At 68.5% G+C, this 105,008-nt stretch carries 123 protein-coding genes, 3 tRNA genes and 1 pseudogene (2 of these 127 running past the window's edge); 70 read left to right on the top strand and 57 right to left on the bottom strand.

Features of this window, described 5'->3' with window-relative positions:
* From AVZ66_RS15710 to AVZ66_RS16290, 7 genes and pseudogenes are all read left to right on the top strand, one after another.
* A protein-coding gene (locus tag AVZ66_RS15710) for a plasmid partition protein ParG (protein ID WP_082678834.1) crosses the window boundary here: on the top strand, positions 1–85 show its 3' portion. It extends 53 nt beyond the left edge of the window; only the last 85 of its 138 coding nucleotides appear in the window; its start codon lies off the left edge, out of view; its stop codon occupies positions 83–85.
* A complete protein-coding gene (locus AVZ66_RS11180) occupies positions 82–1,359 on the top strand; it encodes an RNA-guided endonuclease TnpB family protein (RefSeq protein WP_058984155.1) in 1,278 nt (425 codons plus the stop codon). Before AVZ66_RS15710 ends, AVZ66_RS11180 begins: the two co-directional genes overlap by 4 nt.
* Before the next feature lie 46 nt (positions 1,360–1,405).
* A pseudogene (locus AVZ66_RS11175) lies at positions 1,406–1,642 on the top strand (M3 family metallopeptidase); the annotation flags it as partial.
* A gap of 110 nt (positions 1,643–1,752) precedes the next feature.
* Positions 1,753–2,985, top strand: coding sequence for a proteasome-activating nucleotidase (locus tag AVZ66_RS11170; protein WP_058984153.1), 1,233 nt, complete (start codon positions 1,753–1,755; stop codon positions 2,983–2,985).
* 45 nt (positions 2,986–3,030) lie between these two features.
* The gene (locus AVZ66_RS11165; RefSeq protein WP_058984152.1) at positions 3,031–3,504 is read left to right on the top strand and encodes a pyruvoyl-dependent arginine decarboxylase; all 474 of its coding nucleotides are present in this window, start codon (positions 3,031–3,033) and stop codon (positions 3,502–3,504) included.
* 68 nt (positions 3,505–3,572) lie between these two features.
* Positions 3,573–3,944, top strand: a complete 372-nt coding sequence (locus tag AVZ66_RS11160) for a DUF5811 family protein (protein WP_058984151.1) — start codon at positions 3,573–3,575, stop codon at positions 3,942–3,944.
* Between the two features lie 239 nt (positions 3,945–4,183).
* Entirely contained in the window at positions 4,184–4,495 is a 312-nt protein-coding gene (locus tag AVZ66_RS16290; RefSeq protein ID WP_157575653.1) for a hypothetical protein, read from the top strand.
* Here the strand turns inward: AVZ66_RS16290 and AVZ66_RS11155 are convergent, their stop codons facing one another.
* Together AVZ66_RS11155 and infB are read right to left on the bottom strand one after the other, a co-directional pair.
* The gene (locus AVZ66_RS11155; protein WP_058984150.1) at positions 4,496–4,675 is read right to left on the bottom strand and encodes a hypothetical protein; all 180 of its coding nucleotides are present in this window, start codon (positions 4,673–4,675) and stop codon (positions 4,496–4,498) included.
* A gap of 239 nt (positions 4,676–4,914) precedes the next feature.
* Entirely contained in the window at positions 4,915–6,717 is a 1,803-nt protein-coding gene (infB, locus tag AVZ66_RS11150) for a translation initiation factor IF-2 (protein WP_058984149.1), read from the bottom strand.
* Between the two features lie 138 nt (positions 6,718–6,855).
* Between infB and AVZ66_RS11145 the strand changes: the two genes are divergently transcribed.
* On the top strand, positions 6,856–7,098 hold the full coding sequence (locus tag AVZ66_RS11145; RefSeq protein ID WP_058984148.1) for a PRC-barrel domain-containing protein: 243 nt from the start codon (positions 6,856–6,858) through the stop codon (positions 7,096–7,098).
* The gene (locus AVZ66_RS11140) at positions 7,098–7,556 is read left to right on the top strand and encodes an NOB1 family endonuclease (protein WP_058984147.1); all 459 of its coding nucleotides are present in this window, start codon (positions 7,098–7,100) and stop codon (positions 7,554–7,556) included. The genes AVZ66_RS11145 and AVZ66_RS11140 overlap by 1 nt, the downstream gene beginning before the upstream one ends.
* Here AVZ66_RS11140 and AVZ66_RS11135 read toward each other — a convergent pair.
* From AVZ66_RS11135 to AVZ66_RS11125, 3 genes are all read right to left on the bottom strand, one after another.
* A complete protein-coding gene (locus AVZ66_RS11135) occupies positions 7,553–7,714 on the bottom strand; it encodes a CopG family transcriptional regulator (RefSeq protein WP_058984146.1) in 162 nt (53 codons plus the stop codon). The genes AVZ66_RS11140 and AVZ66_RS11135 overlap by 4 nt on opposite strands.
* Positions 7,715–7,775: 61 nt before the next feature.
* On the bottom strand, positions 7,776–8,798 hold the full coding sequence (locus tag AVZ66_RS11130) for a CPBP family intramembrane glutamic endopeptidase (protein WP_058984709.1): 1,023 nt from the start codon (positions 8,796–8,798) through the stop codon (positions 7,776–7,778).
* Positions 8,799–8,843: 45 nt separating this feature from the next.
* Positions 8,844–10,121, bottom strand: a complete 1,278-nt coding sequence (locus AVZ66_RS11125; protein WP_058984145.1) for a glucose-6-phosphate isomerase — start codon at positions 10,119–10,121, stop codon at positions 8,844–8,846.
* Between the two features lie 245 nt (positions 10,122–10,366).
* Here AVZ66_RS11125 and AVZ66_RS11120 point away from each other — a divergent pair, with 245 nt between their 5' ends.
* Positions 10,367–10,933: a hypothetical protein gene (locus AVZ66_RS11120; protein WP_058984144.1), complete on the top strand. Its 567-nt coding sequence runs from the start codon at positions 10,367–10,369 to the stop codon at positions 10,931–10,933.
* A gap of 8 nt (positions 10,934–10,941) precedes the next feature.
* Positions 10,942–11,409 (top strand): DUF5812 family protein, encoded by a 468-nt coding sequence (locus AVZ66_RS11115; RefSeq protein ID WP_058984143.1) that lies wholly within the window; start codon positions 10,942–10,944, stop codon positions 11,407–11,409.
* Here AVZ66_RS11115 and AVZ66_RS11110 read toward each other — a convergent pair.
* On the bottom strand, positions 11,406–11,690 hold the full coding sequence (locus AVZ66_RS11110; RefSeq protein WP_058984142.1) for a hypothetical protein: 285 nt from the start codon (positions 11,688–11,690) through the stop codon (positions 11,406–11,408). The two genes, AVZ66_RS11115 and AVZ66_RS11110, sit on opposite strands and share 4 nt — an antisense overlap.
* 99 nt (positions 11,691–11,789) lie before the next feature.
* Between AVZ66_RS11110 and AVZ66_RS11105 the strand changes: the two genes are divergently transcribed.
* From AVZ66_RS11105 to AVZ66_RS11090, 4 genes are all read left to right on the top strand, one after another.
* Positions 11,790–12,392: a metal-dependent hydrolase gene (locus AVZ66_RS11105; RefSeq protein WP_197407762.1), complete on the top strand. Its 603-nt coding sequence runs from the start codon at positions 11,790–11,792 to the stop codon at positions 12,390–12,392.
* Between the two features lie 54 nt (positions 12,393–12,446).
* The gene (gene secF, locus AVZ66_RS11100; RefSeq protein WP_058984141.1) at positions 12,447–13,307 is read left to right on the top strand and encodes a protein translocase subunit SecF; all 861 of its coding nucleotides are present in this window, start codon (positions 12,447–12,449) and stop codon (positions 13,305–13,307) included.
* Positions 13,304–14,842: a preprotein translocase subunit SecD gene (locus tag AVZ66_RS11095; protein WP_058984140.1), complete on the top strand. Its 1,539-nt coding sequence runs from the start codon at positions 13,304–13,306 to the stop codon at positions 14,840–14,842. The genes secF and AVZ66_RS11095 overlap by 4 nt, the downstream gene beginning before the upstream one ends.
* 71 nt (positions 14,843–14,913) lie before the next feature.
* Entirely contained in the window at positions 14,914–15,969 is a 1,056-nt protein-coding gene (locus AVZ66_RS11090) for a sensor histidine kinase KdpD (protein WP_058984139.1), read from the top strand.
* On the opposite strand, the gene nucS is transcribed toward AVZ66_RS11090, so the two are convergent.
* Positions 15,966–16,778, bottom strand: coding sequence for an endonuclease NucS (gene nucS / locus AVZ66_RS11085; protein WP_058984138.1), 813 nt, complete (start codon positions 16,776–16,778; stop codon positions 15,966–15,968). The two genes, AVZ66_RS11090 and nucS, sit on opposite strands and share 4 nt — an antisense overlap.
* Before the next feature lie 113 nt (positions 16,779–16,891).
* Between nucS and AVZ66_RS11080 the strand changes: the two genes are divergently transcribed.
* Positions 16,892–18,487, top strand: a complete 1,596-nt coding sequence (locus AVZ66_RS11080) for a Na+/H+ antiporter NhaC family protein (RefSeq protein ID WP_058984137.1) — start codon at positions 16,892–16,894, stop codon at positions 18,485–18,487.
* Here the strand turns inward: AVZ66_RS11080 and rnhB are convergent.
* Positions 18,484–19,119, bottom strand: coding sequence for a ribonuclease HII (gene rnhB / locus AVZ66_RS11075; protein WP_058984136.1), 636 nt, complete (start codon positions 19,117–19,119; stop codon positions 18,484–18,486). The two genes, AVZ66_RS11080 and rnhB, sit on opposite strands and share 4 nt — an antisense overlap.
* Positions 19,116–20,399, bottom strand: coding sequence for a tRNA pseudouridine(54/55) synthase Pus10 (locus AVZ66_RS11070; protein ID WP_058984135.1), 1,284 nt, complete (start codon positions 20,397–20,399; stop codon positions 19,116–19,118). The genes rnhB and AVZ66_RS11070 overlap by 4 nt, the downstream gene beginning before the upstream one ends.
* Before the next feature lie 157 nt (positions 20,400–20,556).
* On the opposite strand from AVZ66_RS11070, the gene trmY reads away from it, so the two are divergent.
* Positions 20,557–21,147 (top strand): tRNA (pseudouridine(54)-N(1))-methyltransferase TrmY, encoded by a 591-nt coding sequence (gene trmY, locus AVZ66_RS11065; protein ID WP_058984134.1) that lies wholly within the window; start codon positions 20,557–20,559, stop codon positions 21,145–21,147.
* Complete coding sequence (locus tag AVZ66_RS11060) at positions 21,147–21,590, top strand: TIGR00725 family protein (RefSeq protein ID WP_058984133.1); 444 nt, start codon at positions 21,147–21,149, stop codon at positions 21,588–21,590. Before trmY ends, AVZ66_RS11060 begins: the two co-directional genes overlap by 1 nt.
* A 58-nt stretch (positions 21,591–21,648) precedes the next feature.
* On the opposite strand, the gene katG is transcribed toward AVZ66_RS11060, so the two are convergent.
* Positions 21,649–23,865, bottom strand: a complete 2,217-nt coding sequence (katG, locus tag AVZ66_RS11055; protein ID WP_082678832.1) for a catalase/peroxidase HPI — start codon at positions 23,863–23,865, stop codon at positions 21,649–21,651.
* A 164-nt stretch (positions 23,866–24,029) separates the two neighbouring features.
* On the opposite strand from katG, the gene AVZ66_RS11050 reads away from it, so the two are divergent.
* Positions 24,030–24,102 (top strand) — tRNA-Pro (locus AVZ66_RS11050).
* A gap of 433 nt (positions 24,103–24,535) precedes the next feature.
* On the opposite strand, the gene AVZ66_RS11045 is transcribed toward AVZ66_RS11050, so the two are convergent.
* On the bottom strand, positions 24,536–24,991 hold the full coding sequence (locus tag AVZ66_RS11045; protein WP_058984132.1) for a type IV pilin: 456 nt from the start codon (positions 24,989–24,991) through the stop codon (positions 24,536–24,538).
* 304 nt (positions 24,992–25,295) lie between these two features.
* Between AVZ66_RS11045 and AVZ66_RS16285 the strand changes: the two genes are divergently transcribed.
* The 7 genes from AVZ66_RS16285 to AVZ66_RS11020 all read left to right on the top strand — a co-directional run bounded on the left by AVZ66_RS16285 (position 25,296) and on the right by AVZ66_RS11020 (position 30,656).
* Positions 25,296–25,448 (top strand): hypothetical protein, encoded by a 153-nt coding sequence (locus tag AVZ66_RS16285; protein WP_157575652.1) that lies wholly within the window; start codon positions 25,296–25,298, stop codon positions 25,446–25,448.
* A 64-nt stretch (positions 25,449–25,512) separates the two neighbouring features.
* Complete coding sequence (locus AVZ66_RS11040; protein ID WP_058984131.1) at positions 25,513–26,049, top strand: AAA family ATPase; 537 nt, start codon at positions 25,513–25,515, stop codon at positions 26,047–26,049.
* Positions 26,050–26,107: 58 nt separating this feature from the next.
* On the top strand, positions 26,108–26,665 hold the full coding sequence (locus tag AVZ66_RS11035) for an NUDIX hydrolase (protein ID WP_058984130.1): 558 nt from the start codon (positions 26,108–26,110) through the stop codon (positions 26,663–26,665).
* A 30-nt stretch (positions 26,666–26,695) separates the two neighbouring features.
* The gene (locus AVZ66_RS16680) at positions 26,696–26,869 is read left to right on the top strand and encodes a hypothetical protein (protein WP_197407761.1); all 174 of its coding nucleotides are present in this window, start codon (positions 26,696–26,698) and stop codon (positions 26,867–26,869) included.
* 46 nt (positions 26,870–26,915) lie between these two features.
* Positions 26,916–28,388, top strand: a complete 1,473-nt coding sequence (gene tgtA / locus AVZ66_RS11030; protein WP_058984129.1) for a tRNA guanosine(15) transglycosylase TgtA — start codon at positions 26,916–26,918, stop codon at positions 28,386–28,388.
* Positions 28,389–28,432: 44 nt separating this feature from the next.
* On the top strand, positions 28,433–30,181 hold the full coding sequence (arcS, locus tag AVZ66_RS11025; protein ID WP_058984128.1) for an archaeosine synthase subunit alpha: 1,749 nt from the start codon (positions 28,433–28,435) through the stop codon (positions 30,179–30,181).
* A gap of 52 nt (positions 30,182–30,233) precedes the next feature.
* A complete protein-coding gene (locus tag AVZ66_RS11020) occupies positions 30,234–30,656 on the top strand; it encodes a CBS domain-containing protein (RefSeq protein ID WP_058984127.1) in 423 nt (140 codons plus the stop codon).
* On the opposite strand, the gene AVZ66_RS11015 is transcribed toward AVZ66_RS11020, so the two are convergent.
* Entirely contained in the window at positions 30,653–31,666 is a 1,014-nt protein-coding gene (locus AVZ66_RS11015) for a formyltransferase family protein (RefSeq protein ID WP_058984126.1), read from the bottom strand. The genes AVZ66_RS11020 and AVZ66_RS11015 overlap by 4 nt on opposite strands.
* A 134-nt stretch (positions 31,667–31,800) precedes the next feature.
* Between AVZ66_RS11015 and purS the strand changes: the two genes are divergently transcribed.
* From purS to AVZ66_RS11000, 3 genes are all read left to right on the top strand, one after another.
* The gene (gene purS, locus AVZ66_RS11010; protein WP_058984125.1) at positions 31,801–32,055 is read left to right on the top strand and encodes a phosphoribosylformylglycinamidine synthase subunit PurS; all 255 of its coding nucleotides are present in this window, start codon (positions 31,801–31,803) and stop codon (positions 32,053–32,055) included.
* Positions 32,052–32,726, top strand: a complete 675-nt coding sequence (purQ, locus tag AVZ66_RS11005; RefSeq protein ID WP_058984124.1) for a phosphoribosylformylglycinamidine synthase I — start codon at positions 32,052–32,054, stop codon at positions 32,724–32,726. Before purS ends, purQ begins: the two co-directional genes overlap by 4 nt.
* A 164-nt stretch (positions 32,727–32,890) precedes the next feature.
* Positions 32,891–33,445 (top strand): hypothetical protein, encoded by a 555-nt coding sequence (locus AVZ66_RS11000; protein WP_058984123.1) that lies wholly within the window; start codon positions 32,891–32,893, stop codon positions 33,443–33,445.
* A 492-nt stretch (positions 33,446–33,937) separates the two neighbouring features.
* Here the strand turns inward: AVZ66_RS11000 and AVZ66_RS10995 are convergent, their stop codons facing one another.
* From AVZ66_RS10995 to AVZ66_RS10980, 4 genes are all read right to left on the bottom strand, one after another.
* A complete protein-coding gene (locus AVZ66_RS10995; protein WP_058984122.1) occupies positions 33,938–35,017 on the bottom strand; it encodes an archaeosine biosynthesis radical SAM protein RaSEA in 1,080 nt (359 codons plus the stop codon).
* 79 nt (positions 35,018–35,096) lie between these two features.
* Entirely contained in the window at positions 35,097–35,243 is a 147-nt protein-coding gene (locus tag AVZ66_RS16675) for a hypothetical protein (RefSeq protein ID WP_197407760.1), read from the bottom strand.
* A 51-nt stretch (positions 35,244–35,294) separates the two neighbouring features.
* On the bottom strand, positions 35,295–35,636 hold the full coding sequence (locus tag AVZ66_RS10985; RefSeq protein ID WP_058984121.1) for a VanZ family protein: 342 nt from the start codon (positions 35,634–35,636) through the stop codon (positions 35,295–35,297).
* The gene (locus AVZ66_RS10980; protein ID WP_058984120.1) at positions 35,633–36,670 is read right to left on the bottom strand and encodes a phosphoribosylaminoimidazolesuccinocarboxamide synthase; all 1,038 of its coding nucleotides are present in this window, start codon (positions 36,668–36,670) and stop codon (positions 35,633–35,635) included. Before AVZ66_RS10980 ends, AVZ66_RS10985 begins: the two co-directional genes overlap by 4 nt.
* Before the next feature lie 150 nt (positions 36,671–36,820).
* Here AVZ66_RS10980 and cofH point away from each other — a divergent pair, with 150 nt between their 5' ends.
* Positions 36,821–38,194 (top strand): 7,8-didemethyl-8-hydroxy-5-deazariboflavin synthase subunit CofH, encoded by a 1,374-nt coding sequence (gene cofH / locus AVZ66_RS10975; protein WP_058984706.1) that lies wholly within the window; start codon positions 36,821–36,823, stop codon positions 38,192–38,194.
* A gap of 22 nt (positions 38,195–38,216) precedes the next feature.
* A complete protein-coding gene (locus AVZ66_RS10970) occupies positions 38,217–38,762 on the top strand; it encodes a metal-dependent hydrolase (RefSeq protein ID WP_231727106.1) in 546 nt (181 codons plus the stop codon).
* Here the strand turns inward: AVZ66_RS10970 and cofG are convergent, their stop codons facing one another.
* The 6 genes from cofG to AVZ66_RS10940 form a co-directional block, all read right to left on the bottom strand.
* On the bottom strand, positions 38,763–39,872 hold the full coding sequence (cofG, locus tag AVZ66_RS10965) for a 7,8-didemethyl-8-hydroxy-5-deazariboflavin synthase subunit CofG (protein ID WP_082678830.1): 1,110 nt from the start codon (positions 39,870–39,872) through the stop codon (positions 38,763–38,765).
* Positions 39,869–40,309 carry a hypothetical protein gene (locus tag AVZ66_RS10960; RefSeq protein ID WP_058984118.1) on the bottom strand — a complete coding sequence of 147 codons (441 nt, stop codon included), beginning with the start codon at positions 40,307–40,309 and terminating at the stop codon, positions 39,869–39,871. The genes cofG and AVZ66_RS10960 overlap by 4 nt, the downstream gene beginning before the upstream one ends.
* A 52-nt stretch (positions 40,310–40,361) precedes the next feature.
* Positions 40,362–40,979: a 2-phospho-L-lactate guanylyltransferase gene (cofC, locus tag AVZ66_RS10955; RefSeq protein WP_058984117.1), complete on the bottom strand. Its 618-nt coding sequence runs from the start codon at positions 40,977–40,979 to the stop codon at positions 40,362–40,364.
* Positions 40,980–40,982: 3 nt separating this feature from the next.
* Entirely contained in the window at positions 40,983–41,768 is a 786-nt protein-coding gene (locus tag AVZ66_RS10950) for a hypothetical protein (protein ID WP_058984116.1), read from the bottom strand.
* Positions 41,746–42,927 carry a tubulin/FtsZ family protein gene (locus AVZ66_RS10945; protein ID WP_058984115.1) on the bottom strand — a complete coding sequence of 394 codons (1,182 nt, stop codon included), beginning with the start codon at positions 42,925–42,927 and terminating at the stop codon, positions 41,746–41,748. Before AVZ66_RS10945 ends, AVZ66_RS10950 begins: the two co-directional genes overlap by 23 nt.
* Positions 42,928–43,100: 173 nt before the next feature.
* Positions 43,101–44,003, bottom strand: coding sequence for a complex I NDUFA9 subunit family protein (locus tag AVZ66_RS10940; protein ID WP_058984114.1), 903 nt, complete (start codon positions 44,001–44,003; stop codon positions 43,101–43,103).
* Positions 44,004–44,138: 135 nt separating this feature from the next.
* Between AVZ66_RS10940 and tmk the strand changes: the two genes are divergently transcribed.
* Positions 44,139–44,729 (top strand): dTMP kinase, encoded by a 591-nt coding sequence (tmk, locus tag AVZ66_RS10935; protein WP_058984113.1) that lies wholly within the window; start codon positions 44,139–44,141, stop codon positions 44,727–44,729.
* A 2-nt stretch (positions 44,730–44,731) separates the two neighbouring features.
* Positions 44,732–45,103, top strand: coding sequence for a hypothetical protein (locus AVZ66_RS10930; RefSeq protein ID WP_058984112.1), 372 nt, complete (start codon positions 44,732–44,734; stop codon positions 45,101–45,103).
* Here the strand turns inward: AVZ66_RS10930 and AVZ66_RS10925 are convergent.
* Complete coding sequence (locus AVZ66_RS10925; RefSeq protein ID WP_058984111.1) at positions 45,092–45,406, bottom strand: hypothetical protein; 315 nt, start codon at positions 45,404–45,406, stop codon at positions 45,092–45,094. The two genes, AVZ66_RS10930 and AVZ66_RS10925, sit on opposite strands and share 12 nt — an antisense overlap.
* Positions 45,407–45,470: 64 nt before the next feature.
* On the opposite strand from AVZ66_RS10925, the gene pdhA reads away from it, so the two are divergent.
* On the top strand, positions 45,471–46,517 hold the full coding sequence (gene pdhA / locus AVZ66_RS10920) for a pyruvate dehydrogenase (acetyl-transferring) E1 component subunit alpha (RefSeq protein WP_058984110.1): 1,047 nt from the start codon (positions 45,471–45,473) through the stop codon (positions 46,515–46,517).
* On the opposite strand, the gene AVZ66_RS10915 is transcribed toward pdhA, so the two are convergent.
* Positions 46,518–46,754 carry an Lrp/AsnC family transcriptional regulator gene (locus tag AVZ66_RS10915; protein WP_058984109.1) on the bottom strand — a complete coding sequence of 79 codons (237 nt, stop codon included), beginning with the start codon at positions 46,752–46,754 and terminating at the stop codon, positions 46,518–46,520.
* Between the two features lie 88 nt (positions 46,755–46,842).
* On the opposite strand from AVZ66_RS10915, the gene AVZ66_RS10910 reads away from it, so the two are divergent.
* Both AVZ66_RS10910 and AVZ66_RS10905 read left to right on the top strand, forming a co-directional pair.
* Entirely contained in the window at positions 46,843–47,523 is a 681-nt protein-coding gene (locus AVZ66_RS10910; protein WP_058984108.1) for a TrkA family potassium uptake protein, read from the top strand.
* Entirely contained in the window at positions 47,524–47,751 is a 228-nt protein-coding gene (locus AVZ66_RS10905) for an Lrp/AsnC family transcriptional regulator (protein WP_058984107.1), read from the top strand. It begins immediately after the preceding gene.
* A gap of 381 nt (positions 47,752–48,132) precedes the next feature.
* Here the strand turns inward: AVZ66_RS10905 and AVZ66_RS10900 are convergent, their stop codons facing one another.
* On the bottom strand, positions 48,133–48,606 hold the full coding sequence (locus tag AVZ66_RS10900; RefSeq protein ID WP_058984106.1) for a DUF5813 family protein: 474 nt from the start codon (positions 48,604–48,606) through the stop codon (positions 48,133–48,135).
* Positions 48,607–48,707: 101 nt separating this feature from the next.
* Here AVZ66_RS10900 and AVZ66_RS10895 point away from each other — a divergent pair, with 101 nt between their 5' ends.
* Together AVZ66_RS10895 and AVZ66_RS10890 are read left to right on the top strand one after the other, a co-directional pair.
* Positions 48,708–49,088: a CrcB family protein gene (locus AVZ66_RS10895; RefSeq protein WP_058984105.1), complete on the top strand. Its 381-nt coding sequence runs from the start codon at positions 48,708–48,710 to the stop codon at positions 49,086–49,088.
* Positions 49,085–49,444 (top strand): CrcB family protein, encoded by a 360-nt coding sequence (locus tag AVZ66_RS10890; protein WP_058984104.1) that lies wholly within the window; start codon positions 49,085–49,087, stop codon positions 49,442–49,444. The genes AVZ66_RS10895 and AVZ66_RS10890 overlap by 4 nt, the downstream gene beginning before the upstream one ends.
* A gap of 212 nt (positions 49,445–49,656) precedes the next feature.
* On the opposite strand, the gene AVZ66_RS10885 is transcribed toward AVZ66_RS10890, so the two are convergent.
* From AVZ66_RS10885 to AVZ66_RS10875, 3 genes are all read right to left on the bottom strand, one after another.
* Positions 49,657–49,739, bottom strand: a tRNA-Leu gene (locus AVZ66_RS10885).
* A 40-nt stretch (positions 49,740–49,779) separates the two neighbouring features.
* Positions 49,780–50,112: a hypothetical protein gene (locus tag AVZ66_RS10880; protein WP_058984103.1), complete on the bottom strand. Its 333-nt coding sequence runs from the start codon at positions 50,110–50,112 to the stop codon at positions 49,780–49,782.
* A 52-nt stretch (positions 50,113–50,164) separates the two neighbouring features.
* On the bottom strand, positions 50,165–51,205 hold the full coding sequence (locus tag AVZ66_RS10875; protein WP_197407759.1) for a HAMP domain-containing sensor histidine kinase: 1,041 nt from the start codon (positions 51,203–51,205) through the stop codon (positions 50,165–50,167).
* Positions 51,206–51,380: 175 nt separating this feature from the next.
* On the opposite strand from AVZ66_RS10875, the gene AVZ66_RS10870 reads away from it, so the two are divergent.
* Positions 51,381–52,994 (top strand): methyl-accepting chemotaxis protein, encoded by a 1,614-nt coding sequence (locus AVZ66_RS10870; protein WP_058984102.1) that lies wholly within the window; start codon positions 51,381–51,383, stop codon positions 52,992–52,994.
* A gap of 6 nt (positions 52,995–53,000) precedes the next feature.
* On the opposite strand, the gene AVZ66_RS10865 is transcribed toward AVZ66_RS10870, so the two are convergent.
* Entirely contained in the window at positions 53,001–53,543 is a 543-nt protein-coding gene (locus AVZ66_RS10865) for a peptidylprolyl isomerase (RefSeq protein WP_058984101.1), read from the bottom strand.
* Positions 53,544–53,591: 48 nt separating this feature from the next.
* Positions 53,592–54,650, bottom strand: coding sequence for an anthranilate phosphoribosyltransferase (locus AVZ66_RS10860; RefSeq protein WP_058984100.1), 1,059 nt, complete (start codon positions 54,648–54,650; stop codon positions 53,592–53,594).
* 108 nt (positions 54,651–54,758) lie between these two features.
* Between AVZ66_RS10860 and AVZ66_RS10855 the strand changes: the two genes are divergently transcribed.
* Positions 54,759–55,856, top strand: coding sequence for an Lrp/AsnC family transcriptional regulator (locus tag AVZ66_RS10855; RefSeq protein ID WP_058984099.1), 1,098 nt, complete (start codon positions 54,759–54,761; stop codon positions 55,854–55,856).
* Between the two features lie 76 nt (positions 55,857–55,932).
* Here AVZ66_RS10855 and AVZ66_RS10850 read toward each other — a convergent pair whose 3' ends face one another.
* From AVZ66_RS10850 to AVZ66_RS10830, 5 genes are all read right to left on the bottom strand, one after another.
* Positions 55,933–56,199 carry a hypothetical protein gene (locus AVZ66_RS10850; RefSeq protein ID WP_058984098.1) on the bottom strand — a complete coding sequence of 89 codons (267 nt, stop codon included), beginning with the start codon at positions 56,197–56,199 and terminating at the stop codon, positions 55,933–55,935.
* A 30-nt stretch (positions 56,200–56,229) separates the two neighbouring features.
* On the bottom strand, positions 56,230–56,436 hold the full coding sequence (locus AVZ66_RS10845) for a hypothetical protein (RefSeq protein WP_058984097.1): 207 nt from the start codon (positions 56,434–56,436) through the stop codon (positions 56,230–56,232).
* A gap of 316 nt (positions 56,437–56,752) precedes the next feature.
* Positions 56,753–57,055, bottom strand: coding sequence for a hypothetical protein (locus AVZ66_RS10840; RefSeq protein WP_058984096.1), 303 nt, complete (start codon positions 57,053–57,055; stop codon positions 56,753–56,755).
* A gap of 82 nt (positions 57,056–57,137) precedes the next feature.
* Positions 57,138–57,211, bottom strand: a tRNA-Ile gene (locus AVZ66_RS10835).
* Between the two features lie 66 nt (positions 57,212–57,277).
* A complete protein-coding gene (locus tag AVZ66_RS10830) occupies positions 57,278–57,880 on the bottom strand; it encodes an FxsA family protein (RefSeq protein WP_058984095.1) in 603 nt (200 codons plus the stop codon).
* A 99-nt stretch (positions 57,881–57,979) separates the two neighbouring features.
* Between AVZ66_RS10830 and AVZ66_RS10825 the strand changes: the two genes are divergently transcribed.
* The gene (locus AVZ66_RS10825) at positions 57,980–59,602 is read left to right on the top strand and encodes a DUF255 domain-containing protein (protein WP_058984094.1); all 1,623 of its coding nucleotides are present in this window, start codon (positions 57,980–57,982) and stop codon (positions 59,600–59,602) included.
* 245 nt (positions 59,603–59,847) lie between these two features.
* The gene (locus AVZ66_RS10820) at positions 59,848–60,648 is read left to right on the top strand and encodes a TrmB family transcriptional regulator (protein ID WP_058984093.1); all 801 of its coding nucleotides are present in this window, start codon (positions 59,848–59,850) and stop codon (positions 60,646–60,648) included.
* Positions 60,649–60,677: 29 nt separating this feature from the next.
* On the opposite strand, the gene mptA is transcribed toward AVZ66_RS10820, so the two are convergent.
* Together mptA and AVZ66_RS10810 are read right to left on the bottom strand one after the other, a co-directional pair.
* A complete protein-coding gene (gene mptA / locus AVZ66_RS10815; protein ID WP_058984092.1) occupies positions 60,678–61,604 on the bottom strand; it encodes a GTP cyclohydrolase MptA in 927 nt (308 codons plus the stop codon).
* A gap of 69 nt (positions 61,605–61,673) precedes the next feature.
* On the bottom strand, positions 61,674–62,501 hold the full coding sequence (locus tag AVZ66_RS10810; RefSeq protein WP_058984091.1) for an NAD(+)/NADH kinase: 828 nt from the start codon (positions 62,499–62,501) through the stop codon (positions 61,674–61,676).
* A 118-nt stretch (positions 62,502–62,619) separates the two neighbouring features.
* Between AVZ66_RS10810 and AVZ66_RS10805 the strand changes: the two genes are divergently transcribed.
* On the top strand, positions 62,620–63,891 hold the full coding sequence (locus tag AVZ66_RS10805) for a KaiC domain-containing protein (protein ID WP_058984704.1): 1,272 nt from the start codon (positions 62,620–62,622) through the stop codon (positions 63,889–63,891).
* Positions 63,892–64,384: 493 nt separating this feature from the next.
* Here AVZ66_RS10805 and AVZ66_RS10800 read toward each other — a convergent pair whose 3' ends face one another.
* Positions 64,385–64,810, bottom strand: a complete 426-nt coding sequence (locus tag AVZ66_RS10800; RefSeq protein ID WP_058984090.1) for a universal stress protein — start codon at positions 64,808–64,810, stop codon at positions 64,385–64,387.
* A 73-nt stretch (positions 64,811–64,883) separates the two neighbouring features.
* On the bottom strand, positions 64,884–66,722 hold the full coding sequence (locus AVZ66_RS10795; RefSeq protein WP_058984089.1) for an ATP-binding protein: 1,839 nt from the start codon (positions 66,720–66,722) through the stop codon (positions 64,884–64,886).
* Between the two features lie 82 nt (positions 66,723–66,804).
* Here AVZ66_RS10795 and AVZ66_RS10790 point away from each other — a divergent pair, with 82 nt between their 5' ends.
* Entirely contained in the window at positions 66,805–67,146 is a 342-nt protein-coding gene (locus AVZ66_RS10790; RefSeq protein WP_058984088.1) for a hypothetical protein, read from the top strand.
* Here the strand turns inward: AVZ66_RS10790 and AVZ66_RS10785 are convergent.
* From AVZ66_RS10785 to AVZ66_RS10775, 3 genes are read right to left on the bottom strand one after another with little or no spacing between them, the layout of a single operon-like run.
* A complete protein-coding gene (locus AVZ66_RS10785; protein WP_058984087.1) occupies positions 67,143–68,753 on the bottom strand; it encodes a hypothetical protein in 1,611 nt (536 codons plus the stop codon). The two genes, AVZ66_RS10790 and AVZ66_RS10785, sit on opposite strands and share 4 nt — an antisense overlap.
* A 1-nt stretch (position 68,754) precedes the next feature.
* Complete coding sequence (locus tag AVZ66_RS10780; protein WP_058984086.1) at positions 68,755–69,516, bottom strand: ABC transporter ATP-binding protein; 762 nt, start codon at positions 69,514–69,516, stop codon at positions 68,755–68,757.
* Between the two features lie 59 nt (positions 69,517–69,575).
* On the bottom strand, positions 69,576–70,868 hold the full coding sequence (locus AVZ66_RS10775) for a DNA double-strand break repair nuclease NurA (protein WP_058984085.1): 1,293 nt from the start codon (positions 70,866–70,868) through the stop codon (positions 69,576–69,578).
* Positions 70,869–71,028: 160 nt separating this feature from the next.
* Here AVZ66_RS10775 and AVZ66_RS10770 point away from each other — a divergent pair, with 160 nt between their 5' ends.
* Both AVZ66_RS10770 and gpmI read left to right on the top strand, forming a co-directional pair.
* On the top strand, positions 71,029–71,292 hold the full coding sequence (locus AVZ66_RS10770) for a hypothetical protein (protein ID WP_058984703.1): 264 nt from the start codon (positions 71,029–71,031) through the stop codon (positions 71,290–71,292).
* 49 nt (positions 71,293–71,341) lie between these two features.
* A complete protein-coding gene (gene gpmI / locus AVZ66_RS10765) occupies positions 71,342–72,871 on the top strand; it encodes a 2,3-bisphosphoglycerate-independent phosphoglycerate mutase (RefSeq protein WP_058984084.1) in 1,530 nt (509 codons plus the stop codon).
* Positions 72,872–72,875: 4 nt separating this feature from the next.
* On the opposite strand, the gene AVZ66_RS16670 is transcribed toward gpmI, so the two are convergent.
* Positions 72,876–73,037, bottom strand: coding sequence for a hypothetical protein (locus AVZ66_RS16670; RefSeq protein ID WP_197407757.1), 162 nt, complete (start codon positions 73,035–73,037; stop codon positions 72,876–72,878).
* 37 nt (positions 73,038–73,074) lie between these two features.
* Entirely contained in the window at positions 73,075–74,589 is a 1,515-nt protein-coding gene (locus tag AVZ66_RS10760) for an amidohydrolase (protein ID WP_058984083.1), read from the bottom strand.
* Between the two features lie 107 nt (positions 74,590–74,696).
* Here AVZ66_RS10760 and hmgA point away from each other — a divergent pair, with 107 nt between their 5' ends.
* The 3 genes from hmgA to AVZ66_RS17065 all read left to right on the top strand — a co-directional run bounded on the left by hmgA (position 74,697) and on the right by AVZ66_RS17065 (position 76,500).
* A complete protein-coding gene (hmgA, locus tag AVZ66_RS10755) occupies positions 74,697–75,911 on the top strand; it encodes a hydroxymethylglutaryl-CoA reductase (NADPH) (protein ID WP_058984082.1) in 1,215 nt (404 codons plus the stop codon).
* A 46-nt stretch (positions 75,912–75,957) separates the two neighbouring features.
* A complete protein-coding gene (locus tag AVZ66_RS10750; RefSeq protein WP_058984081.1) occupies positions 75,958–76,302 on the top strand; it encodes a hypothetical protein in 345 nt (114 codons plus the stop codon).
* Between the two features lie 63 nt (positions 76,303–76,365).
* Entirely contained in the window at positions 76,366–76,500 is a 135-nt protein-coding gene (locus AVZ66_RS17065) for a hypothetical protein (RefSeq protein WP_269073718.1), read from the top strand.
* Here the strand turns inward: AVZ66_RS17065 and AVZ66_RS10745 are convergent.
* Positions 76,497–76,838, bottom strand: a complete 342-nt coding sequence (locus AVZ66_RS10745; protein WP_058984080.1) for a hypothetical protein — start codon at positions 76,836–76,838, stop codon at positions 76,497–76,499. The two genes, AVZ66_RS17065 and AVZ66_RS10745, sit on opposite strands and share 4 nt — an antisense overlap.
* A 46-nt stretch (positions 76,839–76,884) precedes the next feature.
* Positions 76,885–77,409 carry a DUF5817 domain-containing protein gene (locus AVZ66_RS10740; RefSeq protein ID WP_058984079.1) on the bottom strand — a complete coding sequence of 175 codons (525 nt, stop codon included), beginning with the start codon at positions 77,407–77,409 and terminating at the stop codon, positions 76,885–76,887.
* On the opposite strand from AVZ66_RS10740, the gene AVZ66_RS10735 reads away from it, so the two are divergent.
* Positions 77,384–77,584 carry a hypothetical protein gene (locus AVZ66_RS10735; RefSeq protein WP_058984078.1) on the top strand — a complete coding sequence of 67 codons (201 nt, stop codon included), beginning with the start codon at positions 77,384–77,386 and terminating at the stop codon, positions 77,582–77,584. The two genes, AVZ66_RS10740 and AVZ66_RS10735, sit on opposite strands and share 26 nt — an antisense overlap.
* A gap of 50 nt (positions 77,585–77,634) precedes the next feature.
* Positions 77,635–77,973: a cupin domain-containing protein gene (locus AVZ66_RS10730; RefSeq protein WP_058984077.1), complete on the top strand. Its 339-nt coding sequence runs from the start codon at positions 77,635–77,637 to the stop codon at positions 77,971–77,973.
* 1 nt (position 77,974) lies between these two features.
* Here AVZ66_RS10730 and AVZ66_RS10725 read toward each other — a convergent pair whose 3' ends face one another.
* Positions 77,975–78,265, bottom strand: a complete 291-nt coding sequence (locus AVZ66_RS10725) for a translation initiation factor (RefSeq protein WP_082678874.1) — start codon at positions 78,263–78,265, stop codon at positions 77,975–77,977.
* Positions 78,266–78,423: 158 nt separating this feature from the next.
* Positions 78,424–79,683 (bottom strand): isocitrate dehydrogenase (NADP(+)), encoded by a 1,260-nt coding sequence (gene icd / locus AVZ66_RS10720; protein ID WP_058984075.1) that lies wholly within the window; start codon positions 79,681–79,683, stop codon positions 78,424–78,426.
* 142 nt (positions 79,684–79,825) lie between these two features.
* On the opposite strand from icd, the gene AVZ66_RS10715 reads away from it, so the two are divergent.
* Both AVZ66_RS10715 and map read left to right on the top strand, forming a co-directional pair.
* Entirely contained in the window at positions 79,826–80,704 is an 879-nt protein-coding gene (locus AVZ66_RS10715) for an isoaspartyl peptidase/L-asparaginase (RefSeq protein ID WP_058984074.1), read from the top strand.
* A gap of 160 nt (positions 80,705–80,864) precedes the next feature.
* Positions 80,865–81,755, top strand: a complete 891-nt coding sequence (map, locus tag AVZ66_RS10710) for a type II methionyl aminopeptidase (protein WP_058984073.1) — start codon at positions 80,865–80,867, stop codon at positions 81,753–81,755.
* Here map and AVZ66_RS10705 read toward each other — a convergent pair.
* Entirely contained in the window at positions 81,752–81,952 is a 201-nt protein-coding gene (locus tag AVZ66_RS10705; protein WP_058984072.1) for a hypothetical protein, read from the bottom strand. The two genes, map and AVZ66_RS10705, sit on opposite strands and share 4 nt — an antisense overlap.
* Positions 81,953–82,074: 122 nt before the next feature.
* On the opposite strand from AVZ66_RS10705, the gene AVZ66_RS10700 reads away from it, so the two are divergent.
* The 4 genes from AVZ66_RS10700 (at position 82,075) to AVZ66_RS10690 (ending at position 84,374) form a co-directional block, all read left to right on the top strand.
* Complete coding sequence (locus AVZ66_RS10700; RefSeq protein ID WP_058984071.1) at positions 82,075–82,617, top strand: HIT domain-containing protein; 543 nt, start codon at positions 82,075–82,077, stop codon at positions 82,615–82,617.
* Between the two features lie 40 nt (positions 82,618–82,657).
* Positions 82,658–83,551 (top strand): cation diffusion facilitator family transporter, encoded by an 894-nt coding sequence (locus tag AVZ66_RS10695; protein ID WP_058984070.1) that lies wholly within the window; start codon positions 82,658–82,660, stop codon positions 83,549–83,551.
* 85 nt (positions 83,552–83,636) lie between these two features.
* Positions 83,637–83,783, top strand: coding sequence for a hypothetical protein (locus AVZ66_RS16665; RefSeq protein WP_197407755.1), 147 nt, complete (start codon positions 83,637–83,639; stop codon positions 83,781–83,783).
* 63 nt (positions 83,784–83,846) lie between these two features.
* Positions 83,847–84,374, top strand: a complete 528-nt coding sequence (locus AVZ66_RS10690) for a hypothetical protein (RefSeq protein ID WP_058984069.1) — start codon at positions 83,847–83,849, stop codon at positions 84,372–84,374.
* Between the two features lie 3 nt (positions 84,375–84,377).
* Here the strand turns inward: AVZ66_RS10690 and AVZ66_RS10685 are convergent, their stop codons facing one another.
* Together AVZ66_RS10685 and deoC are read right to left on the bottom strand one after the other, a co-directional pair.
* Positions 84,378–85,679 carry a tRNA (N(6)-L-threonylcarbamoyladenosine(37)-C(2))-methylthiotransferase gene (locus AVZ66_RS10685; protein ID WP_058984068.1) on the bottom strand — a complete coding sequence of 434 codons (1,302 nt, stop codon included), beginning with the start codon at positions 85,677–85,679 and terminating at the stop codon, positions 84,378–84,380.
* Between the two features lie 73 nt (positions 85,680–85,752).
* Positions 85,753–86,391, bottom strand: a complete 639-nt coding sequence (gene deoC, locus AVZ66_RS10680; RefSeq protein ID WP_058984067.1) for a deoxyribose-phosphate aldolase — start codon at positions 86,389–86,391, stop codon at positions 85,753–85,755.
* Positions 86,392–86,512: 121 nt separating this feature from the next.
* Between deoC and AVZ66_RS10675 the strand changes: the two genes are divergently transcribed.
* The 6 genes from AVZ66_RS10675 to AVZ66_RS10650 are packed head-to-tail and all read left to right on the top strand — an operon-like array spanning position 86,513 to position 93,838.
* The gene (locus AVZ66_RS10675; RefSeq protein ID WP_058984066.1) at positions 86,513–87,745 is read left to right on the top strand and encodes an ABC transporter substrate-binding protein; all 1,233 of its coding nucleotides are present in this window, start codon (positions 86,513–86,515) and stop codon (positions 87,743–87,745) included.
* Positions 87,742–90,108: a methyl-accepting chemotaxis protein gene (locus tag AVZ66_RS10670; protein ID WP_082678829.1), complete on the top strand. Its 2,367-nt coding sequence runs from the start codon at positions 87,742–87,744 to the stop codon at positions 90,106–90,108. Before AVZ66_RS10675 ends, AVZ66_RS10670 begins: the two co-directional genes overlap by 4 nt.
* 45 nt (positions 90,109–90,153) lie before the next feature.
* Positions 90,154–91,098, top strand: a complete 945-nt coding sequence (locus AVZ66_RS10665; protein ID WP_058984065.1) for a ribose 1,5-bisphosphate isomerase — start codon at positions 90,154–90,156, stop codon at positions 91,096–91,098.
* Positions 91,099–91,132: 34 nt separating this feature from the next.
* Positions 91,133–91,951: a DUF63 family protein gene (locus tag AVZ66_RS10660; RefSeq protein WP_058984064.1), complete on the top strand. Its 819-nt coding sequence runs from the start codon at positions 91,133–91,135 to the stop codon at positions 91,949–91,951.
* 24 nt (positions 91,952–91,975) lie between these two features.
* Positions 91,976–92,866, top strand: coding sequence for a carbohydrate kinase family protein (locus AVZ66_RS10655; RefSeq protein ID WP_058984063.1), 891 nt, complete (start codon positions 91,976–91,978; stop codon positions 92,864–92,866).
* 36 nt (positions 92,867–92,902) lie between these two features.
* A complete protein-coding gene (locus AVZ66_RS10650) occupies positions 92,903–93,838 on the top strand; it encodes a hypothetical protein (RefSeq protein WP_058984062.1) in 936 nt (311 codons plus the stop codon).
* Between the two features lie 78 nt (positions 93,839–93,916).
* Here the strand turns inward: AVZ66_RS10650 and AVZ66_RS16280 are convergent, their stop codons facing one another.
* Positions 93,917–94,069: a hypothetical protein gene (locus AVZ66_RS16280; RefSeq protein WP_157575650.1), complete on the bottom strand. Its 153-nt coding sequence runs from the start codon at positions 94,067–94,069 to the stop codon at positions 93,917–93,919.
* Between the two features lie 8 nt (positions 94,070–94,077).
* Positions 94,078–94,584 carry a hypothetical protein gene (locus tag AVZ66_RS10645; protein ID WP_058984061.1) on the bottom strand — a complete coding sequence of 169 codons (507 nt, stop codon included), beginning with the start codon at positions 94,582–94,584 and terminating at the stop codon, positions 94,078–94,080.
* A gap of 111 nt (positions 94,585–94,695) precedes the next feature.
* On the opposite strand from AVZ66_RS10645, the gene AVZ66_RS10640 reads away from it, so the two are divergent.
* Together AVZ66_RS10640 and AVZ66_RS10635 are read left to right on the top strand one after the other, a co-directional pair.
* Positions 94,696–95,472, top strand: coding sequence for a nucleoside phosphorylase (locus AVZ66_RS10640; protein ID WP_058984060.1), 777 nt, complete (start codon positions 94,696–94,698; stop codon positions 95,470–95,472).
* A 49-nt stretch (positions 95,473–95,521) separates the two neighbouring features.
* Positions 95,522–96,964 carry an HPP family protein gene (locus AVZ66_RS10635; RefSeq protein WP_058984059.1) on the top strand — a complete coding sequence of 481 codons (1,443 nt, stop codon included), beginning with the start codon at positions 95,522–95,524 and terminating at the stop codon, positions 96,962–96,964.
* Here the strand turns inward: AVZ66_RS10635 and AVZ66_RS10630 are convergent, their stop codons facing one another.
* The gene (locus tag AVZ66_RS10630; RefSeq protein ID WP_058984058.1) at positions 96,965–98,128 is read right to left on the bottom strand and encodes an NAD-binding protein; all 1,164 of its coding nucleotides are present in this window, start codon (positions 98,126–98,128) and stop codon (positions 96,965–96,967) included.
* Positions 98,129–98,210: 82 nt separating this feature from the next.
* Between AVZ66_RS10630 and AVZ66_RS10625 the strand changes: the two genes are divergently transcribed.
* The 5 genes from AVZ66_RS10625 to AVZ66_RS10605 all read left to right on the top strand — a co-directional run bounded on the left by AVZ66_RS10625 (position 98,211) and on the right by AVZ66_RS10605 (position 102,056).
* A complete protein-coding gene (locus AVZ66_RS10625; RefSeq protein ID WP_058984057.1) occupies positions 98,211–99,431 on the top strand; it encodes a potassium channel family protein in 1,221 nt (406 codons plus the stop codon).
* On the top strand, positions 99,431–100,582 hold the full coding sequence (locus AVZ66_RS10620; protein ID WP_058984056.1) for a TrkA C-terminal domain-containing protein: 1,152 nt from the start codon (positions 99,431–99,433) through the stop codon (positions 100,580–100,582). The genes AVZ66_RS10625 and AVZ66_RS10620 overlap by 1 nt, the downstream gene beginning before the upstream one ends.
* A 60-nt stretch (positions 100,583–100,642) precedes the next feature.
* Positions 100,643–100,915, top strand: a complete 273-nt coding sequence (locus AVZ66_RS10615; RefSeq protein WP_058984055.1) for a ubiquitin-like small modifier protein 1 — start codon at positions 100,643–100,645, stop codon at positions 100,913–100,915.
* The gene (locus AVZ66_RS10610) at positions 100,915–101,670 is read left to right on the top strand and encodes a glycerophosphodiester phosphodiesterase (protein ID WP_058984054.1); all 756 of its coding nucleotides are present in this window, start codon (positions 100,915–100,917) and stop codon (positions 101,668–101,670) included. Before AVZ66_RS10615 ends, AVZ66_RS10610 begins: the two co-directional genes overlap by 1 nt.
* 86 nt (positions 101,671–101,756) lie before the next feature.
* Entirely contained in the window at positions 101,757–102,056 is a 300-nt protein-coding gene (locus tag AVZ66_RS10605; RefSeq protein WP_058984053.1) for a DUF4242 domain-containing protein, read from the top strand.
* Between the two features lie 42 nt (positions 102,057–102,098).
* Here AVZ66_RS10605 and AVZ66_RS10600 read toward each other — a convergent pair whose 3' ends face one another.
* The 3 genes in view from AVZ66_RS10600 to gatD are tightly spaced (at most 49 nt apart) and all read right to left on the bottom strand, a layout consistent with a single transcriptional unit that may run on beyond the window.
* Complete coding sequence (locus AVZ66_RS10600) at positions 102,099–103,742, bottom strand: TrkA family potassium uptake protein (RefSeq protein ID WP_058984052.1); 1,644 nt, start codon at positions 103,740–103,742, stop codon at positions 102,099–102,101.
* Positions 103,743–103,791: 49 nt separating this feature from the next.
* Positions 103,792–104,718 (bottom strand): GNAT family N-acetyltransferase, encoded by a 927-nt coding sequence (locus AVZ66_RS10595; RefSeq protein WP_058984051.1) that lies wholly within the window; start codon positions 104,716–104,718, stop codon positions 103,792–103,794.
* A protein-coding gene (gene gatD / locus AVZ66_RS10590; protein ID WP_058984050.1) for a Glu-tRNA(Gln) amidotransferase subunit GatD crosses the window boundary here: on the bottom strand, positions 104,715–105,008 show its end. Its footprint extends 978 nt past the window's final position; the window shows 294 of its 1,272 coding nt (coding positions 979–1,272); the start codon falls outside the window, past its right edge — the gene reads right to left on this strand; its stop codon occupies positions 104,715–104,717. The genes AVZ66_RS10595 and gatD overlap by 4 nt, the downstream gene beginning before the upstream one ends.

Raw genomic sequence — 105,008 nt, 5'->3', positions numbered from 1 at the left:
AAAGCAGTGCATCGACGCCGAGAAAACCAAGTCCGACGTAGTGCGCGGACTCGTCACCGATTGGCTGAACGAACCCGAAGAATGACCGACTCACAGGCCCTCGTTAAGACGCTGGACTTCCAACTCGATATCCAGAGTGACAACGAGAGCCTGCTCCGTGACGCCACGCTTGAAGCGCGCTCGGTGTACAACGAAACCATTCGCCTCGCCAAGCAAGGCGTGGACTGGGACACGATTTCCGACCGTGTGGCCGCTGACGCGAACCTCGTAAAGAACACGACACAACGCGTCGTTGCGAAAGCACTCGGGGCGATGGAGAAATACTACGAATACGACGACTTCGGCCAGCCGAGCCACACCAAGGACGGCGTGTACCCGCTTCGAGCCAACTACGAAGAAGGCTACAATCTATCCCTCACCGACGACGGTGACGTGGCGTTCCGCATCAGCGCGAAACCCTACAAACACGTTACGGGCGTTCTCAAAGGGAGTGACGCCCATATCGACATTCTCAAGACCGCCCTCGAAAGTGACGAGTGGACGATTGGGACGGCGGAAGCCTTGTTCCACGACAACACCGCCGAGTTGCACGTCAACGTCACCAACCCCGAGCAGATTGTTCGGAACAAGCAGGATTCACGAACGGTCGTTGGTGTGGACGTGAACGAGGACAACGTGGCTCTGACCGCACTCTCTGAGGATGGAGTTGAGGATACGTTGGTTATCGACTTCCCCGAAATCAAGTTCGAGCGCCACCGCTACTTCACGATGCGAAAGCGCGTGCAGAATGCGGAGAAGCCGAGTATGCACGATACGCTGGACGGGCGTGAACAACGGTTTGTCCGTGATAGACTCCACAAGGTGTCTCGACACATCGTGAAGTGGAGCCGTCAGTTCGAGAGGCCGTGTATCGTCTTTGAAGACCTCAAAGAGATGCGCGACAGTATCGACTACGGCACGCGGATGAACCGACGCTTGCACCACCTCCCGTTCCGCGCCCTCCAACACTACACGTCATACAAGGCGGCCTTCGAGGGGATTCCGACTGCGTGGATTAATCCCGAGTACACGAGCCAACGGTGCCCGATGTGCAGACATACGGAGCGTGCGAACCGCAACAAGAAGCGGTTCAAGTGCAAGGACTGTGGGCATCAAGACCACAGCGACCGTGGTGCAAGTATCAACATCGCCGTAAAAGGCATCGAGAAGCATCAGAACTGGAATGTGCCTGCTCTCAACAGCCTTCCCGTTGTGCGGAAGGTGCGACGGCAGGCATCGGGGGCCGTGGACGCCCCGACTGTGACCCGCGACACCGCTACAGGCCACCTTGCCGATGGTGTCGCGGGAGTGTCCGACTAACCACGGGAAGCCTCGGGACTTGACCTCCGAGGCGGTTCACTACAATTTTTACGTCTTCCAGTACTCGACGGGCATCTCGGCGGCCGTCGCGCTCGTCCAGGACATCCTCGAGGAGGGCCAGCCGGCCGCCGACCGCTACCTCGACTTCCTGCAGCGCGGCTCCAGCGAGTACCCCCTGGAGTTGCTGCGCGCCGCGGGCGTGGACATGTCCACGAGCGAGCCCATCGAGCGCGCGCTCGACGTCTACGACGAGCGACTCGAACAAGCCGAGGAACTCGTGTGAGAACGAAACGGACGTTCATTTCTCGCCGTTCACGTCAGACGCCCGAACGCCGGTAGGCGTTCCGCCTACCCAAAGGAACTTCTACGCGCGGCCCCTACAACCGACAACGAATGTCGCGTAGTCCCTCACTACCTGACCGGCCGACGCTCGACGTCGACCCCGAGTCGTCGCCGGACGAACACCTCGACGCGCTCCAAGACCACTACGGAGAGATTCTCGACGTCCACGAGCAGCTGCAGTCCCAACTGGACGACGTCGAGTCGCGTCGCGAAGAGCTCCGCGAGGAGGTCGACCGCCTCCAGCGGGAGAACGAGACGCTGAAGACCGCGTCGCTGTACCTCGCGACCGTCGAGGACCTGCCCGAGGACGGCAGCGCCGTCATCAAACAGCACGGCAACAACCAGGAGGTACTGACGGAGCTGTCCCCGCGGCTCGCGGACGAACTCGAAGTGGGGGACCGCGTCGCCATCAACGACTCGTTCAGCGTGCAGCGCGTCCTCGACGACGAGACGGACGCCCGCGCGCAGGCGATGGAGGTCGACGAGTCGCCGACCGTCGAGTACGACGACATCGGCGGCCTCGACGAGCAGCTCCGGGAGGTCCGGGAGGCCGTCGAGGACCCGCTCGTCAACCCCGAGAAGTTCGAGAAGGTGGGCGTCGAGCCGCCGAGCGGCGTGCTCCTGCACGGTCCGCCGGGCACCGGGAAGACGATGCTCGCGAAGGCCGTCGCGAACCAGACGGACGCGACGTTCATCAAGATGGCCGGCAGCGAACTCGTCCGGAAGTTCATCGGCGAGGGCTCGCGGCTGGTGCGGGACCTCTTCGAACTCGCCGACCAGAAGGAGCCCGCCATCATCTTCATCGACGAGATCGACGCCGTCGCCGCCGAGCGCACGGACTCGAAGACCAGCGGTGACGCCGAGGTCCAGCGGACGATGATGCAGCTCCTCAGCGAGATGGACGGCTTCGACGAGCGCGGCGACGTCCGCATCATCGCGGCGACGAACCGCTTCGACATGCTGGACTCCGCGATTCTGCGCCCCGGTCGCTTCGACCGCCTCATCGAGGTGCCGAACCCGACCGAGGAGGCCCGCGAGCGCATCCTCGAAATCCACGCGGGCGACATGAACGTCGCCGACGACGTGGCGTTCGAGGACCTCGCGCGGGAGACCGAGGGCTTCTCGGGCGCGCAGTTGGCGAGCCTCGCGACCGAGGCCGGGATGTTCGCGATTCGGGACGACCGCGACGTGGTCCGCCGCGAGGACTTCGACGCGGCCTACGAGAAGCTCGTCGCCGAGGGCGAGGACGACGCCGGGCCGAGCTACCCGAGCTACATCCGGTAGGCCGGCTTTCGCGGTTCTCTTGTATCGCGGACTCCCAGTTCGAGTATGACCATCAGAGTCGTCTGGGGCACGGGCACCGCGCCCACCGAGATGGCGGCCTACGACGCCGCGCTCGCGGACGCGGGCGTCCACAACTACAACCTCGTCACGGTGTCGTCGGTGATTCCCGCGGACGCCGACGTCGAAGCGGTGGGGACGGCGCCGGACCTCGGGCCCGCCGGGAACCGTTTGACCGTGGTGGAAGCGCACGCCAACGCCGCCGGCCCGCGCCACGTCAGCGCCGCGCTCGCGTGGGCGGAGAGCGACGCCGGTCCCGGGCTGTTCTACGAGGTCGCCGACACCACCGACGCGGCGGACGTTGAGGAGCGCGTGCGCGCCGGCATCGACGCGGGGATGGCGCTGCGCGACTGGTCGTTCGACGACGCGGCGGTGCGCGCGACCAGCACGGAAGCGGAGGCGGGCGAGTACGCGGCGGCGGTGGTGGTCGCGGCGTACGGCGACAGCGAGCCGATTCTCTGAGCGGCCGAATCGTGTGAATACCACCCAAACTAAAAGGCCTTTACGTGGGGGCGCCCTACTAACCGCGAATGCACGGGAACACGCCGTACAGTGGTGCCGAGCCGTCGGAGCCCGAACCCGACCTCACGGGAACCCAGCGGCGCGCGCTCCAAGACAGCATCTCCCAGATTACCGCCCGCACCCGGGACTTCCTGCCCGACGAGTACGTCGTCGGCTCCGAGATTAGCTCGGGCTCGAACGGCGTCCAGGTCACCGTCGCCGTCCGGCCGCCCGCCGGCAACCCCGTCAGCGCCGGGTTCACCCCGGAGTTCGACGGCGTCGCCGACGACGACCTGATTCCGGACGACGACCGCGAAGAGGTCGCTCGCGGCCTCGCCGCCAGCGCCGCCCTGCAAGTGAAGCACGCGCTCGGCGACGACGTCCCCCAGACTGGACGGTAACCGTTCGAATTCTTCCGTTCTCGCTCGAGAATAGCCACGAGGCCGCTACTTCCTCCAGAAGGGTGGCTTAGATTACGTATATTTTACTTGGGAAGGTGGTGGAATGTGGTGTATACACATTAGAAGTTAGAATTGATTATTCCGTCCCAAATGGACTATAACGCTCTTAGGAAGTAGTCCTCGAAGTCCAAGGGATACCTACAATCTCTATATATGTGGAGTGAGCAACAGGACAGCGTATGTCCGATACTGCACCGTGTACGAAATGTGGGACTGAGATTTCGACAGAGATAGAACGCTGTCCTGAGTGTGGATATGAGCCTTCAGCTTCGATATTAGGAACGCTATTCTTCTGGTTCTGCGCACTCCCGTTCTCAGTTATATTTGGGTTGTTTATCGTAGGTGGATTTATCGGCGTTATAATCGGCGGATTGACTGCTACAGAATTTGTTGGCGCTCTTTTCGGATTTGGTGTTCTGGGCGCAGTTCCGTTCTGGTACACTCGCCGTTATCTCCGCATTCGGAACCTCAAAGCGACCGAGGAGCTGTGACTACCACTCGATTTCCATCATTCCTCCTCTGACCTCGTCTTCTTCATCATCTGTGATTTTTCCCTTGGCAAAATTGTACGTGTCTCGGGCAACTTCTCGAATGATTTGGCGCAGGAAGACTGCGGATAGTACTGCGGTTAATCCAGCGATTCCGAGGACGATCTCTGGTAGTGAGATCATATGTGGAGGTTCTCTGGTTGAGTATTAATTCTGGCTCTGACCTCCGTTTTCCTTATAAAGAAGGTAAATTTACCTTATGAATGGGGTGTTAGCAAGCATCTCTTTAAGTCAAATACAAGAAACAGAGTAACCGAGGTTTACCGTATGATAGTGCTATATTGTCTATAAAGCCTGTATTCGAGACATAACCCAAGTTCTATGCTTTAGAGAGGGGTGTCGGGTAGGGATGTGAATTGTAGTCACTTCCCCCAAAACGGGTCGCGCTTGCGCTGGATTTCGAGGTACGCTTTCAGCGCTTCGCGCTCGTCGGCGGGAATCTCCTCGCTGAGTTCCTGTTCGAGCACTTTCGCGTGCTTCTCCGGGAGGTCCACCCAGAGTTCGTCGCCTTCGTGGATGTCGCGGCCGACGGTCGGGCCGTCGATGGAGACGCTGACGCGGTTGCCGGCGCGCGCCTCGTCGACGTCCTCGCCCTGCTCTTGGATGCCTTTCACGACGCCGACGCGCTCCAGTTCGTTGCCCTCGACGAGGCCGACCGGAGTGTTGCGCTTCAGCGTCCCCGAGACGACTTCGACGCCGACGACCGCGGGGTCGTTCTGCCGGAACACGTGGTCTTGGAGGATGCGGAAGCGCGCGGGCCGGACGATGTTGTCGAAGATGGCTTCCTGCTGGGCGCGCTCGCGCTCCTCGACGAACTCCTCGTAGTCCTCGACGAGCTGGTAGATGACGTCGCTGTCGAAGATGCGGACATCTTCCTCCTCGGCCTTCTGCTCGGCGTCGGCGAGCACCTCCACGTTGAACCCGAGGATAGTGCGGTGTTTGTCGTCGTCCGCGGTCGTCGCCATCGCCACGTCCCGGGGCGCGATGTCCCCGACTTCCGCGGACATCACGGGAATCTCGGCTTCCGCCATGGCGTTCGCGAGCGCTTCGAGGCTGCCGAGCGTGTCGGCTTTCACGACGACGCCCTCCTCGTCGGTCTCGACGGCGACCTCCGCGAGTTCCGCTTCGACTTCCTCGACGACGTCGTCGACATCGCGGTCGCCGACCACGCGGACCGGCGCGCCCGCCATCGCGTCGTCGAGGTCCGGAGCCGCGATCTTCAGGCCCGCGGCCGCCTGCATCGACTCGACGTCCTGGAAGCGCTTCTCCGTGCGAATCTCGGCGAGCTCTTGGGGCTTCAACAGCGCGCGCACCTCCGTGACGATGGTGTCGTTGGTGCCGCCGACGACGATTTTGTCGCCCTGCCGGACGGTGCCGTCGTACAAGATTACGTCCAGCGTCGTCCCGAACCCGCGCTCGTCTTTGACCTCGAGGACGGTCCCCGCGCCCGGACCGTCGATGTTCACCTCCATCTCGGCTTTCATGTACCGCTGGGCGAGCCCCATCAGCACGGTGAGGAGGTCCGGGACGCCCTCGCCCGTCTCGGCGGACACCGGGACGACGCCGATGTTCGACTGGAAGTTCTGGACGCGCCAGTAGAGGTCCGAGGAGAAGCCCGCGCCGGAGAGTTCGCCGATGAGCTCGTAGAGCGCTTCGTCGAGTTGGCTGCGAACGCGGTCGGACTGTTCGTCGTACGTCTGCTGGATGGGCGCGTCCTCGGTGGGGTTCCAACCCGGGATGGTGTCTATCTTGTTCGCGGCGACGACGAACGGCGTTCCGGTGTCTTTGAGGATGCGGATGGCTTCCTCGGTCTGGGGCTGGAAGCCGTCGTTGACGTCCACGACGAGGATGGCGATGTCCGCGAGCGCGCCGCCCCGCGAGCGCAGCGTCGAGAACGAGTGGTGGCCGGGCGTGTCGATGAACAGCAGGCCGGGGAGGTCGAACTCCGTGGGGTCGACGAGGCTCCCCGCGACCTCGCTGACGACGTCCAGCGGCACGGCGGTCGCGCCGATGTGCTGGGTGATGGCACCGGCCTCCCCCTCGATGACAGCGGAGCCGCGAATCTTGTCGAGCAAGCTGGTCTTCCCGTGGTCGACGTGGCCGAGGACCGCGACGATAGGCGTCCGCAGCTCCCCGGGGTCTTCGGTGGTGTCTGCGTCGGACATAGTAGAATCCTCCGAGAGAACGGTTGTTGGCCGAACAGAGCGGGCGGCGGCGTATAATTCCATCGTAACGGGCCGCCGGCTGCCGCGCGTCCGACGACCCCGCGGGCTTTATGTGAATCCCAGCCGAGATTCTCGGGTATGGCCGACATCCTCGCAGAGAACCTCTCCGGGAAAGCCGTGATGGGGTCGGACGGAACGGAACTGGGCATGCTGTACAACATCACGATGGACCTCAAGAGCGGGAAGCTCGAAGACCTGCTCGTGGAGCCGCTCGAAGACTCGAACGTCACCATCAACTTCCCGACCGACGGCGAGGGCCACTACCGGGTCCCCGTCGGGCGCGTGCAGGCGGTCAAAGACTACATCGTCGTCCAGCGATAGTGAAGGTCTTAGACGCCTCCGCGTTCATCCACGACTACGACCCCGACGGCGAGACGGCGTCGATTCCCGCCGTCCGGGAGGAGTTGGAGGACGCTGCGGCGTACCGCTACGACGCGATGGCGGGCGGCGGCATGCAGGTGCAGGTGCCGGGCGACGCCGCGCTCTCGGCGGCCCGCGAGGCGGCGCGCGCGACCGGCGACCTCGACGTGCTCTCCGAGACGGACCTCCGCCTGCTGGCGGCCGCCTACGAGCTAGACGGCACGGTCGTCACCGACGATTACGCGGTCCAGAACGCGGCCGACGAACTCGGCGTCGGCGTCGATGTCATCGAACAGGACGGCATCAGCGAGCGCCGGAACTGGAACTTCCAGTGTCAGGGCTGTGGTCGCGAGTTCGACGAGTCCCGCGAGCGGTGCCCAGTCTGTGGCAGCGACCTCTCGCGCAAGAACCCGCGCTAGTCTACCTGCTCCGGCGTCTCTCGTTCTTCGACAACTTCGAGTCCGTTCTCGATGAGTTGCCGCAGCACCTCCTGTTCGGAGAGCCCGTACTCCCGCGCCAACGCCTCGACGTCCGCAGCGAGACCGTCACCGCAGACGACGGAGTACTTCCGGGGCATACCGCTCGGTTTGGTAGCACGGACCGTAATACTTAGTCAGCCCTCCGTCAGACGACGCTTCTCAGGCGGTGAACGCGACGTACGCCATCGCGAACTGGACGGCGTCGTACGTGCCGTGGATGAAGACGGGCGCGAACAGGTCGTCGGTCCGCTCGTAGGCCACACCGAGCACCAGTGAGACGACGAACAGCCGACCGAGCGTCACGAGCACTGCGCCCGGGCCCGTGCCGGCGTACGCGAGGACGTGCGCGGCGGTGAACACGAGACAGCCGACGACGATTGCGCTGCGCCGGGAGAACGCGCCGTAGAGGTACTTCTGGACGCCGTTGCGCGCGAGCAGTTCCTCGCTGGGGCCGACCGCGAGATACGAGAGGACGACCAGCGGCGGCAGAATGCCGGGGTTCTCGCGCGCAGTCTCGACGAGCGTGTGGCTGGTCTGCGGGAGGTCGAAGAGGACGACGAGTCCGACCAGCGCGTAGTGGACCGCGAAGATGGCGGCGACGCCGACCCCCGCCACCGTCAGGTCGCGCCGCGACGGCCGGCTGACGTCGATGGCGCCGTCGTACCACGACACGAACGCGACGCCAGCCAGCCCGTAGCCGACGCTCGCGACGACGGTGTTGACGGACGTAGTGACCAGTGGGTCGTCGGGGACGGCTCCGATGGCGACGCTGGCGAGCAGCGACCCGAACACGAGCGCGGCCAGCGACACCACGGTGCCCGTGACGAGGCGGCGCTCGCGGGCGCGGACCGCGTCGGCGTCCAGTCCGGCGTGCGCCGCGACGGCGGCGCCGACCGTGCCCATTCCCGCGAGAAGCGCCAGCGCCGGCCCGCGGGGCAGCCCGGTGGACGCAGCGGCGACACCGAACGCCGCGGCGACCGCGAGTCCGCCGCCCGCGAGCGCGTCGAGTCTGGGCGCGTCGACGCCGTGGCGGCGCGCGGCGAACGCGATAGCAGCGAACACCGCGAACCCGGTGGCGGCCCGCATCGCGAGCGTGGCGTCGGCCGGCCAGTCGAGGAACGTCGCGGCGAGTCCGACGCCCGCGACGACGAAGCCGACGGTCTGTGCGTACCGGTCGTTCACGTCGCCGAGTCCGACCTGCTCGGACAAAGGCGTGCCGCTCCCGGCCTACTCGACGACCAGTTCGGACTTCCCGGGGAGGCCGCGCTCACCGCTCAAGAGGCCGCGCGCGGCTTCCTTCCCCCACTCGACGGCTGGCTGAGTGAACGTCTCGACACCGTACAGTTCGCCCGCGAGGATGCAGGCGGCCTCCATGTCGTACAGCAGGCGACCCAGCGCGCGCTCGTCGGTTCGGGGCACCTCGACGCGGACGTTCGGGACGCCGGACTCAGCGAGACTGGCTTCCGTGGCTTCGAACTCCGCGTCCAGCAGGTCGCCGAGGCTGGCGCCGGCGAGGTAGTCCAGTCCCTCCAGTTCGGTCTCCGGAATCCCGCGGTCGTCGCGCTCGCGCGCCCGAACGAGCGTCACGAGTTTGTCTCGGGGGCCGGCGCGATACAGTTGCAGTTGGCTGTGCTGGTCGGTCGCGCCGAGCGCTCGCGCGGGCGTCTGCCCGAGGCCGTCCTTCCCGAGACTCTCCGCCCACAGCTGCGCGAACCACTCCGCGAACGTCTCCAGGCTCTCGCCGTACGGCATCATCGCGTTGACGCCCGCGCCGCGAACGTCGAGCGCGTACGCCGTCGCGCCGTACGCGTACGCCGGACAGTCGAACAGCGACCCCGTGAGCGCGTCGCGGCCCTCGCGCGCGCCGGCGAGAATCGCCTCGATGTCGTGGCCGGCGAGCGCGGCGGCCGGCAGCCCGACCGTCGAGAGCGCGGAGAACCGTCCGGGCACGCCCTCGGGCGCGTCGAGCGCGGGCAGGTCGTGTTGGTCGGCGAGGTCGCGGAGGTTCCCCTCGGGGCCGGTCGTGACGAACGTGCGCTCGGTCCAGTCGACGCCCGCCGCGTCCATCGCGTCGCGCACGACGAGGAAGTTCGCGATCGTCTCCGCGGTCGTCCCCGACCGCGAGACGACGTGGACGGCCGTGCGGGAGAGGTCGATGTCGTCGAGCAGCGCGGTGACGTGCTCCGGGTCGACGTTGTCGAGGAAGGAGGCGTCGAGGTCGCCGTCGAGCGTGTCGACGAGCGTCGCCGCGCCGAGCGCGCTCCCGCCGATGCCGACGTTCAGGAGGACGTCGCTGTCCGCGAACGGCTCGACCGCTGCCTCGATGGCATCCGGGTCGACGGTTCGGGGAAGGTTCAGCGCCTCGTAGCCGAACTCCCGGTCGGTCATCCCGGCGACGATTCGTTCGTGCGCGTCTCTGACTCGGTCGTCCAGTCGCTGGAGTGCGTCCTCGGGGACGCCCGGCTGTGCGGTCCGGGCGAGCGCGTTCCCGATGTCTACTCGCATACCTACACCGCCGAGAGCCGGGTACTTCAGCGTAGCTACCGACGGTCAGTCCCGAATCCCACTGAGTAGGGAGTACACGACGCCGAACGCGACTGCGCCGGGAACACCCGCGAGCAGGGCACTCTCGACGGACTCGCCGCTCACGAACACGCCCAGCAACCCCCTGACGACTATCCACGTCGCCGCGGCTGTGAGTCCGCGCGGAGTCGCCGCGCTTTTGCTGTGGTAGCGCCGACTACCGAGTAATGGGACGGTTCGACAGTTACTCCGGGCTGCTGACGGCGTACCCGTACGCGTTCGGACAGTCGTCGTCGCTGCTGTTCCGGAGCTACGTGGTCGTCAGCGCCGTCGTCGCGGCGGCGGTGGTCGCGCTCGCGGTCGGCGGGTTGCTCGTGCTCATCTCGAACACGACGGGCGCCGGCGGCGGGTCGCTGACGCTCTCGCGGACGTTCTACGTCGTCGTCGGCCTGTTCGTGTTCGTACCTATCGTCGGTCCCGTGTTGTTCGTCGCGAACCGACACCGCCGCCAGCGACAGGTCGCGGACAGCTACGACGCCGCGCTCGGCGCCGCCGGCTACGGCTTCGTGCTCTCGGTGTACGTCGCGCTCGTGGCGTCGATGCCCCCCGAGTTCGGGTCGGGCGCGAACGTCGTCACGCGCCCGGAGCCATCGGGCGTGTTCGCGCCCGTCGTGGAACTGCTGTACGCGGTCCCGTCGGTGGCGTCGCCGCTGTTCGTGCTGGCGGGCGCGCTCGTCGTCTACGGCGTCCACCGGCACTTCGCGTCGAAACACGGAAACGGCGAGACAGCCTAGACCCGCCGATGACAGACGAGAAGACCGCGACGTTCCTCGTCACCAGCGCGGACGACGACTCCGCGGTGCTCTCCGACGTGACGGACGCGCAGGTCCACACGCTCTCCGAGAACCCGGGGCTGGCGGAAGGCGACGTGCTGGACGCGACGGTCGCGCCGGACCCACCGATGAACGTCACGTACAGCGTCGTCGACGTCGACGAGCGCAAGCAGATTCCCGTCGAAGCCAGCGACGAGACGCCGACGCCGCAGTCCAAGGAGATTGCCGAGGGGCTGGACGCGGGCACGCTCGAAACCACCGAGCGCGCGGGCATCGGCGAAGTTCACGTCCTCGGCGTCCCCGAGGACGGCATCGAGGAGACCGTCGAGGACGTGCTCGCCGACGAGCAGACTATCGCGCGCGCCGCGCGCATCGGCATCGAACGCGTCGAGGTCCGCTCCGGCGAGGACTTCGTGAGCGTCCGCTACCTCCCCTAGTTCTGCGTAGCCGCTTCGCGTTCGGCATCGATTTCTCGCTCGACGAACGCCAACTCGGTACTTTCTTCGAGCGCGTCGCTCCCGTCGACTGACTCGACGCGGAGCGGGATTTCCGGACTGGTGCCGCTGCAGCCGACGTTGACGGAAACTGGCCACGTGTCGCCCTCGCGGGCGTGGTCGTTCGACCGCTTGAGGTACGCCCGCACGTGGTCGGTCCGCAACTGGTCGCGCTCCCAGTCGCCGATGTCCGCCGGGTACGAGACGGTGACCCTACTCGTCATACCCTGACGTACGCGCACGACGGACTTACGCGCGTCGCCGAATTCTGTTCTTCGACAGGCGACACCTTAAAGCCACCCGATAGCGTAGTGTAGTCGTCTATGATGGCGACGACACACGCGCTGGTAGGGCTGGCAGTCGCTGCGCTCGCCTCACTCGTCGCGCCCGAATTCGGGGTTATGATAGCCGTCGCCGGGCTCGCCGGCGGCGTGTTTCCCGACCTCGACCTCTACGCCGGCCACCGCCGCACGCTCCACTTCCCGGTCTACTACAGCATCGCGGCGGCCGTCGCTGGTGCCGTCACGCTCACGTCACCGACGACGTGGACTGTCGCCGCGACCGTCTTCCTCGTCGCCGCCGCGCTCCACGCCGCCAGCGACGCGCTCGGCGGCGGCCTCGAACTCGAACCGTGGAAGGGCACGAGCGAGCGCGCCGTCTACAGCCACTTCCACGGCCGCTGGCTCCCGCCGCGGCGACTCGTCCGCTACGACGGCGCCCCCGAGGACCTCGCCGTCGCCGCCGTCTTCGGCGTCCCCGCGGCGCTGGCGTTCGGGCCCGACGTCCAGCAGGTCGTCGCCGCCGCGCTCGCGGTCTCCGCCGGCTACGTCGTCGTCCGCAAACGCCTCCCGACCGTCGCGACGTGGCTGTTTTCGCAGGTTCCCGACGGCGTCCGCCGGCACGTTCCCGAGCGGTTCGCGCCGTAGCCTCCCGACGGAGGTATAAGAAGCCTTAACCTCGCTCGCTCCCGACCGGCAGTCATGCCCAGTTTCGAGGTCCCCGAGGTCGACCTCAGCCAGTACTCCATGCGGCAGCTCGTCGCGCCGCCGCTCGCGGTACTGGTCGTCGCGCTGGCGGTCATCGGCGCGTGGTTCGTCCTCACGGGGTCACCGGTCACTCCCGGCATCGAGTTCACCGGCGGGACGGAGCTCGTCGTCGACGCCGACGTGCCCCAGTCCCAGGTTACGGCCGCGTTCGAACAACAACACGAGTCCATCCGGTCCATCGGGACCGACGGCTCTCGGTATCTCGTCACCTTCCAGTCCGAGAGCCAGCAGGCGCTCGTCCAGCAGGCCACCGACGCCGGCTTCGAAGTGGTGCAGTCCCAGAGCACGTCCGCGACGTTCGGGGGCTCCACCCAGCGGCTCGCGCTCCTCGGCGTCGGCATCGCCTTCGCCGGCATGAGCGTCGTCGTCTTCCTGCTGTTCCGAACGTTCGTCCCCTCCATCGCCGTTGTGCTGTCGGCGTTCAGCGACATCGTCGTCCCCATCGCGTTGATGAACGTCCTCGACATCAAGCTCTCGCTGGGGACTGTCGCCGCGCTGTTGATGCTCATCGGTTACAGCGTCGACTCCGACATCCTCCTGAACAACCACGTGCTGCGCCGCTCCGGGGACTTCTGGGAGAGCGTCCACCGCGCGATGCGCACCGGTGTCACGATGACCGTCACTTCCATCGCGACGATGATCGTGATGACCGTCGTCTCCTACATCTTCGGCATCCAGTTGCTCACCGCCATCGGGCTGGTGTTGGTGTTCGGCCTCACGACTGACCTCATGAACACGTACATGCTGAACGTCACACTGCTTCGCTGGTACAAGTTCGAGGGGGTGTCCCGATGAGCTGGCTCCGCGAGAACTGGCGGGTCACCTTCCTCGTCGTACTGCTGCTCGGGTCGTCGGTCGCGCTGTTCGCGCCGGGCATCGGCGCGTCCGCCAGCGACGACGAAGCCGCCGCGTCCCGACCGACGAACCTCCAGTACGGCCTCGAACTCTCCGGCGGCGTCCGACTGCGCGCGACCGCTGTCGGCGTCACCGCGAGCGGCGTCGACGTCCCGACCAACGAGACCACGCGGAACGCGCTTGAAGCCGACGTGGCGAGCGCGCTCTCCATCGAAGCCGGGAGCGTGACCGCCCGCGACCGCACCGCCACCGACAGCCCCGACGTCGTGGAGGTGTACTCGAACAACACGACCGCCGAGGTCCGCACCGCGCTCGACGACCTCGGGTACGCCTACGACTCGGTCAACCGCGGTCTCACGTCCGCGACGCGCACCGAAATCGTCGACACAATCTCCACGAAAATCGACGCCACCGGGTTCTCCGGCGCGTCGGTGTACACGACGGAGACCCAGTCCGGGGACCACTACGTCGTCGTCGAAGTGCCCGGGCAGAACGCCTCGGAAGTGCGGTCGCTGATTCAGGGCCGCGGTGAGGTCGAGATGTTGGCGTACTACCCGGAGAACGGCAACCAGACGAACGCGACGGTGCTCACGCACTCCCAGCTCCAGCGCAGCGACGTCAGCACCGCGCGCGTCATCGACGACCGGCCGTCGGTTCCGGTCTCGCTCACGCAGGACATCGCCGAGGAGTTCGCCGCTGACATGCGCCAGTACGGGTTCGCGGCGAACGCACCGAGTGCCGGCTGTCAGTTCCCCAACGGCGGCTACTGTCTGCTCACTGTCCTCGACGGCGAAGTCGTCTACGACGCCGGCGTCCGCGCGAACCTCGCGGAGAGCTTCCAGAACGGGGACTTCGTGCAGGACCCCCGGTTCGTCATCACCGCCAACTCCATGTCCGAAGCCCGAGAGCTCCGCGTGAACCTCCAAGCGGGCGCGCTCCCCACGGAACTGAAGTTCCAGGACTCCTACTACGTCGCCCCGAGCTTCGCCGAGCGGTACAAGCCGCTGTCGCTGGTGACCGGTCTCGCGGCCGCCATCGCGATGGCGCTGGTCGTGTTCGCGCGGTACGGCGACCCCCGGGTCGCGGTGCCGATGGTGTTCACGGCGCTGGCGGAAGTCGTCATCCTGCTCGGGTTCGCCGCCGTGAGCGGACTGGCGCTTGACCTCTCGCACATCGCCGGATTCATCGCCGTCATCGGGACCGGGGTCGACGACCTCGTCATCATCGCCGACGAGGTGATGACCGAGGAGGTCGGCTCCCAGCGCGTGTTCAAGAGTCGGTTCCGGAAGGCGCTGTGGGTCATCGGCGCCGCCGCGGTGACGACCATCATCGCGATGAGTCCGCTGGCGTTCCTCAGCCTCGGTGACCTCCGCGGGTTCGCCATCATCACCATCCTCGGTGTGCTCATCGGCGTGCTCGTCACGCGGCCGGCGTACGGCGACATCCTCCGTCGCCTCCTCACCGGCGACCACTGACTCCGGCTGCTTCTTCGCTCGCCGCCGCGTGCGAGCACCACGCTTAACCCGCCTACGGACCCATACAGAGTATGACCGTAGATACGCGGCGGGCAGCCGCCAGCGCCACCATCAGTCTCACCGGGCTCGTCGTCGTCGCCGTGATGGTGCGCCACGTGCTCACCTCGACGCCGCCGACCTCGGGCTGGCTGCTCGCGGGCTTCGGCGGCCTCGTCGGCGCCGCGCTCGTCGCCGCCGGCTTCCTCGTCTACCGCGCGGAGTTCACCGCCGGGCAGACGCTCCGCATCGCCGGCTGGAACGCGCTCGGCATCGTCGTCATCGGCGCCGCGCTCGGCCTGCTGTACGCCTACCAGTCCGCCGTCTCCGCGCTGCCCGCCGCACCCGTCTTCTCCGGCAGCGTCGTCGTCGCGGTCAGCGCCGTCGCCCACGTCCTCATCGGCGTCAACGACGCGCGCCGCATCCGCACCCGCGAACTCGCCCGGGAGCGCGAGAAACTCGACGTGCTCTCTCGGCTCGTCCGCCACAACCTCCGCACGGAAGCCCAACGCCTCTACAGCTACGCGACCCGCGTTCGAGTGGTCGACGACGAGGCGGACCGTGAGGAGGTCGGCGACGAGGTTCACGGCTCCGGCGAGCGGCTCGCGGAACTCCACGAGCACATCACGACCATCCGAAACCTCGTGGACTCTCCGCCGAAACCCCACCCGTACGACGTTAACGACGCCGTCGCGGACATCGCTGCGGACCTCCGCGCCGACTACCCTGACGCGACCATCGAAGTGACCGGGGGCGACGCGACGGCCGCCGCGGGCGACTACCTCGCGGACGCGATTCGGGAACTCGTCGAGAACGCCCTCCAGCACAACGACCGCGACGAGCCGTGGGTCGGCATCGAAGTCGTCCGAACCGACGGCCGCGTCGAAGTTATCGTGCGCGACGACGGCCCCGAGATTCCCGACGTCGAGCGCGAGACGGTGACGGGTAAGCGCGAACTGACCCAACTCAGCCACGGCAGCGGCGTCGGCCTTTGGTTGGTGCGCTGGATAGCCGACGCGTACGACGGCCGGTTGTTCTTCGGCGAGTACGACGACGGCAACGAGGTCGTCGTCTCTATTCCCGCCGCCTAGAAGTCGGTGAGCTTCGCCTCGGTGGCGCCCTTCGCCTCCAGCCCGAACTCCGACAGCTCCACGAACTCCATGTCGTTGTCGCGGAGCGCGCGCCGCACGCGCTCGGACGCCGACGGCGCGACGAGCATCCCGCGGACGTCGTTCGCGGCGTCGCCGCTCACAATCGAGGACCGCTCGTCTGACGACTCGCGCCCCTCGCCATCGTTCGATTCGGAGTACAGTTCGACGTAGCGCTTGAGTTGGTCGAAGTGGTTCAGCGTCGCCTGAATCCGCTTGACCTCGACGACGACGGGCGTGCCGTCCTCGTCGACGGCGTAGAAGTCCACGAACCCGTACTTCGTCTCGCGCTCGTGTTCGACGATGCGGACCCCGTCTTCGAGGCTCTCCGGGTTGTTCTGGATGTACTCGTGCATCTCCGCCTCCGTGCCGGACTCCTCGTAGGTGGCGCCGTCCTCCGCCTCGAAGCGCGTGAGGCCGTACGCCTCCGAGATGCGTGCTTCCACGCGCTCGCTGGGGTTGCTGCGGCGCGCGAGCAACACCGCGTCGCCGTCGCTCTCCCGCGCCTCGACGGTGCCGCCGCCCGGCATCCAGTTGACGGGCTTGTGGCCAGTCGGCTGGTGGACGAGGAAGGTTCCATCCGGCTTCGCGACGAGCAGTCTGTCACCCTCCCCGAGGTAGCCGCTGGTGCGGCCCTCGTACTCCACCTCGCAGTGGGCCTCTACGGTCAACACCGCGCCGTCCCGGAACGCCGCCTTCGCCGCGGCGACGAACGCCTCGGGGTCCGGCGCGTCCAATCGCTGTACGACCATCGTCTCCGGTCGGTCGCCGCGCCGACCGATAAATCTGTGGATTGCCCGCCCCAGCCCGGCGGTTTCAACCCGCCCAGAGTGGCATTTAAGCCAATCCAGCGAAAGGCCAAGATATGTCCGAGTTCGGTGTCCTCTCCCTCGTGCCCCCGTTGCTCGCCATCGCACTCGCCATTATCACCCGGAAGGCGGTGCTGTCGCTGTTCCTCGGGGTGTGGTCGGGTGCCGTCATCTTCACCGGCGGCGTCGGCCTCGAACAGACCTTCGACTGGATCGCGCGCTCAATCTCCCAAATCGACGGCGACGGCTCCATCTTCCACGCCCAAATCATCATCTTCACGCTGCTGTTGGGGTCGGCCGTCGCGATGATTTGGCGCCTCGGCGGCTCCCACGCCGTCCGCGACTGGGCCATCCAACGCATCCACAGCAAGCGCTCGGCCGGCGTCGTCGCGTGGCTGCTCGGCCTGCTGTTGTTCTTCGACGACTACGCGAACAGCGCCGTCGTCGGCTCCGCGATGAAAGACGTCTCCGACCACCTCGGCGTCTCCCGGGAGAAACTCTCCTACATCGTCGACTCGACGGCCGCGCCCGTCGCCACGCTCACCATCTCCTCGTGGGTGGCGTTCCAGTTGTCGATGATAGACGCCGGCTACGAAGAACTCTCGCTGGCCGAGCGCCCCGGCTCCTTCGAGATATTCCTGCGAGCCATCCCGTTCAACATGTACGCCATCCTCGCCGTCGCGATGGTCGCTATCGTCGTGCTCTCCCGCCGAGACTTCGGGGAGATGCTCGGCGCCGAACACCGCGCCTCCACCACGGGGAAAGTCACGCGAGACGACGCCCGCCCGATGCAGGACGTCGAAGCGACGCTCGGCGAACCCAGCGTCGAGAACCCGAAACTCCTCTCGTTTTTCGCCCCCATCGCCGTACTCATCGCCGTCACCGTCGGCTCCGCCCTCTACACGGGGTACGCGCCCGACGCGTCGCTGTACGACATGGTCGTCGACGCCGACTACGCGCTCGCGCTCGTCTTCGGGTCGTTCGCGATGGTCGCGTCCACGTACGTCCTCGGCCTCGCGTACGGCGTGCTCTCCCTGGGCGAGAGCGTCGACACCACCATCGACGGGTTCGGCATCATGCTGACCGCGGTGACGATTCTCGTGCTCGCGTGGTCCATCGGGAACGTCGTCGACGCGCTCGGCACCGCCGACTACGTCTCGAAGCTCGTCGAGGGCTTCCTCACGCCGGAACTGCTCCCCGTCGTCGTTCTGTTCACCGCCGCGTTCGTCGCGTTCTCCACGGGCAGCTCGTGGGGGACGATGAGCATCGTCACCCCGATTGCGGTGCCGGTCGCGTGGCAACTCGCCGGCAGCCACACGATGGTCGCCGCAGTCGTCGGCGCCGTCTTCTCCGGCGCCATCTTCGGCGACCACTCTTCGCCCATCTCGGACACCACGGTGCTGTCGGCGACGTTCACGGGCGCGGACCTCATCGACCACGTCCGCACGCAACTGTACTACGCCGTCACCGTGGTCGCCGTCGCCGCGCTCCTGCTGGTCGTCTGGGGGTACACGCGGGTCACGCCGTGGCTGTTGCTCCCGGTCGGCGTCGGCATGCTGGTCGCGCTCGTGTACGCGCTCTCGGAACTCGACGCGAACCGTCGCGGCATCGACCCCAAGCAGAGCGACGTTCCCACGCCCGAGAGTGACTAGAACTCCCCGAGCGCGGACTGCTCGGCGGCCGCGAGCGCGTCCCGGCTGGTCTGCCACGACTCCCGGGCACACCCCGGGAGCGCGTCGTGCTCGCGGACGTGCTCCCGCAGGAAGTCCCGGGTCGTCTGGTCGCTCGGGTAGCCCGAGCCCACGTCGCCGTACTCCGCAGCGATGGCTCCGACGTGGCTGTCGCGGGCGACCTTCGCGACGATGCTCGCCGCCGCCACGAGCGCGTACTCGTCGTCCGCGCCGTGCTCGGCGGTCACGGCCACGTCCGCTGTGACGCCGTCCGCGACCCGCCGGCCGAAGCGCGCTTCGTCGACATCACCGGCGTCCACGTAGCCAGCGAGACCATCGGTCGCAATCTCGCCGAGCGCGTTCGCCTGTGCTTCGACGGTGAGCGCGTTCATGTCCGTCTCGGGGTCGTCGATGCGCTCGACGGGAATCTCGGCGACGCTGACCTCGCAGACCTCGCGGATTCGCTCGTCGAGGGTCTCGCGACGCGCCGGCGAGAGCCGTTTCGAGTCCGCGACGCCATCCGGGAGGTCGTCGGGGGAGCCGACGACCGCCGCCGCGAACATCGACCCCAGCACGGGCCCCTTCCCGGCTTCGTCGACGCCGAACGCGCTCATTCCAGGAAGAACTCCTCGTCCTCGAACTCGTCGCGCTCGCCCTCCACGGTCACGACGTCCAGCGCCGTCACCACCGCGTCGACGCCGAGCACGCCCGCGAGACTCGGCTCCGTGCGGCCCTCGTCGCTGGAGACGAGTTCCTTGATGTAGAGGCCGCCCTCGCCCTCGACCTCGACGACGGCGTGCGTGTCGTCCGTGAGTTCGCCGTCGATGTCGTACACCTCGCGCTCGCGGACCTTCTCCGCGCGCCGGTGTTTCACGCGCTGGGGCGTCTCCTGCTGGATGGTCGCGCCGTCCAGCTCGAGGAGCGCGGCCTCGAACGCGTCTTCCGTGACCGGTTCACCGAACTCCACTTGCGCGCGGTAGCGCTTGCGCGCGTCCAGTTCCTTCACGCGCGCCACCATCTCGTAGGACGCCAGCCGCAGCCCCTCGACTTCGACCTTCTCGTCGGCGTACTCGTTGATGGCGTCCTCCAGCGCGTCGGCGTCCGGGTGGCGCTCCTGTGGCTCGTCGACCTCCACGACGAACGGCCGCCCGGTCCCGAGCATCAGCGCGTCGATGTCCTCGCGGCCCGCGCCGTGGAACGACGCGGACTCGCCGTCCATCGCCTCGATGACGGGCGGCGCGGTCAACTGCTCGACGCTCTCCGGGTAGAGGAAGCCCGTGCCGTCGCAGTGCGGGCACGGCGAATCCACGAGCGTTCCGGTGCCGTTGCAGTCGCTGCAGGGCCACTTCGTCTGCGGAATCCCGCGTTCGAGTTTCCGGTAGCGACCGTAGACGAACGCCGAGTTCACCGTCACGTCGACGGTCTCGTCCTCGACATCCAGCACCGCCAGCACGTCCGGGCGCTCGAAGTCCACGTCCGCGCCCGTCGCCTGCCCGACGCGCTTGCCGACCTCGCGGTTGCACTCGGACTTGAACAGTTCGCCGGCGTCCTCGTCGAGGTCCGCGATGTCCCGCAGCATCGTCTCGTTCTCCTCCACGAGCGGCGGCGCTCGCGTCCCCACCTGGTACGTGTCGAAGCGCTGCTCGGAGAGCGCCTCGACGACCAACTCCGCGAACTCGTCGAAGCGCCCCGACGCGCCCTCGCAGACCCAACACTCCGAGGGGTCGACGGCCTCGTACGGCTCGTCGTCCTCCAGCGCCGCAGTCGTCCGGAGCGCCCGCCCGCGCTCCGCGTTCGTCAACCCGAAACTCCGCTCCGCGAAACACCGACCCACGCACGCGTCGCAAATCGGGCCCTCCGCGAGCACCCGTCGCGCGTCCTCTAAGACTGTCATGGGCGTTCTGTCGCGGGCCGCTGGTACGTACTCTTCGGTCCCGACCGCGCAGCGTGCGACTTCGTCCCGGCCCACACTGGGGCCTCACCGAGCGCTGGTGCGCTTCCTGCCGATGGCCTCCGAACCACGTAAGCCCCGCCCGCTCGACACACCCGCTATGAGACAGTTCGTCGTTCTCGGCCACCACGCGCCGACCGACCCCGACTTCTCGTTGGACGACCTCGCGGGCGGCGCGGGGCGGCTGGACGTGCTCTGCCGCTGCGTCAACGCCGCGCTGTTCCTCTCGCACGACCTCCGGCGGGACGTTCAGGTCCACCTCGTGCTCGCTGACGAGGTGACCGTCCGCATCGACGGCAGCGACCTGCGGTACATGAACCCCGACGAGCGAAACATCGCCGGCCTGCTCAAGCAAGCGCTGGAGGCGAAAGACCGCGCCATCGGCCACCGCGAGGCCGAGTCGACGCCCGGCATCCACGTCTCCAAGCGCGGGTTCCGGACTGTGCTGGACGACCTCGACGGCACCGTCGTCGAACTCCACGAGGACGGCGACGCGCTCGCGGCCGTCGAACCCCCCGAGGACCCGATTTTCGTGCTCTCCGACCACGAGGACTTCACCGACGAGGAGGCCGTGTTCCTCGCGGACCGCAGCGACCAGCGCGTGCGCGTCGGCCCCGAAGTCCTGCACGCCGACCACACGATTACGGTCGCGCACAACTACCTCGACACCGACGGCTTCACCCACTACTGATGCGCGTCAGTGTGATTGGCGCGAGCGCGCCACCGGACGAAGCCGTCGAGAACGCCCGCGAGGTCGGTCGGCTGCTCGCCGAGCGCGGGCACACCGTCGTCTGCGGCGGACTCGGTGGCGTGATGCGCGCGGCCTGCCGCGGCGCCAGCGACGCCGGCGGTCACACCATCGGCATCCTTCCGGGCGAGGACCGCAGCGCGGCCAACGAGTACGTCGACACTACTATCGCGACGGGACTCGGGCACGCGCGGAACGCGCTCGTCGTGATGAACGGGGACGCGGTCGTCGCCCTCGGCGGCGCGGGCGGGACGCTCTCGGAGGTCGGCTTCAGTTCCGTGTACGACCGGCCGATTGCCGGCCTCGGCGCGCCCGACGCGCCGCACGTCGAAGCCGTCGACGCGGCGGCGGAGGCACTCGACTACGTGGAAGCGCGCGTCGACTGACGGCCGCGAGGCTGGTCGGTGCGAGCGCGAAAGAAAAACTGCAGCAGCGAACGCGGGTCTATTCGAGGTCGAAGCGGTCGAGCGTCATGACCTTGTGCCACGCGGCCACGAAGTCCTCGACGAACTTCTCTTCGGCGTCGTCGGCGCCGTAGACGTCGGCGATGGCGCGCAGTCGCGCGTTCGACCCGAAGATGAGGTCGAAGCGAGTGGCCTCCCACTCGACGTCGCCGCTCTCGCGGTCGCGCACCTCGAAGACTTCCTCGTCGTCGTCGACGGCCTCCCACTCGTAGTCCATGTCGAGGAGGTTCACGAAGAAGTCGTTCGTGAGCGCGCCCGGGTCGTCCGTGAAGACGCCGCGGTCGTCGTCACCGTAGGTCGCGCCCAGCGCGCGCATCCCGCCGACCAGCACGGTCAGCTCTGACGCCGACAGGTTCAGCAGTTCCGCCTTGTCGACCATGCGGTCCTCGGGCCGGTCGTCGTAGCCGCCGCCGAGGTAGTTCCGGAAGGCGTCGGCCTGCGGCTCCAGCACTTCGAAGGACTCCTCGTCGGTCTGCTCGGCGGCGGCGTCGGTGCGCCCCGGTTCGAACGGCACTTCGACGTCGTAGCCGGCGTCGGCGGCGGCCGCTTCGACCGCCGCGTTCCCGCCGAGCACGATGAGGTCGGCCAGCGAGACCTGCACGTCGTCGCTGCGGGAGTCGTTGAACGCCGCCTGAATCTCCTCGAGCGTCTCCAGAATATCGGTGAGTTCGTCGGGCTCGTTGGCTTCCCAGCTACGCTGCGGTTCCAGACGGATGCGGGCGCCGTTGGCGCCGCCGCGCTTGTCGCTGTCGCGGTACGTCACCGCGGACGCCCACGCGGTCTTCGCGAGCTGCTGGCGCGAGAGCTCCGAACCAAGCAGTTCGGACTTCAGTTCGGCGGCTTCCTCGTCGCCGATAATGTCGTAGTCCGCGTCCGGAATCGGGTCCTGCCAGACGAACGTCTCCTCGGGGACTTCCGGCCCGGCGAGGCGCTCGGGCGGGCCCATGTCGCGGTGGATGAGCTTGTACCACGCTCGCGCGAACGCTTCCTGGAACTCGTCGGGGTTCTCCTGGAAGCGCTCCAGAATCTCCCGGTAGTCGTCGTCGTGCTTGAGGGCGACGTCCGTCGTCAGCATCATCGGCTCCTCAGTGTCGTCGTCGTGGGGGGCCGGCGCGTCCTCGATGTCGCTGCCGACCGGGCGCCACTGCCACGCACCGCCGGGACCCTTGACCGAGGTCCAGTCGTGGTTCAGGAGGTTGTCGATGTAGCCCATGTCCCACTGAGTCGGCGTGGAGTTCCACGGCCCCTCGATGCCGCTGGTAATCGCGTCCGGCCCCTTCCCGTCGCCGAAGTCGTTGTCCCAGCCGAGGCCCTGCAGGTCGATGGGCGCGTCCTCGGGTTCGACGTCGACGTGTTCGTCGGGGTCGGACGCACCGTGGACCTTCCCGAACGTGTGCCCGCCCGCGATGAGCGCCACCGTCTCCTCGTCGTCCATCGCCATGCGGTCGAACTCCTCGCGGATGTTCGCGGCGGAGCCTTCGACGTCCGGCTCGCCGTACGGCCCCTCGGGGTTCACGTAGATGAGCCCCATCACGGTGTTCGCGAGCGGGTCCTTGAGGTTCCCCACCTCGCCGTCCTCGAAGCGCTCCGGGGACGTGGTCTCCCACTCGGTCTCGGGACCCCAGTCGACTGCGTGGTTGGATTTGAACTCGTCGTCGCGGCCGCCCGCGAATCCGAACGTCTCGAAGCCCATCGTCTCCATCGCGACGTTCCCCGCGAGCACGATGAGGTCGCCCCACGAGAGTGCTCGACCGTGCTTCTGCTTGACCGGTTGGAGCAGGCGACGGGCCTTGTCGAGGTTCACGTTGTCCGGGAAGCTACTCTCCGGCGGCAGCCGCTGGAGGCCGCCGGCGGCCCCCGCGCGCCCGTCCGCGGTCCGGTACGTCCCGGCGCTGTGCCACGCCATCCGGATGAACAGCGGCCCGTACGTGCCGTAGTCGGCGGGCCACCACTCCTGGGAGTCCATCATGACCTTCCGGATGTCGTTTTTCACTTCCTCGAAGTCCAGCGACTCGAAGGCCTCCGCGTAGTCGAAGTCGTCGTCGAGCGGCCCGACGTTCCCGACGTTGTCGTCGAGTACGTCGACGTCTAGCAGGTTCGGCCACCAGTCGCTGACGCCCTTCGGGTCCCAGTGTTCCCCGCTTCCCCCGTCGGGTCGCAGGTCCTCGCTGTCGTGTTCGGGTGTGTCGTCACTCATCGAAGTTCTACCTACACGTGACCAGTCGTGCGTCCCAGTTAACGGTACCGTTGGCATCTGCCAACTCTCGCGGCGCGCTCACGAGGCCGCCGTCACGTGTTCTCACCACACGCGGTTTGGCGTTTCGGAAGCGTTAAACCCACCACGAACCAATTTGGGATTGCGGGCCGGTGGGGTAGCTTGGTATCCTTCGGCCTTCGGGTGGCCGTAACCACGATTCAAATTCGTGCCGGCCCATTTCTACTCCATTCCGACGCGACGAACGACCAGCGTGTCGTTCGTCCGTCGACGGCGGTGTGTGCGGCCGCGCGAATTTGAATGAGGCGAGGCGCGCGCAGCGAAGCGAGCACGTCTCGACGTAATTCAATATTCGTGCCGGCCCACTTCTCCTGCGTTTTCGAGTGAAGAGCGCGTGATATCATAGTAGCACGTCCCTATAGTGAGAACAACCCCAGCGCGAGCGGGACGCTTCAAAGCGGTTACTGCTGTTTTGAGTATGCACCTACGTAACTCCGTCCTTTGGGCTACGAGAACAGCGACAACAACATGAACTAACCATCTGCTGAGTATCGCGGTATCTGCGATTAATGAGGTACTACGTTCAGCAGCTGCTTTTCTGGACGCTCAATAAAATGAACCCGAGAGCGGAGGTCGGGGTGTAGTTAGTCCGTTATGGGGACTGATCTTCAAGTTCGACTTCTTCTTGGGTGACTACCGTCTTCGAACCACCGCTGCCAATCGCAGTTACCGTCACCTGAACTGTACTTGAACTGTTCACGGTAATCGTTCCTGACGCTGCTCCGGCAGTGGCAGCAGAATCATATTCGATTGTTGCAGATTCACCCACATCCTCGAGCACCACTGGCCCAACTCCGTCCGCTGTGACGTTCAGTTCGACTGCATTTCCTTCGCTAATCCAAGTCACAGAAGCTGTACCGTCATCCTTCTCGCTAATGTCTGCCCCTGCCTGTACGTTCTCGCTGACTGAGTCGCCGAAGCCGAGCACGAAGCTGGCGATGACGGCGGCGAGGATGACTGTAATCGCGACCATCAGGATGACGCCGATGACCGGGGACACGCCTCGGTCGTCGTCGTCCGGCATCTCGAACATGGTGATCTTCTTCATGGTGTTTGCTGCACGCGACCGGAACGGCTGCGACGACGAGTCGTCGCGCGTGGAGCTACCCTCTCCGTTGCCGAATCCGTGCTTACTGCTTCAAACGGCTCTGTGTACTTAACTTCCCTCTTCAAATGATATACAGATTACCAGTGTTAATGCCACGTTAACCGCTCTCAATCTCGGTGATGCGGTCGTCGGCCGCACCGGAGCGGTGTACGTACCAGGTCTGGCGACACTCCGGCCGTCCACGTAAAGTGGCATTATCGATAATGCGTGAACGGTTCGCGGATTGACGTAGTAGGGCGACCAGATGGCGTGCACGAACTGCGGCAACGGGGGAGACGTCGACGGGTACACGGTCCGGTTCACGCAGGGGGCCGCCGAGCCGACGGAGATGGATCTCGCGCTCTGTCCGGCGTGCGCCGAGGAGTTCAGCGCGGAGCCCGGCATCGAAGTCCAGTAGCCGCAGCCGCGACGGGGATTCCACAGGTTCATATTCCGGGCGCGCCGTTTCCAATTCGATTACTGTGAGCGGGGAGCGCGCCACAGCGAACGCATCGGAGACCGAACAGCAGCCGCGCGTCGTGGTGGTCTGCGGGCTGCCGGGCGCGGGGAAGACGACCGTCGCCGAGCACGCCGCCGACCTGCTCGACGCGGAGCTGTTGCGCACGGACGTCGTCCGGACGGAGTTGTTCCCGGAGCCCGAGTACACGGACGCGGAGATGCGCGCGGTCTACGACGAACTGTTCGAGCGCGCCGCCGCCGTCGTCCGCGGTGGGCGCAGCGTCGTGCTCGACGGGACGTTCCAGCACCGCGAGCACCGCGACACCGCCCAGCGCACCGCCGCCGACCTCGGGGTGGCGGCGACGCTCGTGAAAGTCGAGTGCGAGGAGGCAGTCGTCGAAGAGCGCATCCGCCAGCGCTCGGAGGACGCCAGCGACGCGGACTTCGCCATCCACCAGCAGTACCGCGAGAGCTTCGACAGCATCGAGCGCGAGCACGCCGTCGTGGACAACTCCGAGGGGCTGGCGTCGACGCGCGAGCAAGTTGAGGCGCTGTTCTGAACGCGCTGGAGCGAACGGTCGCGGCAGCCTTTTTTCCGCGTAGCGCGAACCCGCGTTCGTGACCGAGGAGGACTCGACTGACGATTCGCTGGCGTGGGAGACGCTGGACCGCCGCGTGGCCTACGAGTGCCCCGGCTTCGAAATCGCCCACGAGGACGTCCGCTTGCCGGACGGCACGGAGACGGACTTCGACTACCTCGTCGACGACCCCGCGGTCGTCCTGCTGGCGTTCACGCCCGACGGCGATGTCGTCCTCATCGAGGAGTGGCGGCAGGCGGTCGGGCGCGTGAACCGCGGACTACCGGCGGGCGGCGTCGAGAGCGAGGACGCCGACCTCGCGGCGGCCGCGCACCGCGAACTCACCGAAGAGACCGGCTACGAGGCCGAGTCCGTCGAGAAGTTCGGGGAGTTCGAGCCGACGAACGGCGTCGCGGACGCCGTCCACCACTACTTCGTCGCGGAGGGCTGCCGGCCGACCGGCAAGCAGGACCTCGACTTCAACGAGTCCATCCGCGTGCGGACGACCGGCTACGACGACCTGCTGGACGACGTGCGGAACGGCGAGGTTCGGGACGCCCGCACCGCGCTCGGCGTGCTGAACTACGAACTCGGGTAGGTTTATCGTAGCCGACCGCGACCGTCCGGTATGGGCGCAATCGTCTACGAGGACCCCGAGGGCGGAGTCACGAACTGGCAGACCAGCGACGACAACCTCGCGTTCGACGGCGACACCGGCCACTGGCTGGTGACCAGCGACGACGGCAGCACGGTCCGACGGATTCCCCGCGAGCGAGTGTTCTACGTCGAGACCGCCGAGTGAGGCGGGAAAGAAACCCTTACGCGCGGTCGCTGGCTACGATGGCGTAATGAGAGAGGTCTTCGAGGTGACCGCGCAGGACGGCGCGGCCCGCATCGGCGAACTCGAAATCCCGCGAGCGGGCGTGACCGTGGAGACGCCGACGCTGATGCCGGTCGTCAACCCGAACCTGATTACCGTGGAGCCGTCGCGGTTCCCGGAGTTCGGCGCGGAGATGCTCATCACGAACTCCTACATCATCAACAACGACCCGGACCTCCACGAGCGCGCGAGAGAGGAGGGGCTCCACGAGATGCTGGGCTTCGACGGCGCCATCATGACGGACTCGGGGAGCTTCCAGCTCGCGGAGTACGGGGAAATCGACACGACGACCGAGGAGATTCTCCAGTTCCAGTACGACGTCGGCAGCGACGTCGGGACGCCCGTGGACATTCCGACGCCGCCGGACGCCAGCCGCGAGCAGGCCGAGGAGGAACTGGCGACCACGCAGGAGCGCCTCGAACTCGCGGAGACCGTCGACGTCGGCGACATGCTCGTGAACGCGCCCGTGCAGGGCGCGACGTACACCGACCTCCGCGAGGAGGCCGCGCGGCACGCCTACGGCACGGACCTCGACTTGTTCCCGGTGGGTGCGGTCGTGCCGATGATGAACCAGTATCGCTACGACGACGTCGCGGAGACCGTTCTGGCGGCGAAGCGAGGGCTCGGCCGGGACGCGCCCGTCCACCTCTTCGGCGCGGGCCACCCGATGATGTTCGCGCTCGCGGCGGCGCTGGGCTGTGACCTGCTGGACTCGGCGGCGTACGCCATCTACGCCCGCGACGGCCGCTACCTCACGGTCCACGGGACCGAACACCTCGACAGCCTCCACTACTTCCCGTGCGAGTGCCCGGTCTGCAGCGAGCACACTCCGAACGAGGTCGAGCGCATGGGCGACGCCGCCCGCGAGGAACTGCTCGCCGAACACAACCTCCACGTCTCCTTCGGCGAACTCCGGCGCGTGAAGCAGGCCATCAAGTCCGGGAACCTCATGGAACTCGTGGAGGCCCGGGCACACGCCCACCCCCGGACGCTGGACGGCTTCCGCGCGCTCCTCGACCACACCGAGCAACTCGAAACGACGGACCCCGCGAGCAAGGACGCGTTCTTCTACACGTCCGCCGACAGCGCGCGCCGCCCCGAAGTCGTGCGCCACCACCGCCGCCTCGAACGCCTCTCCCCGGAGGGCGACGTGCTCCTCACGGAGGGCTCGGGGAACGACCGCTTCGACGAGTGGTGGAACGTCCTCCCGCCGTTCGGCCCGTTCCCGCGCGCGCTGTCGACGACGTATCCGCTCACGGCGGAGACGCCCGACCGGATGGACCGCGCGGGCTACGGGGCCGCCGCCGACGGTGTCGCCGCGCTCGCGGACGCCAACCCCGAGACGGAGTTCACGCTCGCGCACCGCGGCTGGCCGGACTCCGCGCTCGACCGCGTGCCCGGCGACGTGGAGACTGTGGACATCGCCGCGGACGACGCGTAGGCCGAAAGGCAAGGCAATTGGGCGCGCGGCCCCGAACTGCGTGTATGACCGAGTACTTCGAAGTGCACGCGCGCGACGCCGCGGCGCGCGTGGGCGAGCTCCGGCTCGCCGAGTCGGTGACGACGCCGACGCTCGCGGACGACGTAATCGAGGACGCGGGCAGCGAGTGGGTGCGCCGACAGGACCCGCCCGAGGGCGACGAGTCCGTTCTGACCGTGCTGCCGTACCGCGGCTTCCCGTCCGGCACGGCCGAGGAAGTCCAGGAGTCGTTCGCGCCGGACTACCCGGACGTCGACTTCCCGAGTGCGGCGGTCGTCTCCCCGCAGACCGCCGACGACTACGGCGCGGACGCCTACGTGCTGTCGGGCGCGCCCGGTATCGTCGGGCACGGCGCGGCGTTCCGGGACGCGGTCGTCGACACGCGCGAGGCGATTCCGGACGACACCGCGCTCTACCTCTCCGGGGTGGCGACGCCGCGCAACGTCGCCGTGCTCGTATACGCGGGCGTCGACCTCGTGGACGCCGACCGCGCCGTCGTGCGCGGGACGCAGGGCCGCTACCTCACCACAGAGGGCGCCTACGACCTCGCCGACCTCGACGAACTGCCGTGCTCGTGTCCGGCGTGCCAGCAGCCCGTCTCCGAGTTCGACCGCGAGGACTGCGTCGACCACAACGTCAACGCCCTCAAGGCGGAGTTGGGGCGCGTCCGCCGCCGGATTCGGGACGGCCGCCTGCGCGACTACGTCGAGGGGCAGTCCCGCCACGAGGCGTGGGTGACCGCGGCGTTCCGCGAGTTCGACCAGCAGTACGGCTACCTCGAAGAGCGCACGCCCGTGATGCGGGACTCGCTGCTGCTGTCGGCGACCGAGGACGCGCTCCGGCGCGTGGAGATTCAGCGCTTCGCCGAGCGCGTCACCACGCGCTACCAGAAGCGCCTCGACGGCCACCCGCTGCTGTTGGTACCGTGTTCGGCGAAGAAGCCGTACAGCGAGAGTCAGAGCCACCGGCAGTTTCAGGACGCCGCCAGCTACCGCGCGCACGTCGTCTCGATGACGTCACCCATCGGCGTCGTCCCGCAGGAACTCGAACTCACGTACCCCGCCCAGCACTACGACAGCGTGGTGACGGGGCGGTGGAGCGAGGAGGAGAAGGACTTCGTCGCGCGCGTGCTGAAGCGGTACATCGACCGCACGGACTACCCGCGCGTCATCGCGCACGTCCCCGAGGAGGGCTACCGCGACATCTGCGAGCGCGTCGCCGGGCAGGTCGACGTGCCCTTCGAGTTCACGGTCGAGGACCACCCGACGACCGACGAGAGCCTCGGCGAACTGAACGCGGCGCTCGCCGGCGAGGACAAAATCTGGGTGGAGGAGCGCGAGAAGGCGACCCTGCGCTCTGTCGCGGACTACGTTATCGGCGACGGCGCGGGCGACGAACTGTTCGACGACCTCACGGTGCAGGGCCGCTACCCGAAACTGCAGGCGCTGGACGGCGACGGCGAGCAGTTGGCGGCGCTGGTCCCCCAGTACGGGACGCTGTCGCTGACGCTCGCCGGCGCTCGAAAGTGGGTGGCCAGCGACGCGCCGACCAAGCGCGTGGAAATCGACGCGTTCGTGCCCGAGGGGAGCGTGCTCGCGCCGGGCGTCGTCGACGCGGACGCCGACATCCGGGTCGGCGACGAGGTCGTCGTCGAGGGGCCGGAGGCGTTCGCCGTCGGGCGCGCGTCGATGCCCGGGCCGGCGATGGCCGACGCGACGCGCGGGATGGCCGTCGACGTCCGCCACACCGAGTAGCGGCGAGCGGTCGGGCGTAAGAGCTACGCCCGTGGTGTGTGAACACACTTCTATGCGGGTCCGCGACGTGATGAGCACGGACGTTCTCTCTGTCGACGCCGAGGCGAGCGTCCGCGACGCCGTCGGCCTGATGCTCGACGAGGGAACCGGCAGCGTCGTCGTCGAGAAGGGCGGCAACCCCGCGGGCATCCTCACCAAAGTCGACGTCCTCGAAGCGGGCCACGAACACGACCGCCCGCTCAGCGAGATTCCCGTCTACGCCGCCGCGAGCCGGCCACTGATTACTGTCTCGCCGTCGGCGACGGTGCGGGCGGCGTCCGCGCGAATGTTCGACTACGGCATCCACCACCTCCCGGTCGCGGACGGCCTCGACCTCGTCGGCGTCGTCACTGCGACGGACCTCTTGGAAGCGCAGGACGACTTACTCGTGGAAGCCCGGGACGCCGACGAGCGCCGCGCGGAGTGGGAGGACTAGTCGTCGGCGGGCGGCGCGTCCACCGGTGCGTCGGGGTTGGCGGCGCTCGCTTCGTCGGGCATTCCGAACTGGTGGTCGCCGGTGACTTCGACGCTGCCGCGGCGGACCGTCGCGTCGCCCGCGAGGTGGACGCGGACGGCTTCGACGAGCGCGTCAGCTTCGAGGGGCTGCCCGCGGTCTTTCACGTCCTGGACGGTGGCGGTCGGCGGTACGTCGAACGCGCGCTGGGTGAGAATCGGGCCTTGGTCGAGGTCAGTGGTGACGTAGTGGGCGGTGACGCCGGCGACACGTACCCCTTCCTCGACGGCCTGCCGGTACGCTTGCGCGCCGGGGAACGCGGGCAGCAGGCTCGGGTGGATGTTGATGATGCGGCCGGCGTACCGGAAGACGACGTCGGGACTGAGAATGCGCATGTACCGCGCGAGCACCACGAGGTCGACGTCGTACTCGTCGAGCAGGTCGAGCAGGCGCTCCTCGTCGGGCGTTCCGGAGTCGTCGCCGATGTCGTAGAACGGCACGTCGTGTTCGCGCGCGACGGATTCGAGGTCGGGGTGGTTCCCGACGACGACGCGGATTTCGGCGTCGAACTCCGCGTCGAGGAGCGCGCGCAGGCAGTGGTCTTCCTTGGTGACGAGGACGGCGACGCCCTCGTCGCGCTCGTCGGGGAAGCGCACGCGGACATCGACGCCGAGTTCCTCACCGATGTCGGCGAGGCGCTCGCGGAACGCCGCGCGCGTCGTCGCGTCGCCGGCGAGGTCGGCGGGTTCGGCTTCGCCCTCGGCCTCCCAGCGGTCGTCGGCGTCGTCGACGGGGCTGGTGTCGGCCAGCAGCGTCATGCGGAAGACGCCGTCGCGGACGGTCTGCTCGATGTCCTCGATGTTGACTCCGTGTTCGAACAGCAGTCCAGTGACTTCGGCGACGATTCCCGTGCGGTCGGCTCCGACGACCGTGATTTCGGTCAGGTCGTTCGTCGTCGCTGCCGTCTCTGGACTGCCGTTCGGCTTCGGCATACACGCCCCAACGGCGTCGGCGGACATAAGCGGCGTCCTTCGCGCAGGATTCGGTCAGGACGACAATAGACACGTTCGTGTATCTTCACACGCTTCCAAAAGAGTCTTTGACCACGAACGCACACATCAGCGCGATGACCGCCTACACCGCGACGGTGACGGTCCGACTCAAGCACGGGGTCCTCGACCCGGAGGCCGAGACCACCCAGAAAGCCCTCGAACGCCTCGGCTTCGAGCTCGGGGACCTGCGGTCGGCGGACCGCTTCGAAATCGACCTCGACGCCGCCGACAGCGACGAGGCGGCCGAGCGCGCGGGCGAGATGGCCGACCGCCTGCTCGCGAACCCGACCATCCACGACTACGACGTGACCGTCACGGAGCGCGAATGACGGTTTCTGTCATCCGCTTCGGCGGGTCGAACTGCGACCGCGACGCCGTGCGCGCGCTCTCGCACCTCGGCGTCGACGCCGAAATCGTCTGGCACGAAGACGACCTCCCCGCGGACACGTCCGGGGTCGTCCTCCCCGGCGGCTTCTCGTACGGCGACTACCTCCGCGCCGGCGCGATGGCCGCCCAGTCACCCATCATGGACAGCGTGCGTGACCTTGCCGACGACGGCGTGCCCGTCCTCGGTGTCTGCAACGGCGCGCAAATCGGCTGCGAGTCGAAACTCACGCCCGGTGCGTTCACGACGAACGCCAGCGCGCGCTTCCAGTGCGAGCACGTCCACGTCCGCGTAGAGAACGCCGACACGCCGTTCACCGCCGCCTACGACGAGGGCGACGTGCTCACGCTCCCCATCGCACACGGCGAGGGGCGCTTCGAAATCGACGACGAGCGCTACGACGACCTCGTCGACGAGAATCGCGTGTTGTTCCGCTACTGCGACGAAGACGGCGACGTCACCGACGCCGCGAACCCGAATGGCTCCACGGGCGCGGTCGCGGGCGTCCTCGGCGAGCGTGAATCCGTCGCGGTGTTGATGCCCCATCCCGAGCGCGCGACGCTCCCCGAACTCGGCCTGACGGACGGGCAGGGCGTCCTCGACGCGTTCGCGTAATCTCTCGTGTGCGGTCTCCTTAACCGTGAAATACCGGATCTACAGGCCAGTGAACACTGTGTTCTGGGCCCTGATCTTTTGTCCCGGTTGCTTCTCAGCCGAATGTAGGAGATATATCTCCTCTATACGGAACATATATCTTCCTGGTGTTGTTAATGTCGTGTATGGACGACGACCCCAGAGAATCATCGGCGTCCTCGACGGAACCGGGTGGTGCACGAGACCACTGGACGGAAGATCGAACGACGTTCCAGCGAGTCTACGACGTCATGACTGGTGTCACAGAATACGCTACAGCAAGCACTGTTGCTGATCGTGCAGCCTGCTCGACGGACGGCGCCCGAGATGCGCTGGCTCAGTTGGTTGAGATGGGAATCGTCGAACAACAGAATGGCCGTCCTGTTGAATATCGACGAAATAACTCGTATTTCCGCTGGAAGCGCATCGACGAACTTGCGACAGAACACTCGGCGACCTCGCTTCGGTCGCAACTTGAGGATCTCCTTGCCGAAGACGAAGCATTCCAAGAGCAATTCGACGCACCGAACCCAGACTCGATATCGCCGACGGAGTTCGAGACCACCGACCACGACCAGATTCACGACCGCTTGGACGCGGTGCGTCACTGGCGGAGTACCCGAAACGATATCGAAGTACTCCAACAGGCCATCCACCGGGCAGAACAGCAACACACCGCCGACGATACGGCATCCCCCTAGCCAGCCCGAGGGATGTCTGAGCCACCGAACAACGAGGATGCGGTCCCGCAAGGTCGGCTCGACCAAACGACGCTCCAAACAATGGGGCGCCGTGCCGGGACGCACCCACTCGTCGAATCCTGGCAGTTCCAACCGAACAGCATCTCCCCCAGAAAGCTCGAGGTCCAACTAGACCGTAGTACGTACCCGGATGCTGTTGCTAGCGCCAGACTAGATATCCACTGGTTCACGACTGACGACTACTACCTCCACTACATCGAAACCCGAGAAAGCGCCAACTACCAGTGTCGCTGGGACCGCCACCCGAAAACGGACGCCCCCAGAAGCCACTTCCACCCACCACCAGATGCCGGAATTGCTGAAGATTCCTCGCTTAGCCCCCATCACCTTGGGGTGCTCTTCTCTGTCCTAGATTGGATTTCTGACCGAGTACAACGCCTCCACGAGTGAGTTAACTCGACTTCACATTTCCACTCCGAACGGCCGGAGCTGTCACTCCGCGAGCGGGAGGTTGTAGCTCGTCTCGCGCTCGACGACCGCGTCCCACGTCGCCTCGCACTCGCAGGACACCTCCGAGAAGACGGAGGGGTCCTGCCGGAGGTCGAAGTCCTTGATTGCTTCCTGCACGAGGTCGTCGCACTCCCCGCAGTTGTGCGGGCCGCGGTCGCTGCCGTGGCCGACGGGGTCGGAGACGACGATGGCGTCCGCGTCCGCCGTGGATTCCAGCACCTCGGCGACCGACCAGAGCCACGGCGGCCGGTAGCCGCCGCGGAAGTGCAGTTGGTCGACCATCGTGTACCGCTGGACGTTCGTCGGGTTCATCGAGACCGTGTGGCAGCCCTCCACTTCGGCGCACTCGCGCACGGACTTCTTCATGTCCTCGACGGCCTCGGATTCGGAGAGGAACGGCGGCTTCATCAGCAGGTACGCCTTCACGCCGGCGTCCGCTTTTCGGGCCTCCGCGCACGCGGCCTCGAAGTCACTGAAGTCGAAGTACTTGTTCACGCAGTCGTGGCGCACGCGGTCCGTCGCGGTTTCGAGGCCGATTGCGACATCCGTCTGTAGTCCGACCTCGGTGAAGTCCTCGATTTTCGATTGGTCGACGAAGTCCGGCAGGCTCTCCACGACGATGCGCTCGCGGTCCGCGAACGTCTCGGCGATGGCCTGTCGCGTCTCGGCGGGCACCTCGCGCTCGTCGAGGAACGACCCGCTCGTGTAGATTTTTATCAGGCCGCTCTCCTCGTCGGCTTCCTCCTGTTCGTGTTCGAGGCAGGCGTCGACCTGCGCCATCAGGTCCTCGTGGGCGACCGTCCCGCCCTCCACGGACTCGGCGACGTACCCGCACATCGTGCAGCCACCGGCGCGCGCCCACCGGCACCCGCCCGTGTTGAGGATAATGGTGAGGCTCTGGTAGACGCCGTCGGGCGTGTTGTCCTCGTCCAGCCAGACCCGCGTGGGTTCGTCGGGCGCGTAGTCTTTCGCGCCCTTCTCGTCGCGCAGCTCCCGCATCACCTGATTGTGGGCGTCCATCCCACGCCCCTGCTCGTAGACCTCCGCGCTCGGCTCGCTCATTGGCTAGTGGGAGTCGACGCGGGCGTAAAGCGGCTTCGTCTACGCCGCTGAACCCAGAACAGTCGCAAAGACCGGCGCGTTAGAATCCGAGTGGCCGCAGGGCCGACAGCAGTCGACCGACGCCGCGCGCTCGCTGCTCCTCGTCTTCGTCGTCGTCGGGAGTCTCGGCACCGATTAGTGAACTCTGCCCGACTGTCGCGCCGATGACGCTCGTGTGCTGCAACATTCTTGTTCTCGCCTCGTGCCTCCGCGTTGATGTACTTCGTGGCTCCGGCGACTACTCGACGGTCGCGAGCCGCCAGCCGACTGCGCCCGCGGTCGCGCCGAGGAGGTTCGCGAGCGCGTCGAGAACGCTGGCAGTGCGTCCGACGGTCGGCTGAACGACTTCCACGCCGACTCCCAGTAGCGTCGCAGCGAGCACGACAGCGATGAGCGCACGGGTAGTCTCCGCTCGCTGCGAGCCCGTGACGGAGAGCGCGATGGTGGCGTAGCCGGCGGCGTGCAGGAGTTTGTCTGCGTCTGCGGGGAGTCCGCCGGCCGCCGACCCGGGCGCCAGCGACCCGGCGAGCACGGCGCTGATTGCGACCACGGCGACGACCGCCCAGCGTCGCGGCGTCACTCCTCGAACGCGGCGAGCGCGTCGGCCAGCGGCGGCGCGTCGAACCACTCGTGGCCCGTGTAGCGGTTCGCGCCCGCGGCGTACATGTCCGCCGTCGCCTGCACGAGTTCCTCGGGGAGCGGGTCCGGGGAGGTCTCGCAGAGGGACTTCCAGTCGGCGACGCCGCGCTCGTCGGCCTCGCGTTTGGCGCCGCCGACGGCCTCGACCCACTCGGGGTCGGTGCGCTTGTAGTACTGCCGGACGACCTCCTTGGAGACCTCCCGGCCCTCGTACGCGAAGCGGTTCTCGTCGAACGTCCCCGCGACGTCTGCGACCTGCACCTCGCCGTCCACGTAGAGGCACTCGATTTTGCCGTCCTCGTGCGTGAACCCGGCTTCCTCGGCGCGCTCGGTGACGACCTCGTTCACGCGGCGCGCGAGTCCGTCCAGCTCCTCGATGCTCGCGCGGCCCGCGATGGCGTCGGCCTCCTCGCGGGAGAGGTAGCGGTCCTGTTCCTCGTACTTCGTGGAGAACTCCACGACTGGCTCCGGGAGGCCGACCGGCTCGTCGGGCCACGACGAGAAGTCGAGGTCGAACTCGGCGGGGTCGCGGCGTTTCCGCAGGCTCGACCCGACGGGGACGCTGTTCCGGAAGACGACTTCCAGCGGGACGAGGAAGTTGCCGTCCGCGGCGGCGTGGTAGGCGTCGTAGTCGTAGCCGCCGTGTGTGCCCTCGCTGTCCCCGACGAACGGGAGGTCCGGGACCTGCGTGAGCGCGATCTCCATCTCGGTCGGCGGCTCGTCGGCGTCCGCCAGCGCGACCGTCTCGCCCTCGCTGTCCCGGACTCCTACGTAGTGCGTGGGGACGCCCTCGGTTTCGAGGAGTTCGAAGTTGAACGCGCCCATCGTGCAGAGGCTCGCGCCCTTCCCCGGAATCAGGTCGGGCATCTCCCCCCAGTCGAACACCGAGTAGCGGTCGCTGAACTCGAAGACGCCCCGGCCCAGCGCGTCCCGCGTCGCTCCGGCTTCCACGCGGAGCGCTTTGACGCTCATCATGGGTGTACGCGCGGCGGCGACCACCATGAATCTTTCACTCTCGTGCCCACAACGCCACCGCGCCGCGTCGAGTTGTCCACGTTCGCGCATGGTCTCGAAGGGGTGGCCGCTGTGGCAGGCTTTTTGGCGGTGGCCGCGCTGGACTCGAACATGTCCGACGCCGCCGGCGAGTTCGATTTCGACGTGGTCCCCGAGTCCGACCAGTCGTTCGAGAACGCGCTGGCGAACGCCCGCGACGGCCGCCGCCTCTCCGTCGCGGACGGCATCGAACTCATCACCACCGGCACCGACCGCGACGGCATCGACCCGCGGCGGAAGGAACTCGTCCTCGAAGCCGCCGACCGCCGCCGCGCCGAGGTCGTCGGCGACGAGGTGACGTTCGTCGCGAACGTCAACAACAACGTCACCACGGCCTGCAACACGGGCTGTCTGTTCTGCAACTTCAAGGACACCGCCCAGAACTTCGAGGCCGACGCGCCCGACGACCACGCCGGCTTCACGAAGACGCCCGAGGAGTCGTACGAGGTCGTCGAGGACGCCGTCGAGCGCGGCGCCTACGAGGTGACCTCCGTCTCGGGCCTCCACCCCGCGTTCGGCCTGAACGACGACCACCGCGCCGCCCTCGACCCCGACGACCCCGAGCACAACTACAAGCCGCCCGAGCGCTACACCACGGACCCCCACACGTACGTCGAGCAAATCGAGGCGATGAGCGACGCCGGCGCGCACGTCCACTCGATGACGCCCGAGGAGGCCCACCACGCCCAGCGCGGCGTGGACTGGGACTACCGTCACGTCTACCGCGAACTCGCCGACGCCGGCCTCGACACCGTGCCGGGAACTGCAGCCGAAATCCTCGTCGACGAGGTGCGCGACGTCATCTGCCCCGGGAAAATCGACACCGGCGAGTGGGTCGCCGCGATGGAGGCCGCCGCCGACGTCGGCCTCCCGATGACCTCGACGATGATGTACGGGCACGTCGAGAACGCCGCCCATCGCGTCCACCACCTCGGCGTAATCCGGGACTTGCAGGACCGCACCGGGAACATCACGGAGTTCGTCCCGCTCTCCTTCATCCATCAGGAGACGCCCCTGTACGACCGCGGCGTCGTCGAGACCGGCGCCAGCGACGCCGAGGACGAACTCCTCGTCGCCGTCGCGCGCCTGTTCCTCGACAACGTTGAGCACATCCAGTCGTCGTGGGTGAAGTTCGGGAACGCGAAGGGGCTGAAACTGCTGAACTGCGGCGCCGACGACTTCATGGGCACCATCCTCAGCGAGGAAATCACGAAGCGCGCGGGCGGCCAGCACGGCGAGTTCCGGTCGGTCGCCGACTACGCCGACATGATTTCGGCCATCGGGCGCACGCCCGTCGAGCGCTCGACGGACTACACCGAGCGCCGCGTCCTCGACGTCGACAGCGACACGCTCGGCCCGCAACTCGGCCCGAAAGCCGACGGCACGCCGCTGGTTCCGGACCACGACGGCGACGGCACGCGCGGCGCCGCGAGCGCCGACGACTGATGGTCCGGGGTGGTCGCCAGTGATGGCCACGACGCACGCCGCGATGGGCGTCCTGTTCGCTACGCCCGTCCTCTGGGTCGCGCCCGACGTAGCGGCGCCCGCCGCGCTCGGCGCGATGGCCGGCGGCGTCTTCCCCGACTTCGACGTGGGCGTGCTCGAACACCGCAAAACGCTGCACTACCCCGAGCACTACTGGCCGCTGGCCGCCGCCGCGTTCGCCGCCGCCGTCGCCGCGCCGTCGGTGCTGACGGTCGCCGCCGCGTTCTTCGTGCTGTCGGCGGCCGTCCACTCCGTCACCGACGCGCTCGGCGGCGGCCTCGGCGCGCGCCCGTGGGCGAACGACGACCAGCGCGGCGTCTACTCGCACTACCGCGGCCGGTGGATTCGGCCGCGGCGCTGGATTCGCTACGACGGCGCGCCCGAGGACTTGCTCGCCGTGGTCGTGCTCTCGGCTCCCGGCGTCGCGCTGTACGGCGGCCTCGTGCGCGACCTGACGCTCGCGATGCTCGGCGTCTCCGTCGTCTACACGCTCCTCAGAAAACGCCTCCCGGCCTTCGACCTGGCCTGACTACGGCCGCGGCGCGCCCCCGCCGAGCACCGACTGGAACCGCTCGCTGCCGGCGACCGCGCGCCCGATGCGCTCGCTCACCCACTCGTTCTCCACGCCGTTCTCGGGGAGGAACCGCTCGTAGACCGGCAGGCGCTCGCGGAGCGGCACGCCGCCGTGGTCGGCGATGGCTTCGAGTTCGCGCAGCGCCGGCCACGCGTAGTCGGGGTTGATGTGGTCTTTCGTGACCGGGGAGACGCCGCCGAGGTCCTCGACGCCGCAATCGAGGAGCGCACGGGCGTCCGCGAGGTTCGGCGGTACCTGCACCGCCACGTCCTCGGGGAGGACCGCGCGCGCCATCGCTACGGCGCGCCGCATCGTCTCCCGCTCCGGCGGGTCCTCGGTCCAGCGCTCGTTCGGACTCACCGGCTGGACGATGACCTCTTGGACGTGGCCGTGGCGCTCGTGGAGGTCTCGAATTGCGAGCAGGCTGTCTGCGCGGTCGCTCCAGCCCTCGCCGATGCCCGCCAGAATCCCGGTCGTGAACGGCACACCGAGTTCGCCCGCCACGTCGATTGTGTGGAGGCGCTGCCCGGGGTTCTTCGCGCGCGGGCCGCCGTGGGCCTGCACGTCCGCCGTCGTCTCCAACATTACGCCCATCGACGCGTTCACGTCCGCGACCGTCGCCAGCTGCTCGCGCGTCTGGTCGCCCGGATTCGCGTGCGGCAACAACCCCTCCTCCAAGGCGATTTCGCAGGCGTGCCGGAGGTACTCGTGGATGGAGGCAAAGCCCCACTTGTCGAGTTGGTCGTGGACCGCCGTGTAGCGGTCGTCAGGGTCGTCGCCGAACGTGAACAGCGCCTCCGTACAGCCCGCTGCGGCGCCCGTCTGGCACGTCTCCCGAATCGCTTCGGGACTCATCAGTTCGGCCTCGCCCGGCGGGTCGTAGTACGTGCAGTACGTACACGTGTACCGGCACGCGGTCGTCAGCGGCACGAACACGTTCCGCGCGAACGTCAACTCCTCGGCGGCCTCGACGTCCTCGGGGCGCACGTCGAGGGCGGCCGCCCGGTCCGCGTCCCGAATCTCGACGTCGACACCGTACTCGTCGGCGCCCGGAATCGAACTCACGGCTGCACCTCCCCCTCGTCCTCGCGGCCGCCGTACGCGTCGAGGTTCCGCGCGACGAACGTCACGTACCCCGACAGCGACGCCGCCGACACAACCACCAGTTCCGCGAGACTGCTTGCGCTCGCGGACAGGAAGAGGTTGCTGCCGGCGTAGCCGACGACGCCACCGACGGCCGCCGCCAGCAGCGCGTCCGCAGCGAGGCCAGTCGCGGGCCGCTCGCGGAGCGCGGCCGTCCGGCCGTGGCTTCCCAGCGGCGTGTACGCGTCCGCGAGCGCGAGCAACACCGGCAACACTGCGCCGACCGCCGTCGGCGACGCCGCTCGCGAGGGCACGCCCGCTCCCGCAAGCGCGGCCAGCGCGGCCTGAAAGAGCACCGCCCCCAGCACCGCCAGTCCGAGCAGCGCGCCGACCGCTCGCGCCAGTTGCAACGGCTGCATACCCGTGCGGTCGGTTGGCCGTCGTTTAGCAGTGTTGGTTCCCCAACCCGGCTCAGTGCCGGCCGACGTTTGGCGTCCCGTCCTCGACGGTGACGCGGAAGCCCGCTTCGCGCAGCCAGTCGCCGGCAGCGCCGCTGTCGTCGTGGACGAGTACGTCGAGGAGGTCCGAGCGCTCGTCGACGTCGGCGGCGAGTCGGAACGAGTCCACGGTTTCGACGGACGCCCCGACGGCGTCAGCGGCGTCGACGTGGTCGCGAAACGAGGCGCCGTGGTAGTTGACGCTGAACTCGGGGTGGCGGACGACGAGCGCGTTCGTGCCGCCGCCGCGGCCGGGCGCGACGACGACGTCCCCGTCGGCGTCGAACAGTCGCTGGAGAGCGTCCGGCGTCGCGAGCGCGAGGTCCGCCATCACGACCGCTGCCGGCAGTTCGTCGGCGAGCGCGTCGTTCACGGCGACGGACAGCGGCCGGTCGTCGACTCGTACCGGTGCGTCCACGTCCTGCTCGGGGGGTGCGGTCGCCAGCACGGTCGGCGCGCCGCCGGCCCGCCGCACCGCGTCGAGGACATCGGTCAGCATCGCCGTAGCGAACGCTCGGCGTTCGTCGACGGACAGCAGCGAGGAGAGGCGCGTGTTCGGGTTCGTCGGGTCGAACGGGACGAAGGTTCGCATCCCTCAGCCGAGTTTGTCGTAGCTGTCGCGCTGCTGGAAGTACCAGTAGACGCCCCCAGCCAGCAACAACAGGACGACGAGTGCGGCTGCGACCATGATGATGAGGTCCGTGCGCTGGGCCGAGGACGCCGCGTTCTTCGCGGTGGACTCGGCCTGCTCGGCGTTGCTAATCGCCTGCTCGAAGTTCCCGCCCTCGTAGAACTCGATGGCGTCCTGGAGGTCGCTCTCGGCGCCACTGACGCTGGCGCCCGCGTTCTGAGCGTTCTCGATGGCGGCCTCGGCGTCACTGATGGCGGTCCGCGCCTCCTGGCTCTTCGCGGTGTACGGCCGGGTCTTGTACGTCTCCAGCGTGTTGCTGGCGCCGCCGGGTTGGGCCTGCACGAACTCGGCGTACGTAATCGTCTGCGCGGGGTCGTAGCTCCACGACCACGCGCTCGACGACGGCACCGTGCCGACGATGCTGACTTCGGCGCGCACCGCCCCACTGGACGCCGCGAAGTCGTGGCTCACTGACTGCCCGGTGAGCGTCGCTTCGTCGATTTGGTTGCCGGCGTTGTCGAAGGTCACGACCTGCCACGTGACGTCCGTGAGGTCGGTACTGGCCTGCAGCGTCCACTCCTCGTAGTTCTCGAAGGGGTCTGTGACGGTGAACGTCGTCTCCCGTTGCTCGCCGGACTGCACGCTACCCGGCGCGTCGCCGCTGATCGAGACAGCGGCTGCCGGGACCGCGGCGACAGCGAGGAGGACGACGAGAGCGACCGCGAGTTTAGAACAGCGGTTCAAGCTCATCGTCGTCGTCTTCGACCAATTCTTCCAAGTTCTCTTCGCTTTCGTCACGGATGTCGTCGATGTTGTCTTGGGCTTCGATGGCGACTTCCTGCAGCTCCTTGATGCGCGGGACGTTGTTCACGCCCGACAGCAGGACGACCGACGCGACCTGCTGGGAGTTCGGCACGGGGTAGTCGCCGCCACGAACCTCCATCGAGCCGGTCTGCTCCTCGAGCCACTTGCGGCCGCGCTCGATGCCTTTCCGATTGAGGTACTTCGGCGGGCCGGCGGTGACCAGCAGCGCGCGCTCGGTACCCTCGATTTCGCACGGGAGCGTAAGTCGGCCCAGCGCGGCCTTCCGGACGAGGCTCGTGATGCGGTTCGTCGTCGACGCCGAATCCTCGAACGAGTCGTCGTCGCCACCCGTGAACCGGGACAGCAGGCCGCTGCCGTTGTCCTCGTTGTCGACGTCCTCGGAGGCGTACCCGACCGTGGAGACGCCGCCGCCCGCGAGCGTGTTGATAATCTCGCTGGAGTCGACGACGGACTCGGCGACGTCGCCGCCCTGCTCGACTTCGCCGGCGCCGAAGAGGATGCCGAAGCGAGTGACGATTTCCTCGTTGATTTCGTCGTAGCCGCCCTGCACTGACTCGCCGGACTTGCGCCACGCGTCGTTGTCGAACACGAGGAGGTTGTCGACCTCGCGGACGAACGTCTGGAACGACCGCGCGGCGTTCAGCGTGTAGATGCCGCCCTCGTCGGTGCCGGGCAGCACGCCGAGGCCGTAGACGGGTTCGGTGTAGATGCGCTTGAGGTGTTTGGCGATGACCGGGGAGCCGCCGGAGCCCGTGCCGCCGCCCAGCCCGGAGATGACGAGGAACGCGTCGACCTCGTGGACCGGGATGGAGTCGATTGCACCCTGCACCTCGTCGATGTCCTCCTCGGCGATTTCGGCGCCGAGTTCGTTGTCGGCGCCGACGCCGTGTCCTTTCACGCGGGACTGTCCGATGAGGACGCGATTCTCCTGTGGAACGTGCTCCAAGCCCATGAGGTCGGCTTTGGCGGTGTTGACGGCGACCGCGGCACGCACGATGTTGGAGTCGTGCCGCTTGTCGTACTCGAGGAACTTGTCGAGTATTTTACCGCCCGCCTGGCCGAACCCGATCATTGCCAGTTTCATACGGAACCCTTTGCACACTTAGAGTGGAAACGAGGGTATAAGGCTTTTGCAGACGCGTGTCCGACGGTTCAGCGCCGACGCCGGTTTTCGCCCGACGGAGCGCAGTCGACGGCTCTCTGTCGGGTGCGCTCTCGGCCACACCTCTCGGTATGTTTAAGTTTGACGGGTATCGTCTACGCGCTGACGTGTTCGCCGACGCCGAGGAACGACGCCAGCGTCGTCAACTCGGACTCGTCGACGCCGAACGCCTCGACGTCGTTGTCCTCGACGGTGTTGTCGAACTTCAGCGACCGGTACTGGTCGGTGCCGAACGGCACGAACGGCAGCGGGCCCGCCAGCCGCATCCCGATACCCGCCAGCGGCATCGGCACCGAGAGCACCCGAACGGACTTGCCCTCCGAGCGGTAGACCAGCCGAGTCACGTCCCCGAGGGTCAACACGTCCGGGCCGCCGAGTTCGTACGTCTCTCCCCAGTGCTCGTCGTCCTCCACGGCCGAACCGAGCATTCCGACGAGGTCGTCCACCCAGATCGGCTGGAACCGCGTCTTCCCGCCGCCCGGAAGTCCGGTGACGTACGGCGTCGTGAGTTGCTTCGTGAACGAGACGAACTCCCCGCCCTCGCCGAACACGACCGACGGCCGCACGATGGTGTACGCGAGGTCCGAACTCCGAACGACCTCCTCGGCGCGCCCCTTCGAGCGAATGTACGCCGTCGGGCCGTCCGCGTCCGCGCCCAGCGCGGACAACTGGAGCAGGTACTCGACGTCCGCCTCCTCGGCGGCCTCGACGACGTTCTCGGTGCCGCCGAGGTGGACCTCGAAGTGCCGGTCGTCGCCGCCGCTTGGCTTGAACAGCGGGGACAGCGCCACGAGGTTCACCACCGCGTCGTGACCCTCGACGGCCGACCTGATAGAGTCGTAGGCCGTCACGTCGCCGACGACCGTCTCCACGGAGTCCGGCAGGGCCGCCTCGTCGGGGTGTCGCGAGAGCGCCGTCACCTCGTGGCCTCGGTCGTCGAGTTCGCGGCACAGATGCGTCCCGATGAATCCCGTTCCGCCGGTGACCAGCACGTCCATATCCCCGAAGACGGCCGGCAACTCCCTAAAACTATGCCCGCCCGCGCCGGTAATCTACCGGCGGGAACGACCGCTTTCGGCCTCGGCCGAACTGGAACCCGAAGCCGTTAGTACGTCCGTCGCCGTCGTTCCGGCATGCTCGTCACGCTGGAGGGCATCGACGGCAGCGGCAAGACCACGGTCTGGGAGGCCCTGCGGGACGCCCGCGGCGACGGCTACACGTTCACCCGCGAGCCCACCGACTCGTGGTACGGCGACGCCGTCCGGCGCTCCATCGGCGAGGACGACGCCGACCCGCTCGCCGAACTGTTCCTCTACACCGCCGACCACGCCGACCACCTCTCGCGGGTGATTCGACCGGCGCTCGACCGCGGCGACGTCGTGATTTCGGACCGGTACTCGGACTCCCGGTACGCCTACCAGGGCGTCGCCCTCGACGGCGTCGTCGACCGCCCGATGGAGTACGTCCGCGGCGTCCACCAGCCGTGGACGCGCCCGCCCGACCTCACGCTGTTCTTCGATGTGGACCCCGAGACCGGCGCTGCGCGCGCCGGCGCGACGAACAAATTCGAACAGGTGGAGTTCCTCAGTCGCGTCCGCGAGAACTACGAACAACTGGCCGAGTACGAGCCCGAGCGCTTCGTCCGCATCGACGCCACCCAGTCGCCCGAGGAAGTGTTGGCGGACGCCGAGGACGTCCTCGACCGCGTGCTCGCCGCCGAGTAGCAATGCCCGACGACCGCGACGACAGCGGGTTCTCCCTGAAACTGCCGCCGATTCGCTTGCCGTCCCTGTTCCCGGAGAACTTCCGCATCCTGTGGCCCGCGCCCGGCGACGGCCCCGACCCGCGGGCGTCCCCGCGTACTGTTCTCGCCGTGCTGCTGTTGTTCGACGCCGCCGACGCCGCGCTCGCGCTCACGGTGGATAGCGGCGCCGTCGCAGCCGTCAGAATCGTCGGCGGCGCGCTCGTCGCTGCGACGGCGTTCGGGACGCTCGGAACAGTGTACGTGTGGGAAGCCGTCGCGGCGCTGGCGGGACTGGGCGAACTCACCGCCATCCCGACGCTGACCGCGCTGTTCGTCGTTCGCTTACTCCGGTGAGTCCTCGAACTCCTCGGGGGCGGGAATCCAGAACAGGTCGATAGACCACCCGAGGAAGAACGGGAACGCCCACGTCACGACGATGAGCTGTCCGGGGTCCTCGAACGCGCCCGCGCCGAGTCCGAGCACGCCGAGCGCGAGTGTCGTGGCCACGTAGACGAGCGGAATCAGGATGGCAGTGTACAGCACCGACCCCCAGCGCGTCTTCAGGGTGATGCGGAAGTAGCGCGCGCCTACGGCGGCAATCGCGGTGTGCACGAGCACGATGACGCCGACGCCCGCGGCGGTGACGACCGAGACCATACCCGACGTTGGTGCTCGGCGTGCTTTTCGCTATCGGTAAGTGACTGTGCGGGAACTCTCAGGTATGCACCGCGCTATCGGGGAGCGCCCCCTCGCGGAGACGGCCGTCGACGAGGCGACCGCCCGAGAGCTGTTCCGTGACGTGGTTCTCGCTCGGGAGTTCGACGAGCGCGCGCTCTCCCTCCAGCGCCGCGGCTGGATGCCCGGCTACCCGCCGTTCAGCGGGCAGGAGGGCTCGCAGGTCGGCGCCGCACACGCGATGAGCGACGACGACTGGCTGTTCCCGACGTACCGCTCGAACGCGATGCAGTTGGCGCGCGGCGTCCCCGCAAGCGACATTCTCCTCTTCCGCCGCGGGTTCGCGGAGTTCCACTCCGACCACGACGTCGACAACTTCCCGCAGGCGGTCCCCATCGCCAGCCAACTCCCCCACGCCGTCGGCGCGGGGATGGCGATGAACTACACCGGCGACGAGGACGCCGTCGTCGCGTACTTCGGGGACGGCGCGACCAGCGAGGGCGACTTCCACGAGGCGATGAACTTCGCGGGCGTCTTCGACGCGCCCGTCGTCTTCTTCTGCGAGAACAACAACTGGGCCATCTCCTTGCCCCGCGAGCGGCAGACCGCCAGCGACTCCATCGCCGTGAAAGCCGAGGCGTACGGCTTCGAGGGCGTGCAGGTCGACGGTAACGACCCCGTCGCCGTCTACGAGACAGTGCGAGACGCGCTCGACGACGCCCGCGCGGGCGAACCCGTGCTCGTCGAGAGCCTCACGTATCGACAGGGCGCCCACACCACCAGCGACGACCCCGAGCGCTACCGGCCCGACGAGGAAGCGTTGCCGGAGTGGCGCACCGCGGACCCGCTGGAGCGCTACGAGGCGTACCTCCGCGAACACGGCGTCGTCGACGACGAGTTCGTCGCCGACTGCTGGAGCGAGGCCGAAGCCGAACTCGACGCTGCCATCGACGACGCCGAGGCGGTCGGCGCGCCCGACATGGACGAGGTCTTCGACTACGTGTACGCCGAGCGCACGCCCCGCATCGACGACCAGAAGGCGTGGCTGGAGTCGTACCTCGAAACCCACGACCCGCAGGAACAGGAGTTCTAATCAGGCGGCCGCCAGCGAGACGTACGTCTTCGTCTCGGTCACGCCCGCGACAGTCCCGATTCGGTTCGACACGGTGTCGAGGACGTCCTGCATCTCCCCGCCGTCGACCTCCGCGATGACGTCGTACTTACCCGCGACAACGTGACACGCGACGACGCCGTCGATGTCGGCGACGCTGTCGCGGGCGTCGGCGGCCGTGCCCGCGCCGGTTTTCACCATGATGAACGCGTGAACCATACGCTCCGTTCGGCGGGCGCCACCAAAAGGGTTGTTGCGTGGTAACGCAGCACAAACCTATTTGTCGCTCCCCCGCGTTACCTCGCGTATGCACGTCCTCATCGTCGGCGCCGGGCGCGTCGGCCTCCGAACCGCCCGAATCACCCACAACGAGGGCCACGAGGTCACCGTCGTCGAGAACGACTACGACAAAGCCGAACGCGCCAGCGACGAAGGCTTCGACGTCGTCGAAGGCGACGGCGCCGACGAGGACCCCCTCGAACGCGCCGGCGTCGACGACGCGGACGCGCTCGGCGCGCTCACGGGCGACCTCAACACCAACTTCGTCGCCTGCATGGTCGCCAAACACCACGGCTGCCGCACCGTCATGCGCATCGACGAGGACTACCGCGAGAACATCTACCGCAAGTACGCCGAGGAAGTCGACGAAATCGTCTACCCCGAACGCCTCGGCGCCATCGGCGCGAAGAACGCGCTCCTCGGCGGCAACGTCACCGCCATCGCCGACCTCGCCGAGAACCTCCAGATCGTGCAGTTCGCCGTCACCGAAGACGCCCCCATGCAGGGCTACACGCTCAGCGAACTCGAACTCCCCTCTCGCGCCCGCCTGCTCGCGTTCGGGAAGAACGACGGCGCGCTCGGCCTCCCGCTCCCCGACGACACCCTCGAAGTCGGCGACCGCATCGCCGTCCTCGCGGAGTTCGACGCGCTCGACGACGTCCGCCAAATACTCGTCGGGGACACCGACGCCCCCACGGAGGTGGTGTAGATGGTGACCGCCTACGTCCTCGTGAAAGCCAACACCGGCGAAGCCGACCGCCTCCTCGGTGCTATCGCCAGCATCGACGGCGTCGTCGACGCCCACGTCGTCGCCGGCGACGTCGACGTCATCGCCAAACTCGACGTCGACGAACCCGGCGACGTCAAAGCTATCGCCGCCGACGAAATACAGCACATCGACGGCGTCGAAGACACCGAGACGTACATTTCGATGTAGTACCTTTTGCTGCGGTCGCGCGCCTGCGGCGCGCTCTCTGCTCACGGGCGCGGAGCGCCCGTTCGCACGGCCAGCGAGACCTCCGGTCTCGCTCGGCTGGCAAAAGCTACGCTAAAAGCACTCCTCGCTCCTGCCGGTAGAGCTCCGCTCTACCGAGGTCACGTTCGCTTCACTCACGTGACTGCCGCTCACTTCGTTCGCGTTAGTCGCTCGTCGGCCTCGCGGCTTCGCCGCGAGTGAACCGCTTCGTCCTCGTGAGCGAAGCGAACGAGGGACAAGCAGACCTCCGGTCTGCTCAGTCTCGGGTCCGTTGGACCACTCGCTCGCGGATGCTTGTGTCGGAAGATTGGTCGCTGAAAGAACGAAGCTTCAGGCTGCGACTTATAGCGGTGTTCCTTCGGCGTTCTGCGCGTTCTGCGCGGCCTGCTGGCGCATCTGCTCGACCGTCTCGACGTAGTCGTAGCCGGGGATGACGCCCTGGAACCACGTGCCCTCGACGTAGTTGACGAGCGCGAGCGCGTCGTCGGCCGCCTTCCCGGTGCGGGGAGCGAACGTGATTTCGACGGTGATGTCGCCGCCCTCGCGGGAGACTGACTCGACGTCGACGTCGTTGGCGAGCGTGACGCTGTCGGCGTCGACGACGCGGCGCTCGAACGTGTCGTACCAGCCGTCCTCGACGACGTCCGCCACTTCGTCGTTCGTCGCGGCGTCCAGTGTCGGCACGACGACCGTGATTTCGACCGTGTCGTCCGGGACCGTGACCGTGGCGTCCCAGTCGTTCGTCGTCGGGACGAACTCGCCGTCCGACCGAGTGAGTCGGCCGTGGTCGGCGAACTCCTGCTCGATGTCACTCATTACTCGTTCGGAGGCGGCGCTCGCAGTTGGGTGTTGCGCTCCGGGACTTCGACGCCCGTAAGTAGCGCTGGCGCGCACGTTCCGGCGACTCCCGCGAACCGATGCGCCCCAACTACCGTTCCACAGTGGCCGTGTTCGCGCTCGTCGCCGCCGGCGGGTTCGCGGGCGCGAATATCCGGTACGCGGTTTCGCTGCTCGCGCCCGGCCTTCCCGGCACGCTCCTCGTGAACGCAGCGGGTAGCCTCGCGCTCGGGGTGCTCGTCTACGCGGCCGCCGACAGCGACGCCCTCGGCGAGCGTGCGCGGCGACTCCTCGGCACCGGACTCCTCTCCTCGCTGACGACGTACAGCACGTTCGCCGTCCAGACGGCCGGCGTCTCGCCGGAACTGATGGTCGCGAACGTCGCCGCGAACTACCTGCTCGGCTTCCTCGGCGTCGTCGTCGGGCGCGCGCTCGTCGGACGCTACGGAGGTGGCTCGTGACGGCTCTCCCGCTCCTCCCTCAGATTCTCGTCGGCGTCGGTGGCGCGCTCGGCGCGACGCTCCGGTACGCGCTCGGGGAAACCGTCCAGACCGACGGATACCCGACGAGCACGCTCCTCGTGAACGTGCTCGGCACGTTCGCGCTCGCCGCGCTCACGTTCGCCGGCGCCGGCGACGACGCGATGCTGCTGTTCGGCACGGGTGCCTGCGGGGCGTTCACCACGTTCTCCTCGTTCAGCGTGGACGTCGTCGCCCTCGTGGAGAACGAGCGATTCGGCGCGGCCGCGTTCCACGCGCTCGGAAATCTGGTCGGCGCTGGCGTGGCGATTGGATTAGCGTGGCTGCTGATTGGGTAGCTCGAAGCTACTGAGTTTAGACCCTCAGCTAGCATTCGCGGACCGAGCGGTCCGAAGGACCCGGAAGGTCCGCGATTCACCGCGCGACCGCAGGGAGCGCGGGCCGACGACCGACTAACGCGCCCGGAGGGCGCGGCGGGAGGGAGGAGTGCTTTTAGCGTAGCTTTTGCCAGCGAGCGAGCGAAGCGAACGAGCGCAGCAAAAGGTCCGAGTGCGAGGAGTGGGATTCGAACCCACGTACCCCTACGGGAGCGGGTCTTAAGCCCGCCGCCTTTGGCCGCTCGGCCACCCTCGCATTACGTCGTGGCGGCCGCGGGGAGAAGTCCGTTACGGTCCTACCAGTCGACGGAGAGCGTGCCGTCGCCGTGGGGGTCGGGGGCTATCTCCTCGTCGGTGCGGCGGTCGACGACGTGGATGACGCCGTCGCCTTTCTTCGCGGGGCAGGCGTCGGCGGCGGCGACGTTGTGGTCGAGGTCGTCCTCGTCGAAGAAGTACGAGACGGGGTCGCCCATTCCGGACGCGAGGCTCATCTCCCAGTTCGCGGAGACTTCCGCGCACTTGCCCGCGCCGAAGCACTTGTTCGCCTCGAAGACGAGCTTGTAGGGCTTCTCCTCGACTGGCGGCGCGTCGGATTCGCCGATGTCGCTGGGGTCGACGGTGTCGCTCATTGGTGATATATCGGTGGGCGGCCTGTTTGGTTTTGTCGGTGGCCGTGCGCGGTCACGCCCTGGGAAGCCGGAGGCGGACGCTGTTGCCGCCGAGGTCGCTGGTCGCGAACGTGAGTTCGCCGCCGAACAGTTCGGTCGTCCACTTGACGAGCCAGAGACCGAGGCCGCTGCCGTGGTGGGTGGCGGTGATGTCGCCGTCGCCGGTGACGACGTCGCGTTCGTCGTCGGGAATCGGCGGGCCGTCGTCGTCGACGCGGATGGTCGCCCAGCCGTCGGAGTCGTCGGGCGCGGCGCGCACGCGGACGCGGGGTTCGTCGCTGGGGTTGTGTTCGAGTGCGTTCTCGACGAGCGCGTCGACGGCGAACTGGAGCCGGCGGTTGGCGCGCACGACCAGCGACCCGGGGAGATCGGTCTCGACGCTCGCCGCCGGCCAGTTCCCGCGGTGTTCTTCGACGACGTCGCGAATCAGGGGCACGCAGTCTGTCGTCCGGTCGTCCGCGGTGGACTTCAGGACGGCGTTGATGTCCGCAGCCTCCTCGGTCAGCGTTTCGAGGTCGCGGGCAGCGCCCTCGATGCGGGCGGCGGCTTCGGTGCGGCGGGCGTGTTGTTCGTCGAACTCCGCGAGCAGTTCGGTCGTGTACGCGAGGACGATGTTGGCCTTGTTCCGGAGGTTGTGCTGGAGCACCCGGTTCATCACTTCCAGTCGGCGTTCGGTCCGCGTGATGTCCGTCAGGTCGGTGTAGACGGCGAACCCGTCTGTGGTCGCGCCGTCTCCGACGTACGGGATGCCGCGGTAGAGGAACTCCCGCAGCCCGCAGGCGGTCTCGCGGCGGACGCGCTGGTAGTTTATCTCCCCGGAGAACGTGCGTTCGTCCAGCGCTCGCGCTTCCTCGCGGAGCCACTGCCTCGTTGACGCGGCGGACGACGGGGTCGCCGTCGACGAGTTCGAACTCGACGACGGCGTCCTGGATGTGTTCGATGAGGTGGGCGTACCGGCTCGCGGCGTCCGCGCCGGCCGGCTCGATGTGTTCGTCCACGATTGTCTACCTCTATTTTCGACGAAGGTGCGATAAACGTCTGCGCATCTCGGCAATTGTCTCGAATACTTGGTGAAACCTGCACGAAAGATGTGTGTATTAGCATATATTGTCCGAATGGGAATTGTTTTCTCCGGCGACGAGGGACTGCTCCAACGATGCCGTGTTACCAACCACCACAACCCGGCCCGCGAGCGTCGGCTCGCGCGCTCGCGGCGACGGGGGAACTGTATGAGTTCTGACCAGCCCACGCCGGCAGATGAATCCGACGCCGAGGCCGCCGCGGTGACCGAGGACCGGTCGCTCGCCAACGCCCGCGGAGCCCTCGACGTCGTCCACGCCGCATCGACGACCGTCGACGACCAGCTCGCCGCCATCGACGACCGGACCAGCGAACAGGTCGCGGACGCCGAGTGGGTCGTCGACGAGGTCGGGTCGCTGTCCGCGACTATTCAGGAGATTGCGGCGACCGCGACGGAGGTCAGCGAGCAGAGCGAGCGCGCGGCTGCCGAGACCGCCGACGGCCGCGACGCCGCCCGGGACGCCATCGACACCATGGAAGACGTCCGCGAGGTGAGCGAGGACGTCGTCGCGGAGGTGGACGCGCTCCGCGACCGCATCGACCGCATCGCGGACGCGCTCGCCGGCATCGACCGCATCGCCGACCAGACGAACATGCTCGCGCTGAACGCGTCTATCGAGGCCGCGCGCACGGACGGCGACAACGACGGGTTCGCCGTCGTCGCGGACGAAATCAAGGAGCTGGCGGCCGAGTCACAGGAGCAGGCGGACGACATCGAGGACGCCCTCGACGCGGTCCGGGCGGCCACCGAGGAGACCGTCGCCCAACTCGACGAGGCCGCCGACGAAATCGAGCGCGGCGCAGACCAGACCGCCGACGCCATGGCGAGCCTCGACGCGGTGGCGGAGACCGTCGAGGAGACCGCAGCCGGCATCTCGTCGGTGTCCACGGCGACCGACGACCAAGCCCAGACCACGGAAGCCGTCGCGGAGCGCTGCGAGACGCTCGCCGAGCGCGCGACCGCCATCGACGACGACGTCGCCGCCATCCGCGACGCGCGCTCCGAGCAGACCGCGATGCTCGGGGAGGTCGAGGGCGTGCTCACCGCCGCCGACGCCGACCGCCGTAGGCGGCTGGCCGACGCACCCACGCTCGACACGGGCGTTCCCGGGTTGGACGACCTCCTCGGTGGCGGTCTCGTCGTCGGCGGGCAGGCAGTGCTCCGGTACGACGCGGGCGCCGACGCGGTCGACGGCCTACTCGCTCAAGTCGTCGCGACGGCCGCGACCTCCGGGACGGCGGTGTCGCTGACGCCGCCGCCGACGCTCGACCGCGGTACGCTCGCGAACGCGTTCGCGGCCGCCGACGACTCGCTGGCGGACGCCCTCGACGACGACCGGCTGTTCGTCCTCGACCCGTTCGGCGGCTGGCCCGACGACCGGAACGTCTTCGACCTCCGGGCGTCGTCGCTGGCCGCCGCGAATGAGACGACGGCCGCGCGCCGCGACGCGCCGCTGCTGGTCGTTGGGAACATCGCGGGCGAAGTGGAGATACTCGGCGAGGCGGACGCCCGGGCCGCCCGCTACGAGAACGACGACGGCGTCTTCGACGCCCGAGATACCGTCCTCAACGTCGTCAGCGACATCGTCCCGGAGACGCTCGCGGCGTTCTACGCGGGCGCTGCCGACCAAGTGGTCGCGGTCGCCCGGGACGCCGACGGCCTCGCGGTCGAACGCCGCCGGACACCGACGAGCGACGACGGCACTATCCGCCGGGCCGACGCCCAGTCGAGCCCGCCGTTCGTTCGCGTTCGCGGCGACTGACCCGGGTCAGTCGTGAATCTCGACGGATTCGAGGACGACTTCGCGCTTCGGCTGGTCGTTGCGGTCGGTGTCGACGTTGCCGATTGCCTCGACGACGTCCATGCCGTCCGTGACCTTCCCGAAGACCGCGTGGCGGTCGTCGAGGTGGGGCTGGGCGTCCAGGGTGATGAAGAACTGGCTGCCGTTCGTGTCCGGGCCGGAGTTCGCCATCGAGAGGACGCCGGGGCCGTCGTGTCGGAGGTCGTCGTGGAACTCGTCGGCGAACTCGTAGCCGGGGCCGCCGCGACCGGACTCGGTCGGGTCGCCGCCCTGAATCATGAAGCCCTCGATGACGCGGTGGAACGCGACGTCGCGGTACAGCGAGTCGCCCCGGACTTCGCCGCTCTCGGGGTCCTCCCACGTCTTCGTGTCGGGTGCGGGGTCGGCGCCGGCGGCGGGGTCGTCCTTCGCGAGCTTGACGAAGTTCTCGACCGTCGTCGGCGCTTTCTCGTCGTACAGCTCGACCTCGATGTCGCCCTCGCTCGTGTGGAGGGTCGCCTTCTTGGTCATACCCGAGAAGAGGCGACGAACTCGGATAACGCTACCTACTCGGAACGACTAGAACGAGCAGAGGTCCGCGAGCAGGCTCTCCGCGCGCCCGCTGGCGATGACGTCGGCGGCGGCTTCGATGCCCTCGTCGATGGAGTCGGCGTCCTCGCGGGCGTACATGCGCAGCGCCGCGTTGAGTTTGATGGCGTCCGCGAACTGGTCGCGGCGCTCGCCCGCGAGCACGTCCGCCGTGATTTCGGCGGACTCTCTGGCGACGTTGTCGACTTCGAGGTCCGCGCTCTCGATGTCCATCCCGTAGTCGTCGGTCTCGATGGTGAAATCCGCTAAGTCCTCGCCCTCACTCCACTCCGCGACCGTCGTGGAGCCGGGGCGAACGTCGTCGTATCCCTCCATCCCTTGGAACATGAGCACGCGGTCGAAGCCGACCTCCTCGCTCTCGCGCGCGGTCTCGACGACCTTCTTCGCGAACGCGAGGTGGTAGAACGAGCCGAGGTGGACGTCCGCGTTCGCGGGGTTCGCGAGCGTCTCGACGGTGTTGACGAACGTCCGTACGCCCACGTGGTCGCGGCGGTCCCACAGCGCGTCCACGACGGGGTTGAAGTTCGGCTGGTAGTAGAACCCGAAACCGTGCTCGTCGACCATTTCGGCGGACTCCTCGGGTTCGAGGTCGGTGCGCACGCCGAGTTCGTCGAGGACGTGCTTGTAGGCGTCCTGCTTCTGCGTCGGCACGCGGTCGCCGGAGTGGACGACGACGGGCGTCCCGGCGGCCGCGGCGACGACGCCAGCGGCGACGCCCAGAATCGCGGAGTCGCCCTTCCCGTCGTAGTTCGCGCCGCAGTCCACGGGGTCGGCGTCGGGTTCGGCGGCGACGACGCTCTCCCGGCGCATCACGTCGACGTACGCGCCGAGCTCTTCGCCGTTGTTGCGCTTCCAGCGGTTCGCCAGCCAGAACGCACCCAGCGTCGTCTGGTCGGGGTTCAAATCGAGGATGCGCTCGAACGCCTCCGCGGCCTGGGCGCGCGACATGTCCTCGGCGGACTTCGGCCCGGAGCCGACGACTTCCGTCATCAGGCGCTGCAACGGCCACTCGCCGTACGAATCGCTCATGGCAATTCGTTGCATCTCCACCGGCGTAAATCCACCCGGTTTCACTGGCAGACTCTCGCCCGACGGGAACCGGTAAACAGTAGCCGACGCAGTCCCAACGACCCCCTAATGGCTGCCGCCGACTGGCGCGAACGCGTCGACGACGTGGACGCACGCCTCATCGACGAGTACCAGAGCGGGTTCCCGATTCGGGAGCGCCCGTTCGAAGTCGTCGCCGACGACCTCGGAATCACGGAAGCGGACGCGCTCGAACGCGTCGAGCGCCTCTACGAGAACGGCGTCTTCCGGCGGTTCGGCGCGGTCCTGAACCCGCCGGTCGTCGGGTCGTCGACGCTCGCAGCGGTGCGCGCGCCCGCCGACCGCTACGACGAAATCGCGGACGTCATCAACGGCTACCAGCAGGTCAACCACAACTACCGGCGCGCCCACGAGTACAACCAGTGGTTCGTCGTCACCGCCGGCAGCCGCGAGAAGCGCGACGAGATTCTCGCGGACATCGAGGCGGAGACGGGCTGTCAGGTGCTGAATCTCCCGATGCTCACGGACTACTACATCGACCTGGAGTTCCCCGTGGTCAACGGCGACCGGTTCGCCCGGGAGACGAGCGCGGAGCGCGAGTCTCCGAACGAGCGAGCGGAGACCGAAGGGAGCCGCGAGCAGCGCGAATCCTTGGACAGGACGGACGTCTCCGCGACCCGCATCAGCGAGGACGCCGCCGGCGACCTGTCGCAGCTGGACGCCGACCTCCTGCTCGCGATACAGGACGGCTTCCCGCTGTCAGCGACGCCGTACCGGGACATCGCGGACGCCATCGGCGCGCCCGTCGAGGACGTTCTCGACGCCACCGAGCGCTTGCTCGCGGACGGCTGCATCAAGCGCGTCGGCTGCGTCGTCAACCACGTCGTCACCGGCTTCGACGCCAACTGCATGGTCGTCTGGGACGTCCCCGACGACGAACTCGACGAGCGTGGCGTCGAAGTCGGCGAACTTCCGTACGTGACGCTGTGCTACCACCGGCCGCGCCGCCCCGAGCAGGACTGGCCGTACAACCTCTTCACGATGATTCACGGCCGCGAGAGCGACGCCGTCGACGAGAAAATCGACGAACTCGCCGCCGAACACCTCCCGTTCGACCACGAGCGACTCTACTCCGAGGAGACGCTGAAGCAAACGGGCGCGCGCTACGACGACTTGGTCGGCGAGTAGCGGCTGCTCGCGGGGAGACGGCACGCAGAATTCGGGTGGCGTTCGACGCCGATGCGGTAACGACTCCGCGCCGCGGCTACTCGCGCGCCGTGGTGTAAAGCACCGGCGCGATGACGAGCAGCGCGACGCCGAGGAAGCGGTACGTGAACGGGTCGCCGCCGAGCTGCGAGCCGGGCGTCACGAAGAAGACGACGCCGAACAGCGTCGCGTTCAGAGCCACGAGCTTCCGGGAGCCGAGTGGGATGGTGCCGACGATGGACAGCGCGAACAGGACGAGCAGCGCGTGCCCGACGTGGTAGCTCACGAGGAAGTCGTCGACGAGGGGCAGCGGTGTGAACGCCATTTCTGGCTGGATTTCGCCGCGAAATCCCCTTTAAGGTTCCGTTCCGCCGCCCGGACCGGTGAGGTCGAGGGGGCGAATCCACCCGTACCACACCACTAGCGCCATCGACGCGTAGCCGACGGCCCACACCACCGCGCCGACCGTCGAGAAGCCGGCCTGATGCAGGAAGTAGTTCGCGACGCCGGGAATCACGACTCCGGCGGCGATGACGGCTCCGAGCGCCACGCGTGAATCCATACGCGTCCGTTCGCGCTCCGTCCGCGTCAAAGCCCCGGTTCCGGACTCGCGCTCGTTACAATCTACACGCGGCCTACTGGCTACGCGCGGTATCACTCGGAGAATGTGCTGGCTGCGGCGAGCGCCGCGACGCGCCAGCGGGGACACTGAAACCCGCGACGCCGAGGCCGGAACGAAGTGGGGCGTTGGGGGCAGTCGGCCTCGGCGATCAGCGGGGGGAGGGACCAACGGGCACCGGGGGTGGGTCGGCGCCCACCTTCCCGTACCCGCCCATCCCTACTCAAAGCGACGCGCAGTCGCAGCGCGTGCAAAAGCCCTACCCGACGAGTTGGCGCGCCATCCACTCCTCGCTCGCCTGCCCCAGCATCGACTCCCAGTCCGGGAACGACGTGCGCGCCGCCACGTACTCGTCGAACGCCGCCTCGTCGATGGCCGCGAAGTCCGACCGCGTCGCCACCTCCCACTCGCTGTCGTCGAGGAACCCCCGGAACGTCGCCGCGTCCGTGTGCCGCCCCATGAACGCCGGCGTGAACAGCTCGCCGAGCGCCGCGTCGTCGCCGCTCAGCGCCGTCGCCCGCTCGTGGAGGTCGTCCACGAGCTCGGTTACGTCGTCGGTCATGGATGGGTAGTGGCGGCGAGCAAGCAAAACCGTTCGGGAGAACAGCGACTCCTACGCGGGTGAAATCGCGGAGGAATTGGAGTGGGCCAGTCCGGATTTGAACCGGAAGCTTCCACCTTATCAGAGTGGCGCTCTACCTAATTGAGCTACTGGCCCGAACGCATCCCGACGTTTGCCGCTGGTACAATTAAGGGTTTCCTTTCTACAGCGCGCCGTCGTGCGTTACCGGGTGTCGGCGTCGTCGCCGTCCTCGAATTCTACGTCGTAGGAATCCTCGTCGAGGTCGATGGTATCGTCGTCGCTGCTGCTCGTGGTGCTGGAGCCGAACGGGCCGCTACCGCCGCTGCCGTCACCGCCGCCCATGCCGGCGAACGGGCCGGCGCCGCCGTCGTCGCTGCCGCCGGGGAAGCCGAACGTGTAGACGTTGCCGGTGGCGAACCCGCCGGTCTTCTGGTCGAGTTTGGGCTTGATGACCCACTCCTTGACGGCGTAGCGGAACGGGTACCGAGTCAGCGGGAAGACGAGCAGGAACCCGAGCGCGTCCGTCAGGAGGCCGGGCGTGAGCAGGAATGCGCCGGCGGCGATGAGGAGGCCGCCGTCCACGAGTTCGTCTGTCGGGGTCTTCCCTTGCGCGAGCGAGCGCTGGATGCGTTGCAGGGTGTGACGGCCTTCCGCGCGCACGAACAGCGTGCCGAGCAGGGCGGTGAGGACGACGAGCGCGACCGTCACCTGCCAGCCGACTTGCCCCGCGACGAACACCAAGAAGAGGGCGTCCGCGAGCGGGACCACGAGCAGCGCGAGGAACAGCCACCGGAGTCGGGGCATACGCCGGGGTAGCCGACGGCGATTCATAGCCTTTCTGTTGGGCGGGGCGGCGTTCGCCCGTGTCGAAACGGTTTCCCGGGTTCGCCGCCCAGCGAACGTATGGACGAGTCCGCTGACGTGACGCGCGTGGAGTGGCGCGAGTGGGGCGACGAGGCGTTCGCGGAGGCCGCCGACCGCGACGTGCCGCTGCTGGTGTCGCTGGTGGCGTCGTGGAGCGACTGGTGCCGGCAGATGGACGAACGGACGTACGCGGAACCGCGCATCGCGGCGAACGTCAACGACGACTTTGTGCCGGTGCGCGTGGACGCCGACCGGCACCCGCGCGTGCGGGAGCGGTACAACATGGGTGGGTTCCCGTCGACGGTGTTCGTGACGCCCGAGGGCGAGCACATCGCGGGCGCGACGTTCCTCGAACCGGAGGGGTTCCGGCAGGTGCTCCAGCGCGTCCGCGAGACGTACGACGAGAAGGGCGAGGACGCGGGGAGCAAGCCGCGCGCGCTCCGCGGCGGTGAGCCGCCGGTCGGCCCGGTGAACGGCGACATCGAGCGACTGCTGGCGGGCCAACTCGGCGAGCAGTTCGACACCGAGCACGGCGGCTGGGGGACCGACGAGAAGTTCCCGCTGCCCTCGACAATCGAGTTCGCGCTCAAGCGCGAGCGCGACCAGGCGCTGCGCACGCTCGACGCGGTGCGCCGGAACCTCTCGGACGACGTGGACGGCGGCTTCTTCCGGTTCGCGCACGGCCGGGACTGGTCGGACGCCCAGCGCGAGAAGGTGCTCGCGGAGAACGCCAGCCTCCTGCGGGCGTTCGCGTCGGCGTATCTCCACACGGGCAGCGAGGACTACCGCGAGCCCGCCGAGCACACCATCGACTACGCGACGGGCACGCTGTGGACGGGCGAGGCGTTCGGCGGGAGTCAGGCCGCCGGTGAGTACTTCGACGCGGACGCCGACGACCGCGCGAGCAAGGCAGAACCCCCTGTCGACGAGACGGCGTACGCGGACGTGAACGCGCTCACCGCCGACGCGCTGCTCTCCTTTGCGGCGTACACGGACGACGACACCGCGACCCGGTACGCCGAGCGCACGCTCGACTACCTCCGGGAGACGCTCGTCGACGGCGCGACCGTCCGGCACTTCGACGACCCCGACGCCCCGACGGGCCTGCTCGCGGACCGCGCTCGCGTCGTGCGGGCGTTTGCGACGGCCGCGCAAGTGCTGGGCGGCGACTACCTCGAAACCGCCGTTACCGTTGCCGACGCGACTATCGACGACCTGCAGGACGCGACCGGCGCGTTCCTCGATGGCCCGCTGGAGGGCGCGGGCTTGCTCGACGAGCCGCTTCGCCCCATCGATGACACCGCGGTGATGGCGGACGCGCTCGTCGACCTCCACTACCTCACGCGCGAGTCGCGCTACCACGAGGCCGCCTCGGACGCCGTCGGCGCGTTCGCGGGCGCCGCCGAGCGAATGGGGCCACAGGTCGCGGCGTACGGCACTGCCGCGTCCCGCGTCGTCGCCGGCCCGCTCGTCGTCGAAGTTGCGGACGACGCCGGCAGCGATCTCCACCGCGCCGCGCTCCGCATGGCCGACCACGAGAAGGTCGTCGTCCCGAACGCCGACGGCGAGTCGGGGACCGCGTGGCTCGTCGACTCCGACGGCACCACCGACGCCGTCGACTCCCCGGAGGCGCTCGCGGACCTCGTCGCGGACGCTCAATAGCACTCGGGAGCCCACGGACACCGAACAGCCCTCTCTAAATCGGGTTTCAAGGCGGTTCGCGCCGTATCCGGTGGTGATGGCCCGCGAGCAATCCGACGCCACGGTCGACCTCGACGAACTGCTGGACGACCTCCCGTACATCGAGGCGCGGCCGCCCGAACCACCCGAGCGGACGGAGTGACCCCGCTGACGCGACTGTAAACCGTCGGTGCGTTTTTGACGGCGGGCCCGCAAGCGGGAACGAAATGGCTGACTTGAGGGACCTCGGCCTCTCGGAGTACGAAGCGAGCGCGTACCGCGCGCTCCTCCAAACGGGGCCGGCAACCGCCAAGGAGTTGTCCGCGGAGAGCGGCGTGCCGATGGGCCGCATCTACGACGTGCTCGGGAGCATCGAGTCACAGCACCTCGTGCGCAGTCAGGCCGCAAGCCGCCCGAAGAAGTACGTCGCCGTCGAGCCCGAGACCGCCCTCGACCGCCTGCTGGAGGACCGCAAGCGCGAACTCCGCGAGAAAGCCGACCAGTACGAGGCCGTCGTCGACGAACTCGAAGCCGACCTGCGGACGCCCTCCGAACCCGAGGAGGGCTTCTGGACAGCCGCACTCGGCCCCGAGGGCTCCTTGGACCTCCTGCTCGAACGCATCGACGCCGCCGACGACTCGGTCCGACTGGTCGCGGGCTTCGAGTCCACGAGCTTCGAGGTCGCGGACACCACCAGCCGCATCGTCGACCACCTCGAAGACGCGCTCGAACGGGGCGTCGACGTCTCCGTGCTCATCTCCCAAGAGCTGTCCTCGAACATCCCCGACGAGGTCAACGAGCGCTACGTCGCCGTGCTCGCCGAACACCCCGACTACGAGGTCCGCATCGGCCCCACGGTCGAGGGTAACGTCACCATCGTCGACGACGCCGAGGTCTGTCTGGAAGTCACCAACCCGGTCGAGCCCGACGAGTCGTTCGCGATGATAGACCTCCACGACTCGACGTTCGCCGCGGATGTTTTCGAGGTGTTTGCGGAGACGTGGACCGACGCCGCGACGCTGGACTGACGAACGACCCGAGAAATAGTTCCGTCGCGCTACGCGTCGACTTCTTCCGCTAGCGTTCCGAACTCCGCGATGCGCTCGGCGTGAGCGTTGTGCTGGTGGATGGACTCGTCGTTGGACTGCTTCATCGTCACCACGGCGTCGTCGTCGAAGTCGAACTCCGCGACGACGCCCTCGGCCATCGAGCGCACGCAGTCCTCCACGAACTTCGCGTTCGCGTGGGCGGCGTACGTCATGTGGTCCTCGTCCGGGCGCTTCGCGAGGTTGTAGATGCGCGCGCTCATCGAGTCGCGCGCGACCTCCACGAGTTCCATCAGGTCGACGTCCGGGTCGCCGGAGGTCTCGACGGTGAGCGTCGCGTGCCCGCGCTGGCTGTGACCCGCCTGTGGCACCTCCTGCAGGAACTCCCGGACGGAGTCCTCGCCGACGCCGAGGTCGGCGAGCTTCTCGCGGGCGTGCTGGCTCATCATCTGCTGGCTGCACGGACAGACGGTCATGCCGACGACGCGCGCGCCGATTTCCTCCCGGGTCGGCTCGCCCTCCTCGGCGGTCGCCGAGGCGATGATGTCGACGGTTCCCTGCGTCTCGCGCTCGCTGGCGGGCGTCTCGTCGCGAATCATCAACTCGGCCTCCATCTCGACGGTCGCCGTCGTCGTGTACTCGTGTTTCTCGAGGAGGCGCTCGGCGGTCTCCCCGCACATCTCCTCGACGCGGTAGACGGGCTCGGAGACGGCGTCTTCGAGCGTCTCGTCGATGACCTCCATGTTCCGACTCATGTCGATTCCCTTCCGGCCCTGCGGGAGGTCGACGTACACCTCGAACTCCGCGGTCAACACGATGGGGCGCTTGTCCTCGCGGGCGATCTTCACGAGTTTCTCGACGCCTGTCACGCCGACCTGACTCAACCCGACTGCAACCTCCGGCTCCGTCGCCTGTACGTCCGGCAGCTGCTGGCTCATTACCCCGTGGTTGGGCTGGTAGCTCACTAACCCTTTCCGTTCCGGCGACCCCCTCTCGTTCGCCAGCGGCTACTTCAGTTTGTTCAGCGCTTGGAAGAAATCAGAGTCCGGGCCCGCGACGCGCGCCGGTTCGTCCGCTGCCTTGACGGTGACGACCTCCGGCGTCTTCACGCGCTGGCGGTTCGACCCGTCGCTGGAGACGACGGCGTACTCCGGGCCGTCGACACGAACGGTCACTTCGCCGCCGGCCGGCGTCAACAGCGGCGGCATCGGCTCGCTCGAACACATCCCGTTGACGACGAACGCGTCCACGGTCGGTTGCACGAGCGGGCCGCCCTCGCTGAGGTTGTACGCCGTGCTCCCGGTGGGTGTCGCAATCAGGACGCCGTCGGCGTGCGTCGCCTCGAACAGCGACCCGTCCACGCGCACCTCGAGGTCGATGCCGTGGCCGTGCCCGCGCTGGTCGCCCTGAATCACGACCTCGTTGAGCGCGGGCGTCAGCGACCACTCGCGCTCCCCCGACGCCGCCGCCCGCGGCACCTCGCGGTGGCGCACCTCCCCGGTCTCCCGGTAGCGCTCGACCTCGCGGCGGACTGCCGAGACGGCGTCCTCGGGCGCGACTGCGTTCAGGAAGCCGACCTCACCGAGGTTCACGCCGAGGACCGGCGTCGACCCCGCGCCCCGCGCCGCGAACAGGAACGTGCCGTCCCCGCCGATGCTCACCACGAGGTCGCAGGCGTCGAACTCCGCGACCTCGTGGCCGCCGCCGTCCAGAGCGTCCGCCGTCGCCGTGTCCAGCCACACCGCCACGTCCTCGCCGGTGAGCATCTCGCGGACGTCCGCAGCGAGATACGCGGCCCGCGAGTTCCCCCGCTGTGCGACGATTCCAACGCGCATACGCTCACTCGGGGTGCCGCACTTGAAAAACCCGCGGGCGGCGGAAACTACTTTTCGCTGTGTCCCGACCACCCGGACATGGAGCCGACGGCGCAGTGCGCCGCGGTACGGAGGCGTCATCGTGGCTGACGAGGAGGACGACGACTGGTTCGAGAGCGCGTTCCGGGACGACGAGGACGCTCCGGACGACCAGCAGGCGTCCGACAGCGACGCAGCCGACGAATCTGTGGACGACTCTGAACCGGACAGCCCCGACGCCGAGGACGACGAGTTGGCGTCGGACGGCGAACAGGAGTCCGACTTCGATGCTAGCGCTGACTCGGACGACGTGGGCGACTCGGACACCGACACGCCGCCGACGGGTCCCGCCGGGGAATCACCCGACGGACCCGATGCTGAGGAGCCACCGAGTTTCGGCGACACCGATATATCCGCGCCCGACACCGGCGACGGCGACGTCGACGACTTCGCGGCGGCGTTCGGCGGAGGCGGTGGCGGCGGTGACTTCGACGGCGGCGGTGATGACGACGACCTCTTCGAGGACGACTTCGCGGCGGCGTTCGGCGGTGGCGGCGGCGGTGGCGGCGCCGGCGCGGCGCCCGGCGGCGAGGACGACTTCGGGTTCGACCTCGACGGCGACGTCGGCGCCGGCGGTTCGGGCGGCTTCGAGGAGGACGAAGAATACGAGTCCGACATCCCGCGCATCGACTTCGGCATCGAGGGACTCGACGAGATGGTGCAGGGCGGCGTCCCCGAGCGCTCGCTCATCGTCGCCATCGGCGGCGCCGGGACCGGGAAGACCACGTTCGGCCTCCAGTTCCTCCACGAAGCCATCCGGAACGGCGAACGGGCCGTCTACATCACGCTCGAAGAGTCCCGCCAGCGCGTCGTCCAGAGCGCCACCGAGAAAGGCTGGGAGTTCGACCGCCACACCGAGGAAGGCAACCTCGCGGTCATCGACATCGACCCCATCGAGATGGCCAACTCCCTCACGAGCATCCGCAACGAACTTCCGACCCTCATCGAGGAGTTCGGCGCCAGCCGACTCGTCCTCGACTCCGTCTCCCTGCTGGAGATGATGTACGACGACCAGTCCGTTCGCCGCACCGAAATCTACGACTTCACGAAAGCGCTCAAGGACGCCGGCGTCACCACCATGCTCACCAGCGAAGCCAACGAAGACAACGCCTTCGCCTCCCGCCACGGCATCATCGAATACCTCACGGACGCCGTCGTCGTCCTCCGCTACATCCGCCCGGAGGACTTCCGGGAGACCCGCCTCGCCGTCGAAATACAGAAGATTCGGGACGCCAACCACTCACGGGAGACTAAGCCCTACGAGATTACCCATCAAGGTATCTCCGTCTACCGGCAAGCGAATATCTTCTGAGGGCGCTTTTGCGCTGCGGGCCGCCTACGGCGGCCCTCGGCAAAACCGACACCAAAAGCACTCCTCCTTCGGTTCGTTCGCTACGCTCACTCCCCTCAGTCGTCGGCCCGCGAGCCTCCGGCTCGCGGTGAACCGCTTCGTTCGGGTCCTTCGGACCGCTCACTCGCGGATGCTGGTCGCTACCGGCTGCGTAGGTTCAAGTAGGAGAGCGGGACCAACCCCGGGCGTGACCTGAACCCAGCGCAGGTCGGTCGAGGCGGGAGTGCGGCACACCGGCCTGTGGACGTTCGCGCCGCCTGTTCGCAAGAGATACACGACAGCATCGGCAAGCGAGCGGCTTGAAAAGCCCGAGCGAAGCCGTTCACCGCGCGACAGCAGGGAGCGCGGGCCGACGACTGAGCGGAGCGCGATAGCGCGAAGCGAAGGAGGAGTGCTTTTAGCGTAGCTTTTGCCGAGCGAGGCGGCAAAGCCGCCGAGCGCAGCGCAAAAGGTACTATCGGACGATGGTGACCGGCACCGGCGAGCGCCGCACGACGCTCTCGGCGACGCTGCCGAGGAGGATGCGGGAGACGCCCGAGCGGCCGTGGCTCCCCATCACGATGTGGTCGAAGTCGTTCTCTTCGGCGTACTCGACGATGGCGCGGCTCGGTCGACCGACTTCCGTGGTCGTGTCGAGTTCGTGGTCGTACTCGTCGGCGGTCGTCTGGGCTTCGTCGAACAGTTCCTCGGCGGCGTCTTTGGCCTGCTCGAACCACTCCTCGGAGTAGCCCGGAACCGTCGCCTGCGCGGTGTACCCTGCTTCGATGGGGTCGATGACGTTGATGGCGGTGATGTCGGCGTCCTTGAAGTGTTCGAGGGCGTATTCGAGGGCTTCGGTGGACTGCTCGGAGCCGTCGACGGGAACGAGAATCTTCGTCATGGTGTCGACTCGACGTTGACCAGCCCGGGTGAAAATTCTATGGGCCGAGGACCGCCCGACGGGGCGTCCCTCGTCAGTCCCGGCCGTGTCGCGTGAGGCACGTCGGCAGTCCCTGAATCTCGACCGGCTCGGAGTTGTCCGGCGAGTAGACGACCATCTGTCCCTTCTCCATGTAGGGGACCTTCGACTGCAGCGACGACGGGATGTTCACGGCGTTGATGGCGTCCTCGTCCCCGAGATTCAACACGACCGTCGTGTTCACCTGCTTGAACACGGGGTCGGCGACGTCCTGGGGGTCCTGGGTGATGAGGAACAGGCCCAGGCGCTCCTTGCGGCCCTGTTTGGCGGCCTCGGTGAACTTCCCGACGACCTTGTTCGCCTGCACGCTGTCGGCGTCCGCGAGGAAGTTGTGGGCTTCGTCCATCCCGACCACGAGCGGCGTCTCCTTGATGGTCTCGTAGCGCGGGTCGTTCGAGAGCTTCTGGTCGACGAGCAGGCTCGACACCGCCAGCACTACCGTCTCGGCCGCCCGCGAGTTGCTGATGTGGTAGGTCGGCACCACCGACAGCCGGCCCGGGCGGACGAACTGTCGGTCCTCCACGAGCTCCGTAATCGGGCGCGCGTCCTGGTCGAACAGCCCCGACGGCATCCCGTGGACGCGCCGCAGCACGGCCTCGTAGGTGGCTTCGTGGACGCGCCCGGACTCGTCGAGCTCCTCCTTGAGCGCGGGGTCGTCGAGGAACGAGCAGAACTCCCGGTAGGTGCCGTCCTGTCCGTGATTCTGGAAGAAGCGGTCGAGCAGCAGGTGGAGCGCGCCGTACTGGTTGTCGTTGAGGCCGCTGGACGCGACCAGCCACGGGTTCGAGCGCACCATCGAGAACGGAATCGTGAACTCGACGCGCTCGGCGTCGTGGTGGTCGGCGGCGTACGACGCGGACCCGACCTTCGGCACGAACGCCACCGTGTCGTCGTGCCCGCCGTGCGCCAATCCTTGCGTCTCCCAGCGGCGCTCGTCGCCGGCGTCCGCGTCGGGGTTGTCGTCGTGCATCTGCGCGTACTCGTCCTGCGGGTCGAACTGGACGACCGCCATCCGGCGCTCCGCGCCGCCCGCGTCGACGGGGTAGCGGCGGTCCTCGTGGAGGTACTGCCGCAGCACGTTCTTCGCGGAGTGGGTCTTCCCGGAGCCGGTGCCGCCCGCGACGAGCGTGTGCCGGAAGACCAGCGGGTCGCCGGCCTCGTAGTCATCTTTCACGCGGTAGTCGATGGTCGGCGGTTCGGCGGCGGTCCGCACTTTCTCACCGCCGACCGAGAGGTGGCCGAGGAAGACGCCGTCCTCCGGAATCTTCAGTCCGGTCTTGATTTCGGTGGCGTCGTCGGCCGCCCGCACCACCGTCTCGGGCTTGGGCACGCGGTCGGCCATCCGGCGTTTGAGGTCGTCTCCATCATCGGACTGCGTCCGATTGCCTGAGGGACTTCGTCCCTCTCTGTCGTGGTAGAGAACCGCGACGGGGTCCAGTTCCGCGAGGAACTTGTAGTCCTGCTCGTCGACGCTCTCCGAGCGCATCGCGCGCCGCGCGTGAATCTCGGTGGCGTCGTCGCTCTGGAACGCCTGCACGTACTCCAGTCCGGTAATCTTGCAGAACAGCTTCTCGCCGCCGGGGTACGGCGCGACGAGGTACGAGCCGAGCCGGACCGACGACCGGTTGCTCGCGGTGACGTAGGCCTTCAGCGCGGTCTCTTGGCCGTCCTCGTGGATGCGGAGGCCCTCCGAGACCGCGAGCGCGCCGAGGCCGTCGTCGCTGCCGGTGTCGTCGAGGTCCGGGCGTTCGAAGTCGTCGGCGGCGTCCGTCTCCGCAGCGTCGCCGGCGTCGTCGCCGCCGTCGTGGTCCGCGAAGTCCCCGAGGTCGCTCATGCTTTCTGAGTGGCGGGCCGCGCACTAACCGCTTTCCCTCCCTGTCCGCGTGCTTATGCCCGTCGCGTCCCTACGGCCGGGTATGTTGTTGGTGCGCGGTTCGGCGGCCGGGACGACGTTGACGGGGACGCTGTACGAGCGCGGCGAGGACGCGCCGTCGTTCAAGGGTGCGCCCGACGAGGCGGCGCCGTACGTCTGGGTCTGTGACGAGTTCTACGCGGTGGAGAGCGGCGGGAGTGTCCAGCAGGTCGGCGGACAGGACGTCAACGTCGCCTTCGAGTCGCCGATGCCGCGCGGGTTCGACACGCGCGAGCAGGCGCTGGAGGCGGCCCGCGAGCACGTGCGAACGCAGTTCGCGCGCATCGGCGTCGACCCCGAGGACGTCGATATCGAGGTCGAACCGGAGCACGAAGTCGACGCCTAGGCGTCGGTGTAGTTGTCGAACGCGCGCACCGCGATGCGGGCCGAAAGGGCCGCGAGTAGTCCGACGAGGAGTACGCCGACAGCGAGCGCGCCGACGTGGACGGCGGCGTCGGCGACGCCGAGGGCGTTGGCGAGTGCGCCGGCCGCGAACGGTATTTGGACGGCGGTAGCGATGCCCGCGGTGAACAAGAATACGAGCGTGTAGACGCCGAACGCCCACATCGAGGGGACGACGACTTCGCGGCTGCGGCTGATGTTCGTGGCGTCGTACTTCGGATACGTCGTCCCGACGCCGGCCGCCAGCGCCGCGGCCAACACGGGGAGGACGACGGCTGCGGCGACCGTACACGCGATTGCGACCGGGGAGAGCGGGCTGACGACGGCGAGCGCGCCCGCGACGGCTGTCGTGAGCGGGACGCCGAAGACGGCGCTAGCGACGACGAGTCCGCCGACGAACTCGCGGCCGGAGACCCCGGACGTCGCGGTGACCGGCAGCACCGCGCCCTCGTCGCCGAGCGGGTTGAGCGTGAACGCGGCGCCGGTCATCCACGCGCCGTACAGCGCGATCGACGGCGGGAGTGATGAAGTGACGCGGCCGGCTTCGATGCTCGCCTGCACCGGTGTTACGAGCAGGAACGCCGGGTAGGCGACGAACACGAGTCGAATCGGTGCGCGGCGGGCGCGCAGCCAGCTCTTTCGCGCGACCCACGCGCGCTGGCGGCCGACGAGCCGGTCGAGGCGGCCGCCGGCGACGGAGTCGGTCTCGCGTTCGCCGGCTTCGACGCTCTCGGTGTACCAGCGCCGCTCGGAGAACCGGACGCTGGCGAGCACGCCGCCCGCGCTGAGGACGACCGAACCCACGAGGACGCCGGCGGCTTTCGCGGCGCTCGCCGAGGAGACGACGGTGAGAACGGCGAGGTCGGCGTACCACGACACCGGCGAGGCTTCCGCGATGTCGAGAATCGGGTCGACGACCTCGTCGAACTGCCCGGAGACGATGAGGCCGAAGTACGCGAGGAACGCGGCGGCGCCGATGACCGTCTTGAACCGCGAGACGAGCGCCGACCGGCTGGCGAGGTAGGCGATTCCGGCGCCGATTGGGTAGCCGACGAGGAACGCGGTCGCGGTGAGCGCGAGCACGGCGACCGCCGCGAGCGGGAACGCCAGCAGTGAGCCGCTGCCGACGGCGAACGCGGCGGCCGCGACGACCAGCGGCGCGACGAAGAGGCCGGCGGCGCGCACGTAGCCCGCCAGCAGCAGGCCGCCGACGACGTCGCGGGCGGGGACCGTGGTGAGGTAGCCGTCGCGGGCGTCGATGTCGCCGAGTTGGACGATGGTCATGTACGCCGCCAAGAACAGGACGAGGGTGGCGAGGGCGGCGGGGATGAGGCCGACGAGTTGGCTCGTCTCCTCGGGGTTCTCGGCGAGCGCTTGGCCGCCGGCGTACGCGCCGTAGGCGGCCGCAGCGGTGAACACGGCGCCGAACACGACAACGATGCCGACGGACGCGAGTTGCGCGGCGCTCTTCCCGCGGAAGTTCCGCCACGCGATGCGGAGTTCGTTCGCGGCGATGCGGGCGGCGTGATTCGGGTCGGGGAATACAGCCATCTCAGGCCTCCTCGGCGGCCGCGTCGCCGATGCCGCCGGTGACTTCGAGGAAGACGTCTTCGAGGGTGCGCTCGTCGCCGGATTCGGCGCGCGACTTGAGGTGGGACGGCGACCCCTCGGTGACGAGGCGACCGTCGTAGAGCACGCCGACGGTGTCTGCGAGTTCGTCGACGACCGGGAGGATGTGCGTCGAGAGGAAGACAGTGGCGTCGCCGTCGGTGAGGTCCGCAATCGTGTCCCGGACGGTGCGGGCCGCCCGCGGGTCCAGCCCGGACGTGGGTTCGTCGAGGAACAGCACGTCGGGGTCGTGGAGCATCGCTTGGATGATGCCGACCTTCTGCTTCATCCCCTTCGAGTACGCGGAGATGCGCTTGTCGGCGTCGCCGGCCAGCGAGAACCGACCGAGTAAGTCGTCGATGCGGGCTTCGGCGTCCGCTTCGGGGAGGTCCCGCAGGCCGGCGATGTACCGGAGTTGCTCGCGGCCCGTGAGTTCGGCGTGCAGCGGCGGTTCCTCGGGGAGGTAGCCGATGCGGGAGACGACGGCGTCGCGGTCGGCGATGTCCGCGCCGGCGACCGTGCCGGTGCCATCGCTGGGTTCCGTGAGCGTCGTGAGCATCCGCATGGTCGTGGTTTTCCCCGCGCCGTTCGGCCCGAGGAAGCCGTAGACGCTGCCGGCGGGGATGGCGAGTTCGAGGCCCTCGACGGCGGTCTCGTCGCCGTACCGCTTGGTGAGTCCGTGCGTTTCGATGGCGCGCTCGGTCATTACTCGGGACTGCTCGCTCCCCGTGCTTAAAGGTAGACGGCGGTTCGCGCGCCGCGCAGTCAGGCGTCCGACCAGCGCTGGTCGTCGTAGTTCTCGTCGCGCCGGCTGTCGAAGGACTGTTCGAGTTTGCGGACGAGTTCCTCTTTCTCGCTGGCGCCGATGCGCGCGAGTTCGTCGGCTTTCTCGACGGGCTTGGGCGGGCCGGCTTCGGCGGCGACTTGGCTGGTGACGTAGCGTTCGACGGCGGCGCGGCAGTCCTCGCTGTCGGCGAACGCGCGCGGCAACTCCACCTTGTGGACGAGGTCGGTGCGGGGGTCGTAGACGACGAGGAACGCGACCTCGTAGGCCTCCGCGGGGAGTTCGCGTTCGACGCCGAGTTCGCTCGCGTCATCGGACTCCGTCCGATTGCCTGAGGGACGTAGTCCCTCTCCGTCCGCGAACACGCCGTCCGCGCCGAGCGTGGAGGTGAACCAGCCCGTCCACGAGAGTTCGTCCGTGATGCGGTGGTACTCCTCGTTATCGAACTCGCGGCGTTCGAGTACTTGCCCGAAGAACGCGGCGTCGCTGGCCCACGGCGTCGGCCGGCCGCGGTCGCGGAGCGCGCGCACGAGCGCCTGACTCGCGGGGCTCTTCACGAACCCCGCCAGCGGCACGTCCTTCTCGGCGAAGCGCTCGACGAGGCGGACGTAGTTCTCCAGCACCTCGGCGACGAGTTCGTTCTCGGTCACGAGGTCCGCGAGGCTGGCGTGGCGGTCCGCCCAGTTCACGAGTTGCTTGGGGTAGACCGGGCCGTCCAGCAACAGCAGGTCGTCGACGTCGTCGGCGTGTTCGAGCGCGTGGTGGCTCTCCGCGAGGTAGAGCGCGAGGCCGTGGACAACTCGTTCTTGGTCGCGAGCGAGGGGCGCGGTGTGGACGATGCGGCCGCGGCTGTACCCTTCGTCCCATTTCTGCCAGTCGGTGTCCGTGCGGACGGCGGCGTCGTTGGAGTGGACGCTCGTGATGACCGTGCGCGAGCGGTGGAGGTCCAGTTCACTCGGGGTCGCGCTCATCGCGGCCTGCGCGAGGTCCAACACCAGCCCGTTCTTGAACGTCCGCGGGTTGATGGTTCCCGAGTCGAGGCCGTGGGCGGTGTCGAACGGCGACGGCTGGAGCGCCAGTTCTTCGATATCCGCGGCGCTGCGGCGCTGTTCAGCCAGTGGCTCCAGAACGGGGCCGTCGTCGCCGTAGAGGGGGTCGAGATAGTTGTGCCACGTCTCCTCGGCGATGTCGCGGTGCTCCTCGGCGTCCACCTCGTGGCGGATGCGGCTCGCGAGGTCCGCGATGCCGTCGAAGTGGACGGGGTCGAGGGTCATGGCGAGTTCTCGGTCGCGGAGGGTCAAATAGTCCGTGCTCGGGCGGCCGCCGCGACGGGATTTCTTTACTCGCGGTAATCGCCCGAAGGCGCCGTTTACTCGAAGGCGAGCTAATTTTTGTCAGAATAGTTAAATGGTCGCGGGAGAGAGTGGGGACCAGATGTCGCGGGACGACTCCACGGTCAACTGGCGACGCACCGACGACGGCGTCGAACTCTACGACGAGACCGACTCCGAGGCGTGGGTTCGGATGTCCGTCGAACCCGGCGCGCCCGCCGAAGAGCGACCCTATAGCGTCTGCTCGGAGTGCGGACTGGTCGCCGCCCAGCGCACCGTCCCCGGCCGTCACATGGTGTGTGATGGCTGCGGCGCCGAGTTCGAGGTCGACGCGACGACCGACGCCCGCGCACCCGACGGCGACTAACTCGCCCGCAGGCGACACGTAAATACGGGCGGCCTGCGGACTCTCGGATATGCAGGCCGCGCTGGTGATTCTCGACGGCTGGGGGCTCGCCGACCACGACCACCTGAACGCAGTTGAGGCAGCGGACACGCCGAACTTCGACGCCTACGCCGAGCGCGGCGGGTTCGGCACGCTCACGACGCACGGCCGCGAGGTCGGCCTCCCGCGCGGGCAGATGGGCAACAGCGAAGTCGGCCACCTCACCATCGGCTCCGGCCGGGTCGTCCTCCAAGAGTACACGCGCATCAACGACGCCATCGCCGACGGTGAACTCTGTCAGAACGACGCCATCGGCGGCGCGCTCGACCACGTCGAACGCACGGGCGGCCGCCTCCACGTGATGGGCCTCGTCAGCGACGGCGGCGTCCACTCCGACCACGAACACCTCCACGCCATCATCGAGTGCGCCGCCAGCCGCGACCTCCCCGCGACCACGCACGCGTTCACGGACGGCCGCGACACCGCGCCCCACGGCGGCGAAAACTACCTCCAGACGCTCCGAGAAGTCACAGAAGAGTACGACACCGGCGACGTCGCCACCGTCATCGGCCGGTACTACGCGATGGACCGCGACCAGAACTGGGAGCGCACGAAGCGCGCGTACGACGCCATCGTGAACCGGAACGCCGACCACCGCGCGGACTCGGCGGTCGAGGCCGTCCGGGAGAGCTACGACCGCGGCGACACCGACGAGTTCGTCGAACCCACCATCGTTCGGGGCGGGGACGCGCTCAGCGAGGGCGACGTGGTCGTGTTCTGTAACTTCCGCTCGGACCGCGCGCGCCAACTCGTGCGCATGCTCGCGGACGTCCGCCCCGAGGACTGGGCGAACGAGGGCGTCGCCACGGACCCGCCCGGGGTGCCCGTGGCGACGATGACGGAATACGACGAGTCGTTCGACTTCCCCGTCGCCTTCGAGTCCGAGCGCCCCGCGGACACGCTCGGCGAGGTGCTCGCCGAACACTCCCTGACCCAGTTGCGGGTCGCGGAATCCGAGAAGTACCCCCACGTGACGTACTTCCTGAACGGCGGCCGCGAGGTGGAGTTCGCGGGCGAACGCCGCGAAATCGTGGAGAGCCCCGACGTGCCGACGTACGACCTCGCGCCCGAGATGAGCGCCGCGAGCGTCACCGACGTCGTCCTCGACGCGCTCGAATCGGACGACCCGGACGCGCTCGTGTTGAACTACGCGAACCCGGACATGGTCGGGCACACGGGCGACTACGAGGCCGCCATTGAGGCCGTCGAGACCGTCGACGGCGAACTCGCGCGCCTCGTCCCCGCGCTCCGCGACGCGGGCGCTGACGTCCTCGTCACCGCCGACCACGGCAACGCCGACGACATGGGCACCCGCGAAGACCCCCACACGGCGCACACGTTCAACCCCGTGCCGTTCGTCCACCTCCCCGCCGACGAGAGCGACGAGGGCGCCCGGGACGTCCGCGACGACGGCACACTCCGCGACGTCGCGCCGACGCTGCTGTCGCTGTTCGACATCGAGACGCCGGCAGCGATGACGGGCGCGTCGCTGCTGGAGTAACGCGTCAGCGACGGTCGTCGTCCTGTTCTCGGGAGACGCGCTCGCGGGCTTCCTGTCGGTTCATCCGCTCGGTGTCGTCGTGTTCGGAGCGAACCAATCCGTACAGCACCAGCGGCGCGGCGACCGCGAGGAGGGCGAACAGCACGAACAGGGCGGCTTCGGCCATAGTCGAGCGTAGTCCGGCCAGCCACGTATTCGTTGTGTCAGTCCGCGCGGTGGACGACCTCGCCGTCCACTATCGTTGCGGCCACGTCGATGTCCCGGATTGATTCGGGGTTCTCCCACGGGGACTCGTCGAGCACCACGAGGTCCGCGAGTGCGCCTTTCGTGATTGCGCCCTGTTCGTCCTCCCGGAAGCCGGCGTACGCGCCGCCGCTCGTGTACGCCCGCAGCGCCTCGGTGACCGACAGCGATTGCGTTTCGGCGGGCGCGTTCACCGCGTGATGGACGCCCAACAGCGGGTCCAGTGGCATGCAGTCGCTGCCGAACGCCAGCGGCACACCGGCGTCGAGATAGGCCGGGAAACGGTTGGTCGCCTCGCGGCGTGCCGTGCCGAGGCGGTTCTCGTAGAGGCCGTCCTCGCCGGCCCACTTCAGGAAGTTCGGCTGCATCGACGCCACCACACCGAGGTCGCTCATGCGCTCGATGGCGTCGTCGCTGGCGAGTTCGACGTGCTCGATGCGATGGCGGAGCGCGTCGGCGTTTGCGGCCTCGTAGGCGTCCAGCACGGCGTCGATGGCCTCGTCGCCGATTGCGTGCGCGGTCACCTGCAGGCCGGCGTCGTCGGCGCGCTCGACGAGTGATTCGAGTTCGTCGGGGTCGACCACCCACTGCCCGGTCTCCTCGGGCGCGTTCGCGTACGGCTCCGAGAGCTTCGCGGTGTGGCCGCCGAGACTCCCGTCCGTGTAGGTCTTCACGCCCCCGACCTCGACCAGCTCGGAGCCGTGGTTCGTCCGCAGGCCGGTTTCGAGGAGGGCGTCGAGGTGGTCGCTCCAGTAGTTCAGGCGCACGCGCACCGTGAGGTCGCCCGCGAGGTCGAGGTCGCGGAACGCGCGCGGCGCGTGGGACTGCCGCACCATGTCGTGGACCGCCGTGACGCCGCGCTCGTTGGCCTCGCGCTGGGCCGCGCGCAGCAGCGACTCCGTCTCCGCGGGGTCGGGTTCGGTCGCTTCGTAGACGACTTCGACGGCGTCCTCCACGAGGCGGCCGTCCCCGAGCACGTCGCTGTCGGGCATCTCGTCGCCGTACTCGTCGAGCGCGACGGCGTTCACGGTCGCGGTGTGCATGTCCTCGCGGATGGCCGCCACCGGCCGGTCGTCGCTCACTGCGTCGAGGGCAGACTGGCGGAGGTCGTCGGCGTCCCACGCGGACTCGTCGTAGCCGTACCCAAGCACCCACTCGTCGTCCGTCTCCGCCGCGCGCGCTCGCAGGCGCTCGGTGACCTCTTCGGGGCCACTCGCGCCGCGCAGGTCGGCGTGGACGCCGTACTGGCCGACGGTCTCCATGTGCGTGTGCGCGTCCACGAACCCGGGGAGGACGACGCCGCCGTCGAGGTCGAGGACGTCCGTTCCGGTCCCGACGAGAAACTCGATGTCGTAGTCGTTGGCGAGCGCGACGACGCGGCCGTCCCGGACTGCCAGCGCGTCGTACGTCTCCTCGGCGTCGCCGAGCGTGTGGACCTCGCCGTTCCGCAACACGAGGTCGGCTGCCGCAGTCATGTCTGCACGGCGGGCGGCCGGCCGCTTAGACGTTCGGGAAGCGGTCGGCGACGCCGCACACCGGCCGAAAGGACAACCTTCAGGGCGCCCCGCGACGACGCCAACGTATGACCGACGCCTCCGACCTCGCCGACCGCGTGCAGTCCGGCGACCTCAGGCTCTACGAACTGGAGGAGCACGCTGACGCCGACACCGCGGCCGCGGCGCGCCGCGAACTCCTCGAACGCGAGACCGAGGCCAGCCTCGACGCCACGGGCGCGTTCACGTTCGACGCCGACCACGCATCCGAGACGGCCGTCGAGAACCTCACTGGTGGCACCCAACTTCCGCTCGGTATCGCCGGCCCGCTCGCCGTCTCGGGCGGCAGCGCCGACGACGAGTTCTACCTCCCGATGGCGACCACGGAGGGCGCGCTCGTCGCGTCCGTGAACCGGGGTTGCTCGGCGATTACGGCGGCGGGCGGCGCGAACGCCCGCGTGACGAAAGTCGGGATGACGCGCGCCCCCGTGTTCCGGGTCGCGGACATCACCGAGGGCGCCGAAGTCGCTGAGTGGGTGGAGGACAACTTCGACGCGCTCCGCGAGGCCGCCGAGGAGACCACGAGTCACGGCGAACTCACCGAAATCACGCCGTACGTCGTCGGCGACAACGTCTTCCTGCGGTTCGCCTACGACACGAAGGACGCGATGGGGATGAACATGGCCACCATCGCCACCGAGGCCGCCAGCGAGGTCGTCGAGGCGGAGACGCCCGCGGAACTGGTCGCGCTCTCGGGGAACCTCTGCTCGGACAAGAAGCCCGCCGCCATCAACGCCGTCGAGGGCCGCGGCCGCACCGTCACCGCGGACGTCACCATCCCCCGAGAGGTCGTCGAGGAGCGCTTCGACACCACCCCGAAGGCCATCGAGGAAGCGAACACGCGCAAGAACCTCGTCGGCTCCGCGAAGGCCGGTAGCCTCGGATTCAACGCACACGCCGCGAACACCGTCGCTGCAGTCTTCCTCGCGACCGGGCAGGACGCCGCGCAGGTCGTCGAGGGCTCGAACGCCATCACGACCGTCGAGGACCGGGGTGAGGAGTTGTACGCCTCGGTGAACTTCGCGAGCCTCGAAGTCGGAACGGTCGGCGGCGGCACCAAACTCCCGACCCAGCGCGAGGCGCTGGACGTGCTCGGCGTGCGCGGTGGCGGCGACCCGGCCGGGTCGAACGCCGACGCGCTCGCGGAAATCATCGCCGCGGGCGCGCTCGCCGGTGAGCTCAGCCTGCTCGCCGCGCTCGCGTCCCGCCACCTCTCCTCGGCGCACGCCGAGCTCGGCCGCTGAACTGTTCAGGAGAAGACATTTCCGGCGGCGTCGCGATTTGCCGCGCATGGCGAGCGACTCCCTCCGTACGGCGGCGCTTCGCTACGGCGTCGTCGCTGGCCCCGTCACCGTCGCGCTGCTGGCGGGCGTCGCCGTGCTCGTGGACTTCCCCCTGAAACTGCTCGGCGTGCTGACGCTCGGCGTCCCGCTACTGGTCGTCCCCGCCGTCGTCGGTGCCACGGACGCCGGCATCGAGACCGCGGCTGGAAGCGCCCTCGTCGGGGCCGAGGCCGGCGACCCGTCGGACTACCAGCCAGACCGCATCCTCCCCGTTCCGAACCCGCTCGACGTCGTGTGCTGGCTGTCCGGCGTCGGCGTCGCCGGCGCGGTCCTGTTGGCCGCCACCTTCTGAGCACTTTCAGTTTCACCCCGCGGCAGACACGGAATTATTTTACCGCACTCCCTGGACTGGAATATGAACGCACACTCGGGTGACGAGCCGGAGGGGCGGTCGCGGGCGGTGCGCGTGCTCCGGGTGCTGAAGCTGCTGTTGACGGTGCTCGTCCTCGCGCTGACGCTGCTGCGCGCGCTCCCCAGCGGCCCGCTCTAATCGAGGGCCAGCCAGACGAGGTACGAGCCCGCCGCGAGCACGACCGCGATACCGCCGACAGTCGCGGCCTCGCTCTCGAACAGTTCGCCGAACAGCAGGAGGAGCCAGCCGATAACGGCGAGGAGGTTCCCGACGCCGTAGTCGTGTTCGCCGGCGAGCACGCGCAGGATTGCGGCGAGCGTGAACCCGGCCACGAACACGCCGGCCAGCGCCGCCAGCGTCGACACGCCGGGCACCGGCCACGACGGGTCCGTGCTCGCCAGCACGACCACGACCGCTGCGCTCACGAGCGTCACACCGACGACGACCTGCCAGACTCGCGCCAGCCGTCCGTCCATCGTCGGAACCTCGCACAGCCACCGGCAAGAACGTGTGGGTCGCCGGCTACAGTAGCCGGAACCCGTCGCCGGACTCGGTGACGTCGCCGGCACGCCGGAGTTTGTCGAGCGCGCGCTCGACGTACTCCCCGTCGACGCCGTGCTCGGCCGCGAACGCCTTCACCTCGGCTTCCGTGGGTTCGTCGAGTTCGCGCAGCGCCGTCCGCACGGCCTCGCGCTTCCCGAGGCTGCGCCCGGACTGCTCGACGCGCTCCTCGACGGCCGACACTTCCTCGACGTCGACGCCTGCCGAGTCGAGGAACTCCTCGTCGCTCATCCCCGCGTCCTCCGCGAAGTCGCCGAGCGTCGTGAAGTCGTCCAGCTCCGCGAACGCGTCGCCGTGGCCCGCGCGGTTCGCGAGCATCGACGCCCGCGCCTCGCGGGCGTGGTCCTCGTCGTCGGTCTGGACGAACTTCCGGAGTTTCGAGAACTGGTGGCGCCGCTCGCAGCGCGGACAGCCCGAGGTGTCGGGGCGTCCCTCCACGACCCACAGCGCGCCACAGTCCGTGCAGCCGACGACCGCGTACGTCATCACCTCCGAATCGGGCGGCGTCGCTGATAAACGTCCCGTCCCAGCGTGGACGCCGTCGGCGCTGTACTTCCTGATGGTCGTCCCCGCAGTCGCGCCGCTGGTCGCCGCTGCCTACGTCTACCGCCGCCACCAGCACGTCGGCGTGCCCGCGAACCCGCTCGCGGACTCGCGCTGAGCGGTGGTGCCGACACGCGGCTTTTTGTCGGCGCGTTTCGTCCACCCTCCATGGAGACTGACTCCCTCGCGGACCACGACCCCGTAGAGGCCATCGACGGCGTCTTCCTCGCCGAACTCGCGGTCGGCGAGAACATGAGCGTCCAGCACGTCACCATCGAACCCGGCGCGGACGTCCCGGAACACGACCACCACCACGAGCAGGTGGGCTTCGTCTACGAGGGCGAACTCACGTTCCTCGTGGCCGGCGAGGAGTTCACGGTCGCCGCCGGCGAGTCGTACACGATTCCCGGCGGCGAGCCCCACGCCGCGCTCAACGAGAGCGGCGAGCGCGTCCGCGGCCTCGATGTCTTCTCGCCGCCGCGCGAAAATCCGGACTGGCAGGAGTGAGCTACCGCTCGACGGTGAAGCCTTCTTCTTCGAGGATGTCTTTCACGCGGTCCTCGTGGTCGCCCTGCACCTCGACGCTGGTCTCCTTGGCCGTGCCGCCCGCGCCGAGGGACTTCTTCAGCGTCGTCGCCACGTCGCCGACGTCCGTCGCGTCGGGGTCGAACCCCTCCACGACGGTCACGGGCTTGTCGTACGTGCGCCGCTCGACGCGAACGGTGAGTTCCTGCTCGGCCCGCGCGATGTCTTCCATTCCCGGTACGTCGATGCCGCCGAAGTCGTCGTCCTCTGGCACGCTCTGTAGTACGCTACCGAGACGCATATGCGTTGTCGCCGATGCGTCGCTGACGAGTAGCGGGTCGAAAGAAGAAACGAGTTAGAGACGGCGCGAAGACCTCGTTACGCGAGGTCCTCGATATCCTCGGCGCGAGCCGAGGGCCCGAAGAACTCGCCTCAGGCGAGTTCTTCGATGCGCTCGACGACTTCCTCGGCGTACTCGGAGGTCGAGAGCTTGACGCCGCCTTCGACCTGCCGTTCGAGGTCGTAGGTGACGCGGTGCTCGCTAATCTGGGCTTCGACGGCGTCGTGGACGAGTTCCGCGGCGTCCTCCCAGCCGATGGACTCCAGCATGAGCTTGCCGGAGAGAATCATCGCGGTCGGGTTCGCCTTGTCCTTGCCGGCGTGCTTGGGCGCGGAGCCGTGGACCGGCTCTGCGAGCACGCGGCCGTCGCCGAAGTTCGCGCCCGGCGCGATGCCGAGGCCGCCGATCTGGGCGCCGGCGGAGTCGCTGAGGTAGTCGCCGTTGAGGTTCGGCATCGCGAGAACGTCGTAGTTCTCCGTTCGCGTCAGGAGCTGCTGGAGCATGTTGTCCGCGATGCGGTCCTTGACGACGACCTTGTCCTCGGGGGCGTCGCCGTCGTGTTCCTCCCAGAGCGTGTCCTCGTCGATGGTCTCCTCGGGGAACTCTTCGGCGGCGACCTCGTAGCCCCAGTCACGGAACGCGCCCTCGGTGAACTTCATGATGTTGCCCTTGTGGACGAGCGTGACGGAGTCACGGTCGTTCTCGATGGCGTACTCGATGGCGCGACGGACGAGGCGCTTCGTGCCGAACTCCGTGATGGGCTTGACGCCGATGCCGACGTCGCCCTGATGGATGGTCTCGTCGAAGCCCATGTCGTCCTCGACGAAGTCGCGTACCTTCTCGACTTCGTCGGTGCCGGCCTCCCACTCGATGCCGGCGTAGACGTCCTCGGTGTTCTCGCGGAAGTTCACCATGTCCATCTCCTCGGGGTTCTTGACCGGGGACGGAACGCCGTCGAGGTAGTACGTCGGGCGGACGTTCGCGTAGAGGTCCAGTTTCTTGCGGAGCGCGACGTTGAGGCTGCGGAAGCCGGCGCCGACGGGCGTCGTCAGCGGGCCCTTGATGGCGACGCGGTGCTCGCGAATTGCCTCGACTGTCTCCTCGGGGAGGTTCTCGTCGAACTCCTCGCGTGCGGACCCTCCGGCGAGGACGCGCGCCCACTCGATGTTACGGCCGGTCGCTTCCGCGGCGGCGTCGAGTACTTTCTGCGCGGCGGGCGCGACGTCTTTCCCGATTCCGTCCCCGAAGATGATGGGGATGATGGGGTTGTCGGGGACTTCCATCTCGTCGGTGTCCTCGTCGTAGGTGATCTTCTCACCGTTCTCGGGGATGTCGATGTTTTCGTAGCTCATAGTCATATGAAGGTCTCCCGAAGCGCCTAAAAGGACTGCTGTTTCGCGCAGGTACGTCAACACGCCCCGTAGTTCGGTGTCGGTCCGGCGAGGGGCGCACGAACCCCACCACACTAAGCGGTCGGGTCGGACAGGCTGGCGTATGCAGGTCATCGTACACGGCGGCGCGGGCGCGAGCGTGGACGAACCAGTGCCGCGACAGGCGACTCTCGACGAGGCCGCGGACGCGGGCGCCGACGAGGCCGACCCTGTGGACGCAGTGGAGGCCGCAATCCGCGTTCTCGAAGCCGACTCCCGATTCAACGCGGGGACGGGCGGAGCGGTCCAGTCAGACGGCGTGATTCGGACGGACGCCGGCCTGATGACGAGTGATAGGGAGGCCGGAGCGGCGGCGTCGATGCCGGGCGTCGAGGCCGCCGTCTCGGTCGCTCGCGCCGTGATGGAGGAGACGCCACACGTCCTCTTGAACGGCGTCCACGCCGTCGACTTCGCGGCGGACATCGGCATCGACGTCGAGTGCGACCTCTGGAGCGAGGACACCCGCGAGCGCTGGGACGCGCTCGACGACCGCCCGGAGGGCGGCCCGCTCGCACATCGTGACTGGCTTCGGGACAAGTTCGGCGCTACGGACCCTGAAGGCCGCGACCAGAAGGACCACGACACGGTGGGCGCGGTGGCGTTCGACGGGGAGACGCTCGCGACGGCGACGTCGACGGGCGGTCGCTGGCTCGCGCTCGCAGGTCGCGTCGGTGACGTCCCTCAAATCGGCTCGGGGTTCTACGCGGCGCCGGCGGGTGCGGCATCGGCCACTGGCGCGGGCGAGGACATCGCGAAGGCGACGCTGACGCGGCGCGCCGTCCGCCACCTCGAATCCGGACTGGACGCGCAGGCGGCCGCCGACCGAGCCATCGAGGAGTTCGACGATATGACTGGGTCGTCCGCGGGCGTCATCGTGCTCGGCGGGGACGGGACGGTCGGGGAGGCGTTCAACTCCGAGCAGATGCAGACAGCGACGGTCTGAGCGCAGCGAAGACCCTCGTTATCGCGAGCGGCGAACGCAGTGAGCCGTGAGCGGCGCTGTTCTTCCTCGTGGTCGGGCGAGTCGGCGCAGCGTCGTTCGCGCGCGGTCTCGACCGCGCAATCCCGCAACCTCTTTCCCGCGTTCGGGCGAACGATTCGGTATGGCAGACAGCGTCGAAGTCGGTTCCGAGGCGTACGAGAAGTACGTGGAAGCCGGCGACATTCTGACGGACGTGATGGAGGCGGCCGCCGACCGCGTGGAGGTCGGGGCGACGCAACTGGAGGTCGCGGAGTTCGCCGAGGAGCGAATCCGGGAACTCGGCGGCGAACCGGCGTTCCCCGTGAACATCAGCGTGGACGAGGAGGCCAGCCACGCCGCGCCGGGCGCCGACGACGACACGGAGTTCGGCGAGGAGATGGTGTGTCTGGACGTCGGCGTGCACGTCGACGGCCACATCGCGGACGCCGCGACGACCGTCGACCTCTCCGGGAACCCCGAACTCGTCGAAGCCGCGGAGGAGGCGCTCGACGCCGCCGTGGACGCCGTCGAACCGGGCGTCCACACGGGCGAAATCGGCGCCGAGATTCAGGACGTCATCGAGGCCTACGGCTACAATCCCGTGGTCAATCTCACCGGGCACGGCGTCGACGTCTTCGACGCGCACACGGGGCCGAACGTCCCGAACCGGAAACTGGACTCGGGGACGGAACTGCAGGTCGGTGACGTGCTCGCCATCGAGCCGTTCGCCACCACCGGGACGGGGAAGGTCTCGGAGGGGTCGGCGACCGAGATTTACGAGGTCGTCGGCGACGGCAGCGTCCGGGACCGCCGCGCGCGCCAACTGCTCGACGACCTCGAACAGTTCGACGGCCTGCCGTTCGCGGCGCGGTGGCTGGACGGGCCGCGCGCGGAGATGAGTCTCCGCCGCCTCGAGATGGCGGACATCGTGCGGTCGTACCCGGTGTTGAAAGAACAGGAGGGCGCGCTCGTCAGCCAAGACGAGCACACGCTCGTCGTCACCGAAGACGGCTGCGAAGTCACGACGAACTAGGCGTCGTTCATGCGCTCGGCGCGCACGTCGCCGCACTCCCGGCAGGTCGTGACGCGGTAGGGCTCCCGGGAGAACGCCGCGTTCTGGTCGTCGGCACTCTCCGTTCGGAGTTCGACGGTGACCGTGTGCGGGGTCTCGTACCCGCAGGTTGGGCACGGCTCGGTCATGGCGTCGGCCTGTGGGGTTTTACTGGCCATCGGGACCACTCCACTTCGAGCTGACAACTCCCGCAAGTAAATAACCGACCAAAGTGGTGAATGTGAACATTTGACATACATTTCACCGTAAAACACCTGGCGTGGGCCGCCGACCCTCTGGTATGGACCAGGTGTTCGCGCCGTGGCGCATCGAGTGGGTCGAACGCGACGACAAGAACGAGGACGTCGACTGCGTGTTCTGCGAGTACCCACAGCGCGGCGACGACCGGGAAAACCTCGTCGTCGCGCGCGCCGAACACGCGCTCGTGATGTTGAACAACTACCCGTACAGCCCCGGGCACTGCATGGTCATCCCCCGCGAGCACACGGGCGACTACACTGACCTCGACGACGAGACGCTGCTCGACCACGCTCGCCTCAAGCAGGCGACCTTCGACGCGCTCGAAGCGGCGTTCTCCCCGGACGGCTTCAACGCCGGCCTCAACCTCGGCGGCGACGCCGCCGGCGGCAGCATCGACGACCACCTCCACACGCACGTCGTGCCGCGGTGGAGCGGCGACACCAACTTCATGCCCGTTATCGGGGACACCAAGGTCATCGTCGAAGCCCTCGACGAGTCCTACGACCGCCTCCACGAGGCGTTCGCCGACCACCCCGCGGCCGTCGAGACGGAGGCCGGCGCGCCGAAGCTCGTTTTCGACTGAATCGAAACACCGAACCACCCGGGCGAGGAAGGTTGTGTCGATGGACCGGAGACGCGCGGTCCGGCGGGTCGGCGGCGTCGTCCTCGCCGCGAACCTCGCCCTCGTCGCAGCGAAAGCCGTCGTCTGGTGGACGACCGGCAGTATCGCTGTCGGCTCCGAAGCCGTCAACAGCCTCGCGGACGTGGCGTACTCGCTGGTCGTCGTCGGCGGTCTCTACCTCACCACGCAGCCCCCGGACTTCGAACACCCGCACGGTCACGAGCGAATCGAGCCGTTCGTCTCGCTGTTCGTCGCCGTCGGCGTCCTCGGCGCCGGCGCCGCCGTCATCTGGTCGGCGGCGTCGTCGCTGCTCGCGGGGTCGTACGGCCGGAGCGCGGGCCTCGCGGGCGTCGTCGTGCTCGTCGGCACCGCCGTCGGGAAGTACGCACTCTACTACTACTGTCTGGACGTCGCCGAGCGCTACCGCTCGCCCGCGATTCGCGCGACCGCTCTCGACAACCGCAACGACATCCTCACCGCGGGCGCGGCGCTGGCTGGCGTCCTCGGCTCCGCCGCCGGCTACCCGATTCTGGACCCGCTGGCGGCGCTCGTCGTGGCGCTGGGCATCCTCTACACGGGCTACGAAATCGTCCGCGACAACGTCAACTACCTCGTCGGCGCCGCACCCTCCGAGGAGCTCCGCGAGGAGATTCTCGAACGCGCGCTCGCCCACCCCAAGGTGGAGGGCGCCCACGACGTCGTCGCCCACTACGTCGGCCCGGAGGTCGACGTCAGCCTCCACGTCGAAGTCGAGGGCGAGATGACCCTCCACGAGGCCCACGACATCGAGACCGAAATCATCGAGTCGGTGCGGGAGATTCCGGAGGTCGACGACGTGTTCGTCCACGTCGACCCGAAGGAACTCGGCGAGTGGAAGGACGGCGGCCCCGCGTAGCGACGCCCGGCGTGCTGACGGCGAAGCGACCCGTAGCGCCCGAACGGCAGGAACTTCTTTCAGGGCTCGCGTCGAAGCGCCGCGCATGAGCGAGGCGACCCAACTGCAGTGTCTCGGGTGCGGTCGTACCGCGCCGTCGAACGGCGACTGGGACTCCGGCACGCATCCCACGCTCGGCTCGATGACGCAGTGCCCGGACTGCGGCAGCACGAACGTCCAGACGAAGCGGTAACGCTGTTCGCAGTCGCTGGAACTCCGCTCCGCCGTTAAGTGTCGTTCCTTCGTCTATTCGCTAATGCCCGGCCAGGGGTGCTCGGTCCTCGGGAGTTCACTCGCGGCCGCCGGCGTCGCCAGCGTGGTCGCGCTCGCCGTCGCGTCGACAGTCAGCCGGCTCGCCCTCCTGCGGCCGGAGTGGTCGCCCCGAACCGCTGCCGTCCGCGTCGCTGCCATCTACACTGTCCTCACGCTCGGCCTCTGGGCGGTCGTGCGCGCGGTCTTCTACCCGGTGGCGTTCTCGCAGGCCGTCGACGCGCTCGCCGCCTGGGTCGCCATCGGCGGTGTCGGTTCCGCCGTCCTCTCGGGTGGGACGACGTACGCGTACGCCCGCTTCCGCTACCTCTCGGCGCTTCTCGCGCTGTTCGTCGTGACCGCGTTCACGTGGTACGCGTTCCTGCACGTCGGCGGCGAGACGGGCGTCCTCTCGATTTGGGGGTTCGTCTTCGCACCCGTGTTCGCGGTCGCTACGGTTGTCCTGCTCGCCGCCGAGTGGCTCCTGCGGCGACTCATTGACGGCGAGAACGGTGAGAACGGAGCGGCGACGTGACCCTCAGTCGGCGGTCGTGCTCGCGCGGCCGTCCGCGTCGGCGTCAGCGGGCGCGACCGGTTCGCCGAACGCGTAGACGGTCTGGTGGCCGGTGACCTCGACGGTCGCGAAGTCGCCGGGTTCGAGGCCGTACTCGGCGGCGTTCTGGACGATAATCTGGCGGTAGGACTGGTCGTAGCACTTCACGGAGTCCCCCGTCCCCTGCTCGGTGACGAGTACGTCGCGCTCCGTGCCGACCATCTCCTCGTGGGCGTCACCGACCACGTCCATCTTCAGGTCGGTCATCGCCTTCGAGCGGTCCTTCTTCGTCTGCCCGCCCAGCCCCTTCATGTCCGCGGCGTCCGTGCCGGGGCGCTTGGAGAACCGCGTGACGTTGATCTTCTCCGGCCGGGTCTCCCGCAGGAGGGCCATCGACTGCTCGTGGTCCTGGTCGTCCTCCGTCGGGAAGCCGACGATGAAGTCCGTCGACAGCGTCCACTCTTCCAAGCGGTCGTCGAACGTCTCCACGATGTCCAGATACTGCTCGACCTCGTGCTGGCGGCGCATCTCTTCGAGCACGTCGTCGCTGCCGGACTGCACGGGCGCGTGCAGGAAGTTGTAGATTTCGTCGTGCTCGGCGAACACGTCGGCGAGTTCCTCGCGGATGCCGTGGACACCGCCGGGGTTCGCCATCCCTACTCTGACGCGGAAGTCGCCCTCGATTTCGGTGGCGATGCGCTCCAAGAGTTCGGGGAGCTTGCGCTCTCCCTCGTCCCAGCCGTAGACGCCCGTGTCCTGTCCAGTGATGCGAATCTCCTTCGCGCCGGCGTGGACGAGCGCGCGCGCCTTCTCGACGTTCTCCTCGACGGGCGGGGAGTCCACGCGCCCGGTCGCCTGCTTCGTGATACAGTACGAGCAGTTGCTCATGCAGCCGCGGGCGATGGGGAGGATGCCGATGACGCCGTCGAGGATGGGTTCGGCGTCCGGCGTCGTCGTCGGGCACTCGCCGTTCGTCACGGCCTCGGGCACGTCGTCCCAGTGCAGCACCTGCGCGTCGACGTCCGCGTCGGCGAACTCCTCGCCCTGCGCCAGCGCCATACAGCCGGTGACGATGAGGTCCGCCGTCTCGTCCTCCAACTCCTCGGCCCGTCGGAGCATGTTGCGCTCCGTCTTCTCCACGACCGTACAGGTGTTGAGGATGGCGACGTCCGCGTCGTCGGCCCCCTCGACCTTGTGGTGGCCGGCGTCGCGGAGGCGCCGCTCGATTTCGCGGCTCTCGCCGCGGTTCGAGGTACACCCGTACGTCTCGATGTGGTACTGGGCCATGCGTTGACCCAATCGTTGGCCGCCCGCGGCCAAAAGCACGACGATAGCCGGCGACGCTCCCGGCGAGGACTGCCTAGTCGTCGAACGTCTCCACGATGTTCACGCCGGAACTCGCGCCGATGCGCTCGGCGCCCGCGTCGAACATCGCAACTGCGTCCGCGTAGTCGCCGACGCCGCCGCTGGCCTTCACGGGGAGGTACTCGCTCATCAGTTCCACGTCCGGCACCGTCGCGCCGCCGTCCGAGAAGCCGGTCGCGGTCTTCACCATGTCGGCGCCCGCGTCGACGGCGGCCTGACACGCCTCGTGCTTCTCGTCGTCGTCGAGCAGCGGCGTCTCGATGATGACCTTCACCGGGAGGTCGGTGGCGTCGACGACGGCTTCGAGGTCCTCGCGCACGGCGTCCAGTTCGCCGGCTTTCAGGCGGCCGACGTTCGTCACCACGTCGAGTTCGTCGGCGCCGTCCTCGTGCGCGAGTTCGGCCTCCGCTGCTTTCGCCGCCGGGGTGTGCTGCCCGTGGGGGAACCCGATGACGGTGGCGACGGTGAGGTCGTCTGGGGCGTAGCTCCGGACGTCGGCGACGTAACACGGCGGAATGCAGACGTTCAGCCCGTACTCGTCGGCTTCCTCGACGACGCGTTCGACGTCCGCTGGCGTCGTCTCGGGGCCGAGTACGGTGTGGTCGATGCGGGCGGCGACCTCCTCGCGGTTCATGGTACGAGTAACCAAGTCTTTCATTAAAATATTGGCGAAACATTCGACGGAGCGGGGCTGAATTGATGCTTCTGATAACTCGCACTCAAAGCTTAAGTGGGGGAACTCGGCTGTCGGTGGTATGCACGAAGTCAGCAGGCGCGGGTGGCTCGCTGCGACGGCCACCGCGCTGACTGGTGGCGCGGGCTGTCTCGGCCTCGGCGGCCAAGACGACCCCGTGACCATCGGTTCACTACTCCCGCTCTCCGGCGCAGGAACGCTCGCGACGTTCGCTTCCCACCACCAGCGCGCTATCGACGCGGCCGTCGAGCACGTCAACGCCGCTGGCGGCATCCACGGTCGCACCGTCGTCCACGAGTCCGCGGACACCGCCGCCGACCCCGCGACGGCCGAGGACGCCTACCAGTCGCTCGTCGACGCCGGCGCCGTCGCCATCGTCGGCGCGGTTCTCAGCAACGTCACCGCGTCGCTGGCCGACCGCCCCGCCGAGGACGGCGTCCTGCTCATCAGCCCGTCCAGCACCAGTCCGTCGCTGGCGTCCGCTGGCCGCACCGACGACGCCAAGTTCTTCGGGCGGACGTGCCCGAACGACCGCCAGCAGGCCACCGCGATGGCGAAGATTCTCGACGACGCCCGGTACGCCGACGCCGCGGACGCCACCATCCTCTACGTCGACGACGCGTTCGGCAGTGCGCTCGTCGACGGCATCGAGAACGCGACCGACACCACCGTCCGCGCGACGGTGCCGTTCGCGCCCTCGGAGCCGAACGCCACGACCCGGGTCGACGCCGCGACCGGCGGCGACCCCGACGCGGTCGTCTTCGTCGGAACACCCGGCCCCTCCGCGACCGTCCTGAACGAACTCGTGGGCGCGGACTACGACGGCGACGTCGTCGTCAGCGCCGGCATGTCACTGGACGCCACCGACGACAACTACGAGGGCACGTACACGCCCTCCGTGGCGTCCGCGCGCACCGTCGGCACCCAGCGCCTCCAGCGCGAACTCTCTGACCTCCAGCCGCTGATGGCGTACACGACCAACGCCTACGACGCCGCGATGCTCGCGTCGCTGGCCGGCGAGCGCGCCAGCGAGGTCTCCTCGACGGCAATCGCGCAGTCGCTGCGCGACGTCGCCGGCGGCACCGGCCACTCCGTCACGGTCGGCCAGTTCGACCGCGCGAGCACGCTGTTCGACGCCGGTCGCGAAGTGAACTACCGCGGGGCCTCGGGCGCCGTCGACCTCCAAGCGGACCTCGAACCGCTGTCGTCGTACCTCATCGAGCGCGTCAACTCCGGGAGCGTACAGACACTGGAGTTGCTCCAGCGCTCGTACTTCGGGGGTGACGGCGAGTGAGCGACCGCATCGACGGCCGCTTCGAGAAGTACCTCCCCGACCGGGTGCGCGGAAGCTACGCGCTGAAGTTCAACGTCCTCCTGCTGGTCGTCGTTCTCGTGCTCGCGGCCGCCGGCGGCGTCGTCCACCTCCAGACCCAGCAGACCGTCGGCGCCGACACGGAGGCCGACGTCTCCGGCATCGCCGACCAGCAGGCCGCCGCGCTCAACGACTGGGTGAGTCAGAAGCAGGCCACGACGCGGTTCATCGCGAACGACCTCGAAGGCGACGACGCGAACGTCAGCACGCGCCTCGAACGCACGTTCGCGACGCTTCCGACCGACGTGTACTCGATTCACTACGTCGACGTGACCGCGGGCGAAGTCGTCGCGAGCACCGACGACGACCGCGCGGGGTCGACGCTCTCCTCGGACGACACGCCGTGGCTGTCCACGCTTCGCGAGGGTGTCGACGACGTCGCGCTCTCCGAACCCTACGAAGCAGGCAGCGAACCCGTTGTCGCGTTCTCCACGGCCGTCGGGGAGTCCGGGCGCGCGGTCGTGTTGACCGCGTCGCTGGCGGAGCGCTCGCAGTCGTTCAACTCCCCGACCGCTACCGGTGACGTGAAAGTCGTCGGCGGCGACGGCGACGTCGTCTTCGACAACCGTAACCGCGCACTGCTTGAGCCGTACACGACCAGCGACGGCGCGCTCCCGCAGGGCGTCCAGACCGCGCGCGCCGGTGACACGACGTTCGGCGTCGTGAGCGAGCGCACGGGCATGGACGCCGGCAAGTACGCGACGGCGTACACGCCCGTCGTCGGCACTGACTGGGTGCTCGCGTACCACGTCCCCCGCAGCGACGCGTACGCGCTCCAGTCGCAGGTCACCACGAGCGTCGTCGCGCTCGTCGTCATCGCGCTCGTCGGCGTCGCCGCCGTCGGGCTGACCGTCGGCCGGCGCACCTCGAACGCGCTCGAAGAAGTCGCCGAGCGCGCGAACGCCATCGCCGCCGGCCGCCTCGACACCGACCTCCCCGAGACCCGCCGCACCGACGAGGTCGGCCAACTCGTCGGGTCGTTCCGCTCGATGCGGTCGTACCTCCGGACCGCCGCCGACCAAGCGGACGCCCTCGCCGCACAGGAGTTCGACGACGACGTGCTCGACGAGGACCTCCCCGGGTCGTTCGGCGACTCGCTGTCTGAGATGCACGAGCGCCTCGAAACCCTCATCACGGACATCGAGGCCGCGCGAGCGGACGCCGAGCAGACCCGCGAGGAGGCCGAGCGCCTCAACGACGAACTGGAGGCGACCGCCAACGCGTTCAGCGAGGAGATGGCAGCGACCGCGGACGGCGACCTGACGCGTCGCCTCGACCCGGACGCCGACAGCGAGGAGATGCAGGCCATCGCGGACGCGTTCAACGAGATGATGGACGACCTCGAAGGCACCATCCAGCAGGTGCGCGACATCGCCGACGCCGTCGACGACTCCAGTCGCGACGTCGCCACCAGCGCGGGCGAGATTCGGAACGCCAGCGAGCAGGTCAGCGACAGCGTGCAGGGCATCTCCGCGAGCGCGGAGACCCAGCGCGAGAACCTCGACGAGGTCGGCGACGAGGTGACGTCGCTGTCCGCGACCGTCGAGGAAATCGCCGCGAGCGCGGACGACGTCGCCCAGACCGTCGATAAGGCGGCCGCCGAGGGCGAGCGCGGCGCCGAGCAGGCGGAGGCCGCGATGGCGGAACTGGACCGCATCGAGGAGACTGCCGACGACGCCATCGAGCGCGTGGAAGCGCTCGAAGACGCCGTCTCCTCCATCGGCGAGGTGACCGATGTCATCACGGACATCGCCGACCAGACGAACATGCTCGCGCTGAACGCGAACATCGAGGCCAGCCACGCCGACACAGACGGCGACGGGTTCGCCGTCGTGGCCGACGAGGTCAAGAGCCTCGCGGAGGAGACCAAGGAGTCCGCCACCGAAATCGCGGACCTCGTGGAGTCCGTCCGCGGGGAGGTCGACGACACCGTCGAGGACATGCACGAACTCGGCGAGCGCGTCGACACCGGCACCGAGACCATCGACGACGCGCTGTCCTCGCTTGACGACATCGTCGAGCGCGTCGAGACCGCGAACACGAGCGTGCAGTCCATCAACGAGGCGACCGACGAGCAGGCCGCCTCCACCGAGGAGGTCGTCACGATGGCCGACGAGGTCCGCGACCTCAGCGACAAGACCGCCGAGGAGGCCCAAGACGTCTCCGCGGCCGCCGAGGAGCAGACCGCCTCGGTCACGCAGGTCGCCGACCGCGCCGGCGACCTCGAAGCCCGCGTCGAGGAACTCAACGACCTCCTCGGCCAGTTCGAGGTCGACGACGAGTAGCCGGCTTCGCCAACGCTTAGGTGGCCGCGGCAACTCTTCTCGGGCATGCTCGCACCGGAGGTCGAGACCACCGCCGAGGACATCGCGGAGATGGAAGTCCGGGGCGCCGCCACCATCGCACGCGCCGCTGCGGAGGCGCTGGAAGCGCAGGCCCGCGACAGCGACGCCGACACGCCCGCGGAATTCCGGAAGGAACTCCGCGCGGCCGCGCGCCGCCTCCGGGACACTCGCCCGACGGCGGTCAGCCTACCGAACGCGCTCCGGTACGTCCTCAACGAGGTCGACGGCAACTCCGTGGCGGACCTCCGCGCGGCCACCGTCGAGGCGGCCGAGCGGTTCCGCGACCAGTTGGACCGCGCGCAGGACGACCTCGGCGCCATCGGCGCGAACCGCCTGCGGGACGGCGACACCATCATGACGCACTGCCACTCCACGGACGCGCTGGCGTGCGTCGAGGCCGCGCTCGACGACGGCAAGGACATCGAGGCCATCGTCAAGGAGACCCGCCCGCGAAAGCAGGGCCACATCACCGCCGAACAGCTCCGCGACTGGGACATCCCGGTGACGATAGTCGTGGACAACGCGGCGCGGCGCTACCTCGACGACGTCGACCACGTGCTCGTGGGCGCGGACTCCATCGCCGCCGACGGCTCCGTCGTCAACAAAATCGGCACCAGCATGCTCGCCGTCTCCGCCCGCGAGCGCGGCGTCCCCGTGATGGTCGCCGCGCAGACGCTGAAACTCCACCCGGACACGCTCACCGGCCACACCGTCGAAATCGAGATGCGCGACGAGACCGAAGTCCTCGGCGACGACGAGCGCGCGGAGATGGGGGACCCGGACGTCGAGAACCCCGCGTTCGACGTGACGCCGCCGCGGTACGTCGACGCCATCGTCACCGAGCGCGGCCAGTTCCCGCCCGAGAGCATCGTCACGCTGATGCGGGAACTGTACGGCGAGGGCACCAGCGAGCCGTGGGCGGAGGAATAACAAGGTTTTCACGCGGCGCGTCCACCCTCCCGGTATGGTCCTGCCTTCCGGGTTCGCGCTCCCGTCGCTCCCGTATCTCGCGGTCGTCGCCGTCGCCGTCGTCGCCGTCGGCTGGCTGCTCGTCCGCGAGTCGCCGCCGGTCACCGACCGCACGGTGCTGGCGTTCGGGCCGTGGATGGTGCTCGGGTCGACGCTGTACGTCTGTTTCCAGCTCGGCGTGTTCCCCGACGCAATCGCTCCGTTCTTCGGCTCCCCAATCGTCTACGCGTCGACGTTCGCCGCCGCGGGCGCGACGTGGCTGGCCGCGCGCCGCACCGCCCGGCCGCTGCTCGCGCTCGCGGCTACTGGTGGCGTCCTCACCCTCGCGCCCACCGCAGCAGCCGTCGGCTACGCGCTCGCGCACGACACGCTGACGCTAGCGTGGCCGCTCGCTGCTGTCGTCGCCGCCGCAGTCCTCGGCCACGTCGCGTGGTGGGTGGTCGAGCAACTGCGACCGGACGACGTCGCCGCCGTCGGTGGCGCGGGCGCGCTCGCCGTCTTCGCGCACGTCCTCGACGGCACCTCCACCGCCGTCGGCGTGGACGTGCTCGGCTTCGGCGAGCAGACGCCGCTGTCCGCCGCCATCATGCACGCCGCCGCCGAACTCCCGACGGCCCCGGTTATCGGCGTCGGCTGGCTGTTCGTCCTCGTGAAGACCGCTCTCGGTGCCGCTGTCGTTCTCTTGCTCGCGGAGTACGTCCGCGAGGACCCCGCGGAGGGCAACCTCCTGCTCGCCGTCGTCACCGCCGTCGGCCTCGGTCCGGGCGCGCACAACGTCTTGCTGTTCGTCGCCGCGAATCCCGCAGGGTTTTAGCGCGACCGACCCAACCGCCGGCACATGGTTCGCGTCGTCGCCGCCGGCCACGTCAACTGGGACGTCACGCTCCGCGTCGACGCCCTCCCCGAACCCGACGGCGAAGCCCGCATCGTCTCCCAGCGCCGCTCCGGGGGCGGCAGCGCCGCCAACGCGGCGGTCGCGCTCGCGGGCTTCGACGTCGACACCGGGCTCGTCGGGAGCATCGGCGACGACGAGAACGGCCTGCTCGCGCGCCGGGAACTGGACCGCGTCGGCGTCGACCTCGACGGCCTCCGCGTCGTCGAGGACGCCGAGACGAGCGTGAAGTACCTCGTCGTGGACGGCGACGGCGAGGTGATGGTGCTCGGCAACGACGGCGCCAACGAAGCCGTCGCGCCCGCGGACGTCGACGCCGACTACGTCCGGGCCGCCGACCACGTCCACCTCACCAGCCAGCGCCCCGAGACCGCCACGCGCATCGCGGAACTCGCCGCCGAAGCCGGCGCGACGGTCTCGTTCGACCCGGGCCGCCGGCTGGACGAGCGCGACTACGCGGCGACCATCGAGCGCTGCGACGTCCTCTTCGTCAACGACCGCGAAGCCCTCGAAATCCTGGAGGAGGACGCCACGTACGCCGAGTCCGAGGTCGGCGACCGCGTCGTCGTCGTGAAACACGGCGCGGCGGGCGCGACCGTCCACACGCCCGACGCGTCCCTCGAACACCCCGGCTTCGACGTCGACCCCGTGGACACGACGGGCGCCGGCGACGCCTTCGCCGCCGGCTTCATCGCCGTCCTCCTCGACCACCCGGACGACTACGAGCGCGCGCTGGAGTTCGCGAACGCCTGCGGCGCGCTCGCCGCGCAGGCCGAGGGCGCGCGCACCGCGCCGACGTACCCGGAAGTCGAGGCGTTCCTCGACCAGCAGTTCTGACCCACGTTTAGGTGGGTGGCCCGTGTAGCCGACTGTATGCGACTCCTCGCGGCGTTCCCCGACCGCGTGCTCGCGTTCGACGACGGCAGCCTCCAGACAGTTCGCTCCGGCGACGTGCAGTGTCTCGACGCCGGCCCGTTCGGCGTCTACTGCGGGACCAGCGACGGCGTCTACCGCCAGTCCGACACCGACTCGGCGGACTGGATGCGCGTCGCGGACGTCGGCGACGTGACCGCAGTCGCCGTCCACGAGTCGGGCGTCTGGGCGGGAACCGAGCCGAGCGCGGTCTACCACGCGCCCGGCGGCGAGACGTTCACCGAGTGCGAGGGACTCACCGACTTGCCGTCCAGCGACGACTGGGCGTTCCCACCACGACCCTCTACACACCACGTTCGGTGGCTCGAACCCACGCCCGAACGGCTCTACGTCGCCGTCGAAGCCGGCGCGCTCGTCCGGTCGACGGACCGCGGTGAGACGTGGCAGGACCGCGTTCGTTCTGGGCCCTACGACACGCACTCGATGGCGACCCACCGCGACCGCCCCGACCTCGCGTACTCGGCCGCCGGCGACGGCTTCTACGTTACCGAGGACGGCGGCGACTCCTGGCGCACCGTGGAAGCAGGCCTCGACCGCACGTACTGCTGGAGCGTCGTCTGCGACCCCGGCGACCCCGAGCGCGTGCTCGTCTCCGCCGCCGACGGCCCGCGCAGCGCGCACGACGCCGGCACCGCGAGCAGCGCGGTCTTCCGGAAGAACGGCGCAGATGCTGATTGGGAGCGCTGCGAGGACCTACCGGGACCGAACGGGCTGCTCGCGTCCGTGCTCGTGGCAACTGGGTCGGGAGAAGCCGTCGCTGCGACGAACCGCGGGTTCTTCGAGACCGACGACTGGGGCGCGTCGTGGATAGGAATCGACACGGAGTGGCCCGCCGCGCTGGAATCCGAACGGCCCCGAGGGCTGGTGTCCCGTTGAGCGTTGCCGAAGCTGACGACTGTCTCACGGATAACAGCGAGAGAACTGTCTTCGGAGAGAACGCGACGAGAGCCGCAGTTATTCGCGCTCGGTCGCGGGGTCGTTCGGCGACCGGAACCCGAGTTTCGCCGCGAGCCGGCGAACCGCTGCCGGAGCCTTGTACGAGCGATGGGGCTCCAGCTCCACGTCGCCGAACTCTTCGCCGGACTCCCGTGGTTCGGTCATCGGCATAGAGTCGTCTATAGCTTCCATACTGTTAAACCTCCGGCGACAGCCAGTAGCACCACGCCCACCAGGAGCGAGGCCTGCGTGACGAAGAGGTAGAAACCGTTCTTCTCGTTGACGAGCTGCATCTGTGCAATCCACCGATTGTATCCTTCGAGCAGTTCGCGTCGCCACGCTCCTTCGGAGATGTTCTCGTTCAGTACGGCGGTCCGGTACTGGGCGCTAATCCCGGGTTCAGGTGCCGAAATGGAGTACGTCAGCACGCCCGAGGCCATCGTCGCGAGCAACACCGCCACGCCGGCACCTGCCGTGACCTTCACCGACGACGGCGGTGAAACTCCCTGATTGCCGGCGATACTCGCGGCCGAGACGACGAGCCCGACGATGATGACGGCGGTGCGTACCGTCCAAATCGCCTTGTCGTCGATGTCGTTCAGGATGTCGATTTCGTGGTCCAATACGGCTCGAGACTCCTCACAGGCAGACCGGAGCGTCGCCGTGGAGTCCGGCTTCTCCGCCATCGTGGTGCTCGGTTCCCTCGCCCCGGTACAAAAAGTTCGACGGGCGACCCGCCGCGTCGCGCGCTAACCGCAATCCCCGCTCTTTTTCTCCGCGAGCGTCGAATCGCTGGCATGGCCAAACAGCCCCACCTGCTAGTCGAGGAAGGCGACGTCTACGACATCGCGCTGCTGCCCGGCGACCCGGGCCGCGTCGACCGCATCGCCAGCCACTGCGACGACAGCGAGGTCGTCGCCGAGAACCGCGAGTACAAGGTCGTCAACGCCACCTACGACGGCGTCGACCTCACAATCTCCTCGACCGGCATCGGCTGCCCCTCCGCAGCCATCGCCGTCGAGGAACTCTCGCGCGTGGGCGTGGAGACGTTCCTGCGCGTCGGCACCATCGGCGCGCTCCAAGCGGACATCGATGTCGGTGACATGATTGTCGCGACCGGCGCCGCCAAAGAGGAGGGCACGAGCAAGCGCTACGAGTCCGAAGTCTACCCCGCAGTCCCGGACTTCGACGTACTCACGAGCCTCGTGGACTCCGCCGAAGCACGAGAAGGGGTCGGGTCGCACGAGGACTCCCCGACCCGCGACGGCCCCTCCGGGGCCACAGTCCACGTCGGCCCCATCGTCAGCGACGACGCGTTCTACAACGAGGACGAGGACTTCGTCGACGACTGGAACGATGCCGGCCTGCTCGCCGTCGAGATGGAGGCCGCGACCGTCTTCTCGCTGGCGCGCCGCAAGGGCCTCGCCGCGGGCGCCATCTGCACGGCCGACGGCAACCTCGTCGCCGGCAACCAGAAGGGCGCGGACAGCGACGACGAACTCCCCGAGAAAGCGAAGAACAACGTCGCGCGCGCCATCGACATCTCGCTGGACGCCGTGACGCGACTCGCCTGACGCCCGCCAGCCGAAACACCCAACTGCCGGGCTCGCGGACTGGCTGAACATGTTCTCGGAGTTGCGGCAGCGGCTCGCGGCGGCGCGGCGGCGCGCCGCCCGACTCGAACGCCGCGAACTCCGGTCGTTCCGGAAGTGGCTGGAGACGACCAGCAACCTCCTGCACGTCTGCGTGCTGTTGTTCGTGCCGCTGCTCGTCGGCCTCGTGACGCTGCTGGCGAACACCGTCGGCGCGGTGTCGTTTCTCCTGTTCCCGCCGCTGGCGTCGGGCACCTACACGCTGTTCTCCGAGCCCGAGGGCCGCTACTCGAACCCGAAGACGTTCGTCGGCGGCATGACCGTTGGCGCGTTCTGCGGCTGGATTGCCGTCGAAGCGGCGTCGTACGCGTACGGCATCCCGCCGTCGTCGCTGGGCATCAACGCCGGCGCCGCCGCGCTCGGCGTCCTCTTCACGGGCGGCGCGACGTGGGCGCTCGACCTCGAACTCCCGACCGCGTTCTCGACCGCGCTGCTCGTGCTCATCACGGGGACCGCGCAGTTCGCGTACGTCGCCGGCGTCGCGCTGTCGTCGTCGCTGGTCGCCGTCGTGTTCGTGGTGTGGCGCCGCGAGGTCTACGAGGAGCGCGCCCGCTACCTCTACCGGACGACGGAAGCCGACGACCACGTCATCGTGCCGATACGCGGGGACACCGCCGAGGAGACCGCGATGCTCGGCGCGCGCATCGCGGCCGCCCACGACGCCGGGAAGGTCGTCCTGCTGGACATCGTCGACGACGAGAAAATCGCGGCCGCCGAGCGCGAGTGCATCGGCACCGAGGGTGCAGACTACGTCGAGGACGCCGAGTCCACCGGCGAGGAACAGGCCGCCGACGCCGCCGCGCGCGAACTCGAACAGCAGGCCGCGCGCATCGAAACGAGCGTCGGCGTCCCCTGCGACGTGGCGGTCGCAGTCGCGGACGGCAACGCCGCGGGGACGGTGCTGTCGACGGCCGACGAGGCGAACTGCGACCTCGTCGTCACACCGTTCGAGTGCCGGGAGGACGCCACGCTGACGCCGTTCCTTCGGTCGCTGTTCGCCAGCGACATCGACGTCGTCGCGCTCCAGTCCACGGGCGAACGCACGCGCTGGCGGCGCATCATGGTCCCCGTGCGCAGCGCGTCGGATGTTGCGCACGCGATGCTGGACTACGCCGGCCGGCTCGCCAGCCGGAACGGCTCCATCAGCGTCTGCTCGTGCATCGACACCGAGCGCGAACGCCGCCCCACGGAGTCGATGCTCGCGAATCTCACGGAGACGGTGGACACGCGCTGTGAGACGCGCGTCTCGCGGTCATCCATCGAAGAGTTCGTCGAGCGCAACGACGCCCACTACGACCTCGTGTTCCTCGGCGCCAGCACCGACCGCTCGGCGGCGTCGAAGTTCTTCTCGCGGCCGACCTACGAGCGCGTCCGCGACCTCGACACGGACATCGCCATCGTCCACACGGCGTGACTACTCGTCGTCGAGGACGTGGGCGGCCTCCGCCTCGGCGTGCTCGTCGCCGAGCGCCGAGCGCGCGAGCAGCCGTCCGCCGATGACCATCGGACTGATGACGGTGTCCGCGCCCGCCCGGCGGAGCTTCGGCTCGTTCTCCCGTTCGGTGGCGGCGGCGACCACGCGCACGTCGGGGAACGACTCGGAGACGGTGAGAATCGCGAGCGCATCCTCGCCGTCGTCGTTGGTCGCCGCGACCACCGCTCGGGCGCGCTCGACCCCCGCCCGTGCGAGGATTTTCTCGTCGGCGGGGTCGCCCGCGAGCACGTCGATGTCGCGGTCCCGGAGTTCCGCGGCGTCGTCGCCGTCCCGCGTCACCACGAGGAACTGCCGGCCGCTCTCTGCGAGTTCGGTCAGAATCGGTTCCGTCAGGTCGCCGTAGCCCGCGACGACCACGTGGCCGTCGAGGGACTCTAGGTCGCTCTGTGTCATGCGTCCGAGGGCGCTCGCGAACCGGGCTTCGAGGGCGGGACCGAGCAGCGCGCCGAGCGCGATGGCGAAACTCGCGGTCCCCAACACCAGCACGGACAGCGAGAACAGCCGTGCTTCCTGCGTGACCGGCGTGACGTCGCCGTAGCCGACGGTGCTGGAGGTGACGAGCGTGTAGTAGAACGCGTCCAGCATCGTGGTCACACCCGGGAAGCCGTCCTCCCCGCGGAGCGCCCACGTCCCGATGGTGCCGTACGCCTGCACGCCGGCGAGCGCGCCGCCGGCGGCGAGTTGGCTCGTGGACAGCGAAATCGGCTCGTCGAAGCGGCTCCGCGCCACCGCGAGCACGGGCATCGAGAGCACCGACAGCACCACCAGCGGCACCGAGTACGGTGTCGCCTGCACCAGTCCCTGCAGGGCGGTCACGGGGAGGAGAACGAGCGTCGAGTACCACGCCGCCCGCAGGCCGCGGCGCAGGCCGAGCGCGCTCATCACCATCAGGAAACCGGTCAGCGAGCCCGTGAAGCCCGCCGTCTGGCTGACCGTCGGGGGGATGTACTGCGCGAACGGCCCGAAGTTCGCCGTCGGATTGACGATGCCGAGGATGCCGACGCCGACGGAGAGCGCGGCGACGGCGAGCGTCAGCGCGACAGCTACTCGGCCGGTCACACGCTTGGCGCCCGGTACGTCCATGTCATCACGCGCGTGGTCGCCCGCCTTAAGAACGGCGGCACGCGTCGGTAGCGTTTAGTCGCGGGCGCGACTCGTCGGGGGTATGACTTCGACTCCCGTGCAGGCGCTGCACGGCATCTACCTCGGGCTGCTCGCGGGCGTGATTCCGGCGCTGGTGTCGTTCGGCTTCGGCTTCCTCTTCAAGTACGTCACCGGGCTCAGCATCCCCGCGTTCGGTGTCGTCGTGCTCGGTGTCGCGCTCGCCGGCGTCAACGGCGGCCTGCTCGCGTTCGCTGACCCGACGATTACGCAGGCGGCGAACTCCACGACGCTGGTGGTCGCGCTGCTGGTGGTCGCGCTGTTGACGTTCTACACGCACGCCGTGGGTGACAGGCTCGGGTCGACGCTGCCGCGGCGCATCAGCCTGCGGTCGCTGCGCGAGCGCACGCTCCACACCGACGCCATCGAACTCGTCGGCGGCCGCAACGAGGTCGCAGTGAGCGTCGTCGGCGGCGTCCGCGACCTCGAAGGCTACCCGCCGCTTCCGGAGTCGCTGCGCGCGTCGATTCAGGACGCCGAGTGGCGCTTCCCCGCGGACCTCCCGCTGTCGGAACTGGAGGGGCGGTTCGTCGACCGCCTGCGCTCGGAGTTCGACGTGCAGGAGGCCTCAGTGACCGTCGACGAACACGGCCGCGCGACCGTCTCCGCCGCGCCGCCCGCCGCCGGCGTCTCCAAGCGGACGCCAATCGGGAAGCGCGCGGTGTCGGTGCCCGCGCTCGTTCCCACGGGCATCGCGCGCGGCGACGAGGTGAGCGTGCTCGCGGGCGACGACCGCGTCGACGGCACCGTCGTCTCCGCGAAGTCCGGCGGGAAGCCCGCACCGGAACCGACCGCGCCCGCAGCCACCGACGACGCCGCGGAGGCCGAGCCAGCCGCGAAACTCGCGCCGACGACGACGGGCGGCGAGGGCCGCGTCACCGTCGCCGTCCAGCGCTCGGAGGCGGAGTCGCTGCTCGCGGCTGACCACACTCGCGTCGCCGTACGCGCTCGCGGCACCCGCCGCGAGTACGAACTCCTCGGACTGCTGCGCCGCGGCGGCCAGCGCGTCCGCCGGCTCACCCTCGGCGCCGACACCCCCGTCGTGGACACCACGCTCGGCGAGGCGAGCGTCGGTGAGACGTACGGCGTCACCGTGCTGGCGGTCCGCCACGACGGCGCGTGGACGGTCGCCCCGAACGGTGAGGCGTCGCTGTCGGCCGGCGACGAACTGTTCGTCGCCGGGCCGCGCCGCGAACTCGACGCCTTCGAGGAGGTGGCGAAGTGATGCCGGTGTCGACGACCGAACTCGCGCAGGCCGGCGGCGTCGTCCTCGCCGCGGGCGTCGCCGTCGCGCTGCTCGCGGCGGCGTTCCGGTGGTACTTCCGGCAGGAACTCCCGTTCGGCGTGGGGATACTCGTGGACGTCTCCGTCGTGGCGTTCTACCTCAACACGCGGGTCGCACTCGGGCAGGCAATCGCCGGCCGGACGGACGCGCTCTCGGTCGAAGCGGTCGGGTTCAACCTCGCCGTCTTCGGCGTCGCCGTGCTCTTCGAACCCGCCGCGCGCCGCGCCGGCGACCGCGTCGGCGTCCAGATTCTGGCCGCGACCGGCGTCCGCGAACTCGAAGGCGAGGTCGGCCGCATCGTGAAAGCCGTCGGGCGCGCCGTCGCGGTCGAACTCCCCGAGTCCATCGAGGACATCGAGGGCTACGACCCGGTCGCCGACGACGTCAAGGAGGCACTGGCGGGGAAGACGCTCATCTTCCCGCGCCGGCTGACCGTCGCGGAGCTCCGCGACCGCGTCGTGACGCGACTGAAAGACGACTACGACATCGGCTACGTCGACGTCGAACTCGCGGACGACGGCACCGCGACGTACCTCGCGCTCGGGAGCCGCACCGCCGGTATCGGGCCGACGCTGCCGCCGGGCACCGCGGCCGTCGCCGTGCACGCTGACCCGCCGAACGCCGCGGGTCCCGGCGACCTCGTGCAGGTGTGGCAGCCAAGCACCGAGACTGAGGCCGCCGAGCGCGTCGCCACCGCGGAGATTCGCGCGACCCACGAGGACACGGTGACGCTGTCGCTGGACGAGTACGACGCGCGCACGCTCGCCGGCGGCGACTACCGCCTGCTCACGCTGCCGTACGAGCCGGGCGCGGACCGCCAGTTCGCGTCGCTGCTGCGGGCCGCCGACGAGACGATGGTCGTCGTGACCGTGGCGGCGGACAGCGCCCTCGACGGCGCCGAGGTCGCCACGGTCGACGGGACCGTAGTTGCAGTCCGCGGCGACACCGGCGTCGACGCCATCCCGAGCGGGTCGCGCGTACTCGCCGCCGGCGACACCCTCTACGTGGTCGCGCGGCCGGACGTCGCGCGCCGCGTGGACGCCGCCGCGGCCGCCCCCGAGGAACCGGTCGACGAGTCCCCGAGCCAGTAGGCCGCCGCACGCGCTGCCGACCCCGTAGCACCTATGCGTCGCCGCCGCCGAGGGGCGTGCATGGAGTGGAAGCTGTTCGCGGACCTCGCGGAGGTCGGCGGCGACCGCCGAATCACCGTCGACGAGTCGGCGGAGACAGTGGGGGACGCCCTCGACGCCCTGCTCGACGACCGGCCCGCGCTCCGGGACCGCGTCCTGACCGAGACCGGCGACGTCCACGAGCACATCAACGTCCTGCGGAACGGCGAGAACGTCGCGCACGACGACGGCCTCGCCACGGAACTGGACTCGGGCGACGAACTCGCGTTGTTCCCGCCGGTGAGCGGCGGCTGATGTTTACCATCGCCCACCGCGGGTTCGCCGGTATCGCGCCCGAGAACACCGCGGCGGCGGTGCGAGCGGCCCGCGAGCGCGCGGACGGCGTCGAGGTGGACGTCCAGCCGGCAGCCGACGGCACGCCGGTCGTCTTCCACGACCAGCGCCTCGACGGCGATGGCGACTCTCGTGGTGTCACCGACGCCGAGGGGTTCGTCTGGGACGCGACACCCGAGGCGCTCGCCGACGCGTCCGTGCTCGGGAGCGGCGAACCCGTGCCGACGCTGTCGGCGGTCGCAGACCTCGTGCCAGCGGGCGTGGCGTTCCACGTCGAACTCAAGACTCCCGGCAGCGAGGACGCGACGCTCGGCCTCTCCGGGCCGGACGCGGCCGTCTGGCGGCCGTTCGTCGAGTCGGTCGCTGACGCGCTCGCGGACTGCGAGGCGCCCGTCGTGGTTTCGTCGTTCTTCGACGGCGCGCTCGAAGCCGCCACCGAAGTGCTGCCCGACACCCCGCGTGCGGCGCTCTGCCTCGACACCGACCGCGGACTCACGCGCGCCAGCGAGTTCGACTGCCGTGCGCTCCACGCGCCCGTCGACGGCCTCACCGAGTCGGTCGTCGACCACGCGCACCGCGACGGCCGCACCGTCAACGCGTGGACCGTCACGGACTGGCACGACGCCGTCGCGTGCAGCGACGCCGGAGTCGACGGCGTCATCGCGGACTACCCCGGTGTCGTCGACTACGCCGGTGACCCCTCGCGACTCGTCTGAGCGACGGCATCGACGGCCCCGTTCTGCGTCCGACCCGGCCAAACTACTTTCCCGGTCGAATCGCCTGTTCGTGTTGGTGGGATTCCATGAACGGCGACGAACTGGAGGACTTCCTGATTCTCCGTAGCCTCGACGAACCGATTACCGAGGACGAACTGGCCGCCGCCGGCGAGCAGTCCGGCGAGGCGCTGGCGGCGCTCCGCGACGAGGGCGTCGGCATCCGGTGGGTCGAATCCGAGGTCATGAAAAACGACGCCGGCGAGGTGACAGGGACGTTCTGTCACTACCGCGCCGAAGACGAGGCCGCCATCGAGGAACACGCGGACCGAGCGGGGCTGCCCGCCACTCGCATCGACCGCCGCGGAGAGCCGCTGTCCGGCGAGTAACAGCGGCGAAGTCACGAACCGAACGTGCGGCCGCGAGACCGACTACTCGACGGACCGCTCGAACTTGCGGATGGCGCGGTCGCTGCCCGCGACGAACACCTCGTCGCCGGCCTCGATTGCGGCGGTCTGGTTCGTGTCCACCTCGCCGTCGTGGACGACGCCGACGACCGTCCACCCCTTCTGCGGGTCGCTCGCCGTCGCCACCGTCTCGCCGACGAACGGCGCGGCGTCCGCGCGCACCAGTCGAATCTGCCCGACCGGGTCCATCACGCGCTCGCCGTGGACCTCCGCGGCGACGAGGCGCGCGCTCACGCGCTGGACGGACAGCACGTAGTCGGCACCCGCGCGGAACGCCGCCGACGCCTTTTCCGTGTCCGTGACGCGCGCGAGAATCTCCACGTCCTCGGTCAGCGAGCGCGCCATCGCCACGGTCAACAGCGCGGTCGCGTCGTCGTTCACCGTGACGACGAGCGCCGTGGCGTCCCCGACGTTCGCGGCCTCCAGCGTCTCGGGTTCGGTCGCGTCCCCGACCACGTCGGGGTCGGTCGCCGCGGACTCGTCGATGGTCGTCGCCTCGACGTCCTCGGGCAGCGCGTCGACGGCCGCCGCGCCGCCCTCTCCCAGCCCCGCGACGACGACTCGCGAGTGGTCGCGCAGCCGCGAGCGCTGGACGCCCGCGATTTCGCCGGTGACCTCGTCGATGACGTCCGCCGGCCCCGCGACGACGAGGACGGTGTTCGGCGTGAGGGGGTCCTCCGGCGACGGCGGGAGTCGCAACTCGCCGTCGAACCAGCCCGCGACGAGCGTCAACTCGGGGTGGCTGGCGAGCGGCGACTCCCGGACGCGGACGCCGTGCAGCGGGCTGTCCCGGCGCACCAGAAGCTCCCGGATGGCGACCTCGTCGGTCGCCGCTTCGCCGACCGAGACCGGCGTCGTCGCCTTCTCCGCGAGCCGCTGGCCGATGAGCGCGTGGGGCGCGACGCTGCGGTCGACGCCGACCTCCGCGAGCGCGGCCTTCCGCCGGGTCGACGCCGTGAAGCTCACCACCCGGAGGTCCTCGTTGTGCTCCAGCGCGGTCAACACGACACTCGCCGTCTCGTCACCGGCGTCCGTGATGAGCACGTCGGCCGCCCCGACGAACGCGCGCTCCAGGTCGTCGCCGTCCTCAGGGTCGCCGTTGATGGCCTGGTAGCCGTCGTCGGAGAGCCGCTTGGCCTCCTCGGTGTCCGATTCGACGAGCACGTAGTCGACGTCCAGTTCCTCCAGTTCGTCGAGCAGTACCTCGGAGTCGTGGCCGTACTCCGCGACGACGACGTGGTCGTTCTTCGGCGTGAGGCGGTCGTCGAGGTTCAGCGGCGTGCGCTCGAACAGCGGGATGACGAGCACGCGCAGCGTCACGAACCCAATGACGACCCCCGACACCTGGATGGTCGCGACGAAGAGGTTCATCCACGGCGTCTGCCACGGCGAGTCCGCGCCGAACCCCGTCGTCGTCAGCGTCTCGATGACGGTGTTGAACGCCTGGAACGGCGACCGCGGCCGCCCCTCCAGATTGGCCATCCCCCAGTAGTACAGCGCCGTGAATGTCAGTACCACTGAGATGAGGCCGACGGCGTACACCGCCACGAGTCGCTGTCGGTAGGTCAGGTCGGACGGCCGGCGCGGGAGATCCCGTAAGTCGGGCATTCGGGTGCCCGTAGCTACCCGGCCCGGCGACAAAACGTTTCGGCGACGCCTACGCTCGGTAGTCCGCGGTGAGGTCGGCGGCCAGCACGAAGTCCGGCTCCTCGCCGATTTCGGTGCGCGTGGCCGCGACGTCGCTGACCGCTTCCACGGTCTCGGGAATCAGCACGCGCGTGCGGTCGGCGCCGACGCTCGCGGCGTCCGCGGAAATCGCTTCGAGCACGGATGCGCACGCCGACTGGTCGGCCCACGCGGCGACGCCGTACTCCGCCACCGTCTGTCCGGCGCCGTCGGCCTCGCGCTCGAACGTCCGCGAGCGGAACGCGAACCCGCGCGTCCCGGTCGTCTCGTCGTGCGCGACGACGAGCGCGTCGCGGTCGGCGGCCGCTTCGAGTCGGCTCCGAGTGAGTTCCGACAGTGCCCACGACTCGTCGGTGTGCATCACCAGTCCGCGGAGGTGGTCGCGGGCCGGACTGTCCTGCCAGCACTGCCACGCGGCGTACGCGTCGTCGGTAATCTCGTGACCGGGGCTGGCGTCGCGGTTCGGCTCGGGATGCACCCAGCGGAACTCCGTCGACGGCTCGAACCCGGTCGCCCGCGAGTGTCCCAATCCCATCACGTTCCACGAGAACACCATGTTGCGCGCGACCGTCGCGCCCCGCTCGCGCGCCCAGTCGAAGCCCGCGTGAACGAGCGTCGAGCCGACGCCCTGTCCGCGGTAGTCGGGGTTCGTGCGCATCCCCTGCGCCCACGCCTCGTGCTCGGAGAGCAGGACGAACTGCGCGATTGCCGCAATATCGTCGCCGGTGTCCGCGACGAGCGTGCGCTGGCGCGGGCCGTCGCTCTCCACCCAGTCCTCGAAGACGCGCGGGATGTAGTCGCCGTCCTCGCGGCGGTCCGCCCACGTGTCGCTGGCGAACGCCACCACGTCGTCGTAGTCGCCCAACTCGGCGGGTCGAATCTCGATGTCCCCGGTCATTCCCACGGGACCGAGCGGTCCGTGATTTCGCCGGCCAGCGGCGTCCGCATCGTCTCCGCGACGCTCTCGGTGTTCGCGAGTGCCCACATCAGTTTCACCTTCGCGGTGCCGGGGAGCATGTCCTCGCCCTCCACGACGCCGGCGTCGAGGAGGTCGCGGCCCGTGTCGTAGACTCGGTCGCAGACCCGGCCGTCCAGACACTGACTGGTCATCACGACCGTCGTGCCGTCCTCGACTAGCTCCTCGATGCGGTCGATGAACTGCGTATGGACGTGACCGAGTCCGGTCCC

Source organism: Halobacterium sp. CBA1132, assembly GCF_001485535.1.
Classification (GTDB): Archaea; Halobacteriota; Halobacteria; order Halobacteriales; family Halobacteriaceae; genus Halobacterium.
The sequence above is the reverse complement of the archived record's forward strand: the minus strand, read 5'-3'. Positions and strand labels throughout refer to the sequence as shown.

What these genes read in the sequence shown, in the direction of transcription:
- AVZ66_RS10700 (WP_058984071.1), top strand. Translation starts at nt 82,075, where the DNA reads ATGGACCAGGTGTTCGCGCCGTGGCGCATCGAGTGGGTCGAACGCGAC.
- AVZ66_RS10870 (WP_058984102.1), top strand. Translation starts at nt 51,381, where the DNA reads ATGAGTTCTGACCAGCCCACGCCGGCAGATGAATCCGACGCCGAGGCC.
- AVZ66_RS10865 (WP_058984101.1), bottom strand. Translation starts at nt 53,543, where the DNA reads ATGACCAAGAAGGCGACCCTCCACACGAGCGAGGGCGACATCGAGGTC.
- AVZ66_RS10675 (WP_058984066.1), top strand. Translation starts at nt 86,513, where the DNA reads ATGCACGAAGTCAGCAGGCGCGGGTGGCTCGCTGCGACGGCCACCGCG.
- purQ (WP_058984124.1), top strand. Translation starts at nt 32,052, where the DNA reads ATGACGGTTTCTGTCATCCGCTTCGGCGGGTCGAACTGCGACCGCGAC.
- AVZ66_RS10780 (WP_058984086.1), bottom strand. Translation starts at nt 69,516, where the DNA reads ATGACCGAGCGCGCCATCGAAACGCACGGACTCACCAAGCGGTACGGC.
- AVZ66_RS10810 (WP_058984091.1), bottom strand. Translation starts at nt 62,501, where the DNA reads ATGCGCGTTGGAATCGTCGCACAGCGGGGGAACTCGCGGGCCGCGTAT.
- AVZ66_RS10900 (WP_058984106.1), bottom strand. Translation starts at nt 48,606, where the DNA reads ATGAGTGACATCGAGCAGGAGTTCGCCGACCACGGCCGACTCACTCGG.
- AVZ66_RS10625 (WP_058984057.1), top strand. Translation starts at nt 98,211, where the DNA reads ATGACTTCGACTCCCGTGCAGGCGCTGCACGGCATCTACCTCGGGCTG.
- AVZ66_RS10595 (WP_058984051.1), bottom strand. Translation starts at nt 104,718, where the DNA reads ATGACCGGGGACATCGAGATTCGACCCGCCGAGTTGGGCGACTACGAC.
- AVZ66_RS10795 (WP_058984089.1), bottom strand. Translation starts at nt 66,722, where the DNA reads ATGAGCGACCTCGGGGACTTCGCGGACCACGACGGCGGCGACGACGCC.
- AVZ66_RS10915 (WP_058984109.1), bottom strand. Translation starts at nt 46,754, where the DNA reads ATGGTTCACGCGTTCATCATGGTGAAAACCGGCGCGGGCACGGCCGCC.
- icd (WP_058984075.1), bottom strand. Translation starts at nt 79,683, where the DNA reads ATGAGCTACGAAAACATCGACATCCCCGAGAACGGTGAGAAGATCACC.
- trmY (WP_058984134.1), top strand. Translation starts at nt 20,557, where the DNA reads ATGAGACAGTTCGTCGTTCTCGGCCACCACGCGCCGACCGACCCCGAC.
- AVZ66_RS17065 (WP_269073718.1), top strand. Translation starts at nt 76,366, where the DNA reads ATGAACGCACACTCGGGTGACGAGCCGGAGGGGCGGTCGCGGGCGGTG.
- AVZ66_RS10745 (WP_058984080.1), bottom strand. Translation starts at nt 76,838, where the DNA reads ATGGACGGACGGCTGGCGCGAGTCTGGCAGGTCGTCGTCGGTGTGACG.
- arcS (WP_058984128.1), top strand. Translation starts at nt 28,433, where the DNA reads ATGACCGAGTACTTCGAAGTGCACGCGCGCGACGCCGCGGCGCGCGTG.
- AVZ66_RS11045 (WP_058984132.1), bottom strand. Translation starts at nt 24,991, where the DNA reads ATGAAGAAGATCACCATGTTCGAGATGCCGGACGACGACGACCGAGGC.
- AVZ66_RS10770 (WP_058984703.1), top strand. Translation starts at nt 71,029, where the DNA reads ATGTCGCGGGACGACTCCACGGTCAACTGGCGACGCACCGACGACGGC.
- AVZ66_RS11090 (WP_058984139.1), top strand. Translation starts at nt 14,914, where the DNA reads ATGACCGTAGATACGCGGCGGGCAGCCGCCAGCGCCACCATCAGTCTC.
- hmgA (WP_058984082.1), top strand. Translation starts at nt 74,697, where the DNA reads ATGACCGACGCCTCCGACCTCGCCGACCGCGTGCAGTCCGGCGACCTC.
- AVZ66_RS10925 (WP_058984111.1), bottom strand. Translation starts at nt 45,406, where the DNA reads ATGGTCTCGGTCGTCACCGCCGCGGGCGTCGGCGTCATCGTGCTCGTG.
- pdhA (WP_058984110.1), top strand. Translation starts at nt 45,471, where the DNA reads ATGCACCGCGCTATCGGGGAGCGCCCCCTCGCGGAGACGGCCGTCGAC.
- AVZ66_RS10690 (WP_058984069.1), top strand. Translation starts at nt 83,847, where the DNA reads ATGCCCGGCCAGGGGTGCTCGGTCCTCGGGAGTTCACTCGCGGCCGCC.
- AVZ66_RS10980 (WP_058984120.1), bottom strand. Translation starts at nt 36,670, where the DNA reads ATGATGAGCGTCAAAGCGCTCCGCGTGGAAGCCGGAGCGACGCGGGAC.
- AVZ66_RS10635 (WP_058984059.1), top strand. Translation starts at nt 95,522, where the DNA reads ATGTTCTCGGAGTTGCGGCAGCGGCTCGCGGCGGCGCGGCGGCGCGCC.
- AVZ66_RS10880 (WP_058984103.1), bottom strand. Translation starts at nt 50,112, where the DNA reads ATGAGCGACACCGTCGACCCCAGCGACATCGGCGAATCCGACGCGCCG.
- AVZ66_RS11000 (WP_058984123.1), top strand. Translation starts at nt 32,891, where the DNA reads ATGGACGACGACCCCAGAGAATCATCGGCGTCCTCGACGGAACCGGGT.
- AVZ66_RS10615 (WP_058984055.1), top strand. Translation starts at nt 100,643, where the DNA reads ATGGAGTGGAAGCTGTTCGCGGACCTCGCGGAGGTCGGCGGCGACCGC.
- AVZ66_RS10660 (WP_058984064.1), top strand. Translation starts at nt 91,133, where the DNA reads ATGGTCCTGCCTTCCGGGTTCGCGCTCCCGTCGCTCCCGTATCTCGCG.
- AVZ66_RS10620 (WP_058984056.1), top strand. Translation starts at nt 99,431, where the DNA reads ATGCCGGTGTCGACGACCGAACTCGCGCAGGCCGGCGGCGTCGTCCTC.
- AVZ66_RS10760 (WP_058984083.1), bottom strand. Translation starts at nt 74,589, where the DNA reads ATGACTGCGGCAGCCGACCTCGTGTTGCGGAACGGCGAGGTCCACACG.
- AVZ66_RS10790 (WP_058984088.1), top strand. Translation starts at nt 66,805, where the DNA reads ATGTTGTTGGTGCGCGGTTCGGCGGCCGGGACGACGTTGACGGGGACG.
- AVZ66_RS16680 (WP_197407761.1), top strand. Translation starts at nt 26,696, where the DNA reads ATGGGCGCAATCGTCTACGAGGACCCCGAGGGCGGAGTCACGAACTGG.
- AVZ66_RS10940 (WP_058984114.1), bottom strand. Translation starts at nt 44,003, where the DNA reads ATGGACGTGCTGGTCACCGGCGGAACGGGATTCATCGGGACGCATCTG.
- gpmI (WP_058984084.1), top strand. Translation starts at nt 71,342, where the DNA reads ATGCAGGCCGCGCTGGTGATTCTCGACGGCTGGGGGCTCGCCGACCAC.
- AVZ66_RS10895 (WP_058984105.1), top strand. Translation starts at nt 48,708, where the DNA reads ATGCGCCCCAACTACCGTTCCACAGTGGCCGTGTTCGCGCTCGTCGCC.
- AVZ66_RS10930 (WP_058984112.1), top strand. Translation starts at nt 44,732, where the DNA reads ATGCCCGACGACCGCGACGACAGCGGGTTCTCCCTGAAACTGCCGCCG.
- AVZ66_RS10640 (WP_058984060.1), top strand. Translation starts at nt 94,696, where the DNA reads ATGGCCAAACAGCCCCACCTGCTAGTCGAGGAAGGCGACGTCTACGAC.
- tmk (WP_058984113.1), top strand. Translation starts at nt 44,139, where the DNA reads ATGCTCGTCACGCTGGAGGGCATCGACGGCAGCGGCAAGACCACGGTC.
- AVZ66_RS10850 (WP_058984098.1), bottom strand. Translation starts at nt 56,199, where the DNA reads ATGGCGTTCACACCGCTGCCCCTCGTCGACGACTTCCTCGTGAGCTAC.
- AVZ66_RS10785 (WP_058984087.1), bottom strand. Translation starts at nt 68,753, where the DNA reads ATGGCTGTATTCCCCGACCCGAATCACGCCGCCCGCATCGCCGCGAAC.
- AVZ66_RS11080 (WP_058984137.1), top strand. Translation starts at nt 16,892, where the DNA reads ATGTCCGAGTTCGGTGTCCTCTCCCTCGTGCCCCCGTTGCTCGCCATC.
- AVZ66_RS11020 (WP_058984127.1), top strand. Translation starts at nt 30,234, where the DNA reads ATGCGGGTCCGCGACGTGATGAGCACGGACGTTCTCTCTGTCGACGCC.
- AVZ66_RS11115 (WP_058984143.1), top strand. Translation starts at nt 10,942, where the DNA reads ATGACAGACGAGAAGACCGCGACGTTCCTCGTCACCAGCGCGGACGAC.
- AVZ66_RS10820 (WP_058984093.1), top strand. Translation starts at nt 59,848, where the DNA reads ATGGCTGACTTGAGGGACCTCGGCCTCTCGGAGTACGAAGCGAGCGCG.
- AVZ66_RS10630 (WP_058984058.1), bottom strand. Translation starts at nt 98,128, where the DNA reads ATGGACGTACCGGGCGCCAAGCGTGTGACCGGCCGAGTAGCTGTCGCG.
- AVZ66_RS10695 (WP_058984070.1), top strand. Translation starts at nt 82,658, where the DNA reads ATGGACCGGAGACGCGCGGTCCGGCGGGTCGGCGGCGTCGTCCTCGCC.
- AVZ66_RS10730 (WP_058984077.1), top strand. Translation starts at nt 77,635, where the DNA reads ATGGAGACTGACTCCCTCGCGGACCACGACCCCGTAGAGGCCATCGAC.
- AVZ66_RS10655 (WP_058984063.1), top strand. Translation starts at nt 91,976, where the DNA reads ATGGTTCGCGTCGTCGCCGCCGGCCACGTCAACTGGGACGTCACGCTC.
- AVZ66_RS16670 (WP_197407757.1), bottom strand. Translation starts at nt 73,037, where the DNA reads ATGGCCGAAGCCGCCCTGTTCGTGCTGTTCGCCCTCCTCGCGGTCGCC.
- AVZ66_RS10970 (WP_231727106.1), top strand. Translation starts at nt 38,217, where the DNA reads ATGGCCACGACGCACGCCGCGATGGGCGTCCTGTTCGCTACGCCCGTC.
- map (WP_058984073.1), top strand. Translation starts at nt 80,865, where the DNA reads ATGGCAGACAGCGTCGAAGTCGGTTCCGAGGCGTACGAGAAGTACGTG.
- nucS (WP_058984138.1), bottom strand. Translation starts at nt 16,778, where the DNA reads ATGGTCGTACAGCGATTGGACGCGCCGGACCCCGAGGCGTTCGTCGCC.
- AVZ66_RS10905 (WP_058984107.1), top strand. Translation starts at nt 47,524, where the DNA reads ATGGTGACCGCCTACGTCCTCGTGAAAGCCAACACCGGCGAAGCCGAC.
- AVZ66_RS11095 (WP_058984140.1), top strand. Translation starts at nt 13,304, where the DNA reads ATGAGCTGGCTCCGCGAGAACTGGCGGGTCACCTTCCTCGTCGTACTG.
- AVZ66_RS11110 (WP_058984142.1), bottom strand. Translation starts at nt 11,690, where the DNA reads ATGACGAGTAGGGTCACCGTCTCGTACCCGGCGGACATCGGCGACTGG.
- AVZ66_RS10610 (WP_058984054.1), top strand. Translation starts at nt 100,915, where the DNA reads ATGTTTACCATCGCCCACCGCGGGTTCGCCGGTATCGCGCCCGAGAAC.
- AVZ66_RS11120 (WP_058984144.1), top strand. Translation starts at nt 10,367, where the DNA reads ATGGGACGGTTCGACAGTTACTCCGGGCTGCTGACGGCGTACCCGTAC.
- AVZ66_RS16290 (WP_157575653.1), top strand. Translation starts at nt 4,184, where the DNA reads ATGTCCGATACTGCACCGTGTACGAAATGTGGGACTGAGATTTCGACA.
- AVZ66_RS10855 (WP_058984099.1), top strand. Translation starts at nt 54,759, where the DNA reads ATGGCTGCCGCCGACTGGCGCGAACGCGTCGACGACGTGGACGCACGC.
- AVZ66_RS11015 (WP_058984126.1), bottom strand. Translation starts at nt 31,666, where the DNA reads ATGCCGAAGCCGAACGGCAGTCCAGAGACGGCAGCGACGACGAACGAC.
- AVZ66_RS10800 (WP_058984090.1), bottom strand. Translation starts at nt 64,810, where the DNA reads ATGACGAAGATTCTCGTTCCCGTCGACGGCTCCGAGCAGTCCACCGAA.
- secF (WP_058984141.1), top strand. Translation starts at nt 12,447, where the DNA reads ATGCCCAGTTTCGAGGTCCCCGAGGTCGACCTCAGCCAGTACTCCATG.
- AVZ66_RS10945 (WP_058984115.1), bottom strand. Translation starts at nt 42,927, where the DNA reads ATGAAACTGGCAATGATCGGGTTCGGCCAGGCGGGCGGTAAAATACTC.
- AVZ66_RS11145 (WP_058984148.1), top strand. Translation starts at nt 6,856, where the DNA reads ATGGCCGACATCCTCGCAGAGAACCTCTCCGGGAAAGCCGTGATGGGG.
- AVZ66_RS10750 (WP_058984081.1), top strand. Translation starts at nt 75,958, where the DNA reads ATGGCGAGCGACTCCCTCCGTACGGCGGCGCTTCGCTACGGCGTCGTC.
- AVZ66_RS16675 (WP_197407760.1), bottom strand. Translation starts at nt 35,243, where the DNA reads ATGTTGCAGCACACGAGCGTCATCGGCGCGACAGTCGGGCAGAGTTCA.
- AVZ66_RS10715 (WP_058984074.1), top strand. Translation starts at nt 79,826, where the DNA reads ATGCAGGTCATCGTACACGGCGGCGCGGGCGCGAGCGTGGACGAACCA.
- purS (WP_058984125.1), top strand. Translation starts at nt 31,801, where the DNA reads ATGACCGCCTACACCGCGACGGTGACGGTCCGACTCAAGCACGGGGTC.
- infB (WP_058984149.1), bottom strand. Translation starts at nt 6,717, where the DNA reads ATGTCCGACGCAGACACCACCGAAGACCCCGGGGAGCTGCGGACGCCT.
- AVZ66_RS11060 (WP_058984133.1), top strand. Translation starts at nt 21,147, where the DNA reads ATGCGCGTCAGTGTGATTGGCGCGAGCGCGCCACCGGACGAAGCCGTC.
- AVZ66_RS10605 (WP_058984053.1), top strand. Translation starts at nt 101,757, where the DNA reads ATGAACGGCGACGAACTGGAGGACTTCCTGATTCTCCGTAGCCTCGAC.
- katG (WP_082678832.1), bottom strand. Translation starts at nt 23,865, where the DNA reads ATGAGTGACGACACACCCGAACACGACAGCGAGGACCTGCGACCCGAC.
- AVZ66_RS11170 (WP_058984153.1), top strand. Translation starts at nt 1,753, where the DNA reads ATGTCGCGTAGTCCCTCACTACCTGACCGGCCGACGCTCGACGTCGAC.
- AVZ66_RS11165 (WP_058984152.1), top strand. Translation starts at nt 3,031, where the DNA reads ATGACCATCAGAGTCGTCTGGGGCACGGGCACCGCGCCCACCGAGATG.
- AVZ66_RS11070 (WP_058984135.1), bottom strand. Translation starts at nt 20,399, where the DNA reads ATGACAGTCTTAGAGGACGCGCGACGGGTGCTCGCGGAGGGCCCGATT.
- cofC (WP_058984117.1), bottom strand. Translation starts at nt 40,979, where the DNA reads ATGCGAACCTTCGTCCCGTTCGACCCGACGAACCCGAACACGCGCCTC.
- cofH (WP_058984706.1), top strand. Translation starts at nt 36,821, where the DNA reads ATGTCCGACGCCGCCGGCGAGTTCGATTTCGACGTGGTCCCCGAGTCC.
- AVZ66_RS10645 (WP_058984061.1), bottom strand. Translation starts at nt 94,584, where the DNA reads ATGGCGGAGAAGCCGGACTCCACGGCGACGCTCCGGTCTGCCTGTGAG.
- deoC (WP_058984067.1), bottom strand. Translation starts at nt 86,391, where the DNA reads ATGAACCGCGAGGAGGTCGCCGCCCGCATCGACCACACCGTACTCGGC.
- AVZ66_RS10740 (WP_058984079.1), bottom strand. Translation starts at nt 77,409, where the DNA reads ATGACGTACGCGGTCGTCGGCTGCACGGACTGTGGCGCGCTGTGGGTC.
- AVZ66_RS10825 (WP_058984094.1), top strand. Translation starts at nt 57,980, where the DNA reads ATGGACGAGTCCGCTGACGTGACGCGCGTGGAGTGGCGCGAGTGGGGC.
- AVZ66_RS10665 (WP_058984065.1), top strand. Translation starts at nt 90,154, where the DNA reads ATGCTCGCACCGGAGGTCGAGACCACCGCCGAGGACATCGCGGAGATG.
- AVZ66_RS10705 (WP_058984072.1), bottom strand. Translation starts at nt 81,952, where the DNA reads ATGGCCAGTAAAACCCCACAGGCCGACGCCATGACCGAGCCGTGCCCA.
- AVZ66_RS10840 (WP_058984096.1), bottom strand. Translation starts at nt 57,055, where the DNA reads ATGACCGACGACGTAACCGAGCTCGTGGACGACCTCCACGAGCGGGCG.
- AVZ66_RS16285 (WP_157575652.1), top strand. Translation starts at nt 25,296, where the DNA reads ATGGCGTGCACGAACTGCGGCAACGGGGGAGACGTCGACGGGTACACG.
- AVZ66_RS10830 (WP_058984095.1), bottom strand. Translation starts at nt 57,880, where the DNA reads ATGCCCCGACTCCGGTGGCTGTTCCTCGCGCTGCTCGTGGTCCCGCTC.
- AVZ66_RS10650 (WP_058984062.1), top strand. Translation starts at nt 92,903, where the DNA reads ATGCGACTCCTCGCGGCGTTCCCCGACCGCGTGCTCGCGTTCGACGAC.
- AVZ66_RS11125 (WP_058984145.1), bottom strand. Translation starts at nt 10,121, where the DNA reads ATGCGAGTAGACATCGGGAACGCGCTCGCCCGGACCGCACAGCCGGGC.
- AVZ66_RS10845 (WP_058984097.1), bottom strand. Translation starts at nt 56,436, where the DNA reads ATGGATTCACGCGTGGCGCTCGGAGCCGTCATCGCCGCCGGAGTCGTG.
- AVZ66_RS10950 (WP_058984116.1), bottom strand. Translation starts at nt 41,768, where the DNA reads ATGAGCTTGAACCGCTGTTCTAAACTCGCGGTCGCTCTCGTCGTCCTC.
- AVZ66_RS11105 (WP_197407762.1), top strand. Translation starts at nt 11,790, where the DNA reads ATGATGGCGACGACACACGCGCTGGTAGGGCTGGCAGTCGCTGCGCTC.
- AVZ66_RS16665 (WP_197407755.1), top strand. Translation starts at nt 83,637, where the DNA reads ATGAGCGAGGCGACCCAACTGCAGTGTCTCGGGTGCGGTCGTACCGCG.
- AVZ66_RS11180 (WP_058984155.1), top strand. Translation starts at nt 82, where the DNA reads ATGACCGACTCACAGGCCCTCGTTAAGACGCTGGACTTCCAACTCGAT.
- AVZ66_RS10775 (WP_058984085.1), bottom strand. Translation starts at nt 70,868, where the DNA reads ATGACCCTCGACCCCGTCCACTTCGACGGCATCGCGGACCTCGCGAGC.
- AVZ66_RS10960 (WP_058984118.1), bottom strand. Translation starts at nt 40,309, where the DNA reads ATGCAGCCGTTGCAACTGGCGCGAGCGGTCGGCGCGCTGCTCGGACTG.
- tgtA (WP_058984129.1), top strand. Translation starts at nt 26,916, where the DNA reads ATGAGAGAGGTCTTCGAGGTGACCGCGCAGGACGGCGCGGCCCGCATC.
- AVZ66_RS11160 (WP_058984151.1), top strand. Translation starts at nt 3,573, where the DNA reads ATGCACGGGAACACGCCGTACAGTGGTGCCGAGCCGTCGGAGCCCGAA.
- AVZ66_RS11155 (WP_058984150.1), bottom strand. Translation starts at nt 4,675, where the DNA reads ATGATCTCACTACCAGAGATCGTCCTCGGAATCGCTGGATTAACCGCA.
- AVZ66_RS10685 (WP_058984068.1), bottom strand. Translation starts at nt 85,679, where the DNA reads ATGGCCCAGTACCACATCGAGACGTACGGGTGTACCTCGAACCGCGGC.
- AVZ66_RS10995 (WP_058984122.1), bottom strand. Translation starts at nt 35,017, where the DNA reads ATGAGCGAGCCGAGCGCGGAGGTCTACGAGCAGGGGCGTGGGATGGAC.
- mptA (WP_058984092.1), bottom strand. Translation starts at nt 61,604, where the DNA reads ATGAGCCAGCAGCTGCCGGACGTACAGGCGACGGAGCCGGAGGTTGCA.
- rnhB (WP_058984136.1), bottom strand. Translation starts at nt 19,119, where the DNA reads ATGAGCGCGTTCGGCGTCGACGAAGCCGGGAAGGGGCCCGTGCTGGGG.
- AVZ66_RS11135 (WP_058984146.1), bottom strand. Translation starts at nt 7,714, where the DNA reads ATGCCCCGGAAGTACTCCGTCGTCTGCGGTGACGGTCTCGCTGCGGAC.
- AVZ66_RS16280 (WP_157575650.1), bottom strand. Translation starts at nt 94,069, where the DNA reads ATGCCGATGACCGAACCACGGGAGTCCGGCGAAGAGTTCGGCGACGTG.
- AVZ66_RS10910 (WP_058984108.1), top strand. Translation starts at nt 46,843, where the DNA reads ATGCACGTCCTCATCGTCGGCGCCGGGCGCGTCGGCCTCCGAACCGCC.
- AVZ66_RS10600 (WP_058984052.1), bottom strand. Translation starts at nt 103,742, where the DNA reads ATGCCCGACTTACGGGATCTCCCGCGCCGGCCGTCCGACCTGACCTAC.
- AVZ66_RS10860 (WP_058984100.1), bottom strand. Translation starts at nt 54,650, where the DNA reads ATGAGCGATTCGTACGGCGAGTGGCCGTTGCAGCGCCTGATGACGGAA.